Genomic DNA, 115,343 nt, shown 5'->3' on the forward strand with positions numbered 1-115,343 from the left:
TTTAAAGACAAATACGAAACTATTTTAGGAGAACGTGGCGTAACGCTTTCTGGCGGACAAAAGCAGCGTTTAAGCATTGCAAGAGCTGTAATTAAGAATCCTAAAATATTAGTTTTTGACGATTGTTTGTCTGCTGTAGATACAGAAACAGAAGAACAGATCCTTTCTAATCTAGAAAAGGTCTCCAAAGAAAAAACAACTTTTATCATTAGCCACAGAGTTTCATCAGCCAAAAATGCTGATAAAATTATTGTGTTAGAGAATGGCGAAATAGTACAGCAAGGAACTCATAATCAACTAATAACAATAGATGGGTATTACAAAGAATTGTACGAACAACAACTTTTAGAAAAAGAAAACTAATCTTTAGTTAGAAAAAGTAAAATATTTTTTTAGATTTGTTCAACAAAGAACAAAACAAAATTTAATTCTATTATAAATTATTATGGCTGAGAGAGTGGAACAAGAAGAGATTTTTTCTCAAGTTTTAAGAGCAGGAAGAAGAACATACTTTTTTGATGTAAGATCAACGAAAGCAGATGATTATTACTTAACAATTACAGAAAGTAAAAAATTTACACACGATGATGGTTCTTTTCATTATCAAAAACATAAAATTTATTTGTACAAAGAAGATTTTGAAGAGTTTAACGATATGTTAAAGGCTGCAACTGACTATATTGTAACAGAAAAAGGACAAGAAGTAATTAGCGAAAGACATCAAAAAGATTATAAAAAAGAAGACGTTGCTACTGAAGATGAAACAACCACATCAACAGAAAGCTTTACAGATGTTTCTTTTGACGACATCTAAAATTCAAATAATTCTCACAAAAAAACGTCCTCTAATTTAGAGGACGTTTTTTATTTATAATGCTTTTAGCATAATGTTGCTTTTAGCAACAGTCTCTTCCCATTCTTTTTCCGGATTACTTTCTTTTGTAATTCCGCCGCCAACATAAATCTCTGCATTGTTATTTATAATTTCCATACATCTTAAGTTTACAAATAAATGTGAATTTTTATTTGTATTGATGTTCAATTCACCTAAAAAACCTGTGTAATAAGAACGATTGTAATTCTCATTTTCTAAAATAAATTGTTTCGCTTTTTCTTTTGGCAAACCACAAACCGCCGGAGTTGGATGCAATAAATTTACCAAAGAAAACAATCCTTCTTTGGTTAAATCTCCTTTTATTTCTGTTCTTAAATGCAATAACGAACCTGCTTTTACAGTTTCAGTTTTTAATTGTTTTAAGTTCGTTGAAAACGACGAGAGCTTGTTTAAAATATAATCTGTAACAATTTGTTGCTCTTCAATCTCTTTAGGATTCCAACTTACTTTCTCACCCTTTTTATATACTTGCGTTCCGGCTAAAGACATGGTTTTAAAGCTATTTTTTTCTACTTCTAACAAGGTTTCTGGAGTTGCTCCAAACCACAAACCAACTTGCGGATGAAACCAAACATACACAAAAGCATTTGGATATAATTGCAGTAAGTTACTATAAATCTCCTCTACTTCTACTCCATTTAATGCAACAATTTCTTTTCTAGAAATAACCACTTTTTTAAAATCATTTTTGTTGATGGCATCAAGTGCTTTTTGCACAATGTTAATATGTGTTGCTTTTGATGCATTATTGAAATATGATTTTTCCTTAAAATGAAGTTGCTCCTTTGTAAAGGAATCACTTATAAATTCTGATGCATCCAACGGAAAAAAAATCGTTTTTTCGGATGCATTAAAAGGTGCAAAAACAAAACCAGCTTGTGTAAAATCTGAAGCAATTTTGTGTAAAGTTGCCTCCTTTTGAAAAATTCCAAAAATGGTTGCATCATTGGGTTTGTTGTACGCAACAAATGGCACCTTGTTTTTATATGCTTCTTTTATTTTATTTAAAAGTAAATTCAATTGACTTGTTTTAAGATTTCTTCTTTTATCAGTTCAAACTGTGTCCAAACTAAAGCATGTCCAGTTTCCGGAATCGTTATCAATTTAAATTGCTTTGCAGGAAATTGTTGTTGCAAAAATAACGAATTTTCGTATGGAACAATTCCGTCATCATTTCCTTGAATACAAATAATTTGTGATGGGTTTGTTGTCCAATTATTTTCAATTTTTCGCAATTCAGATTTGTGTGTCCTTTTTTCTTCTGATGCCGATTGCCATATTGCAGGAACCAACCAGCGCGTTGCTTTCCATTTGTAAAAATTCAACATAAAAGGCATTGGTTCTACTTTGCTATACACTGCCGGAGCAATTAATACAATACTTTTGTATTTTTCTTTTACTGCTAAAGCAATCGGTCCGCCATAAGAATATCCAACAATAATGGTTTTTGTTTTCTTTAAATTTTTAAGAACATCATGGAGTATTTCTACTTCAAAAGAGATTAATTTTTGAACGGTATTTTTATCCTTATAATTATACCCTATTCTATCATACGAAATCATATTTGCTTTTGTATTTAGCAAAGAATCTGCCAAATATTTTTTAAAATCTAATAAAGATCCTGGCGCTCCGTGCACAAATACCAATGTTGTTTTAGAAGTGTCAATTTCTTTTTGCATCGATACAACTCTGTACTCAAATCCTTTGTATGTATTTGTTGTTAATAGTGGTTTATGAAAGCTTTCTGCAAATTCTTCAATAACTTCTTCATTCGATTTTGGTGAAGAAAAATTGACAAATAAGAAGTACAAAACAAGGAATAAAACAACTATAATTGCACTTACAATTTTTAAAATTTTCTTTAGTCGTTTCATACACTTATTTCTTCTCCAAAATAATATTTGTGAGTTTACAAAGAGATACAAGTTCGTTTTTTTCATTCACAATTCTTATTTCCCATAAATGTGTAGTTCTTCCTTTATGTATCATTTTTGCGGTCGCGGTTACCACTCCGTCTTTTACACTTTTTAAATGATTTGCGCTTATTTCTATCCCTTTAACAAGGTATTTATTTGTATCAACAAAGTAAGCCGAAGCCGAGCTACCAACACTTTCTGCCAATGCAACCGATGCTCCTCCATGTAAAATTCCATAAGGTTGATGTACTATAGAATTTACAGGCATTGATGCTACTAAATAATCCTCACCAATATCAGTAAAACGAATTGCTAAAGTTTCCATTAATGTGTTTTCACACATTTTATTAAATCTATTTAAGATTGCTTCTTTGTCTAACATTCTAATGAATTTAATGGTAAAAATACATATAATTTATTGTATTTTTGTTGCCGTTACTACAAGATAATTTCAATGTATAAAGTACGCATCATATTAGATACCAAAAAAGATGTAATTAGAACAATTACGGTTAATAATACTATTAACTTAGAAGAATTACATTTTTTAATTGCAAAATCTTTTGGATTTAATGGTCAAGAAATGGCTTCTTTTTACAGAACCGATGACGAATGGAATCAAGGAGAAGAAATTCCGTTGTTTAACATGTCTGAGTTTGGCGACGAAATCTCTATGAGTTCTTGTCTCTTAAATGAAACATTACCTAATGTTTATGATAAGTTGATTTATGTGTACGATTTCTTTAGCATGTGGACTTTCTATGTAGAAGTTATTGCAATTTCAAAAAAAGAAATAGACGGAACTAAAATTATTATGTCTGTTGGAGAGATACCTGATGAAGCTCCAGAAAAAGAATTTGTTGCAGAAAAATCGGACGATGAATTTTCTGATGACGAATTTGATTCTTTTGAAGATTACGATTTTGATAATTATTAAACGATCCTTTTTTCTTCTTTTTAAAAATCTACAAATAATAGTAACATTTCCGTAACTTGTTCGTCGTATAACCATAATCGACTAAAACAATTTCTTTGGAAACAATCTTATCTCTTAAAAATTTAGACAAAAAATTTGGTCCTGTACATGCTGTAAACAATCTTTCTTTCGATATTCAAAAAGGAAATGTCTACGGAATTTTAGGTCCAAACGGAAGTGGAAAATCTACCACTTTAGGAATCATATTAAATGTTGTAAACAGAACTTCGGGTGAATTTAGCTGGTTTGATGGCAAATTATCTACACACGAAGCCTTGAAAAAAGTGGGAGCTATTATTGAGCGACCAAACTTTTACCCATACATGACAGCAACTCAAAATTTAAAATTGATTTGTAAAATTAAAGGTGTTTCGTATGACAATATTGATGAAAAATTAAAAACTGTTAATCTGTACGAACGTAGAGATAGTAAGTTTAGAACATTTTCTTTAGGAATGAAACAGCGTTTGGCAATTGCTTCTGCATTGTTAAACAATCCTGAAATTTTAATTTTAGACGAACCTACAAATGGTTTAGATCCGCAAGGGATTCACGAAATTAGAAAAATCATCAAAGATATTGCTAAAAACGGAACCACCATTTTATTGGCTTCTCACTTATTAGACGAAGTAGAAAAAGTATGTAGTCATGTGGTTGTGATTAGAAAAGGAATCAAATTATATGCTGGTAGAGTTGATGAAATGACGGCTTCAAAAGGATTGTTTGAACTTAAAGTTGATAGCAATGAAGAACAACTTATCGAATTGTTAGAAAATCATGCTTCAATAAATACCGTAAAAAAAGAAGACGAAATTATCATTGCAGCCTTAAAAGACGAAATGACTGCTTCAGAAATGAACGCTTATTTATTTGGCAAAGGAATTACGTTGTCGCATTTGCTAAAACGCAAACCAAGTTTAGAGCAACAATTCTTATCGTTAACAAACAACAATTAATCAACTGAATGTTAGTTCGAAATGTCATCTCGAGCGGAGTCGAGAGGCGAGAACAAGTTCATAAAAATATAAAACACCATGTTTAGATTACTAAATATAGAATTTCATAAATTAAAACACAACAGAGCAAGTAAAGTACTGTCTATTATTTACTTTGGCTTATTAACTTCAATCGCATTAATTGCTGCCATTAAATTTGATATTGGTCCTGTTAAGTTCCATTTAGCAGATCAAGGAATTTTTAATTTTCCATACATCTGGCATTTTAATACGTACATGGCATCCATTTTTAAATTCTTTTTATTGTTGGTCATTGTGTCTATGATGGCAAACGAATACAGCAATAAAACCTTAAAACAAAATTTGATTGATGGCTTGAGTAAAAAAGAATTTATTCTTTCAAAATTTTATACGGTACTCGTTTTTGCTGCAGTTTCTACGCTTTTTGTCTTTGTAACTTCTTTGATTTTAGGTTTTATTTATTCAGATTATAATGAGTTTTCCATCATTTTTTCAGATTTAGAATATTTGTTAGCCTTTTTTATCAAATTGGTTGGATTTTTCTCTTTCGGTTTGTTCTTAGGAATTTTAGTAAAACGTTCTGCTTTTGCTGTTGGCGCAATGATAGTTTGGCTGATTGTTGAAAGCATGTTTAAAGGATATTTATTCTACTCTTTTAGAGGCGAAGAAAACACTTCAGAACATGTAAATAGTGTGATGCAATTCTTGCCACTAGAAGCAATGTCTAATTTGATTAAAGAGCCATTTACAAGACTTGGAGCAGTAAAATCTGTTGCAAACCAAATTGGAGAACAAATAACCAAAGATTTTTCAGTACAGTTTACAGATATTATTATCGTTTCTGTTTGGACAGCAATCTTTATATACCTGTCATATGCCTTGTTAAAAAAGAGAGATTTATAATACTTTTCTAGTATATTTGACGTTCGGATAAAAACCCGTCAAATGAGAAGATTATTAAGTGTATTTATAGTTCTATTTACCTTAACAGCGTACGGACAAAAAGAAGCAAATTATTGGTATTTTGGTCAAAATGCTGGGTTAGACTTTACCTCGGGGTCTCCAGTTGCTTTACAAGATGGAAAATTGAGCACACTTGAAGGTTGTTCTACAATTTCTGATAAAGACGGAAAATTATTATTTTATTCTGATGGAACAACTGTTTATGACAGTTCTCATCAAATAATGAAATATACAAATGGAACCTTAGCTACAGATTTATATGGCGATCCTTCAAGTACACAATCTGCACTCGTTGTTCCAAATCCAACCGATCCAACTATTTACTACATTTTTACGGTACAAGCATACGGTGGCAACGGATTTAATTATTACACAATTGATATTTCTAAAAATGGTGGATTAGGAGAAATTATCTCCGGACCTGTAAATTTATCAGACGGAAAAAAAGGTAGTTGGTCAGAGAAAGTCACTGCAGTTCAAGGTGCTGGATGTAATACCATTTGGATTTTATCAACTGTAAACAATCAATTTTACGCATATAAAATTGATGGAAATGGTGTTGATACTGCAAATCCAGTAATCAGTACAACTAATTATTCATTAAGAGATAGAAGAGGGTATTTAAAAGTTTCTCCTGACGGAAAAAAGATTGCCCTTGCAGATTTTACTTATAACAACAACATTAGTAACGGAAATTTAATTTTATATGATTTTGATACTTCTAATGGTTCAGTTGGAAATACAGCTACGGTTTTAGCAAATGCAGCAAATGATGGAGCGCATTACGGAGTAGAATTTTCTCAATCTTCTTCTAAATTATATGCCTCTACATTTGATGGCACAAACAATAAAGTGTATCAATTCGATTTAACTCAAGCTAATATTAAAACGACAAAAAACTTAATTCATTCTCAGATTGGGTATCGTGGTGCATTACAATTAGGGCCAGACGGAAAAATTTACGCCGCCGTTTCTGTAAATTATAATATCGGAACACAATTTTTAGATGTGATCGAAAACCCTGATGATGATGCTTCAAATATTACTTACACAGAAGACAAAATTGACTTAGGTCCTGGAATAGCAACTCAAGGCTTGCCTCCGTTTATTCAATCGTTCTTTTCTCCTGTAAAAATATTGGATAGTGATACTAAAACAATAGACTTAACTACTGGAACACATCAAGTTTGTATTGGAGATTCTTTTAGTTTTGAGCCTGAATTAAACGGTGTTGCCGGATCAACATATACATGGACAAAAACTGGAGATCCAACTGTAAATGTAGACACCAGAAAAATAACAATTAACAATACGAATTACGGCTCTGGAACGTATAATTTAGAAATGATTATTAATGATGGTTGTGGAAGAGTCAAAAAATACAACGGTTCTGTAGAAATTTTATTTGTCCCGAAACCAACCACTACAGCGATTCCTGTGTATGAACAATGTGATATTGATTCGAATCCAATAGACGGGATTACTTCTTTTAATTTAGAATCTAAAGAAGCAGAACTGACAAATAATACCGCTGGAATTTCTGTTACTTTTTACGAAACTACAGATGTTAATTTCACATCACCAATTACCAATAAAGTGGGTTACAGAAATACAGTATCTACAAATACTGGAAATCATAAGTTAGTGGTAAGATTAACAAATAACACTACTGGTTGTTATGATGATGGCGAATTAGAATTAAAAGTAAATGCAACCGCTTTAAATACGTATCCAGACTTGTATGTATGTGAAATTGATTTGAATGCAGCTGTTCCTGGCTCAAGAAACAGCACAGGTTCTGGAAATGCTTTTTATGATTTTGATATTAAAACAGCCGATATCATTGCTAATTCTGGTGGAGCATTTTCTAGCACAACACATAATTTTGAATATTACAGAACTGCAAATGACGCATCTTTACAAACCAATCAAATGGTTGCGCCCTATGAAGATGATTTGTTTACAAACAACGCTGATGTTTTTGTGCGTATTTCTACAAAAGGTGCTAATGCGTGTTCTGGAATTGGTCAATTTAAAATATTTGTAAATACACGCCCAATTCCGCAAGGAAACACAACTCCGATGTATTTATGTGTCAATAATCCTATTGACAATCCGCAGCAAATAACAATTGATTTAGATGGAAACACAGGAAACCCAACTGACACATATCAATGGTTTTTAAACGGAAATATAATTACGGGTGCAACCAATGCAATCCACAAAGCAAATGTGCAAGGAACTTATAAAGTAGAAGCTTACAGAGCATATCAAAACGATATTAATGACACAACTGATGATACTTCGTGTACTGGTTATAATACATTTACAGTACTTGAATCTAACAAAGCTTTGATTCTTTCTACAGATTTAATTGACGACCAAGACAATCCTGATGCAAATATATTAACAGTTACTATTTCTGGAATTGGGGAGTACGAATATGCTTTAAACAGTACCCGTTTAGCAGACTTTACAAAAGGAACTGAGAATTTAACCTTTACTTTTAAAGATGTAAAACCAGGATTAAATACTGTGTATATTCGAGATGTAAATGGTTGTGGAACTGTAAACAGTCAAAAATTATCTTTTCTTTTTTTTCAACGACATTTTTCTCCAAATAATGATGGAATTTATGATACTTGGAAAATTTTAGGAACCAACAATGCCTTTTACAAATCTGCCAGAGTAGAAATTTTTAATCGATACGGAAAAGTGGTTGCGATAATTACAGATAAAAATGGAAACGGTTGGGACGGAACGTACAACGGAAATAAATTACCATCAAACGATTATTGGTTCAATGCCGTTTTAGAAGATATAAATGGTACTATTAGAAAGGAAACTGGACATTTTAGTTTGCTTAGAAAATAAGTCTAGAAGTAACATTTGAATTTGTAGCAAAACCAATATCAAATCCTTTTTTATCTCAGTAAAAGTTTCCAATTAAAATAAGTGCAACTTCTTTTAAATTCCGTTTCTTAATTGGTATTTTTGTCTTTATGGATTTTCAATTACATTCTAAATTTAAACCTACCGGAGATCAACCAGAAGCCATCAAACAATTGACCGAAGGTCTTGTTGAAGGAGAAAAATACCAAACTTTATTAGGAGTTACCGGTTCTGGAAAAACGTTTACGGTTGCAAATGTTATTGAAAAGGTAAATCGACCAACCTTGGTGTTGGCACATAACAAAACGCTAGCAGCACAATTGTATTCTGAATTCAAACAGTTTTTTCCAGAAAATGCTGTGGAATATTTTGTTTCGTACTACGATTATTATCAACCAGAAGCATACATTCCTGTTACAGGAACCTATATCGAAAAAGATTTATCTATCAACGATGACATAGAACGACTTAGAATTAGTACGTCTTCTTCCCTACTTTCAGGACGAAGAGATGTGTTGGTAGTTGCTTCGGTTTCTTGTTTATACGGAATTGGAAATCCAGTGGAATTTAAAAAGAACGTGATTCCGATTCAAGTTGGACAACAAATCTCTAGAACAAAATTCTTGCATCAATTGGTAACAAGTTTGTATTCTAGAACCGAATTTGACATCAAAAGCGGAACGTTTAAAGTAAAAGGAGATGTCATTACCATTTATCCATCGTATGGAGATAATGGGTATCGTGTTCATTTTTTTGGTGATGAAATTGAAGAAATAGAATCCTTTGAAATTGAAAGTAATAAAGTCTTAGAAAAGTTTCAACAACTTACTATTTATCCTGCAAATCTATTTGTAACCTCGCCAGACATCTTGCAAAACGCCATCCATATGATTCAAGAAGATATGGTAAAGCAAGTTGATTATTTTAAAGAAATTGGCAAACATTTAGAGGCAAAACGCTTAAAAGAACGCACAGAATTCGATTTAGAAATGATTCGAGAATTGGGATATTGTTCTGGAATCGAAAATTATTCTCGTTATTTAGACGGACGAGAAGCAGGAACAAGACCTTTCTGTTTGTTAGATTATTTTCCGGATGATTATTTAATGATTATTGACGAAAGTCACGTTACCATTCCGCAAACACACGCCATGTACGGCGGAGATAGAAGTAGAAAAGAAAATTTGGTAGAACACGGTTTTCGCTTGCCAGCCGCAATGGACAATCGTCCGTTGAAATTTGAAGAATTAGAAGCCATTCAAAATCAAGTAATTTATGTAAGTGCAACACCAGCAGATTACGAATTACAAAAAACAGAAGGAATTTTTGTTGAGCAAATTATTCGTCCAACAGGATTGTTAGATCCTGTCATTGAAGTACGCCCGAGTTTAAATCAGATTGATGATTTGATCGAAGAAATTCAAATTAGAGTTGAAAAAGACGAACGAACTTTGGTAACAACTTTGACCAAAAGAATGGCAGAAGAATTGGCAAAATACTTAACTAGAATTCAAGTTCGTTGTCGTTATATTCATTCTGATGTGGACACACTAGAACGTGTAGAAATTATGCAAGATTTACGTAAAGGTTTGTTTGATGTATTGATTGGCGTCAACCTTTTAAGAGAAGGTTTGGATTTACCAGAAGTTTCTTTAGTTGCAATTTTAGATGCAGATAAAGAAGGTTTTTTACGTTCTCACAGATCGTTGACACAAACTATTGGTAGAGCTGCAAGAAATGTAAACGGATTGGCAATTATGTACGCCGATAAAATGACAAACAGCATGCAAAAAACCATAGACGAAACCAACAGACGACGAGAAAAACAAATTGAATACAACACAACAAATAATATTACGCCAACACAAATTACCAAAGCAATAGACAATTCGTTGACAAAAAGTGCGGTTTCATCTTTTCATTATGACAATGCAATTAACAAAGCTGCAGAAGCAGATTTAGAATACTTGCCAAAGCCAGAAATTGAAAAACGCATCAGAGAAACTCGTAAAAACATGGAATTGGCAGCAAAAGCGTTAGACTTCTTAACAGCAGCTCAATTTAGAGACGAAATTGAAGTCTTGAGAAAGCATTTGTAACAGATACTATTTACGTCTTTTTAAAAGTTTTTAGTATCTTTAACATCACTTTAATAACATTCACAAAAAGTAACGTTATCCGGAAAATGGACCGGAATAACATTATAAAATATAATTATATAACCAGTTAGCTACAACCTTAGAATCGAACAAAATTGGAAACTGATTACAAAAATTTTTACTATTCTTATTTAAAAGAATATCACGAAGTACGAGCAATTTATTTGAATAATTTATTGCAAAATACGAATGAATTAAATTCAGTAATAGAAGAAAAAGAACTTGAATCTGAAGGAATAAAAATACCATTAACTAATAATACAAAATTTATTATTCAAGCAGATTTGAGACAAAACTATTTTCATTCAATAGAAAGTTTCTTTGAATTTTTATTTGCGTTTTTACCTAAAAATGGAAAAGTTCCTGACAACAAGAATATTTTAAGAGCTTTAGTTAAATCTAAATGGAGTCAGAATTATAAAAAAATTGAATATATAGCGAATGGAAGTCTAAAATTAAATTTTCTTGATGAAGAAATTGATTTTCTAAATTATAAAGTAACTGTTGGTCATTATTTGTTTTTTATTGGAACTTTCTCAAAAGAAAAGTTTAATGATGAATATCAAAATTCAGTTAAAAAAAGTATTACATCAATAAAAAAAATCATAAAAACAATAGCAAATGATTTTTGCAAAAGAGATGAATACAACGCCTACAAGCATACTATGAGAGTATTCCCTTCATTTAACTCTATTCATTTCCTAAATGCTGAAACTTTAAAAGAGGAATTAAAATTTGACTTATCAAACTCTGCTTCATATCAAATATACAATGACAAAGAAAAAGAAACTATTGTCAAAACGAAACTATTTGACCCTGAAAGAGATTTTAAAATGACAAGAATATGTAGTCATTTAATTTATAATATGGTTGAATTAAGAAGTATAGTTTTTGGAAATAGAAAAAATAAAAATGAGAAAATAGCTTTAAACCTATTTAATGAAGATAATTTCGAAGAATCAAATAAACATAATGTGAAAATACAAGATTTGAGTTTCAGTTCAAAATTAATAAACGGCAGTAGCTAACACCGTGTAAAAAAAATTGCTGGTAAAAGCTCACTTACGAAAATCCTCTCGGATTTTCTTGGTTTGTGTTTTATTTATTAAATTCACTGCTTCAACCACGCAACTTTACTTACACAAACACGTTGTGTGCAATTACGACAAACCGACAATCTCGATAAAATATTCAAAGAAAGTAACATTTATAAAATTATCACGACAGATAGTAAACTGAAAACTATAGTAATAAATAGAATTTAGACTTAACATTAAAACAAATTCATTATGAGTAATAGACGAAATTGGTTAAAACAAGTAGGTTTAGGAGTTGTGGGATTAGGTCTTGGACAAATTGAAACTTTTGCAAATCCAATACCTAACTACTTTGTTTCTAACCCGAATGATACTCGAATTTTATTAAGGTCTAACGAAAATCCATACGGTCCATCACCATTAGCACGAACTGCTATGACAGAAAGTATAAATATTAGCAACAGATATGGTTGGACACAAACATCTGAATTGATTACTCTAATAGCTAAAAAAAATAATGTTGCAGAAAAAAATATTCTTTTAGGAGCGGGTTCAACTGAAATTTTAGATTTAGCACTCCAATTTACTGCTTTAAAAAAAGGTACTTTTATTTTAGCCGAAACAACATATGATTATTGGACTTCTCCAGCAAAAACTTTAGGAATTAAAAAAATTACTATTCCACTTACAGCAGATAAAAGACTTAATTTGACCGCAATGCTAAAAGCCATTGATTCAGATACTAAAATGATTTATATATGTAATCCAAATAATCCGACAGGAACAATTTGTGAAAGAGATGAACTTGTATCATTTATACAAGAAGCATCAAAGAAAGTGATTGTATTAGTAGATGAAGCATACATTGACTTTACAAATCAACAATCGTTAAGTAATCTTGTAATTGAAAATAAAAATTTAATTGTTGCTAAAACTTTTTCAAAAATGTATGGATTAGCAGGTGGACGCATAGGTTATGCAGTAGCAAATGAATCCACTATTTATGAGCTTAGCCAATTACAATCTTGGCCAAACGGAAGTGTTAGTGTCGTGTCAACAGCAGGTGCTTTAGCTTCATTAAAAGATGAAAATTTTAAAAAGGAAGTTTATTCATTAAATGAAAAAGTTAAAAAATATACAATTGAACAACTTGAACACTTAAATATTACTTGTATTCCTTCGCATTCAAACTTTATTTATTTTTCCCTTTCTAATTATAAAAAAGATTTCTTTGAACAATTGGAAAAGAATAATATTGTTGGAACTAAAATTTATGAAGAACAAGGAAAATGGTCACGAATTACAGTCGGAACAATGCAAGAAATGGAAATGTTTATTAATGCCCTAAGATAAAATAACTGCACACAACACCTCATAAAATTTATGCTTAAATTTGAACTAATAGAAACAACAAACATTCAACAAACAATTTGCTACGTCCGAAAAATCTCCGATTTCTCAGTCGCACAAATCTTATAAAATCCCGTTGGCAACAAGCTGAAAAAAATGAAATCCGAACTAACAATTTACTTTTTTCTACTCATAACATTACTGTTTTCCTGCAAAGAAGAACACAATAATGTAAAATCCAAAGTAGAAAAACCAAATAAAATTGTTTTGATTTCAATAAATGCACCAGCAAAATACACTCATTACATAAAGCAAGACAGCATAGGAAAAAAACTCAAGGATAGTTTAGGACCTAAAACATTTTGGAACAATAATGGTTTCACATATTTGAATTATATGAACAATGAACAAACTTGGTTGCCCGAACCGAATGTTCGTGACACTATTGCAATTGAATGTTATTCAGAATATTTAGAATTATCTACAAATAACTTTTTTACCTCAATAAAAGAGACATTTTTAGTAAAAAACGGAGACACAGTTGTTTTTAACTATAATCATAATATTCCAAATGCAGAAATAACAAACAGAGCTGTAAATGACATAGAATTAAACTATAATAATTACAGACTTAAAAAATTATTCGATAACAAGTACACAAGTCATTACCTAATTTTTGGAAATCTTTTTCTAAACGATGACTTTAAAAATTATGAACAAAATTCAATTGATTACTATAATAAGGCAAAAAATGATTTTGTTAGAGAAACACAATTATTAGATTCTTTATTAAAATCAAAAAGCATTACGCAGACAAATTACAATTATCGAAAAGATGCTTTGAATATGTTAATGGAAAAGCACAAAAAACTCAAGAATATTAAAAAGTGGTTGGAACAAAACAAATCTTTAAGAGATAAAGAAACCATTGAGCAACTTTTTGGTTTCGATTTAGCCAAAACAGACTCTTTAATGAAATTTTCATTCTTTAGAGATTATTTAAATAATATTTCGGAATACAAGTTAGAATTTATAATAGAAAATAATGGAAGTTCAGGTGGAGCTTATATAGACTCAAGAATTCGTTTTGACTCAATTTTAAAAGATAATCGATTTAATCAAGTTGCTAAAAACTATCTACTTTTCAATGCTTATGACGGAATTGGTAAAAATTTCAGAATCAGAGACAAAGAAAAATATTTTAAAAAACTACAGGAGAACACTACAAACAGAGAGCAACTCGACAAATTGCAGAAAAACTACAAATTGGATTTCAGCAAGTCTGACAAGCTGATTTTAACCGACTTAAAAAATGATACAATTACTTTTTCTAATGTTTTAAAAAACAACAAAGGAAAATGGCTCTATGTTGATTTTTGGGCAAGTTGGTGTAAGCCTTGTCGAGAGACAATGCCAGAATCTAACAAGCTTAAAAAGGAATTAAAAAATGAAAATATTGAGTTTATATATTTGGCTCTAAATGATAGAAAAGAAAATTGGGAAAAAGCAATAAAAATCGATAGTCTTACAAAAAGTCAAAACTACTTTATAGAAAACGGAAATGTTTCTAAAGTTGTTGAAGATCTAGGAATTAAAACAATACCTCATTATTTAATTTATAATCCAAATGGAGAATTAATAAATGGATTTGCAAATCGACCAGGAAAAGGAGCAAAAGAACAATTAAGAAAATTATTGACGGAAAAATAAAGCCAGTTGCCAACAACGTGTATGCATCATTGCTGGTGGATTTTTCCGGTGGAAAAATCCAGTGATTATTCAATATTGGTTTTTAATTTACTATTTTTAGTGCTAGCCAGCCGCAACAACCCATACACGAACACGTTGTGCGTAATTAAAAAATGAAAATGAGAAAAATAAACTTTTTGCTAATTCTATTATGTTTGTCATTATGGAATTGTACAAAAAAAACTGAAAAAGCTGTAATTTCTTTTAAAATCAATAATATGAATTCAAAAGAAGTTAAAGTAAGACTTACTTCTTTTGGAGAAAAATTTTCAGATAAATATAAAACTGTAAATTTAGAAAACGGAGAATTTATTCTTGATACTTTAATAAATGAACCGAAAGAAGTTATAATTCAACCAAACGAAATGTTGAAAAAACTCTCAAATGGTGAATTATTTCCTATTCCTTCCAAACTAGTTAAATTCTTTATTTATCCAAAAGATAGAGTGAATGTTAGTGGATCAATGAGCGAATATAAAGTTGATTACAAAGTTGATGGCAATTTATTAAACAATCAATATTCAGATTATAGAAAGAGTATTTTAAATAATTATGAACTTGGAAGTAAACTATTTTATGATGTAGAAAATCTTTATTCTAAAGGAGCTAAAGATTCTATAATAAGAATAACTGAAAATAATGAGATAGAAGTTTCTAAAAAGAATAGAAAAGCACCAATTAATTATATTAATAAAAACCAGAACATTGAACTTTCATCATTTTTATTAGCAAATGAACAGAAAGAAGTAATTATAGAAAATTATGATAATCTTTCCGAAAAAGTTAAAAAATCTGATTTTGGAATAATCCTTAAAAAAAGAATTGACAATTGGAAAAATCTTTCAATTAATTCAACTGCTCCAAATTTTGAATATCAAACTTATAAAAGCGGAAAAATTAAATTATCAGAAAATAATGGAAAATTTATAGTTTTAGATTTTTGGGGAAGTTGGTGTGGACCTTGTATTATGGAAATGCCGAAAATGAAAGAATTCTATAAAAATAATAGTAAAAAAATTGAAATTATAGGAATTGCAGCAAGAGACAAAGAGGCAAACTGGATTAAGGCAATAAAAGAAAATAATTTAACTTGGAAACATATTTTTAACAATAAAAAGAAAGACGATTTAGTCAAAAAATATGGAGTTACTGGATTTCCAACAAAAATTATTATAAATCCAAATGGAAAAATTGAAGGAATCTACTTGGGAATAAAAGAAGATTTCTATTTGAAAATGGAGGAATTATTGAAAAATTAAAAAACTACTGCCAACACCGTGTATAATTAATTGCTGCGGAATTTCCCTGTCAGAAATTCACGCGAATTAATTATCTTTCCGCTACGGCGGAAAGTGGATCGTGCTTTTAACCGCAAAAAATCATACACAACCACGTTGTAAATAATTTTAAAATAACCCCAATAAATGAAAAAGAGCATTCTATTTTTAACATGTCTAATTTTAACAAACTTATCATTTGGACAAAAAAACAATAGCAATCTGAAAATGATTTCCGATTACTCATCAAACAATCCTGAAATTAGAGATATTTTACAGTTTGAAGGAATTGAATATTTGAAATTAAAATTTATTGGAAAAGAATTAAAAAACAAAAGCTATCATCTAACAGTAAAAGAAATTTGGAATGGTAAAATAGTTCGAGACACTACAGTTTTCAACAGTAAAACTATTGGAATTAAGCAATTTGAAAAAGTTAATGACACAATGTTAACTTTAAAAGTAATTTCCAAATTGACCCATAAGAACAAATTAAAAATGACTTTCCGATTTCCACGTTTTGGAATAACAAAAGAATATGACGCAATTGATACTAATGACTATAGTTTAAGAAATATTGCAGAAGAAAGCAAAATGGAAATTAGTTATGATAAAAAATTCTACTTGCTCGCTTATATTTTACCCTATGAAAAAAAAGATGGTTCAAAATCTTGGTGTGATGTTGGAACGAGTGGTAAAGACATTGAAAATTGGGGAAAGAAATTCGGAATAAAACATTATTTGTTATTTGAAATGAAATTTGAATAAAAACAATTTACAACACCGTGTATATTTCCAATGGAAAAATCCGGTGATCATTCAATGTTAGTTTTATTTCATTAAATTTATCGCTAGCCAGCCGCAACAACCCATACACGAACACGTTGGCATATTTCAGGACAAGACACATTTAAAAAAAAGGAAAAATGATTAAAAGATTATTAAAACAAAATTTGTCAAATTCAAGTAAGCGCAAATTAAGGAATCATGTAAATGATTTTAAAGCAGTTTTTTTTTGTGGCAATTTGAATAAGCTAGGTAAAATATACGGCACAGATAAAATCGGAGGACACTTCTATACTCCTCATTACATGACACATTTAAAAAAATTCAGATTAAAAAAAATAAACTTACTTGAAATAGGCGTTGGTGGTTATAAAAATCCATTGATCGGAGGTCAATCCTTAAGAATGTGGAAGAAATATTTTCCATTTGGTAGAATATTTAGTTTAGATATATATGATAAATCTTCCCTTCAAGAAAATAGAATAAAAATATTTAAAGGAAGTCAAGTAGATAAAGACTTTCTTGAAGGAGTTTCTGATTATATAGGCGAAATAAATATTATTATAGATGATGGTAGTCACATTAATGAGCACGTTATTGAATCTTTTAATATCTTATTTCCAAAATTAAAAGATGGTGGAGTATATATTATTGAAGATACACAAACTTCCTATTGGGAAGATTTTGGTGGTGATAGTAAGGATTTAAAAAATCCTAAAACAATGATGAACTATTTTAAAAATTTGACTGATTCTTTGAATAACCAAGAGTTCATATTTCCTAATTATAAACAAACCTACTTTGACAAGAAAATAATTTCAATTCATTTCTACCACAATTTAATTTTTATTTACAAGGGAAATAATAATGAAAAATCAAATATGGTAGTTAATAACCAAAGATAAACTACACACAACATTTTGTGTAAATAATGGCAGATAAAGTGGTAAATATCAAGGTTTTTATTCCGCTCAAACTGAGTAGCGGTTTGACAGGAAAGCACCACGAAATCTGCCACTACTCATACAATTTACAGTTGTGAAAAATACTGAACTGTAACAATAAAAGACCTATGAATATTAAGAAAATAATAACAGATAGACATTATCAAACTTGGCCTAGTTGGCATATTATTTATGAATGGGAAAATGAGATCTCAAAATCGTTAAATCTACCTCTCAAGAATAGCCCTGGAATAAATAAATATATTTTCTTTCTCGTTAAAAATTTGAAACGAGTTAACAAGAAATTATTTAAAGGTCGATTTGATTCATTTTTGAACGAAATATTAGTTCTCAATGCTAAAAATTCGTTTTATTTTGAAATGCATCCAAAGGGTCATAAACAATTCTCGAACTTTAGAAAAACAATCCCAATAATTGTTGATTTTTTTAGTAAGTCAAAGATTGAGTTTTATAAAGAAATGTATGCAGACTGTCCTTATCTATTAATCACAAGTCTCGAGGTATTGAATTTCCTTGAAGAAAATCATATTAAAACTAAATTGATTCATTTTCCAATAAGTTTACCTTCAATGTATAAATTATTACCAAATCAATTTATTGAAAAAAAGTATGATATTGTATTAGCAGGAAGGACAAATGTAGTTTTATGGGATTACCTTAAAAGGTATGAAAAATCACATCCAGAAGTTGAATATCTCTATCAAATTGAACAAAATGGAGAGTTATATTATAAGAGTAACTTAAATGGTATTATTGGAAATTTTCATACTCGTCAAGAGTATATTAATCTAATAAAATTAGCAAGAATCTCTTTCTATTCAACACCGGGAATAGATGGAGGAGAAAAAAGAACAAATGGATTTAATCCTGTTACTCCAAGATTTTTAGAGTTATTATCTGCGGGTTGTCATATTATAGGAAGATATCCTAAAAATAGCGAAACTGATTATTATAAATTAGAAACAATTTGTCCTTCAACAAATTCTTATTCTGATTTTAAAAATCAATTAAATATTGTATTAAATTTAGACCCACCTATAAAAAGAAATTCTGAATATCTTGAGAATCATTACACATCAACTCGAATTGAAATTTTAAAAAAAATAAATGAATAAATCTATTGTTATCACAAGTATTTTTGAACCTACTGAGGCCGTTAAAGCTTTTTCACAATTAAAAGGTTATGACTTGATTATTATTGGTGATAAAAAATCACCAATAAAATGGGATTGTAAAAACACAACTTATCTATCAATTGATGAGCAATTAAAATTAAACTTTCAATTGGTGGAATTATTGCCATTTAATCATTATTCAAGAAAAATGTTGGGTTACCTTATAGCTATAAAGAATAAATCAGATTTTATTATTGACACTGATGATGATAATATTCCTAAAGGAAATTGGAATTTCCCTTCATTCAACAAAGAATTTGATTGTATAACTGAAGACAATGGATTCGTTAATATTTATCAATTATTTACTGAACAAAAAATTTGGCCAAGAGGTTTACCATTAAACTTAATAAATACCAACTATAATTTCAATGAATTAATTTCACAGAAAGAATGTAAAGTTGGAGTTTGGCAAGGTTTAGCAGATGAAGACCCTGACGTAGATGCCATTTATCGTCTAACTCTTGATGTACCATGCTATTTTAATGATAGAAGACCTATTGTACTTTCTAAAGGAACAATGTGTCCTTTTAATACTCAAAATACAATTATTATAAAAGAATTATTCCCTTTATTATATTTGCCTACATACGTCACGTTTAGATTTACAGACATTTTACGCGGACTTATTGCCCAACCTATAATGTGGTTATATGGCTATCAACTTGGCTTTACAAATGCAACTGTAATACAAAAAAGAAATCCACATGACTATAAGAAAGACTTCATTTCTGAAATCCCAATGTATGAGAATTGTGATGAGATAATAGAAATTGTGAGTAATGTTATATCTGCAGAAAATAATATTTCCGATAATCTTCTATTGGCTTACAAAGCATTATTGAATAAATCAATCGTAACTAAAAATGAATTAATCACACTAGAGGCTTGGCTTGGCGACCTTAAAAACTTGTGCTAACACCTCATAAAATTTATGCCCACATTTAAACTAAATAATGAACCGACAAACATTCAACTAGCGATTTGCTACGTCCGAAAAATCTCCGATTTTCCAGTCGCACAAATCTTATATAACCAGTTGTTTGCAACCTAAAAAACCAGCTGACTAATAAATAACTAATGAAACTAGTAACAAGAGATGATATTGAAAATTGGGCAAGTACAGCTTTATCAAAAACTGACTTACCATATCTAATTTCAAAACTGGTAAGAGCAACAACACCGCTTAGCACACAAGTAAATTTCCCTTCCGGAAGCACAGCATTCACAGGTGGTTGGGATGGTATATGAAGAAAAGACACCTTATGTACCTAAAGGAGTTTCTTTGTATGAATTTGGAACCGAGAGTAACCCCAAGGGAAAAGCTGAAAAGGATTATAATAAAAGAAAAAAACATTCCCTTGGCTACGACCCTAAAGAAAGTGTATTCATTTTCATTACTCCAAGGTTTTGGAAATTTAAGGAAAAGTGGGTAAAAGAAAAGCAATCTGAAGGGTTTTGGAAAGATGTTAAGACCTATGATTCATCTGATATAGAACAATGGCTTGATATTGCAGTATATGTCTCTGGCTGGTTTGCCAATTACCTTAGAAAAGCTCCTCTAAATGGAGTTGATATAGCCGAGCTTTTTTGGAGATATTGGTCGGAATATGCAGGAATAAATATTCTACCTGAAACCATAGTTTCAGGTCGTGAAAACGAACAAGAAGAAATATTTAAATTCATTAATGATAAGCCAAATATATCCTCTCTGAAAGCCGCTACAAAGAATGAGGCTATTGCCTTTATTATAGCATCGGCTAAACTTTTCCCTGAAAAAGAATCAGAAATATTTTTCTCAAAAGCTTTAGAAGACCTGAACTAAAAAACAACTCTTTTATTCTTTCTGATTTATAATCAAATTTAGTAAAAGACAAACTTAAGATGTGTATAATTAATTGCTGCGGAATTTCCCTTCGGAAATTCACGCGAATTAATTATCTTTCCGCTACGGCGGAAAGTGGATCGCACTTTTAACCGCAAAAAATCATACACAAACACGTTCTACGCAATTTGAGAAAAATTTTGCATTTATACCTATTTTTGGTATATTTGAATTAAATTAGTATTAAAATGAACAAAAACACATCAATATCACTCGGAAACTATTTTGACCAATTCGTTCAAAGTAGCGTTAATGAAGGACGATTTAAAAATGTTAGCGAAGTTGTTCGTGCTGGATTAAGGCTTTTGGAAGAAGAAGAAAGTAAAGTTATAGCTTTGAAAAATGCAATTCAAGAAGGAATTGACAGCGGAATTGCTTACGATTTCGACCCAAAAAAACATCTTGAATCACTAAAGGCGAAAAAACACTCAAATGCCTAATTATCAATTAACGAATAAGGCTGTTGCTGATTTATCAAAAATTTGGGAATACACATTTGAAGTTTGGTCAGAAAAACAAGCTGATAAATATTACGATGGAATAATTTCATATTGCGAGGAAATAGCTGAAAATCCAGAAATAAGAAAAAATTATGAAGGTATTTCAAAGCAACTTTTGGGAATAAAAACAAATCGACATATAATATTCTACAGAACTTTAAACAAAGATTATGTTGAAATAACAAGAATATTACACGAGAGAATGGATTTAAAAAAAAGAATAACTGAATAAAAACTGCGTAGAACACCGTGTATAATTAATGGCTAGTTCTCGCTTACTTACGAAAATCCTCGCGGATTTTCTACCTGCCTACCGGCAGGCAGGTTCGGTTTTTATTTGCTAAATTACGTCCTTAATCACACAACTACTCATAGCCGAGATAGTTGTGCTTCATTATCTGAAACCGATAAACAATGATACAATTCTTTCGAAAAACACAATACGGCCTTATGAAAAAAAATAAAACTGAAAAATACTTTAAATCTCCCTTAGTAAAGAATTCCTTTATTTTTATTGGCATTTTAACTCTCCTTATTGCTAGTTGTGCTCCTTTAGAGAAACCAACAAATCCATATTTGAAGGCTAAAAACGGCTATGTACAAGTAGAAGGTGGAAAAATTTGGTACGCTATAACTGGAGAAGGCGACAACACTCCTTTGCTGTATCTTCATGGAGGACCAGGAGGTACAAGTAATTTTAACTTGTCTGAAATTGCTGATGAACGACCAGTAATCGTATTTGATCAATTAGGAAATGGAAGGTCTGACCATCATAAAGATACTACGTTACTTAAAGTGCATAAGCTTGTTGAACAAGTACGTGCTATTAAAACTACATTGAAGTTAAATGAATTTTATTTATCTGGAGGATCTTGGGGTACAGCTTTGGCTCTTGAATACTATAATAAATATCCTGAAGGTGTGAAAGGACTTATATTTAACAGCCCTTATTTTAGCACCAAGATTTGGACTGATGATGCTGACATACTTATAGCTGCATTACCTGATTCTATTCAATCTGCCATCAGAATTGCAGAAGCTGACAGTATTTTTGAAACGGATTCGTATGCCAATGCCAACAAGGTTTTTGCAAAAAAACACGGAAGGAGAACTGCGTATAAAAAGCATCCATCTGATACTCTAAAATATACACGAGATTCATTTATATACAACTTTATGTGGGGTCCAAGTGAGTTTACTTCAACTGGAACACTAAGAAATTACGACATTCACCAAACTCTTAAAGACATCACAGTTCCTGTATTATTTACTACTGGAGAATTTGATGAAGCGCGTCCAGAGACGGTTAAGAAATTTAGTGAAATGGTACCGAACTCTACAATGGTAATAATTGAAGGAGCTGGACATTCTACTTCTAATGATAATCGACCAGCGCTGATAGCTGCACTAAAACAATTTTTGAAGAATCAAAAAAAATAGAAACTAAATAAAAAAATGAAAGTACTTGGTTTGATAGGAGGAACATCGTGGCATTCAACTATAGAATACTACAGATATATAAATCAGTATGTGAATACACATTTTGGAGACAATACGAATCCGCCTTTATTGGTTTATAAAAGTAAGATGAATAATTTTTTCATGATGTCTAATTTATAAGAGTTCAACAATATAAATCAAAAACATGAATTGAGTTCATCCGTTTTTAAGCAAAAAAACGCCTCACAAATGTGAGGCGTTTTTAACACTTAAATATATTTACAAGCAATTAAGCTTGTTGTAATACTTCTTGCACTTTATCTGCAGCTTCTTGAAATTCTGTAGCAGAAATAATTTTCATTCCGCTATTATCAATTAGTTGTTTTGCTTCAACAGCATTGGTTCCTTGCAATCTACAAATAATAGGCACATTAATTTTGTCTCCCATACTTTTGTATGCATCTACAACTCCTTGCGCTACTCTATCACAACGTACAATTCCACCAAAAATATTTACTAAAATTGCTTTTACGTTTTTGTCTTTTAAGATAATTCCGAAAGCAGTTTCTACACGTTGTGCATCTGCTGTTCCTCCAACATCTAAAAAGTTTGCAGGTTCTCCACCAGCTTGTTTAATTAAATCCATCGTTCCCATTGCCAAACCAGCTCCGTTTACCATACATCCAACATTACCATCTAAATCTACATAATTTAAACCAGCAGCATTTGCTTCAACTTCAATAGGATTTTCTTCACGTAAATCTCTCATTAAAGCGTAATCTTTATGTCTAAACAATGCATTATCATCTAAAGTAACTTTCGCATCAACTGCTAAAATTTTAGAATCTGATGTTTTTAAAACCGGATTGATTTCAAACATAGAAGAATCTGAACCGATGTACGCTTTGTATAAAGCAGTTACAAATTTTGTCATTTCTTTTAGAGCGACACCAGACAATCCTAAGTTGAACGCTATTTTACGCGCTTGAAAAGGCATGATTCCTAATAAAGGATCAATCTCTTCTGTGAAAATTAAATGTGGTGTTTCTTCTGCCACAGTTTCAATATCCATTCCACCTTCAGTAGAATACATAATCATATTTTTACCGGTGTTTCTGTTTAATAAAACAGACATATAATATTCTTCTGGCTCAGAATCACCAGGATAATAAACATCTTCACAGATTAAAACTTGGTTTACTTTTTTACCTTCTGCAGAAGTTTGTGGTGTTACCAACATCATTCCAATGATATCATTAGAAATACTTTCTACTTCAGCTAAATTTTTTGCCAATTTAACTCCGCCGCCTTTACCACGTCCACCAGCATGAACTTGTGCTTTAACAACGTACCAACTTGTGCCCGTTTCTACGGTTAATTGTTTTGCTGCATCTACAGCATCTTTATGATTTTTAGCTACAATACCGCGTTGAATTTTAACGCCAAAGCTATTTAAGATTTCTTTTCCTTGATATTCGTGTAAATTCATTTTTAAGAATGTTTTTTAACGCCACAAAAATACAAATTCAAATGAGAATAACGCAGCAATTTTTATAAAATAACATAGAAAAAAGTTGTCTTAATAAAATCATAAATTGGTGAAGAAATTAACATGATTTTATGATAATTACAATATAAGCTAAATATTTTTGCTTTTAAAACCAACCACGATTACTAATGATGATAAAAAGCTCGAAACTATTAGTTCTAATTTCCCTTTTTACAACAACGTTTCTTTTTTCTCAAAGTCATATTCCCAAAAAGATACTAAACATAAAACGCAACACAAACAAGGCACCAAAAATTGATGGTTTGCTTACTGATGCTGCTTGGAAAGGTTTAGAAATTGCAAAAGATTTTGTAATGATGGAACCCAACAATGGCGAAAAAGAAAATCCAGATTACAGAACAAAAGTAAAAGTGTTTTATGATGATGAAGCCATTTATATTTCTGCAATGTTGTACGATCCTAATCCTTCAAAAATAGCAAAAGAGTTTACAAGTAGAGATAATTATGGGCAAGCAGATCTTTTTACAGTAGTATTAAACCCAAGTAACGATGGCGTAAACACAACACAGTTTGAAGTTTTAATTACCGGAACACAGGTAGATGCCAAAGTTACTGATGGAGAAGAAGATAGAAATTGGAGCGCTGTTTGGAAAAGTGCAACAAAAATTTTAGACAATGGTTGGTCTGTAGAAATGAAGATTCCGTATGCTGCTTTGCGTTTTTCTAATGAAGAAATACAAACTTGGGGAATTAATTTTGGAAGAAAAATCATCAACTTAAACTCACAATATTCTTGGAATCATATTGACAATAAAATTGGAAAGTGGACACAATACGATGGGATTTTAAAAGGTATTAGAAATATTGATCCACCAACTCGTTTAAGTTTTTATCCTTATGCTTCTACTTCAGTCTCTCATTATGATGGAGAAACAAAATACAACAACAACTTAGGATTGGATTTAAAATACGGAATTACAGAGAATTTTACACTAGACTTAACGCTAGTTCCAGATTTTGGACAAACGGCTTTTGATAATGTTACCCTAAACCTTGGACCATTTGAACAACGTTTTAACGAACAAAGACAATTTTTTACAGAAGGAACAGAATTGTTTAATAAAGGAAGATTGTTTTATTCTAGAAGAATTGGAAACAGACCTGTTGGTTATTACGACGCCTATGATAATTTAGCCACCAACGAAGAAGTTTATGAAAATCCTAATAAAGTAAACATGTTAAACGCTTTAAAAATTTCTGGAAGAACAAAAGGTGGATTAGGAATTGGTTTTTTTAATGCTATTACAGATGAAACAAAAGCAACCATTAAAAGAACAGTTACCCAAGGAAATACCACCGTAGACGAATATTACAAAAAAGTAACGGAACCTTTTGCCAATTACAATGTATTGGTTTTAGATCAACAATTCAACCAAAACTCTTCGGTAACATTTATCAACACAAGTGTGTTAAGAGAAGGAAAATTTAGAGACGCAAACGTAACTGGTTTGTTATATCATTTAACAAATAAAGCAAATACTTATTTTGCTGATGGATATATAAAAACGAGTAATATTAAAGAAAACGGCACTACAGAAACTGGATATGGATTTGATTCTAGCATCGCAAAAACCGCCGGTAATTGGCAAGGAGAAGTTGGATATAATATGGAAGATGATAAATTTAATTATAACGATTTAGGTTTTCAAAGAAGAAACAATCAACAAACCGTATATGCAATGATGAGCTACCGTATTTTAAAACCAGTTGGTCGGTACAATAGTTTTAAAGTAAATTTTAGATTGTTCAATAGTTTTTTATACAAACCTGGGGTTTACACTGGTAATAGCTATAGAGTAGGTTTTTTTGCAAGCACAGACAAACGTTTTTCTTTTGGACTAAATGCAAAAGGGAAAATTGGTAAGCAAAAAGATTTCTATGAACCTAGAAGAGCAATTACAGAACAACGCTTTTTAGAAAGAAACCCAGAAATTGATTTCGACGGATTTATCTCTACAGATTTTAGAAAAAAGTTTGCATTCGATTTAAAAGCAAACACTAGAAAAGTATTTGGAACAGATCAAACACGATTTGGTTTTGAACTTGGTCCAAGATATCGTTTTAGCGACAAAATGTCTGTTGTATTTAAGTTTAAATACAACAGAGATAAAAATGCAATTGGCTATGCAAATGATGATAATTCTGATATCATTTTCGGGAAAAGAAATTCAGATTCTTACGAGAATAGTTTATCAGGAAAATATAGTTTTAGCACAAAATCTTCTTTATCATTATCGTTTAGACATTATTGGCAAACCGTAAAATACAACAGTCAGTTTTACAATTTAAATACAGACGGAACATTAACAAATCATTCGTACACAGGAAATCATGATGTAAATTACAATAGCTGGAATTTGGATTTGAATTATCTGTGGGAATTTGCTCCTGGAAGTCAGTTAACCGCTTTTTATAGAAATTCAATCTTTAATTCGAACGATCAATCTGCGTTAAATTTCATCAATAATATCAACGAATTATTCAATCAACCTGCCTTGCATACTTTTTCTATAAAGTTTGTTTATTTTATCGATTACAACAACCTTAAAAAGATTTTTTAAGCCTATTTTTTCTTTTATCCGCGAAACTATTAACCATCTAATTGTCCCCTTGAGCGGAGTCGAAAGGTCTATTGATTATCAATATCTTAGCAAGTTATCGACTCCGAACGAACAGGTATTGGTTTCCCTTTTTATGTAATTTTTTTTTACATCAAAAAATCGTTTTAAGATTTAATTAACAAATCAGACTGTGACATTTTATTTTCTAAGAAGTCTTTACCGTAATCAATCAAAACAAATAAAAAATGAAATTACGATCCATCTCACTATTATTTCTCTTAATTTTTCAAGTTACATTCTCACAAATAAAAACAGATAGAAAAAAAATTGCTGCAACAAGAATTACAACTCCACCAAAAATTGATGGTATTTTAGATGATGCCGCATGGAAAAATGCAGAATTGATAAAAGATTTTATTGTCTTTAGACCAGATAACGGAAAAAAAGTAGCTGATGAATATAGAACAATTGCAAAAGTTGTCTACAACGATGATGCCATTTATATTTCTGCAATGATGTATGATCCACATCCAGATAAAATACCAATGCAATTTGCAACCAGAGATAATTTTAGCCAAGCCGATTTCTTTTTGGCAACTATAAATCCAAATGACGATGGTCAAAATCCTTTTGAATTTGTTGTTCAAAGCACCGGAAATCAAGGAGACTCTAAAGTTTCTAACGGAAATGAAGATTTTAACTGGAGTGCCGTTTGGGAAAGTGCAGCAAAAGTAAACGACAAAGGCTGGGCAGTAGAAATGAAAATTCCGTATTCAGCTTTGCGTTTTGCAAATGCGCCAGTGCAACATTGGGGTTTTAATTTTCATAGAAGATTAGAAAGATTAAATGAACAACACACTTGGACGCATATTGACAATGCTGTTGGAAGATGGACACAACATGATGGGTTGATAGAAAATTTGAAAGATATCAAACCACCAACTCGTTTAGGTTTGTATCCATATGCTTCTGCCATTACAGATTCTTACAACGGAAAAACTACAAATGATTGGAATCTTGGTTTGGATTTAAAATATGGATTGTCAGAAAACTTTACATTAGATGCCACGTTAATTCCTGATTTTAGTCAAGCTGGTTTTGATAATGTCGAATTAAATTTAGGTCCGTTTGAACAGCAATATGCAGAGCAAAGGCAATTTTTTACAGAAGGAACCGAGTTATTTAACAAAGGAAGGTTGTTTTATTCTAGAAGAATTGGAAGTTCTCCAATAGATCAATTTGATGTTTCTAGTCAATTAAATACCAACGAAGAAATTATAGATTATCCCAGGAAAGTAACCATGTTAAATGCCATTAAAATTTCTGGAAGAACAAAAAATGGCTTAGGAATTGGATTTTTTAATGCAATCACAGGAAAAACCGAAGCTATCATTAAAGACAACAGTAACGGAAAAACTAGAAAAGTAGTTACAAGTCCGTTTTCTAACTACAATATTTTAGTGATTGATAAGCAGTTCAATCAAAACTCTTCTATCACATTAATCAACACAAATGTTACAAGAAATGGAAATTTTAGAGATGCAAATGTAACGGGATTTCTTTGGCATGTAGAAACTAAAGACAGCAAATATAATGTAGATGGTTCAGTAAAAATAAGTAATATTTTTGATGATGTAAACAATCCAAATACTGGATATACTTATGATACTAGCTTCGGAAAAAATGCTGGAAGATGGAATTGGGAAATCGGTTATAATTTTGAAGATCAAAATTTTAACCCAAATGATATGGGAATCTTATTTAGCAATAACGAACAACAAATTTATGGAAGCGCTGGATTTAGAACATTAAAACCAGAAGGAATTTTTAATAATTATGGTTTTAATTTTTATAACAACTTGCAATATCAATATGAATCTGGAATTTACACAGGCTATCAAGCAGGATTAAACTTTAATGCACAAACTAAAAAAAGATTTAGTTTTGGTGCCAATATAAATTACGGTTCTGTTAGCAAAGATTTTAATGAACCAAGACAAGGAAATACTAGCGGCGTTTATTTCACCAGACCAGAAAGATTGAATTTAAACTACTGGATAGATACAAATTCTCAAAAAAAACTACAAGTAAATTTTAACATGTATTCTTCTACATATTTTAACAATTCAATGAGTAGTTTTGGTTTTGGAATAAGTCCTAATTACCGTTTTAATAATCAGTTTTCTTTAAGCTATAACTTTAATTACAGTAAAACTCTAAACGATCAAGGCTATGTAGATAAAGTTGGTGGCGATATTATTTTTGGAGAAAGAGATAGAAAAAGTTACGTAAACTCAGTTTCTGGGAGATACAATTTTAGCACAAAATCTTCTTTATCATTATCATTTAGACATTATTGGAGTTCTGTAGATTATACAAATAATTACTTTAAACTAAATACTGACGGAAGTTTATCTTCTACAACTTACAACAACGGTAGCGATGTAAACTTTAATAGCTGGAATTTAGATTTAAATTATATCTGGCAATTTGCTCCAGGAAGTCAGTTAATAGCATTGTACAGAAATACAATTTTCAATCAAGATTCTAATTCTAGTTTAGATTTCTTCAAAAATTTAGACAATCTATTTCAGCAACCAAATCAAAATGTGTTTTCATTGAGAGTGGTGTATTATATCGATTACAACAAACTAAAAAACATCTTTTAAGTTCCATTAAATAAATTTAAAGACCTTGTTGTGTGAAAGCTTCAAGGTCTTTTCTGTTTTTATAACATATTTTTAATACTTTCGTTGTATCGATATATTATTATGATAATTGCTAAAAACATACATAAATCTTACGGAAACGTTAACGTTTTAAAAGGGGTAGATTTACACATAAAAAAAGGTGAAGTTGTTGCTATTGTTGGTCCTTCTGGCGCAGGAAAAACAACTTTATTGCAAATAATTGGCACCTTAGACAAACCACAAACTGATATTGATTATGAATTGACTTTAAATGCGACTTCTTTAAAGGGAATTTCTGACAATCAACTTTCTAAATTTAGAAATCAACACATCGGATTTATTTTTCAGTTTCATCAATTATTACCCGAGTTTACTGCCTTAGAAAATGTTTGCATTCCTGCGTTTATCGCAAAAAAAGAAAAGAAGGAAACCGAAAAAAAAGCCAAAGAAATCTTAGATTTTTTGGGCTTAGAAAATCGATATCAACACAAACCAAATCAACTTTCTGGTGGAGAACAACAACGTGTTGCGGTTGCTAGAGCATTGATTAATAATCCGTCAGTAATTTTAGCTGATGAACCAAGCGGTAATTTAGATTCTACTTCTGCAAAAAAATTACACGAACTTTTTTTTCAATTAAGAGATGAATTTAATCAAACCTTTGTGTTGGTTACACACAACGAAGAACTGGCTGTAATGGCTGATAGAACTTTAACAATGAAAGATGGTGTAATTATTTAAAACCATTTTTCTAATTCCTAAAAATGCCACTACACAAAGCCGATTTAAAAGAGTTTTTAGACGAAAAAGTTGTTTTGTACAACAATCCGAAGTTTATTGAATCTGATCCGATTCAAATTCCGCATCAGTTTTCTAAAAAAGAAGATATTGAGATTGCTGGATTTTTAACGGCAACAATTGCTTGGGGAAATCGAAAAATGATTATCAAAAATGCCAATAAATTAATGGAGCTGTTAGACAATTCTCCGCATGATTTTATTACCAATCATCAAGAATCAGATGTAGAACGATTTCAAAATTTTGTGCACAGAACATTTAATTCGGTAGATGCAATTCAGTTTGTAAAATCTCTGCAACACATTTACTTAAATCACAACGGGTTAGAGCAATCACTTGCTATTAGAGATAATACACAAAATTACAGAACAGCAATTTCTAATTTTAAACAATTATTTTTTAAAATTCCACATCAACAAAGAACACAAAAACACATCTCAGATCCTTTAAAAGGTTCAGCAGCAAAAAGAATAAATATGTTTTTACGTTGGATGGTAAGAAATGATGCTTGTGGTGTTGACTTCGGTATATGGAAAACACACAATCCAGCACACATTTCTTGTCCGATTGATGTACATTCTGGAAATGTAGCAAGGAAACTCGGTTTGCTAAAAAGAAAACAAAACGATTGGAAAGCAGTTCTAGAATTGGATGAAAGTTTACGTCTTTTAGATAAAAAAGATCCTTCTAAATACGATTTTGCACTATTTGGATTGGGCGTTTTTGAAAAATTTTAATTCAAAAAAAGTCGATTTAGTTTACTTATATTTGAAATCTAATAAAGATTTATGCAATTTAAACATCCAGAAATTTTATACTTTTTAGGGTTTGTCATCATCCCAATTTTGGTGCATTTATTTCAGTTGAAAAAGTTTAAAAAAACACCTTTTACAAACGTTGCTTTTTTACAAAAAATTGTATTGCAAACTCGCAAAAGTTCGAAGCTAAAAAAGTGGATCATTTTAGCCTCCAGAATACTACTTTTTTCTGCAATCATTATTGCTTTTTCTCAACCTTATTTTAGCGATAAGGAAGCAGAAAAAAAACAACATACTTTTATCTATTTAGACAATTCTTTAAGTTTAAATTCTAAAGGAGAAAAAGGAGATTTATTACAAAACGCCATTAAAGAAATTATAGAAAATAGTTCAGAAAAAGAATCGTACAGTTTACTTACAAATTCTGATTTTCATGAAAACATCAATTCAAATGAGCTTAAAAAAGTATTATTAAATTTACAACCTAACGTTTCTTTTAGAAGTTTAGAGGAAGTTCTACTTAAAACCGAAAGCTTTAAATCAAATAAAACAAAAACTTTATATAAACCAATATTAATATCTGATTTTCAAATAAATAAAAAAAATATAAATATAAATTTTACAAATGTAACAACGCCAATTTCTTTTATAAAACTCAATGTAGCACAAAAAAACAATCTTTCTATTGATAGCGTTTTTATAGACAATCAAAATGATAACAATTTTACAGTAACTGCTCTCATAAAAAATCAAGGGGATTTAAAAAATAATATTTCTATTGCACTTTACAATAATGAATCTGTCATCTCAAAACAAACTTTTTCTATCAAAGAAAATGAAGAAAAAATCATCTCATTCCCTATTCAAAATCAAGAAAAAATAAACAGAAAAATTGTACTTGATTTTGATGATGCTTTTAGCTTTGACAATACATTTTATTTTACTACAAATTCAACTAAAAAAATCAACGTTCTTAGCATCGGAAAAAACACTGATTTCTTGTCTAAAATTTTCACAAAAAATGAATTTAATTTCGATTCAAATTCTTTGCAAAATAGCAACTACAATATATTGCAAAAACAAGAACTTATTATCTTAAATGAACTAGAAAAATTACCTCAATCTTTAATCACATTTTTACAAACTCATTTAAAAGAAGGAAAGAGTTTGGTTATAATTCCGAATGAAAATTCGAACATCAATTCTTACAATGCTTTTTTTAGCAGCATCAAAATTGGAAACATTTTTAATAAAGTAAATGATTCTTTAAAAATTACCAACATCAATTTTAAAAATCCATTTTTTAGAAATGTGTTCTCTAAAGATGTTCAAAATTTTCAATATCCTATTGTAAAAAGCTATTACACATCTAATTTTAAACACGCTTTAAGTTTATTAAATTTTGAAAATCAACAAGATTTTATCAGTCAAATTTCTATTAAAAAGGGCAATATCTTTTGGGTTTCAAGCCCTTTAAACACTAAAGTTAGCAACTTTATAAATTCTCCGTTAGTAGTTCCTGTTTTTTACAATTTCGGAAAGTTGAGTGCCAAACATCCAAAACCATCTTATACAATTGGAGAAACAAATTTTATTGACATTGAAACTATTTTAAAGAAAGATGAAGTGCTAACAATTAAAGACGGCACAACTTCATTTATTCCGTTACAACAATTATTTGCTTCAAAAGTTACATTAGAGACTAAAGACAAACCAAATGAGCAAGGTTTATACACTGTAAATAAAGACAATATTGTTCTCGAAAATATCGCTTTCAATTATAATACATCAGAAAGTAAACTGACTTTTTTAAACATCAAAGAAGAAATTAAAGGTAATAAAAACCTCCAATATTCTGAATCTATTGCAGCAGTTTTACAGAAAAATAATGAGAAAAATAAAGTTACTTGGCTTTGGAAATGGTTTTTAGCTTTAGCTATTGTATCTTTGATCTTTGAAATATTGATTTTAAAATTCTTCAAACCATGAGTACGCTACTAAAATCAGCTACTATAATAGACCCTAGCAGTCAATTCAATAATCAAAAAAAAGACATTTTAATTACCGATGGCGTAATTGAAAAAATCGAAAATTCCATTCCAACCAAACCAAATTACACTGTTGTAAGCTTAGAAAACCTACATGTTTCTTGTGGGTGGTTTGACACCAGCGTTTCGTTTGGAGAACCAGGTTTTGAAGAAAGAGAAACCATTGCAAACGGCTTACAAACTGCTGCAAAAAGTGGTTTTACAACGGTTGCAATCAACTCAAATACAAATCCGTTTATAGACAATAAATCTGCTGTTGAGTTTTTAATCAACAAAGGAAAAGGATTTGCCACTACCCTATTTCCAATTGCTTCTCTAACTCAGAAAAGTGAAGGAAAAGAAATGGCAGAATTGTACGATATGCAACAATCTGGAGCCATCGCTTTTGGAGATTACAACAAATCAATTGCCAATGACAACTTGATGAAAGTTGCTTTGTTATACGCTCAAAATTTTGATGGATTAATTTTAAGTTTTCCAAAAAACAACTCAATTGCAGCTGGAGGATTGGCAAACGAAGGAAACAACAGCACCAAATTAGGATTAAAAGGAATTCCCGCTTTGGCAGAACATTTACAAATTGCAAGAGACTTGTTCTTATTAGAATATACTGGTGGAAAATTACATATTCCCACAATTTCTACAACAGTATCTGTAAAACTAATTAAAGAAGCAAAAAAGAAAGGATTACACGTAACCTGTAGTGTAAGCGCGCATCATTTAACATTAACTGATGATGAATTGCACGGATTTGACAGCAACGTAAAAGTTACGCCGCCTTTACGTACTCAAAAAGATTGCAATGCATTGATCAAAGCCGTAAAAGACGGAATTATAGATATTATTACTTCTGATCACAATCCGATAGATATTGAACATAAAAAAGTAGAATTTAGCGCCGCTAAAAACGGAACCATCGGTTTAGAAAGTTGTTTTGGAGCAGTAAATTCTGTACTAACTTTAGAAGAAAGCATTGAAGCGTTGACCACAAAACCTCGCGCCATTTTTGATTTAGAAACTACCTCTATAACAGTTGGCGAAAAGGCTGACATCAGCTTATTTAATCCTAAGTTAAAATACACATTTGCAAAAGAAAATATCTTATCGGCTTCTAAAAATTCTGCATTTTTAGGAAAAGAATTAAACGGAAAAGCTTACGGAATCTTTGCAAACAATAAATTGGTTATCCATTAAAATTTATGAAATCAGAATTACATTATATTGTTCGTCAGCCAAAAACTGAACAAGAAAATCCGCCTTTATTGCTATTATTGCATGGTTACGGAAGCAACGAAGAAGATTTATTTTCATTTGCATCAGAATTGCCTGAAGAATTATTAATTGTAAGCGCACGAGCACCATTTGACATGAGTTTTGGTGGTTTTTCTTGGTATGAAATCGTTTTGGATGCTGATAATGAGAAGTCCTCTAACTTAGAGGAAGCAAGACAATCTTTGTCAAAAATTGCAACTTTTATCGATTACATAAAAGCAACTTATAAAACGGACCCAAATAATACGTTTTTATTAGGATTTAGCCAAGGAGCAATTTTAAGTTATGCGTTGAGTTTGAATTTTCCGAATAAAGTAAATCACGTTATTGCGTTGAGCGGTTATATTAACAAAGAATTAGTTCCGGCTTCTGTTTCTGAGCTAAATATTACTACAGATTATTATATTTCTCATGGAACGGTAGATCAAGTTTTACCCATTGATTGGGCGCGAAAAGCACCTATTTATTTAAACGAAAACAACTTAGAAAATGTATATTCTGAATATCCTGTTGGACACGGAGTTGCACCGCAAAATTTTTACAGTTTTAAAGATTGGATTGTAAAAAGGTTGTAATATTTCCTATTTGCTAGTTTCCTTATTTTGCTTTAGCTTCGTTCGTTGAAAACGAATTGTAGCATATGAAATCTTATATCAACCTTTTTTTTCTAATAATAGCAACCACAATTTGTTTGAGTTGCAAAAATAAAGAAGCACAAAAACTACAATTCAATGTGCAAGTTCCGACTGCTGGAAATGCTTGGGTTCTTGAAAATAACAACTACATTCAATCGGATATTCTTACCAAAGATGGAATTCAAAATTGGGATAACAACAAAATCAGAACCTATGTTTATTTTAAAAATAAAGGCAATCTTTCTTTAGGATTGACAGCAAAAACAGCAACTAAAAACACGAAAATTAAAGTCAGTTTTAACAATACTCAAAAAGAAATTTCTTTAACAAATACGAAATTGGATAGCATTTTTATTGGCAATTATCAGATAGAAAAAGAAGGTTATTACAATATTGATTTAGAATTACTAGAAGAAAACGCTTCTATAAACATAAAAGATGTATTAATTGGAATTTTAAACACCACTCAAGTGCTTTTTATCAAAGATGAATTTTATTGGGGACGACGCGGTCCATCGGTGCATTTAAATTATTTAGTTCCAAAAAGTGTAGAAAATATTGAATGGTTTTATAGCGAATTGATGATTCCTAAAGGTCAAGATGTAATTGGCTCTTATTATATGGCAAATGGTTTTAGTGGTGGATATTTCGGAATTCAAGCAAATTCTAAAACTGAAAGACGCATTTTGTTTTCAATTTGGAGTCCGTACAAAACAGACAAACCTTCTGAAATACCAGAAGCATATAAAATAAAACTATTGAAAAAAGGAAACGAAGTTCATAGCGGAGAGTTTGGTAACGAAGGCTCTGGCGGGCAAAGTTATAAAGTGTTTTCTTGGAAAACAGGAATCAATTATGGTTTTTTGATTGGCTCAAAACCAACCAAAAATAATAGCACCATTTACACCGCATATTTTTACAATTCCGAAGAAAATAAATGGAATTTAATTGCGCAATTTAAAAGACCAAAAACGCATACATACTTAAAAGGATTGTATTCTTTTTTAGAGAATTTTATTCCAGAACAAGGAGTTTATGACAGAAAAGGGTTGTTCAGCAATCAATGGGTTTATAATAAAAATGGTTGGCATGAGCTGAACAAGATTAAGTTTACAGCAGACAATACAGCTAGAAAACAAAATCGTTTAGATTATTCTGGCGGAATTGAAAATAATGTTTTTTACTTAAAAAATTGTGGTTTTACAAACGACAACATTGAAATTGGCACTACATTTGAAAGAATAAAAACAGGAAAACAACCACAAATTGATTTTAACAAGTTCAATTAAAAACACAATCATACTCTTAACTTAACTGTAAGCAAAAAACAACAGAAAATGAAGAATGAAAACTCAAAACTTCCAACAGACCTTGTTTCAGATATTAAAACGAGACTGAAAACTTTGAGCGGACAAATCAATGGAATTGTAAAAATGCTGGATGAAGGAAAAGACCCTGAACAAATAAATATCCAATTCAAATCCATTGACAAAGGAATACAAAAGGCACATTATTTACTTTTAGATGAAGTTTATCGAAAAGCACTTGCAATTGGGATTGTTAAAGCAGTTGCTTCTTGCCCAGGAGATTGCGGAAATGAAGAAAAAATTGCATACTTAAAAAAAGAATTTCCTAATTTGGAATTGTCTGAATTAACAGACAAACTCAAAGAAATCCAAACTATAGAAAACCGACTAAAAGACTTCAACGAAAAATAACTTAAAAAAAACTTGTTGACCCCCTACCTCTCGTTCTCATCTTTGTACTATTATTCATTTAAACTTCAAATAAGATGAAACGACAAGTAGAAATTTTCACAGCAGATTGCCCATTATGTGAACCTGTTGTAGCATTAATAAAAGAAACCGCTTGCGAAAACTGCAAAATAACGATTCACAATCTATCTGAACAGTGCGAAAGCAAAATCTGTGTAACTAAAATGGAAGAATATGATGTAAAAAGACTTCCTGCTGTTGCAGTTGATGGAAAACTAATAGACTGCTGTAAAAATGCAGAAATAACAAAAGACGATTTAGTTAACGTAGGAATCGGAAATTGTTAATTATTAACCTTAAAAGATATCAAAATGAAAATCAAAAATATATTAATCGTTTTAGTGACAATAATTAATGTTTCTATCATAACATCTTGCTCATCATCCGACAAAAAAACTGAAAAAACAATTATTGTTAAAGAATCCGATATTGTCCGAGAAAGCATTGGAGTAAATGGAATGACTTGTGTAGGTTGTGAAGTCACACTTGAAGATAATATTTCAAAAATTGAAGGTGTTGTCAGTGTAAAAGCCTCTCATACAGAAAAGAAAGCAACAATTGAATTTGATTCAACTAAAACAGATATCAAAACCATTACTAAAACTATTAAAAAATCGGGCTACAAACCTTTTAAAAACTAACTATGGAGATTTTCTTGAATTTTGGCGAAAAGATAGATGGTTATGACTACAAAGTCATCAATGAAAGAGATGCAAGAGCAAGTGCAGGAATAATGTTTTTGCTTGGTGTTTTAAGTCTTTTCTCAGTTCACCTTTATAGAACTATATTTTGGGCTGAACTCTTTTCAATTACTTTCATCATAGAGTTTATTGTAAGAATTCTAATAAACCCAAGATATGCACCATATATGCTAATTGGAGGTTTAGTAGTTAGTAATCAACAACCTGATTGGGTAGAAGCAAAACCAAAAAGGTTTGCTTGGTTATTAGGTATGGTTTTAGGAGTAATTATGACTTATTATATCATTTTTGACATTATTACACCTATAAGACTTGCTATTTGCTGGTTGTGTCTATTTTTAATGTTTGTTGAATCTGTTTTCGGAATTTGTTTGGGTTGTCTTCTATATAAAAAACTCAAATGGAAAACTTACAATTGCCCAGGCGGAATCTGTGATGTTCCCTCACCGCCATACAACAAAAGGAAATTGGTAATAATTGCAGCCTTTTTAGGTCTCTTCTTTCTGACTTATGTGTCATTGAAATCATATAAATTTAATGAAAAACCAAAAATTATTATTATCAAAGAATAAGCTAAAAAGAAGAATGCTAGCAAGTAAAACTGTATAAAAAATAATAGCGGTTTTAGTACTAAATCAAAGGTCGTGGTATTATCCTTGCACAAGTTTTAGTAGTAATATGAAAGATAGGCTTCTTGAAATAAATGGCTATTCTTACACTAATCGTACGTTGGCGAAGCATAAAAAAATTACACTTTAATTTTCAATCCATCAAAAGCCAAAAACACATTTTTGGGTAATGCTTTTTGAACTTCGTTATGAAAACCTAATTTGTGGCTAATATGAGAAAAGTAAGCACGTTCTGGATTTATTTCTGCTACAAATTCTAAAGCTTCTTCTAAATTAAAATGGGTAGGATGCGATTCTTGTCGCAATGCATTTACAACCAGTACTTTTACACCTTTTAATTTTTCTTTTTCTGTATCAGAAATTGTTTTTACATCTGTTAAATATGCAAAATTTCCAAAACGATAACAGGTTACAGGCAACGTTCCGTGCAAAACTTCTATGGGTGTAACTTCTACTCCATCTAAATAAAAAGCGGTATCATCAATTATATTTACGGCAACTTTTGGAGCTCCAGGATATCTGTTTTTTGTAGTAAAAATATATTCAAACCGTTGTTGTAAACTTTTCAACGTTCTTTTATCCACATAAATTGGCACCTCTCCCATTTGATAACTAAACGGTCTTACGTCATCAAAACCTGCTGTATGATCAGAATGTTCATGTGTAAACAAAACTCCATTGATGCTTTGTACGTTTTCTCGCAACATTTGTGTTCTAAAATCTGGACCACAATCCACAATATAATTTATGTCATCCCAAGAAACCATAATAGAAGAACGCAAACGCTTGTCTTTTATGTTTTTAGACAAACAAACCGGATGATTATTTGTAATCATTGGTATTCCTTGTGAAGTTCCGGTGCCTAAAAAAGTAATTTTCATAAACGATAAGAAGTGTTCTATACACGTACAAAAATAAGATAAAATTTGACTAGAAAAGCTTAATTTTAGTACATTTGTTTTATAAAATTTTATCCATGGGAATTACGTTAAAAGGAGATCAAAAAATTACCGCAGTACCATCAACTAAAAGCAAATCGTTGCGTGTAAATTTAAATGCACATATTTATGGAACTTTTGCAGAAATAGGAGCTGGTCAAGAAACGGTGCGTAATTTTTTTAGAGCTGGTGGAGCTTCTGGAACAATTGCAAAAGCAATGAGCGCGTATGATAAAGATTTTTCTGATGCGATTTACGGAGTTGAATCTGACAATCGGTACGTAACTGAGCCAAGATTAAAGACAATGCTTTCTCATGAAATTGAGCTGATTGAAGAACGTTTGAGTAGGAAAAAACATCCAGATAAATTATTTTTTAGTTACGCTAATACAGTTGCTACGATAAATTTTAGCAAAAAATTTAAAGGTCATGGTTGGGTTGGAGTTCGTTTTCAATTAGATCCTTTAGAAGAATACAACGAGATTGTATTGCATTTGCGTTTTAAAGAAACCGACGCTCGTCTGCAACAAGAAACCCTAGGTATTTTAGGTGTAAATCTAATTTATGGCGCGTTTTACATGAATGACAATCCAAAGGAATTGGTGAAATCCTTTTACGACAACTTAAGTAAAGATCAATTAGAAATTGATATGGTTAATTTCTCTGGACCACGTTTTATGTATGTTGACAATCGTTTGATGAGTTTACAATTGGTTAAAAATGGTATGACAAATGCTGTGATGTTTGATTCTGACGGACACAATTTATTGCCAGCACAAGTTTTATATAAAAAGAACATTTTGGCTTTACGTGGTAGTTTTAGACCCGTAACCAAAGTAAATATGGATATGTTCGAAAAATCTAAAGAACTCTTTTTTAGCGAACGCAAAGTAGATCCAAAAAACTCACAAATCATTTTTGAAATTACCTTAGCAAATTTAAGAGCTGAAGGAGAAATTAATGAACGAGATTTCTTAGACAGAGCAGAATTATTATGTTCTCTTGGTCAGAGTGTAATGATTACAAATTTTCAAGAATATTATAAATTGGTAGAGTATTTTAGTGAATTTACTAAAGAAAGAATGGCTTTAGCAATGGGCGTTTACAATCTAATTCAGATTTTTGACGAAAAATATTACCGCAATGTTAGTGGCGGAATTTTAGAAGCTTTCGGCAAACTTTTTTACAGAGATTTAAAAGTATATATGTATCCGTATAAAGATGAAGAAACTGGAGAATATATTACGAGTGAAAATCTAAAAGTGCATCCAAGAACAAAAGAATTGTACAAGTTCTTTAAACATAACGGAAAACTAATCGACATTAAAGATTACAATCCAGAAATACTACACATTTTTTCTAGAAGAGTTCTAAAAATGATTCATAACAACCAAGCTGGTTGGGAAAAAATGTTGCCAGAAGGAATTGCCGAATTGATAAAAAAAGACAGACTTTTTGGATACATTAGAAGAAAAAAAGCAGTTAAGTAATTTTTAACTTAAACCTTTTTGCTTTCTTAGTGTCTAAAACAAAAACGACTAGTTGGTAGACGAAATACACTTTATAGAACGGTTACGAAATGTTCAAACTAAAGAAAAAGCCTTTAGAGAGTTAGTTGCTACTTATAAAGAACGCTTGTATTGGCATATTCGTAAAATTGTTATTTCTCATGATGATGCAGATGACGTATTGCAAAATACTTTTATCAAAATTTTTAGAGGCATCGATAATTTTAAACTAGAAAGTCAACTTTTTTCTTGGATGTACAGAATCGCAACAAACGAATCTATTAGTTTTATCAATAAAAGAGCAAAAGAAAAAAATGTTGATATTTCTGATTATCAACATAGCTTAACATCTAATTTAGATAGCGATCTTCATTTTGATGGAAATCAGATTCAACTCATATTACAAAAAGCAATCAAAAAATTACCAACAAAACAGCAATTGGTTTTTAATATGAAGTATTTTGATGAATTAAAATACAAAGAAATATCAGAAATATTAGAAACATCGGAAGGCGCTTTAAAAGCATCTTATTTTCACGCAGTAAAAAAAATTGAAGATTATATAAAAAATAATGCACATTAATTAAACCTTTGAAAGACTTTACAGTCTAAGAATTAAATGGATACAAAAAACAAATATAGTTTAGAACACATAAAGAGTACTACTCAGAATAAAAGCGGGTTTTCTACACCAGAAAATTACTTTGATTCTGTAGAAGATGCTGTGTTCTCTGAGATAAGAGCGCAATCGTTTTCTAAAGAAAATGCATTTACGACTCCTAAAAACTATTTTGAAAATTTTGAAGATTCATTATTTACTAAAATTGATTTCCCTCAAAAAGAAGTAAAAGTAATTTCGCTAAAATCTAGATTGTTACAAATAATTCCTGCCGCAGCTGCAGCAAGTGTGTTGCTTTTTATTGGATTGAATTATTTTACATTTTCAGATACAACTTCTTTTGATTCTATTTCTTCTGAAGATTTAGAAAATTGGTTAGATGATAGTTATATCAACGATGCATCATCAACCGTTAATTTTGTGGATGCCGATTTTAAAGACAGCAATGCACTAGAAGAAGATGCATCTATAAAAGATGAAGATATATTAGAGTATTTAAACACCATAGATAATACTGCATTATTAACCGAAATAGAATCGTAATGAATAAAAAAACATACATATTTACACTTATTTTTTCGCTACTTATAAGTATGCAACTATTTTCGCAAGAAAGAGGAAGCAATCAAAAAATTAAAGCTTTAAAGGTTTCTTATATTACAGAAAAACTAGTATTAACACCAGCAGAAGCTGCTAAATTTTGGCCTGTATATAACAAGTTCGAGAAAGAACGCTATCAATTATATCATGTAGAAAGAGCTAAAATGAAAAAGAAGATTGAAGTTTTAGGCGGAATTGATAAATTAACAGAAAAACAAGCTGAAGCTTTTACAAAAGACATGCTTGCTTTAGAAAAGTTAGATTATGATACAAATGTTAGATATCAAATTGCTCTTAAAAAAGTAATTTCTTACAAGAAAATGATAAAATTACAAATCGCAGAAAGAGATTTTAATAGACAACTCTTTAGAAGATATAAAAACCGAAAATCAAAAGATAAAAAATAAGCTATATCATAAAAAAAGGAGAACTAATTAGTTCTCCTTTTTTTTGTTATTTCTTATCTATTAATGCTAAACAAACAAATAATTCTGGTTTGTTAGAGGTAAATTGCTTAATCCAAATTGTCAACTCAGCTACTTCATGCGGCAACAATCTTTTTAATGCTTTCTCTAGCTCTTTACAGAATAAATCTGCGTTAAAACTTACTTTCTTTAGTACGGTTTTACTGTACTCAAACATTGCTCTTGCCATACTTAATTTCAGGGTATTATCAAGTTAAACGACTCAACTTTCATTTTAGTATTAAACTGACATAAAAATACAAAAAAAATCATCTTTTTTCAAAGATGATTTTATAAAAATACGTTAAATAACGTTTATATTTTATTCAATTTTTCTACCAAAGCATTTGCTTTCGCTTCTAACTCAGTATTAATTGCTTTGTAGTGAGCTCTTTTGTTTTCTACTCCTTTTGCATGTACTTTTTCTATTAATATATCAAAAGACTCAATTGCTTCATCTATAATAGCTTCCGTTTTCTTTGAGTTTGCAGGAGTTAACATTTGAGCGATATAACACTCTTCAATAATATCTCCTAGAGTATAATTAATATCTTTTTTTAAATTTTTTACGCTTGCCATAATTCTTCTTTATTTTGGATGCAAATTTACTATAAATTATTGACTTAAAATGTAATAATTATATTACATTTTTTCATACATCGTTCTTAATTTTTTTCTTGTGATTGTTTTTTGCCAATCTTTACCTAAAGCGTTTTCCCAAAGTGGAACTAAACTTAAAGAAACATCAATCATTGTATCAAACTCTTTGTCTGTTAGGTTTTTACACAATCCTTTAGGAATATCAATATTGTGCTTTTTAACCATTAGTTTAAATTCTGCAACTCCTTCTGGGTAAAACTCCTCTAATTGATCAAAAACAATACAGTTTCCGATTCCGTGTTTAGTTCCTAAAAGATACGAAAGTCCATAACTCATAGCATGTGCAACTCCAACTTGAGAATATGCAATACTCATACCTCCATGCCAAGAAGCCATCATTAATTCGTCTTGACTTTCTTCATCACGAATGTCTTTTTCTATATATACTTTTCTACATAAATCCAACGATTTCTCTCCGTAACTCTGACTAAATGTGTTTAAAAAAGTTCCTGTTAGCGATTCTATACAATGTATATAACAATCCATTCCTGTGTAAAACCATTGGTTTGTTGGAACATCTTTACATAATTCTGGGTCTAAAACTACTTGATCAAATGGTGTATAATCAGAATTCATTCCTAATTTACGTTCTGGTCCAGTTAAAACTGTGGTTCTAGAAACCTCTGCTCCTGTTCCAGATATTGTTGGAATCCCAACATGATATACTCCTTGTTTTTTAACCAAATCCCAGCCTTGATAATCTGCAGAACTTCCTGGATTTGTTAACATCAAAGCAATTGCTTTTGCGTAATCTAACATCGTTCCTCCACCAATTCCGATAATTCCAGACGGAATTTCATCAAACTCAGCAACTAAATCATCCCTATAACCATCAACATATTTTGTTTTTGGCTCTTCCTCTGCACTAACGTATATAATTTTATCATTAAAATGCAACGGAATTCTACTGATTAACCAGTCGTTTCCTTTAAAAACATCATCAACAATAAAGATAAATGGTGCTTTTTCGCTTGTACGTTCTGGTGTTAAAATTTCATCTAATTGATTAAAACATCCTCTACCGAAAACTACGCGAGGAACCATTGGGAAATTTCTAAAACTCATTGTGTTTAATTTATTTGTTACAAAAATACATCAATCTAAAGAAAAGTACGTATTTCTGATAATTTTTTTACTGTTTTATAGTCTGTTATTGATTGTTCTTTTGTAGAAACTTCTTCATGCGCCCAAGTTGTATGAAACGGAACGTGAATTGCTGAGGCACCAATGTTTACCAACGGAAGAATATCTGATTTTAACGAATTTCCAATCATTAATAATTGTTTGGATTTAATATCTAAATGTGATATTAATTTCTGATAATCTGCTTCTTTTTTATCCGTCATCACCTCTATGTGATGAAAATATTTTAACAACCCAGATTTTTCTAATTTCCGTTCTTGGTCTAACAAATCGCCTTTTGTAGCAACAATTAATTTATACTTTCCATATAATGATTTTAAAACACCTTCAACTCCATCAAGTAATTCGATTGGTTTTTCTAGCATTTCTTTCCCAATTTGTAAGACCTGTGCTATTTTTTGTTGACTGATTTTATAGTTCGAGATTTCTAAAGCACTTTCTACCATAGACAACATAAATCCTTTTACACCATAACCATAAATAGAAAGATTTTTGATTTCGGTTTTAAACAATTCTTGATCTATTTTATTTTCTGTTTCATACGCAGCTAATAATTTCGCAAATTGTTGTTCTGCTTCTCTAAAATACGTTTCGTTTACCCAAAGCGTATCATCAGCATCAAAAGCGATTACTTTTATTTTTTTATACATTTTCTAAAATTAAAAAAACTCATAAAATAAATTCTTATCTGTTCGAGCGGAATCGAGAACTCATTAAAAGCTAAATTTAAATAACATCTCGACTCCGCTCGATGAGACAATGAAGAAGTTTAATCTTTTAAATATTTTTGTGCTTTAATCAAATCTTCGGGAGTATCAATTTCGATGCCCATAAAATCTGTTTCTACCATTTTTATTTTCTTACCGTATTCTAAATAACGGATACATTCAATTTTCTCCGTCGCCTCTAAAGAACGCATTGGCAAATGATAAAAATCTAAAATAGCTTGTTTTCTAAACGCATAAACTCCGATATGTTCAAAATAACGCGCACCCGCATTTTTATCTCTTGGATACGGAATTGGAGAACGAGAAAAGTACAAAGCAAAATCGTGTTCATCTACTATTACTTTTACGTAATTAGGATCTGTAATATCTTTCCAATCTGTAATTTCTTGCATTAACGAAGCCAAATCTATTTGATCAGCATCATCTCCTTTAAAAACTTTTAAAACATCCTCTAAAGGTTGTTTTTTTACAAATGGCTCATCGCCTTGCACATTGACAACAATATCTACCTCTAAATTTTCAACAGCTTCAGCGATTCGATCAGAACCGCATTCGTGTTCTTTAATACTCATGATTGCTTTTCCTCCAAACTTCTCCACTTCATCTTTAATGATTTCACTATCAGTAACTACATACACATCATCAAACAATGCTGTTTTTACAGTTGCTTCATAGGTTCTAACAATTACAGGTTTACCGCCTAAATCTGCCATTAATTTTCCAGGAAATCGAGTTGCTCCATAACGAGCCGGAATCATTGCAATAATTTTCATTCTTTATGAATTTTATTTTTAAAAATGAGATTCCTGCCTTACTGAATCTAGTTCAGCATAAATCGCAGGAATGACCTTAATTTATAATACTGATTTAATTGCCGCAACCATGTTTGCTGCTCTTTCATTTACTTGTGCTTCTGTCCACGATAATTTTATCAAACAAGAAATATTTCTTGAAATTAAATCATCAGATTGCGGGAATTTAGCCGTATTTAAATCTTGCATTCCGTTTACAATTTGATCTGATAATGGAAATAAAGAAACTTGATCCTTTAAATGATTCCATTTGCGCACATAATGCCAATCGTTTTCGTAATAATTCCAATAGGCATCAACACCGTGTTCTTTAAAAGCTTTCACCACTTTGTCTGTCAATTCTTTAGTAGCCATAAAAAATGATAAAAACCCTGCGCTATCTCCAGCTTCATCCGGAATTCTTCTAAAAGTAACTTCTGGAATTGTTTTTAAAGCATCTTTTAATACTTTTTTATTTTTACGTTGTGTTTCCACAAATCCATCTAAACGTCTAACTTGTGCCAAACCAACAGCAGCATTTAATTCTGAAATTCTAAAATTGTATCCTAAAAAGGGATGCGATTCTGCGCCTCTATCATTCCCAACATGATCGTGACCGTGATCTGTATAATGATCAGCATTTACTGCTAAATTTGGATCGTTGGTAACCATTGCACCACCTTCACCACAGGTAATTGTTTTTACATAATCAAAAGAAAAACAACCTGCATCGCCTATTGTTCCTAGTTTATTTCCTTTATAAGAACCTCCAATTGCCTGACAAGCATCTTCTAATAAAATTAAATTGTATTTGTCGCATATTGCTTTTAACGCATCTAAATCTGCCATAGAACCACACATATGAACGGGCATTACAACCTTTGTTTTTGGTGTAATTGCAGCTTCCACAGCTTTTGGATCTAAAGTTAAGGTATCATCTATTTCTACTAAAATCGGAGTTGCTCCGGCAGCTAAAATAGATTCGAAACTTGCCACAAAAGTAAACGTTGGCATAATTACTTCGTCTTCTGCTCCAACTCCTAACACTGCTAACGCAACATTTAAAGCAGTTGTTCCGCTACTTGTTAATTGCGCGTGTTTAACGCCTAAGTTATTTTGTAATTCTTGTTCTAATTCTTTTGCTTTCCAATGTCCATTTCTGGCACCATCAAATCCGTAACGCATTAAAACTCCACTTTCTAAAACATCGTTTACTTCTTTGCGTTCTGCATCTCCAAATAATTCAAATCCTGGCATTTTTATAAATTTTAAATGAAGCATCAAAGATAAAGAATTAATCCTTGATTTTTATCACAGATAAAAGCGAATACTTGAACTTCTATTTTATATAAATCTCTAGCAATTCTGAAGTTTCATCCGAAGTAATAGAAAATTCTTTAAAACAAGCGGGAACTAAAAGTGTTTCTCCGAAGTTTAAAACTTCGTTATTTCCATTATGATGAAAAATGGCTGCGCCTTTTACACACATATAAATGACAAAGGAATCTTTATCTGAGTGGTTTACAGAAAACTCTTCATTAACCGATAAAATATTTGTGGTAAAATAAGGGCACGAAATAATCTCTGACGCTGTGTTTTTTTCTTTTTGATAGGTGGTTTTATAAGAATTTTGTGCCGTATAATCAATGGCATTTAATGCTTCTTCGGTGTGTAAATCTCTCGATTTTCCTTGTGAATCTATCCTGTCCCAATCGTAAATTCTGTAGGTAATATCAGATGTTTGTTGAATTTCTGCTAACAAAACTCCTGCACCAATTGCGTGCACTCTTCCGGTTGGAATAAAATACACATCGCCTTCTGCAACTTTATCAACATTTAAAATTTCTAACAATGTTTTGTTTTCTAAATGCTGTAAATATTCTTTTGATGAAACTTCTTTTTTAAAACCGACAATCAAATTTGCTTTTTCATCGGATTGCATTACATACCACATTTCTGTTTTTCCGAACGAATTATGACGTTCTTTTGCCAATGCATCATTTGGATGTAACTGAATGCTCAACGCTTCTTTTGCATCAATAAATTTAATTAAAAGCGGAAATTTTTCTCCAAATGCTTGATAGATTTTTTCTCCAACTAATTCGCCTTTATAATCAGCAATTAATTGTTTTAAATCAATTCCTTTTAAATTTCCGCTTGCAACAACAGAAGTATCATTTTTTACATCAGAAATTTCCCAGCTTTCGCCAATATCTTTTTTATCAGATCTTTTAGACAAGACTTTCATCAACTTTTCGCCGCCCCAAAGTTTCTCTTTTAAGATGGGATCAAATTTTAAAAACTGGTTGATTTTCATAAAATATTTCTTGATTAATTTTAAGCAAATTTACATCAATTATAAAACTTATAATTCTAAATAAAAAATAATTAACTTTGAGATGATAATCAACTAAAAACCAGACTTATAAAACCACGATAAAATTCAATATTTATTTTGGCAAGAAAGCTTCTTTAAACAATGCGCAAGTTTATTTGGTTGAAGAAAATAGTTTTAACAAAGAATTATTGTTAAGAATTGATGAGTTTAGCATCAACCATACGTATAGATGGAAACAATGGAAAAACAAAGTATTGTCTGCTGGCGGATTCGATTTGTACTTAAAAAGCTTAGTAGACAAAGACAAATCGTTAGATTATTATGATTTGTATTATACCGATTCGGTTTTTGACAATTATAAAAATCGATATAAAATTGAGTACGAAAACTCGTATAAATTTGAAATGCAATTGCTTGGACAGTTTTATGATTTCTATAAATTACAACACGATTCTGATTATGCAAACCAAGTATATGTAGAGTTTAAGAATTTAGAAACCAAACACTACGCTTATTTATATAAAGAAAATCCAACTTTTAATTCATTTTTTACGTGGAAGATAAATCAGTTTTTAAAAATATTTTCTAGCTACGGAACCAATCCGTCGTTATCAATTATATTCTCTTTATACGTCATATTTCTGTTTGCTTTTGTGTATATGTTGTTTCCAAATAATTGGGAAACAGGTAAGAAAAACAAACTGATGAATCGTTTACGATTCTTCATCAAATACTTTAGACAAAACAAAGGAATTAGAGAGATTTACGAAGAAGAACGCCAACACGACGCAATGTCTTACACCGAATTTAGAGATTATATGCACAGTAGTAAAAAAGGAAGTTCCTTGGTTTTTTCTTTGGTTAACAAAACCCATTTACTATTTCTCATCGTACAATTATAAAATGACAGGTAAAATAATTGTTGAATTAGTTACAAAGTAGCAAAGTTTAAAAGTAGAAAGGAATTGTCATTCCCAACATGACTGGAAATCTACAAAACCAATTTAAAACAATAAAGATTCCTTGTCATACTAAAACAAGTTTAGCACAAGTCGTAGGAATGACAAACCGAATATCATTGCAAATAGAAGCAATCTTACCTTCCCGTAGTAATTTACCTAAAATAAAAATCAATAATTGTTAGAACTAGTAATTATCAAGTCGATAAAAAGGATAAAATAATTTACTCCCCAGCATACGTAACAAAATTCCTTGGTGTTTCGTAAAGCGTCACAGAAATATCTAAATAAGTACTGATTTTTGCACGCAGTTTGTTGTAAATAACGACAGAAATATTTTCTACAGTCGGATTTAAATTCTTGAATTCTGCAACTTCAACATTTAAATTTTTATGATCAAAAGCGTCTTCAATTTCGGTTTTAATCAATTCTCGCAACACAGATAAATCCATTACAAAACCTGTAACAGGATCAATTTTTCCAGTAACAGAAACCGTTAACTCATAATTATGACCGTGATAATGTGGATTGCTACATTTTCCAAAAACTTCAGCATTCTTTTCATCAGACCAAGCTGGATTAAACAATCTGTGCGCTGCATTAAAATGTGCTTTTCTATGTGCGGTAATTCTTGGCATAATTCAGTGTTCGGTTATCAGTTATCAGTTATCAGTTATCAGTTATCAGTTATCAGTTATCAGTTATCAGTTATCAGTTATCAGTTATCAGTTATCAAAAATAAAAATTTCGAAACGTCTACAATATTAAAACTTCACTTCTTTAGCCTTTGAACCTTTGAACCTTTGCAACTCTGGAACTTTGAACCTTTGAGACTTTGAGACTTTGAGACTTTGAGACTTTGAGACTTTCAATCAGCTATTCTATGATAATATTCGTCAAAAATAATTTTAAACCATTCTGTGTAAATTCCTGGTTCTTTTTCCATATCAACCTTCACTTCTTCTAATGTCATCCATTTAAAAGTTGCTACTTCTTCTTTATTTACAATTGGATTTTCATTGTATTTTCCAATCATCACATGATCTAATTCGTGTTCTGTTAATCCATTGTCAAATGGCGCTTTATAAATAAAAGAAAATACTTCTTCTAACTCACAGGTAAAACCCATTTCTTCTTGTAAACGTCGTTTTCCTGCTTCTAAAGAAGTTTCTCCATTTCGTTGATGCGAACAACAGGTATTGGTCCATAATAATGGCGAATGGTATTTATCTGCTGCTCTTTGTTGCAATAACAATTCGCCTTTATCATTAAACGTAAAAACCGAAAATGCTCTGTGCAACAAGGCTTTTTCGTGCGCTTCCATTTTGGCCATTAACCCAATTTGGTTGTCGTTTTTATCTACTAAAATTACTTGCTCTTCTGCCATAAAACAAATGTAGTAAAATCAATTATCTTTGCAGTTAATAAACACGTCATTTTAAAAATGAAATTAATTAAATTTTGTATTGCTTTATTCATATTAACAGTCATTTTTAATTGTGATGAAAAGAAAAAAGCACAGCCAATTGTTCCAAAAATAAAACAAGAAAAGAAGCTTATTAAAAAAGCAGAAAAAAGTTGGGACAGCTTAAATAAATACAATGTAGAAGCTTTTTTTACTCAATACGGAAAGGAAAATAAAGAAACCAAAGTACTTATTAAAACCGATTTCGGAAATATCAAATTGCGTTTGTATACTGATACTCCAATCCATAGAGCCAATTTTATCTTCTTAACTAAGATTAAGTATTTTAATAGTACTGTTTTTTATAGAGTTGCAAAGAATTTTGTCATTCAAGGTGGTAATTCTGATCGATATGAGACCATGAAAAGTCGATATAAATACGGAAACTACTTGCTAAAACCAGAATTTAGATCCAACAGAAAACACAAATATGGCGCACTTGCAGCAGCAAGAGAATGGGAAAAAAACCCTAATAAATTATCAAGTCCGTTTGAATTTTATATTGTACAAAGTAGAAAAGGAGCACATCATTTAGACAATGAACATACGGTTTTTGGCGAGGTAATTTCTGGGTTTTCTACCTTAGATAAAATTGCCCAATTAAAAACAGATGAGAAAGAATGGCCTTTAGTTGATGTCAATATGAAAATTGAAATTATAGAATAAAATAAATAGAGAATAGAGAAAAATAAACTTTACTACTTTGCCTCTTTGCAACTTTGACCCTTTGTAACTCTGTAACTCTGTAACTTTGTAACTTTGTAACTTTGTAACTTTCCAACTATTATTCTATTCCGTCTAAATCAAATTTCACCGTTTTTAGTTGGTTTTTTTTATCAACAGAAATCGTCCAAACTACATACGCATCATTATTACTAATTTCTAATTGTGGAACTCCAGTACTTCTTCCAGAACTAATATCAGAAATTGTAATTGCTTTAGAAACTTTTCCGTTTTTAGATACTTTTTTACACCGTAAATACGTGTTGTTATTATCAGATTCCATATAACTTACCAACACTTCATCAGTATTAATAAACGCAATATCTACTCTACCAATTGCGGGAATGTCATTTAAAATAATTGGTTTATTAAAAGTATTATTCTCGAAAAATGAAACTTTTACCTCTGGTTTTTCATTTGCTCCAGTAAACCAAGCAACCGCAGTATTTTTTGTGTTTGAAACAACTTTTGGACCATTTACTGGGCAACCATTTATATTCCAATGATCATTAAATACAGCAACAGGTGTAGACCAAACTGAATCTTTTTTCTGAGAAAAATAAATATCTCTAATTTCGTTTTCACTTCTATCTCTGTACACAATCATTGGTCCGTTTTGAGTCATTGTTATGGATGTCTGACAACAATCGCAAGTTCTTCCATCTACTTCTGTCTCATTAAAAATTGTGCCTGTTTTAGAAATTTCTGCTGTCCGTACCGTCATTGCTTTATGGACGCTTTCTTTCATTTCTTTTACTGTATTTCGTCCATCTAACCACGTAATTAAAAAACCATCACTTTTATTTGGAATGATACTCACAAAACCATGTTCTGCTTTCATTCCGTCTGTATTTAGCAAGAAGTTTTCTTTGATGATGTCTCCGTTTAATTTTCGAAGATTTAATACAATATCGTAGGTATATGTTCCTTTTGCTGATTTTTGTAAGTGACTTGTCAGTAAAACATCTCCGTTTGTTGCATTCGCAGGAAAATCTGCCCAATTTACAAACCAATCATCACCAGAAATAATTTTTGAAGGTGCGTTCCATTTTTCATTTTCCAATTGAGTATAAAATAATGTAGCTTCTTCTCCTCTGATAGAACTTACCCAAGACAAAGATAATTTTCCTTTTTGAGCAACTAAATTTGGCTCTGCATTATTAATTCCAAAGTCAAACGGAATTTCAGTAATTTTTACTTCCTTTTTTTCACAGGCAATAAATAACATTGCTACACTTAAAATAAATATTAGTTTTTTCATTTTATAATTCTTTTAGTTGAGTAATCATTTCTTCACTATTCCATTCTGTTGCACCAATAATTTCTTTTACTTTCTTTCCTTTTTCGTTAAAAACAAAAGTAGTTGGCATGGCGTAAATTCCTATGTTTGACAATGATTCTGATGATCTTAAAAATGTGAAATCATATTTAAATTTATTTTTAAAATCTTGTATTTGCTCTTTAGACTCATCAGAAATTAATAAAAAAACATAGTTTTCTTTCGATAAAATTTTTTGCGCTGCTAATAAATCTGGCATTTCTTTTTTACAAGGAGCACACCAGGTAGCCCAATAATTAACCAACACTTTTTTCCCTTCTAAAGTAGAAACATCAAAGGGTTCTCCTTTTAAGTCAACAAGGTTTTCTAGATTATTTAAAATTTTAGAAACTTTGGGGTCCTGAGAATCTTTGCAACCTAAAACAAGTATAAAAGAAATGATAAAGAGTGTTTTTTTCATGCGACTAATTTAAAGACAAAAAATTGATTTTTAACATCTTTTTACAGTTAAAATAGCATTAGATTTATAGATGTGGCGTTTAAAAAATTATAGAATAAATCGTACATTTGCACCTCAAATTTTGTAGATGAGTTTTTTAAAAGAAATACAACGTAGAAGAACATTTGGTATCATTTCGCATCCAGATGCAGGAAAAACAACATTGACTGAAAAATTGTTGCTTTTTGGTGGTGCAATACAAGAAGCTGGAGCTGTAAAAAATAATAAAATCAAAAAAGGAGCAACTTCCGATTTTATGGAAATTGAACGTCAGCGTGGAATTTCTGTAGCAACTTCTGTATTGGCTTTTATCTACAAAGACAAAAAAATAAACATTTTAGATACTCCTGGTCACAAAGATTTTGCTGAAGATACTTTTAGAACTTTAACTGCTGTAGATAGTGTTATTGTTGTAATTGATGTTGCCAAAGGAGTTGAACCTCAAACAGAAAAACTGGTTGAAGTTTGTAGAATGCGTAACATACCAATGTTGGTTTTTATCAATAAATTGGATAGAGAAGGTAAAGATGCTTTTGATTTATTAGATGAAGTTGAGCAGAAGTTAGGACTGCGAGTTACCCCCATGAGTTTTCCAATTGGAATGGGTTATGATTTTAAAGGAATCTATAATATTTGGGAAAAGAAATTAAACCTTTTTTCTGGTGATTCTAAAACAACGATTTCTAAAGGAGTTGAATTTAACGATTTATCAAATCCAGAATTAGATACCATTATTGGAGAAAAAGCTGCAAAAACGTTACGTGAAGAAATTGAATTGATTGATGAGGTATATCCTGAATTCAATCATCAAGAATATCTTGAAGGAAACTTACAGCCTGTATTTTTTGGTTCTGCATTAAATAATTTTGGTGTTAAAGAATTGTTGGATGCATTTATAGAAATTGCTCCTACTCCACAACCTAAAAAAGCGGAAGAGCGTTTAGTAGATTCTAAGGAAAAACAATTAACTGGATTTGTGTTTAAAATCCATGCCAATATGGATCCAAAACACAGAGATCGTTTGGCATTTGTAAAAATTGTTTCCGGAATTTTCAAAAGAAATGCTCCTTATTTACACGTTAGAAATGGTAAAAAAGTAAAATTTTCAAGTCCAAATGCATTTTTTGCTGAGAAAAAAGAAATTGTAGAAGAATCGTATCCTGGAGATATTGTTGGATTACACGATACCGGAAATTTTAAAATTGGTGATACACTTACTGAAGGAGAAATCTTGAACTTTAAAGGAATTCCGAGTTTTTCTCCAGAGCATTTCCGATATGTAAACAATGCGGATCCGATGAAAGCCAAACAATTATTCAAAGGACTGGATCAATTAATGGATGAAGGTGTTGCGCAGTTATTTACGTTAGACATGAACGGAAGAAAAGTAATTGGAACCGTTGGTGCGTTACAATACGAAGTAATTCAATATCGTTTAGAACACGAATATGGTGCAAAATGTACGTACGAAAACCTACAAGTACACAAGGCTTGTTGGGTAGATCCTGAAAACCCAAAAAGTGAAGAGTTCAAAGAATTTAAACGTGTAAAACAGCGTTATTTAGCAAAAGACAAACAAGGACAATTGGTGTTTTTAGCAGATTCTGCTTTTACAATTCAAATGACTCAGAGTAAATATCCTACGGTAAAATTGCATTTTGTAAGCGAATATAAATAGATAGATGGTAGGATTAAGAAACAAGAAACAAGACCTGTTTCTCTGTAAAATGGAGCACTCTTTTGTTAAAAGACGAAAAAGGTTTTATAATTCGTGCCTCTTTTCTCTTTTCTTTTCTCTCTTTTCTATATGCTCTTTCTCACAAGAAAACATAACGACTTTAAAAGGAAGGGAATTAAAAAATTCAGTTCGTTTGAATTTTATTCCTGTTCAAATGCCCACAGATTTTGACCCTAGTTTAAAACCAACTATGGGAATGATGGGGTTACACTATAAAGTTCCCATAAACAATTGGCTGTATGGTGGCGTTGGAATGTATGCTGCGATTACTGGAGATCAAGGTGGGTTATTTACATTAGGAGTTGATGTTGGAATGAACAAAAAATTATACAACAACCTTTACTTTGATGCTAATTTTCATTTTGGCGGCGGAGGCGGATATCGGTATTTAATTAATGATGGTGCATTTATCAATCCAAATATTGGGTTTAGTTATAAACAAGAAAAATTTAATGTAGGGATACAATACAGTCATGTAAATTTTTACACAGGAAAAATTAAAAGCAATGCTGTTTCCTTTTTTATTGAAATCCCAAGCACATTACGTTTTACTGAGTATCAAAATGCTCAAAAAAAATTTATTGCTTCAAATTTATCGGATACCAATTTTTGGAAACAGCCAGTAGTAAAAAATGTACAACAAGTCCGTTTTGACTTCTTTAAACCGATCGGTAATTCTAGAAAAGATAATGTTAATAATCAAGAACCTTTAACAGAAACATTGTATGTATTGGGGTTTGAATATCAAAAATATATAAGCAGTAACACTTTCTTATTTACACACGTTGATGCTATTTATAAAGGATTACGTGCCGGATTTATGGACCTATTTTTTGGCGTTGGTTATCATCCATATCAAACAGAAAAAATAATTTTTTTTACTAAAATAGGAATTGGCGCTGCGGGCGGAAGAATTGCTCCTGAAGGTGGACTAATGATTTATCCAAGTACAGGAATTGATGTAAAAATATCGAATAAGTTAGCGGTAAGTTCTCATCTAGGGTATTATAAAGCAATTGCTGGAGATTTGGAAGCTTATACTTACGGATTTGGATTAAAATATTATGGCTTTAATGGTGGAACAAATAACCATAGCACTTTTAAAACTCAAGGAATTAGAATCGGAATTCAAAATCAAACCTACTTAAATGTTTTAAAAACGGATAGTCCAATGGTTGATTTACAATTATTAGGTGTACAAATTAATTACGACATCAATCAAACCTTTTATTTAATTGGCGAAGCAAGTTTTGCTTACGGCGGAAAATCTGGTGGATATGCCCAAGGTATGGCGGGTGTTGGAATTTACAGCCCTTATTTTTTAAATAATAAATTGAGAGCTCATTTAGAAGCAATGGCTGGAGCTGCTGGTGGCGCTGGAGTTGATACTGGAGAAGGAATTGTACTAAGACCTACAATTGGGTTAAGTTATAAACTAACAAATGCCCTATCTTTGCAGTCATCAATTGGAAAATTAATTACCCCTTTTGGTAATTTAAAAGCAACAAATATAACTATTGGATTGAGTTTTGGTTTAGCCACTTTATCCACAAGAAAATAATAGAATAAAAATTAAATATTTAAAAAATGAATAACGGAATCTACGCTAAATTCAATACAAATAGAGGCGAAATTTTAGTAAACTTAGAATTTGAAAAAACTCCTGGAACAGTTGGTAACTTTGTTGCTTTGGCAGAAGGAAATTTAGAAAATGATGTAAAACCACAAGGAACTCCATATTATGATGGATTGTCTTTTCACAGAGTAATCTCTGATTTTATGATTCAAGGTGGTTGTCCACAAGGAACAGGAACTGGAAATCCTGGTTATAAATTTGATGACGAATTTCATCCAGAATTAAAACACGATGCGCCAGGGAAATTAGCTATGGCAAATTCTGGACCAGCAACAAACGGAAGTCAGTTTTACATTACCCACATACCTACGCCTTGGTTAGATAATAAACATTCTGTTTTTGGAAGTGTTGTTGAAGGACAAGATATTGTTGATATCATTTCTCAAGGAGACGAGTTGACATCCATAGAAATTATTAGAGTTGGTGATGCCGCTGAAAAATTTAATGCTGTTGAAGCTTTTAGAACTTTCGAAGGATCTAGAGCAAAAAGAGAAGCAGAAGAATTGGCAAAACAAAAAGAATTATTAGATTCTGCTGCTGCTGGTTACGACGAAACTGCAAGTGGTTTACGTTACCAAATCTTACAAGAAGGAAAAGGGAAAAAAGCAACAAAAGGCGCTACCGTTTCTGTACATTATAAAGGTCAATTATTAGACGGAACCGTTTTTGATTCATCATACAAAAGAAAACAACCAATCGATTTTGCTATTGGTGTTGGTCAAGTAATTGCTGGTTGGGATGAAGGAATTCAATTGTTAAACGTTGGTACTAAAGCTCGTTTGGTAATCCCTTCTCATTTAGCGTATGGAGAAGCTGGTGCTGGTGGTGTTATTCCTCCTAACGCAACGTTAATTTTTGATGTTGAGTTAATGGATGTAAAATAAACATCACACTAAAAAAAAGTATAAATGCGTTCGATTTTCGAGCGCATTTTTTTGTTTTTATAAAGAGTTTAATTTCCTTTCAAGATTATGAATTAAAAAAGCTTTTAACTTTATGGATTAATGATGGATTAATGTCCATTTTCTTTTTTTTAATTGGACTAGAATTAAAAAGAGAGTTATTAATTGGAGAAATAAACAACTTGAAAAAAGCAGCCTTTCCTTTTATTACAGTACTAGGAAGTGTTCTGGTTCCAATAGCACTTTATTTATTTTTAAATCAAAATCCAGAAAACATAAAAGGTTGGAGAATTTTGGGCTATTTAATTCTTAGATTTACTAAAAGTAAAAAGGCAAATAAAACTAATTACTAAAAAGTTATAATACGTTGAATTGCTTTTGTATTTGTTTCTAAAAACATTTTTAGGTAACTTGGCTTCTTTACTAACCTAACCATTCTTAAAAATGAAAAGAATTATCCTACTTTGTGTTGTTGCCGCTTTTATTTCTGTAAGCGCATTTAGTCAAGATCAATATATATTTCCTTCTGGTAGCGGACCTAACAAATTGTTTATGAAAGAAATCATAAAATTAACCGGGAAACCACGTCCAAAAATTTTATTCTTACCAACTGCTTCAGGAGATAGTGAGCGTAGTATTAAAAGGTGGAATGATTTAGTTAGTGATCTTTCGATAGAATCTTCAGTTCAGGGAGTTTGGATTAGTTCTTACCGCCAAAAAAAAACTTTTGAAGAAATACTTTTAAATGTTGATGCAATTGTTGTTGGTGGAGGAAATACATTAAACATGATGGCAATTTGGAAAGCACAAGGGATAGACAAAGTGCTTAAAGAGGCTTTAGAAAAAGGAATTATTTTAGCTGGTGGAAGTGCTGGATCTTTATGTTGGTTTGAAAATGGAACCACAGATTCTAGACCAAAAGAATTAAGTGTTGTAGAAGGACTTGGGTTTTTACCTTTTAGTCACAGTCCACATTACGATGGTGAAAAGTTTAGAAGACCTCTATATGAGAAAAATATCGAAAAAGGAATATTCAAAGCAGGTTACGCAATGGATAACAATGCCGGAATCATTTTTAAAAACGGAAAACCATTTAAAATTGTTTCTATTGATAAAAAACACAACAACTACTTTGTGTCTTTAAAAAATGGAAAAGTAGTTGAAGAAAAATTAGAATCAATTATTCTTAAGTAATTGAAACTACATGATCCAACAACTTTTGTCTCTATAACAAGTTCGTAAGTATTAACAATATATATTTATCATCAATGAAATACAAACTTTTAAGTACGGTATTTATTTTTAGTTTCTTGTTTCAAACAATTACAGCACAAGATCATAAAATGTTTACCAACAGTCGTCTCATTTTAGGTACTTATAAAGAACGAACAGCATCTGTGTCAAGTGGTGATATTGATGGTGATGGTTTTATAAATATTATAGAAGCGAATTCAGATCAAATAAATCGTTATTATATCAACCAAATAAAAAAATAATCTTATGAAAAGAATCAATGCTTACTTTTTATTTATTTTCAGTTTATTCAAGAAAATCATCCTTATTTTGTTACTGTTTATTAGTTTTCAGGCAATAGCACAAGATGATTCCTATACACTTATCAAAGCCAAAACTATTTTTGATGGTGTTCAATTTCATACCAACAAAGCTGTACTTATTAAAGGAAATAAAATCATTGCTTTTGATAAGGTAGCCAATATTAAAATTCCGAAAGGCACAAAAACCATTAATTATCCCAATGGGACATTGATGCCAGGAATGATTGAAGGGCATTCTCATTTATTATTACACCCATACAATGAAACTTCATGGAACGATCAGGTACTAAAAGAATCCTACGCAGAGAGAGCTATTCGCGGTGCCAATCATGCGAAGAAAACTTTGATGGCTGGGTTTACTACGATAAGAGATTTGGGGTCCGAAGGTGCTTCTTATGTAGATGTTGGACTGAAAGAAACCATCGAAAAAAACGTAATTATAGGCCCTAGAATGATTGTCGCTGGAAAAGCCATTGTAACAACAGGTAGTTATGGTCCTAAAGGATTTGCAGAACATGTAACCGTTCCATTAGGTGCTGAAACTGCAGATGGAATTGACGATTTAACTAGAGTTGTAAGAGATCAAATTGGACATGGTGCTGATGTTATTAAAGTCTACGCCGATTATCGTTGGAGTCCAGATAATAAGGCTGCTCCAACTTTTACTTTAAAAGAATTAAAATTGATTGTTGAAGTTGCTGAAAGTAGCGGTAGAAAAGTTGTTGCTCATGCAGCTAGTGAAGAAGGAATGCGTCGTGCTATTTTGGCTGGTGTTAGTACTATTGAACATGGTGATGGTGGTACCAAAGAAATTTTTGAATTGATGAAAAAACACAATGTTGCCCTCTGCCCTACACTTGCTGCTGGAGATGCTATCGCACAATATCAAGGGTGGAAAAAAGGAATAGATCCTGCCCCTACTAGAATTACAAAAAAGAAAAAATCTTTTAAGCTTATATTGGAAACTGGAGTTACTATAGTAGCTGGAGGTGACGTGGGTGTATTCCCTCATGGCGATAATGTTCGTGAACTAGAAATGATGGTTCAATACGGAATGAATCCTTTGTCTGTGTTACAATCCGTTACTTCTGTAAATGCGAAGGCTTTTGGATATGAAAATTCTATAGGTCAAATAAAAATTGGCTTGCTAGCTGACTTAGTTGTTGTTGATGGTAATCCTATAAAAAATATCTCTAATTTAAGAAGAATTAATATGGTAATCAAAGACGGTACAATTTTTAAACAATAGTATACAATTCCAATGGATATAACTATTTGTCATTCCTATGGAAACAGGAATCTATTAAAAAAAGTAGACTCCGAATCTACCGCAAAATGTCGGGAACAATAAAATTCCTATATTTATTCTTTAATTCAATTTTTATGAAAACTGCACAACAATGGTTTGATGAATACGCTGTAAGTCATCAAAACGAAACGAATAAAGCCATCCATTTCATTTGTGTTCCTGCTATCTTTTTTAGCGTAATTGGGTTGCTAATGAGCGTTCCAACTACATTTTTAGAGGACACTTTTGGTTTGTACAATCCATTACTTGAAAACTGGGCAGCAATTGTTGGCCTTTTTATTTTAATCTTTTACGCACGATTAGGGTTTTGGTATTTTATCAATATGTTGTTGGTAACCATCTTGTCAATAGTTGGAAATTATTGGTTGAGTGGTTTTGGAAATCTAACAATTATTTCAATATCTATTTTTGTGATTGCTTGGATTGGACAGTTTTACGGACATAAAGTAGAAGGTAAAAAACCATCATTTATAAAAGACTTGCAATTTTTATTAATTGGTCCGCTTTGGGTGATTAAAAAACTTGGGAATTAATGGATACAGAAATCACCTTCGAAGACTTTACAAAAATTGATATTAGAATAGGAACAATTATAGAAGTAAATGATTTTCCGAAAGCTAGAAAACCTGCCTATCAATTAACGATAGATTTTGGAGGCTTAGGTGTTAAAAAATCAAGTGCTCAGATTACAGAATTGTATACAAAAGAAGACTTACTCAACAAGCAAATTTCTGCAATTGTAAACTTTAAACCTCGACAAATAGCGAATTTTATGAGCGAGTGTTTAGTGCTTGGAATTTATAATGAAGACGGAAATGTTGTTTTATTACAAGCTTCTGTTCACATTAAAAACGGAGAGCAAATCAGTTAACAATTGTCAGTTATCAGTAACAGTTGGCAGTTGCAGTTTACAGTTAGCATTGTCAGTTCGAGTGTCACGCTTTTTTTAGCGTGATGTATCGAGAACAGTTTTTCAATTAACAGTTATCAGTAACAGTTGACAGTTGGCAGTTGCAGTTTTCAGTTAGTATTGTCAGTTCGAGTGTAACGCTTTTTTTAGCGTGATGTATCGAGAACAGTTTTTCAATTAACAGTTATCAGTAACAGTTTACAGTTGCCAGTTGCAGTTTACAGTTAGCATTGTCAGTTCGAGTGTCTCGCTTTTTTTAGCGTGATGTATCGAGAACAGTTTTTCAATTATCAGTTATCAAAACTATAAAACGAATACTCTTCATTGTTCAATGATCATTGTTCATTGTTCACTGCTCATTGTACATTGATTAATTCTCAGGATTATTCAAGATTACCAAAGCGGCAATTACTCCAGGAACCCATCCGCAAAGCGTTAATAGAAAAACGATCACAAAAGAACCACATCCTTTTCCCAAAACAGATAATGGCGGAAAGAAAATGGCTAATAAAACTCTTAATAAACTCATAGTATTTTAGTTGATATAATACTTATGAGACGTTTCTAATCGAGAATTGTTACAAAAAAAGAAGTGGCAATAAGTAACAAAGGCACAAAGTTGCAAAGCGACAAAGTTTTCTTACTGAAAATAAATTACAAACAAATATGTCTAACAATCTAAAAATCCAATAATCTAACCATCTACTTTCGACTTTGCAACTTTGTAACTTTTAAACTCCTCTTTACATTTTATCACCAAAGAAAATTGCATTCATTAATAACTTATTGGTTCCGTACCAAAAAGCTCTAAAGTTGGTGTTGTCTGTAAAAACAATTACTCTACCTCTACCCATTCTTTGTACTTGAAAAGGAACTGAACCTGCTAATACTTTTAAGTTTTGCTTAGAAATATAACCTGCCAATAACGGATTTTTAGTATACTGAATTGGATTGTTATAATTCGTTTTGTTTGGTTTTATAAAGATGGTTGTATTTCTAAACATTGGCAATTCGTTATTCTTATATCCAAAATTAATTGGATGCGAAACATCTAACTTTGTGTTGAAAATGGCACCACCAATTACTTGTGCTCCAGAACGCAATCCTCTATTTTCGAATGTAACAGGATTTGTAGGAGGTGCTGCTTTTTCAAATTCTACGTTGATAAACTTCTTTGAAGCCAACCATCTTACAGCACTTCTATATCCTATTAAAACGCCACCATTTCTAACCCACGTTTTAAGGTTCGCTTCTGTTCCTTTATCAACTCCACGGCTACTTGGTACAATTAATGTAGAGTATTTACTCAAATCTGTTCTACCCACATAAGACATGTCTAGTTTTGTTATTTTAATATCAAAACGCGTATCAAACAAATGCCAAATCTCTCCAGCATCAGAACTCGAAATTCCATCACCAACTAGCATTGCAATCTTTTTAGGACTTATATTGCTAAAATTATTAGAACCTAAATCAACACCTTCATTTAAACCAGTTCTTGTTCCGTACACATGCACATGACTGTTTTTAGCCACTTTTTCTAAAAAGGTATATAAGTCAACCGCATTTAATTTTTGGTTCTGTACAGGAATAAAAATAGTTCCGTAATCAAAATCTTTTCCGCCATTGTTAAACTTCTTTAAAGAAACTTTTGCTCTAATACCTTTGTTTAAAATAGTGTTCAATGCTTTTGGCGTATAGTAATCGTTCCAAGGCATTAAATATCCGTAATCGCTTTTATAAGAAATTGAACCAGCAGGCATTTCTAAATTGGTGACTTCTTTTCCTATTTTGTTAGTTGCAACGTTTTCTTCGTAATCTAAATTAAATGCTAGTGGAAACGTCCAAGCAGAAATGTCGTAGAATAAACTATCGGCAAATTGTGTTCTTTTTTGGAACATCGCTTTTACCAATCTGCTGTTCTTTTGATTCATCGGAATTATAAAACTACTTCCTTTTTTATAGGTTTTCCCTTTGGATGTAAAGTCTGACGCGATTTCGTTGAACTTGATGTCTTGTCTTTTTAAAATCTCTGCCAAATGATATGTTTTGGCTGCATCGTTTTGATCACCAAAGACAATTGCTTTTGTTTTTGCTGTTTCTTTTCTTGCATTCTTAAAGAAATCTTGTTGGTATTTTAGAAGTTGAACTCGCATATTACGTGCTGCTTCTAAAGTAGACAGCGCTGCGGTAAATTGATTTCTAATAGTAAACGGAAACGTTAACACGCCATTTACGGTTTCTTGTGCATGACCACGAGAACTTCCTTGTTCAAATAAGATTCCGATACTTCCATTTACATCTGGAAACGTAGATCCTTTTCCGTAATAAAAATCGTCATAACTTTCTTCTGAATAATATAAAGAGCTTATTTTATCTAACGCTTTTGCGTGATAAGCACCAATTTGCTTGGTCAATTCTTGGTTTAATTTTGGCGTTAACGGATTTGTTCTAGACGGAATTCCCGGTTGAAAGAAGAAACTAGAATTGCTTCCCATTTCGTGATGATCTGTTAAGATATTTGGCATCCATTTATGAAACGATGCAATTCTTGCTCTAGATTCTGGCAACTGCACTGGCAACCAATCTCTGTTCATATCAAACCAATAATGATTGGTTCTACCGCCAGGCCAAACTTCTCTGTATTCTCTATCGTTTGGGTCTGGGTTGATGTTAATCGCTTTGTTTGTATTTGCCCAATATGCAAAACGTTGCAATCCGTCAGGATTAAAAGAAGGATCAAATAAAATAACCGTATTGTCTAACAATTCATCTATGTCGCTTCCTTGTGCAGCGGCTAAATAATAGGCTGCAGCCAAACTAGCATTTGATCCACTTGGTTCGTTACCATGAATAGAAAATCCTTGATACACCACAATCGGCGCATTAGAAACATCTATTGAAGCATTGTCTGTTGCAGCAATATGGTTTTTACGGATGGCTTCTATATTTTGATGATTCTTTGGCGATGTAATGGTTAATAACAACAACGGTCTTCCTTCAAAAGTAGTTCCTCTAGTTTCTATAGATATTCTGTCTGACGCTTTTGCCAAAGCCTTCATATACTCTACTAGTTTATCGTGTGTAACATGCCATTCGCCCACTTCGTGACCGATGACAGATTTTGGAGTTGGAATGTTTTTATTGTAGGTTACATCATTAGGTAAGTAATACGATAAATCTACTTGTTGTGCAGATACAGAATACGCAAGCAACAACAAAAGGAAGGTCAATTTTTTCATTAGAAACGGTTTGTTAGTTTTCAGCGTACAATATAAAGAAACTAAGTCTTTATGAAAATTTAACACAACCTATTTAACTTTTGTTTAACAAATGTTGGTAACGCAACAAAAACTTTTCTTTTTAATAAATTGATTTTTGACTAGTAAAATTTTCGAATTAAAGTAATGAAGGAATTGAAAATGGAAATTGACGCGAATTAATTATCTTTCGCATCGATAAAAATATTTTTTAACAAATGAAAGAACATCTTACTCTTTTAATTGATGACAAGAACATCGATTTATGGAATGAATTAAATAACATCTATAAAATTGAATTAATTGCAAGTCCAGAAGGAATTTATAGTTCTAACGTTTCTAGCAAAACTGCAACCATAAGCATTAATGAAGAAGACCTTAGTGCTATTTCTTTTACACATCAATTAATTCATCTATCCTTAAAGTCTAAAAACGTAAAAATTGCAGAAGATTTCTATACTGCTTTAGAAAAAAACGAGCGCATAAATAGTCTTTTTTCTGATGGTTTAAAAGAGCATGTAACGTATTGTTTAGAGCTTGAATTAACACGTCCATTATTTTTAAAAATGGGTTATGAAAATCAACTTATCACAAGTGATTTTAATGAACCTAAAATGAATAAAAAGATGCTAGATATTCTCTTTAAAAGGTATACCAATAAAAATGTTTATGACAGAGAAGCTGTAGATTTTTTTATCGGTACCTTCTTCGCAATGAAGTCTTGTAATAATCCTGCTTTTAAGTATCATAAATACTTCATCGCTTTTCAAGATTTAGATAAAGAGTTGTATACCTTATTATCGGAGTTTTGGTTAGATTGGAAAACCTATGATATGGAAGATATTGAAGATAGCTATGATAAAATTTTGCAATATTTTATTGAAGATCTTACGCGTTGGATATCAGAAAAAACCATTTCTTAAAACAGCCCTTAATAGTACACACCAACAATGAATACAAATAACATTGACAACAACAAACCAACAAATTCACAAAAGCAATCTGATAAACTTTCTAGTGAAAAGAAACCTACGAAACGCATACGAAGGCAAGCTACAGAAGAACAGTTAAACAACCCGTTTCATGGAGTTAAACTTGCCCAGGTATTAGAAAGTCTGGTAGCGCATTATGGTTGGGAATATCTAGGAGACCGTGTTAATATTCGCTGTTTTATATACAATCCAACTATGAAATCGAGCTTGGGTTTTTTAAGAAGAACCACTTGGGCAAGAGAACATGTTGAGGATCTTTATTTGGAGATGTTAGATGAAAAAGAAGATAGATCTAAAGAGAATAATTAAAAAGTAAATTAATTTATTCTTTTCCGTTGATTAACTCTTCCATTAGTTACACTAGCTACCTTCAATCAAAACATATTTTGATTTTGCTAATGCTCAAGGAGATATTTAAAATTAAGACTTACTTTTATCTTTTATTCTACTCTCCTCGAACTAAAACAGAAATAAATTAGGAATTACAAAAAATGTCCGTAAATTTGTCCGTGTACGCAAAAACGTCCGTGAATAATTATGGCAACAATTAATTTTTATTTAGACAAACCTGACAAAAAAGGGTTTGCACCAATTCATCTACGAATAAACTGTAACGGAAGTCAAATTAAGGTTTCTACAGGACAGAAAATAGAACCAAAAAACTTCAATAAATCTAAACAAAAAGCGATTGGACTAAGTGTTGAATCTCACGAAATTAATCATTATTTAGACTTTTTAAGAAAAAGAACAGATGAACTCCTGCACCATTCCAACAAGAAAACCTTTATTCAAGACGAAGTTAAAAGCTCATTAAACGAACATATAGAAAACTACAAAGAAAGCAACAATGTAAATATTGTCAAAGAACAGGTTGCTCTTTATGGAAAACCATTCACTTTTGTAGATTTATTTGCTGGAGCTGGCGGTTTTAGTGAAGGTTTTTTACAAGCTGAACATAACAATAAATTCTTTGATTTCGTTGTTGCCAACGACATCAATGAAAATTGCGAATTAACTCACGTTGTTCGCTATAATCATCAATTAGGTTTGGATGCTGAGTTTTTAAAACAAGATATTACTGAACCAGATTTTTTAGACAATTTATTAGAAAAAATTAATGGACGTAAAATTGACGTTGTTTGTGGAGGACCACCTTGTCAAAGTTTCAGTCTTGCAGGAAAACGAAAAAAATTCGATAAAAAAGACGACCTTTTTTCTCACTACTTAGAAGTCATTAAGGTTTTACAACCTAAATACTTTGTGATGGAAAATGTAAAAGGCATTTTGACAAAAGAAGGTGGAAAAATAAAAGAATTGATTATCAAAGAAATCAATTCTATTGTTGACACAAAAGAAATTCCATTACTAAATACATTCATCAAAAAAATACGGAAAGAATCAAATTCATTTCTTTTCGATAGTATTGTAAAAAGGGTTGAGCTTGAAAAATTACTTGAAAAAGATAAGGAAACTGGAAAAGCTGATTTCATCAGCTTTGTAGAAAGTAAATTTAAAAAACTGACGCCAAAAATTGCAGACTACAAAACCAGTAAAACAGACGAAAACATTAATACAATTCGTCACGGTTTTAACATTTTAGCAAGAACAAAAGAATGGGAAAAATTAAAGCGTGACATTATCAAAGAAAAAGATTTTTGCAATATCGATAGTGACGACTTTGCAAATGCCTTTACAGATTTTCTAACAGAAATAAGCTCTGAAAATGTAATTTCAAAAATTGAAAATTCATTTAAAGCCTTAAGAGTTCCAACAAACTACAAAAAGGATTGTGAGGATATTATAACTGCCTTAAAAATCTACACAACATCTTTTGATGAAACTATCGAGGTTTTAAAATCTCATTGTAACACATTACAAAAAAAAGAATTAAAGACTATTCTTGAAAGTATTAGACTTTATAAAATAGAGCAACCATTTGTCGCAAACGCATCAAATTATGGAGTACCTCAAAATAGAGAAAGAGTGCTTTTTATTGGTTGTCGTAAAGATCAAAAGTATATTTCAGAAATTCCTGCAACAGTTTCCGAAGAAGAAAAAGTAACCATTTTTGAAGCTTTGTATGATTTGGACTTTATTGGTAATAACCAAGAAGCTCGTCGTTATGAAGAAATTAATATTTCTGCTCAATACAACGGAACTGCAAAGAAAATGACTAAACTTCTTAAAAAAAGAAAAATTGATGGAAAGCCAATTTCTAAAGGAGGAAAATCATTTGCAGAATGGTCAAAAAAAGGGAGGTTAATTGCACGCTTTAAACCACAAACAAAACCTTTTTACGTGAAGAATAATGAAGGCTTGGAGAACGGAGAAAAATATTTTGATGTACTCAACAATCACAAAACCAGTAACCAAAACGATACTGTAATTGAAAGACTTGGTGTCATTCTAAAAAATGGTAATTATAGACAAGCTCAACCAGAACTTAAAAAGTTAGATCTTTCAACAAACAAACGCAACTACAATGTTTTAAAACCTGACGAACAAAGCTCAACAATAATGACTATTGCAGATGATTACATTCATTATAATTCACCAAGGTCTTTGACAGTTAGAGAAATGGCACGTTTACAATCATTTGATGACTCTTTTGTTTTTCAAGGAAAACGCTCAACTGGAGGAAATAATAGAAAAACTGAAGTTCCACAATATACTTTAGTAGGTAATGCTGTACCACCTTTATTAGCAAGAGCAGTAGCAACAGAAATATTAAAAAATATTAAATAAAAAATATGAAATCACTTGAAATAATTGGTTTTACCAAGGATTACAGAACCAACACCAATGTTATATATGCACAAATATTAGTGAAAGAATATTTTGACTTAATTGGCGATAATTATAATAAATTCCAACTTCAAAGGAAGAAAGAAACTCATAAAGGTTACAAGAGATTAATGGAAGACTTGGAAGAAGGAGCTTTACTACCTGGAATCACTTTAGCAATTGAGCCTAGTAAAGCTAAAGAGTTTATTCCCTTAATTGAGAAAAAAGCTAAAGAAAAGATTTCGGCACAATTAGAATCTATAAAAGATAGTATTTACATTCTTGACGGCCTTCAACGAACTCATAAAATAAAAGAATTAATTGATTCGAAAATTGAGTTTAAAGCTGAGCAAAAACTACTTTTAGAAATTTGGGTTGAACCTGAAATTTCTCATTTGGTATATAGACTTATAGTTTTAAATTCAGGGCAGAAACCTATGTCGATGAGACATCAAATAGAATTATTATTTACTACTATGAGAACAACTTTAATAAAGGATATACCAACATTAGAGATATTAGTAGAAAACAAGGAAGATAAAAGAACTAAAGCCTCTCAGTTTCCATTTGAAAGACTTGTAACTGCTTATTACAGTTTTCTTACCAAATCACCTGAAGTGGACAAGACAACTATCGTTTCACAAAAAATTGTAGAAGAAAAAATTATGGATGAAACTGAAGAATATTTGTCAGATAGTTTTGCTTCTTTCAAAGGCTATTTAAAAAAATATTGTGAATTAGATAACGAGTTGTTTAGAATTTGTGACAATTCTGATCTTAAATCATTTAGAAACTGGTTTGCTGATGCCAATGTTATTAATTCGTTTTTCTCATCAATTGGAAAGTTACACGAGGCAAAAGCTGGAAGAATTGAAAAGGCAATAAATGTTCTAATTGAAAAATTAAAAAGTGCTCAAAATGGTGAGGATATTATCAAATTAGAAGAATACAAAAAAATAAAAGAAGAAGTAGCTGACCCGAAAAAATATAATGTTGGATTTGCCACAAGGTTATTGTTATCAAAATCTTTTGATGAATACTTTAGAGATGAAGGAGATAGAACTTTACATGAATGTTGGATAGAATTATCTTTGGATTTAAAAAAGGATTAATATGATCTTCGAACATATAATTGCAATAAAAGATGACGATGACTTTTTAGAAGACATTGAAATAATAGAATTTTTAGGATATCCTTGTATAGATGATAAAATAGCTTTACCAATTAATACATCCTTCTCGTTTAACAGAAATAATACCATTGATATTAAATATGAATCTGGTATCAGTATTGGTGAAATAAAATTTTTAAAGGATAGAAAAATTGAAGATATAGAAGGTTTACCAAACGATGAAAGAATATGTTTCTATATCGATTATGATCAAGAACATATCGTAGACCAAAGTCATACTTTCAAGTTTGATTACATAATTATAAATAAAAGGAATTTTAATAAATATAAGTCAAAATATAAAAAGACTTCTTCGATTTGGGGAAGTTTCTTTCATATTGATGATAAGCCTAATATTATATTTGATAAGAAAAAAACAACAACTAGTTTATCAGTCTCTAGTAATTTAAAAATAAGAAATAGTATTTATAAAGACAATCTATTTCTATCTATAAATGAGCCCAATCCATTTAATCGTTTTTTAAAGTTATATCATCTATTGGAGTTACAATTTGATATGCATACTGCTCAAAAAATTAAAGCATTAGTTGAAGAAGGAAATAAAGAGAAAGAAATTAGCAGTAAACTAAAAGAATATACACGTGAGGAGATAAATAGACTCGTGTCAATCATTAGAGAACGTTGTGTTGATTTAGTATCACTAACAAATACAATGAATACCATTGAACCTTTTAAGGAAAAAGCAATCAAAATATTTTATCAATATGGTAAAGAAAGTAACCCTTTGAGGAGAACTAATGATTTTAGAAACATTGTTGATGAAGAAGGAAGTTTTAGCAATCAAGCCTTTGTTGAATCTCAAGGACATACCTATAATATAATAATACCTAAAATATGTGCTTATTGGATATATCGTGTTAGGTCTTCAATTGCTCATAATAAGTTTGGAGAATACATAATGGATAAAAATGACGAAGAATTTATTGTTGAATTTGCCGAACCACTACTTAAAGAAGTTGTTACTCAATGTTTTAAAATATGAGAAAACTTACAGAAACAGAACAAGGAAAGATAAAATTACTGACCAAAAACCAAGTTTCTCTTACATTAATTGAACCAACAGAAACAGGTCTAAAGAAATCCATAATGGATGCAACTGGTTCTGTACGAAGTTATTTGAAAAGTGAAAACATCCACGATTACGAATTACAAAAACAAGGTACAGAGAGCAAAATAATGATTCCAGCAAGTATTCATACAGGTTTTAATACTATAAAATCACAAGCATCTTTATATAGACCTACAACCAAAAAAGGAGACCCAAGAATCTGGTTTTATGGTTTGACAAAAATCGCTGACCCAAATGATATTATTGCAATCACATATTACGATGATAGTTTTCAAGCTTTCAACTTGACAAAATTAGATGTTAATGTATTGATTAATTCTTCAATTCAAAATCCATTTCAGTATTTAATTAACGCAATCAATAATACAGAAAACGAAGTGGCATTTGAACTTTTAGAAATGTTAAGAAAAATTGCAAGTGCTGGCCCAATTCCTTCAATGGTAGATGCTGATACTTCTGTTGGTCGAACACTCGAAACAGCACTTGGAATAAATATCAATTCTTCTAAGGAACCTGATTACAAAGGAATTGAGTTAAAGTCATTCAGAAATAGCAGAACAAACCGTAAAAATTTATTTGCCCAAGTACCAGATTGGAAATTGAGTAAATTTAAAAGTTCAGGAGAAATTTTAGAAACTTTTGGATATGAACGTGAAGATGATTTTAAATTGTATTGTACAGTTTCAGCAATAACTAGAAATTCACAAGGTTTAAACTTAAGGCTTGATAGTGACATTAAACAATTGATTGAAAATTCTGATAAACCAGAAGTTGGAGATTTTGTTGTTTGGACTTTGGACAAACTTCATAATCGATTAAGAGAAAAGCATAAAGAAACATTTTGGGTTGAAGCCGAAAGCACAACAATAAATAACCGAGAACATTTTCAATATAAACTAGTTGAGCATACAAAAAAGCCTATTACTACACAATTTGATTTATTAATTGAACAAGGAATAATTACGCTTGACCATTTAATTAAACGAACAAAAACAGGAGGAGCAAAAGAAAAAGGTCCTATTTTTAAAATCAAACCTGAAGGAATTGAGCTATTGTTTCCACCAAGTGAAAGTTATAGTTTAATCTAAACGGTATAACAAAACTAAAAGCTAACGCATCCCATTTTTAAAAAAACCCAATGCCCAACTAAAAACAAACTTAAGAGTCCCTTCATTTACAACTAAACACTAGCTAACAAATTCCAAAATTAGCAATACTTAATTATTCAAAACAAAATCAATAGAGAAGCAATTTATTATTTTTAAATTCGCAGTATTCGATGTTATACAAAAATGATTGACACTTCTATTTTAACTGTATTAGATGCTTCTTTAAAAGGAAGTCTCCTTTTTGATGCTTTACACAAGTCCATTTACGCAACCGATGCGTCTGTATATCGTAAGATTCCGTTGGCTGTTGCTTTTCCGAAAGATGTCGCAGACATTCAACAATTGATTGCTTTTGCAACCAAAAACGAGATTACGTTAATACCGAGAACCGCAGGAACTTCGTTGGCCGGACAATGTGTTGGAGACGGAATTGTAGTAGATGTTTCTAAACATTTTACCAACATCATTTCTTTTGATAAAATACATCAAACGGTTACCGTACAACCTGGAGTTATTCGTGATGAATTGAATTTGTTTTTAAAACCCCACGATTTATTTTTTGGTCCAAATACCTCAACATCTAACCGCTGTATGATTGGCGGAATGGTTGGGAACAATTCTTCTGGAACTACTTCTATTCGCTACGGAGTTACTCGAGATAAAGTGATTTCTATTGATGCGATTTTGAGTGATGGAAGTTTGGCGACATTTTCTGAAATTTCTTCGGAAACCTTTAAACAGAAAATGGAATTAGAAACGCTGGAAGGAACTATTTACAAAGCCATTTATAGCGAATTGATTTTTGATGCGAATCAAGAAGAAATTAAAAAAGAATTTCCGAAAGCAACCATTCACAGAAGAAATACGGGTTATGCCGTTGATGAATTTTTAACATCGGATTTGTTTGGTGGAACAGCACCAACCATTAACGTGGCAAAATTCTTAGCAGGAAGTGAAGGAACCTTGGCCTTTTCTACTGCAATTACCTTGCAATTGGATGCCATTCAACCGAAAGAAAGTATTTTAATTACGTCGCATTTTAAAAGTATCAACGAAAGTTTAAAAGCCACGTTGGTTACCATGAATCACAACTTGTTTACCTGTGAATTGATGGACAAAGCCATTTTAGATTGTACAAAAAACAACAGAGAACAAGCAAAAAACAGGTTCTTTTTACAAGGAGATCCTGAAGCCGTTTTAATGTTAGAAGTTGCAGCAAATTCTATTGAAGAAGCAGAAGTTTTGGCAAACAACGTGATTGCTGATTTAGAAAAAAATAACTTCGGATATCACCATCCAAAGATTTATGGAGACGATATTCAAAAAATATTCGCCTTGCGAAAAGCAGGTTTAGGTTTGTTAGGAAATATGATTGGCGATAAAAAAGCCGTTGCGTGTATCGAAGACACCGCAGTTGCTTTAGAAGATTTGCCTAATTATATTGAAGAATTCACCAAAATAATGGATGCCTATCAACAAAAGGCCATTTATTATGCACACGCTGGCGCTGGTGAAATTCATTTACGCCCTATTTTAAATTTAAAGAAAAAAGAAGATGTGGTATTGTTCCGTAAAATTACCACAGAAACCGCAAAGCTTGTAAAGAAATACAACGGTTCGTTTAGTGGAGAACACGGAGACGGAATTGTACGAGCAGAATTTATTCCGTTAATGATTGGTGAAGAAAACTACCAATTATTACGACGTATAAAAAAAGCATTTGATCCAAAGAATGTTTTTAACAAAGGTAAAATTACCGATGCTTTTCCGATGGATGAAAGTTTGCGGTATGCAATCGACCGAAAAGAACCAGTTATCAAAACCCTTCAAGATTTTTCAGAAAACGAAGGAATTTTAAAACTAGCAGAAAAATGTAATGGTTCTGGAGATTGTAGAAAACCTGTTTCTGCTGGCGGAACGATGTGTCCGAGTTACAGAGCCACCAAAAACGAAAAAGATACTACACGCGCAAGAGCAAACGCATTGCGTGAGTTTTTAACCAATTCTGAAGAACCAAATAAGTTCAATCATCAAGAATTAAAAGAAGTCTTTGACTTGTGTTTGAGTTGCAAAGCCTGTGCTTCTGAATGTCCAAGTAATGTAGATGTTTCGGCTTTAAAAGCAGAGTTTTTATATCAATACCAAGAAACAAACGGCTATAGTTTTAGAAGTAAATTATTTGCGAATAATGTAAAATACAATCAATTAGGAAGCCTCACTCCTGCTCTAACGAATATGCTATTAAACACTTCGTTGTCAAAAGCGATTATGGGAATTGCACAAAAAAGAAGCGTTCCAAAATTGGCTTCAAGGACATTAAATAGCTGGTACAAAAAACGAAATGTCACTTCGAATTTGTCATCTCGAGCGGAGTCGAGAGGTAAAAAAGTATACCTATTCAACGACGAATTTACCAATTATTACGATGTAGAAATCGGAAAAGACGCCATTTTTGTCTTGGAAAAATTAGGATATGCTGTAGAAGTCCTGCATCACAAAGAAAGCGGACGAAGTTTTATATCCAAAGGATTTTTAAAAGAAGCGAAACAAGTTTGTAACGAAAACATTGCTATTTTTAAAGATGTAATTTCTGATGCAACGCCGTTAATCGGAATAGAACCATCAGCAATTTTAACTTTTAGAGACGAATACATCAGATTGGCTGATGATAAAGTATCCGCGACAGAAATTGCGAAAAATGCATTTACTATTGAAGAGTTTTTAAACAACGAGCATCAAAAAGGAAATCTAGATACTTCTATATTTACATCAGCTTCTAAAACACTCAAAATTCACGGACATTGTCATCAAAAAGCATTGTCTAGTACAGCAGCGAGTTTTACTATTTTAAACATTCCAACAAATTATTCTGTAACCATTCTAAACACAGGTTGTTGCGGAATGGCAGGAAGTTTTGGCTACGAAAAAGAGCATTACGACTTGAGCATGCAAGTTGGAGAAGACACTTTGTTTCCGAAAGTTAGAAATTGTACCACAGACACAGAAATTGTTGCAGCTGGAACAAGTTGTCGTCATCAAATTTTTGATGGAACAGAACGCATTGCAAAACATCCAATTACCCTATTAAAAGAAGCTTTATCCAATTAATAGAGCAATTATTAAAAACTTGTAAAAAAGTCGTAATTTAGTCATCTAAACTATAATCTACATAAAATGATACAATCAAAATTTTTAAAAAGTAAGCTAGTACTCGGGATGTTCTTTTTTATTGCAACTATTGTGCTTACTTCAATGCAATCAAATGATATTAAAGATATTGATGGCAGATGGGATTACGAAGTTGAAGCTGCTGATGATACAATGACTGGCGAAATGACTATTAAAAAATCAGATGATAACTATACCGTTCAAATAGAAACTACCCAATTTGGTTCTTTAGAATTAGAAAATATAGTACTAAATAACAATGTACTTAATGCAAATATTGATATTGAAGGTAATTCGATTGAATTTGAATTTAAGTTTGATGGAGATTCTATGTCTGGTTCTGTTAGCACTCCAGATGGAGACCTTGATATCAAAGCAAAAAGAAGGAAAGAACAATAATGCGTTCTTGAAAATATATGAATGTATTTGATACTTAAAATTTAGGTATTGAATACATTTTTTATTTACAAATAAGACTTCATTTTTGTTTTTGTAAATTTAAAATCTAAACATTCCTATTTTGCAAAAACAACATAAATTTACTTCAATGTTTGCCTTGATTATTGCGGGCGAAGCTATTTTCTTATTACCTTTTATTTTAATGCGTGTTTTTAAACCCGTTATTAGAGAAGCCTTTTTAATTTCTGATGCTCAGATTGGTGAAGCACAAGCTTTGTATGGAATAACAGCTGTAATTTCTTATTTTTTTGGTGGTTTTATTGCTGATAAATGGGAAGCAAGAAAATTATTGTCAATCTCATTAATACTAACAGCAATTGGTGGCTTTTGGATGACAATGATTCCGTCTATTTTTACATTAAAAATACTCTATGCTTTTTGGGGAGTTTCTACCATATTATTGTTTTGGGCTTCGCTAATTAAAGCAACAAGACAATGGGGAAATTCACATAACCAAGGGTTATCTTTTGGTTTATTAGATGGTGGAAGAGGTTTTTTTGCAGCAACTATTGCCTTATTTGGCGCAGCAATTTTGACTTATTTTTTTCCAGCCGAAGCTGTAAATATAACAATTGATCATAAAGTACAAACCTTGCAATACATTATTGGAACTATAACTGCTATCGTTTTTTTAGTTTCTTTATTTGTTTGGTTTGTATTACCGAAAGAGAACGTTATAAAATCAAGTTCTAAAGAATTTCAATTCGATTTTAAACAAGCATTTCAATTAATGAAAAAACGAAAAGTAATCTATCATTCATTGATTATTTTTTGTGCGTATTGTGCTTATAAATTAACTGGAACTTACGGAACGTATGCTAAAGATGTTTGGAATTATTCGCTGGAAGAAGCTACTTATTTTGCTGTATTTATTCAATATTTAAGGCCAATCGCAGCAATTACTGTGGGTTGGATTGCTGATAAGTTTGTACCATCAAAATTAATTATTCCTTGTTTTACAATTTTAATTATTGCTTCTGCAATTTTAGGAATGGGCTTCTTTCATGATCAACTAATCTATTTATCATTCACTTTTTTTATATTTATGGCCCTGGGAACTTACGCATTAAGAGGTTTGTACTTTGCCATAATTGAAGAAACAAAAACACCTTTACAACTTACTGGAACCTTAGTCGGAATAATTTCTGTAGTTGGTTTTACCCCAGATATCTTTATGTCTTTGTTTATCGGCTATATGTTAGGGAAAGGCCCAACAATTGTAGAATATCAAAATTTATATTCGTTGTTTACTATTATTCCAATTATTGGTTTGTTAGCTGCAATTGGTTTTCGAAAAGCAATCAAATAAAAAAGCTCCCAATTATTGAGAACTTTTTTTATTAACTGTGTCATCAGTCGCAGTCTAGATGTAAATTAGTTCTCGACTGCGCTCGAACTGACATTTATTTTAAACCAGCTAAACTATTTTTAATCGTTTCAATTTTCGCTAACGTATCCGCTTCTTTTTTACGCTCCATCGTAATTACTTGTTCTGGTGCATTACTTACAAAACGTTCGTTAGATAATTTCTTTGAAATTCCGAATAAAAAGCCTTCTGCCCTTTTTAACTCAGCTTGTAATTTTTCAATTTCCGCTTCCACATCAATATCCTCTACAGAAATGGGCACAAAGTACTCGTTCGATTTTACTCTGAAGGAAGCACCTTCAACTTTTTCTGAAACATAGGTAATTGCCGCTGCGTTTGTTAATTTCTGAATGACTACATCAAAATTTTGAGTAGCGTTTTCATTATTTACCACAAACAATTCAACGGTATCTTTAAAAGAAATATTCTTCTCTTTTCTGATGGTTCTAATTCCTGAAACCACATCTGTAATCATAGAAAAATTGGTAATCAACTCTTGATTGCTTTTTTTAGCTTCTGGCCATTTTGCAACAATCAATGCTTCATCTGGAGTTCTTTCTGTAATGTGTTGCCAAATTTCTTCTGATAAAAATGGCATAAATGGATGTAATATTTTTAAATTATTTTCTAATACAGCAATAATGTCTGCATAGGTTTTTGCATCTATAGGTTGTTGATATGCAGGTTTTACAATTTCTAATAACCATGAAGAAAAATCGTCCATAATTAATTTATAAATTGCCATCAACGCATCTGATAATCTGTACTTACTAAAATGATCTTCAATTTCTGATAATGCTTTTTGAAACTTCGCTTCGTACCAAGACAAACCAATTTTTGCAGTTTCTGGTTGTGTTAAAGTAGCATCAACTTCCCAACCTTTTATCAAACGAAACGCATTCCAAATTTTATTTGCAAATTGTTTTCCTTGTTGACAAAGTGATTCATCAAACATTAAATCGTTTCCAGCAGCAGAACTTAATAACAACCCTACTCTTACTCCATCTGCGCCATAATCATCAATCAACTTTAACGCATCAGGAGAATTTCCTAATGATTTCGACATTTTTCTACGTTCTTTATCACGTACCAAACCTGTTAAATACACATTGTTAAAAGGTTTCATGTCTTTATATTCGTATCCTGCGATAATCATACGCGCCACCCAGAAAAATAAAATATCTGGACCTGTAACTAAATCGTTTGTTGGATAATAATATTTGATTTCTTCGTTTTCTGGATTTCTAATTCCGTCGAAAACCGACATTGGCCACAACCAAGAAGAAAACCACGTGTCTAGTGCGTCGTTATCTTGTTTTAAGTTTTGAGTTGTTAGTTTTGAGTTTTGAGTTTTCTCTTTTGCAAGTTCAAGTGCATCTTCTATATTTTCTGCAACCACAAAATCTTCTTTTCCGTCTCCGTAGAAATAGGCCGGAATTTGTTGTCCCCACCACAATTGACGAGAAATATTCCAATCACGAATATTTTCCATCCAATGACGATAGGTGTTTTCGAATTTCTTTGGATACAAATTGATTTCAGCATTTTCTCCTAAAACCGCTTCAATTGCAGGTTTTGCCAACTCTTCCATTTTTAAAAACCATTGATCTGACAATCTTGGTTCAATCACAGCTTTGGTTCTTTCAGAAGTTCCCACTTTGTTTAGGTGTTGTTCTGTTTTTACCAAGAATCCTTTTTCTTCTAATTCTTTGGTGATTTCTTTACGAACTACAAATCTGTCTTTCCCTTCATAATGCAATCCAAACGAATTTAAAGAAGCATCATCATTAAAAATATCAATTACTTCTAAGTTGTGTTTATCGCCTAAAACTTTATCATTTTCATCATGTGCTGGTGTTACTTTTAAACAACCAGTTCCGAATTCTACATCCACATATTCATCTTCTATAATCGGAATTATACGATTACACAAAGGCACAATTGCTTTCTTTCCTTTTAAATGTGTAAAACGTTCATCATTTGGATTGATACAAATTGCGGTATCTCCAAAAATAGTTTCAGGACGCGTTGTAGCAATTGTTAAGGTTTCCTCAGAACCTTCAATTTTGTATTCTAAATAATATAAATTTCCTTGTTTTTCAACATGAATTACTTCTTCATCAGATAATGTTGTTTTTGCTTCAGGATCCCAATTTACCATTCTATAACCACGGTAAATTAAGCCTTTGTTGTACAAATCAACAAATACTTTAATCACAGATTCAGACATTTCTGGATCCATTGTAAAAGCCGTTCTGTCCCAATCACAAGAACATCCTAGTTTTTTTAATTGCTCTAAAATGATACCACCATATTCGTCTTTCCAATCAAAAGCATGCTGTAAAAATTCTTCTCTTGTTAAATCATTTTTACGAATTCCTTGTTCTTTTAATTTTGCAACCACTTTTGCTTCTGTAGCAATAGACGCATGATCGGTTCCGGGAACCCAACACGCATTTTTTCCTTGCAAACGAGCATGACGAATTAATACATCTTGAATGGTATTATTCAACATGTGTCCCATGTGTAAAACCCCAGTTACATTTGGCGGCGGAATTACAATTGTATATGGCTCTCTTTCATCTGGTGTTGAATGAAAATAATTATTCTTCATCCAGTAATCATACCATTTACTTTCTACACTTGTTGCAATATATTTAGAAGGAATTTCCATTCTTTGGCTTAATTTTTGAGATATAATCAGCAAAAATACAATTATCTTAAAGAACAGAAAAGCAGTAGTTGAATTTTTAAATATAAGATTTAAAGTCTATTTTTATCTCTAATTTATTCCTTATGAAATATTGTGTTTTACTGTTGTTCGTTTTCTTTACTTCGATGACTATTTTTGGTCAAAGTACTACAAAACCTGAGTTTAAATTTGTAAAAGAACTGATTAATTATGGTAAGGTAGTTCAAAATTCAGACGGACATAGAATCTTTGAGTTTACGAATGTTGGCAAAAGTCCGTTAATTATAACAGACATCAAAACTTCTTGCGATTGTGCAGTTCCTGAAAAACCAACAGCCCCAATTATGCCTGGAGAAAAAGGCACCATTACAGTTTCTTATGACACTTCTAAAATTGGTGGATTTTCTAAGCAAATTACCATTTTTTCAAACGCGAAAACAGAAATAAAAACCATAAGAATAAAAGGTTTTGTTGTGAAAAAAGCTTACTAATTTAGATTTTCTTTATCAATCTAAACTGAAAGTTTATATCTACACCTAACCTTTCAATTGTCATTCTAATTTTTCTCTTATGCCCTTTTTGAAATTTACCTAACAACTGTTTTAATGTTAATTTGTGTACTTCAGTTCCGTTTATTGATAAAATAATATCGTTTTTTTTTATTCCTGCTAACCCTGCTGGCGAATTTTCTAAAACATGTTTAATTTTATATGAAGGTTTAAACCTATAACTATAGGTAGAGACTAAAGAAATTGTACTATTATTTACGGTTTGAGAAACACTATTAGAATATGCGTCTGAAAATGTTGTTTGGGCTTTTTCTTTTACCAAAACCTTACCATTATACACAACATCTAAACCACTCATATTGTATTCAAATCCACCTCTAAATGAACCATTCTTTTTTAATGTAATTTTTTTATTTTTATAATCTACCCAAACTTTAAATCTCTTTAAAATATTACCACCAACACTTCCGTTTCTTTCTTTAAATTGTCTTGCATTAAAGGTAGATGAAGAGTCTAAAAATGACACTGTAGGGTCTTTAATTTTAAAGCTTCCAATTAATATTTGTTTAATTCTACTTTTTTTTCCGTAAATGGTTCCGCTTATTCCTTCTCCTAAAACATCATCAAAATGTCTAATTGGAGTTTGAATTTCTTCTTTAGAGTTTTCAAATAACCAAATTGCTTCTGACCCACCCGTATCTATTAATAATTTTACATCTGTTACTGTATTACCAACAGTGTCTAATTGAATTTTTGCATCTATATAAGGTTTGTTTCGAAAAAATTGTAGAGGAAAAGATTGGCATTTTCTGCATTTTTTTTCTTTATAAAATTTAGGGTTATAAAAAAAAACTCGCCTTGTAGCATAGTTAATATAAACGATTGCATCTTTAAATAAATTGTAACCAACTATTCCATGAATGGTAATACCCATTCTTCCAGACACATCAAACCTGTCTTTTAAAAGGACATATATTTCTTGATTTTCACCAACAAAATTTTTAATTTTTAACGTGTTATTTCCAGATATCAATGCATCCATTGACTTGCCTTCTCCTAAACCCTGTAATGATATTTTTCTCACATCATTTAAGTCAATACTATCATTTTGTGATAAATTAAAAAGGATGGTTTTATTAACTCCTGTATCTAAAATAAAAGACAATTGCCTTCCGTTAACTTCCATCGGAATCACAATTAAGTTGTTTATTAGATTAAACCTAACAGATTGTTCTTTTTGGTCAGGTCCTAAGAAATTAAATTGAGATTGAGATTTCGTAGTACTCGAAAAAACAATTAAAAACAAAAAGAATACGATATATTTTTTTTTCAAAAAAAAGATTTATAAATATTAATGTCAATATACAAATTTACAATTTACTAATTGTTTTTATTTTGCAAATATTTAACCTTTATTTGCGGATGAAAAAGAAATGCTAAACCACGTAGGTTTTTAAAAATAAATTCAGAAATTTGCTTTACATTTAACCAGACAAAATCAAAGATTATGCCTTTAATTTCAAAGAAGGGAAACTTAATGCCAGAATCACCAATTCGTAAATTGGTACCGTATGCAGAAAATGCATATAAACAAGGTAAAACAGTGTACCATTTAAACATTGGTCAACCAGATATTAAAACTCCACAAGTTGCTTTAGATGCCGTTTCTGTGCACTCGCTAACAACAATTGCGTACACAAGATCTGAAGGTTCTGAAGGATATAGAACAAAAATTGCTGATTATTATAGCAAACACGACATTCATGTAAAACATGATGATATTATTGTAACAACCGGTGGTAGTGAAGCACTTATGTTTGCTTTTGGTAGTGTGATGGATGTGGATGATGAAATCATTATTCCGGAACCTTTTTATGCAAATTACAACGGATTCTCAGTAGCATCTGGCGTAAACGTTGTTCCAGTGATTTCTAAAATTGAAGATAATTTTGCATTGCCTCCAATAGAAGAATTTGAAAAATTAATCACACCAAAAACAAAAGCAATCTTAATCTGTAATCCTGGAAATCCGACAGGATATATTTACAGCAAGGAAGAAATTAAAAAATTAGCCGCAATTGTAAAAAAGCATGATTTATTTTTAATTTCTGATGAAGTATATAGAGAATTTGCTTATGATGGCATAGAACATTACTCTATTTTACAAGAAGAAAGTATTGCTGATAACGCCATTATTATTGATTCTGTCTCAAAAAGATACAGTATGTGTGGTGCAAGAATTGGCTGTTTAGTTTCTAAAAATAAAGATGTCATAAAAACCGCATTAAAATTTGCGCAAGCTCGTTTAAGTCCACCAACACTAGCACAAATTGCTTCTGAAGCCGCCTTAGAAACTCCACAAAGTTATTTTGATGAAGTAATTGAAGAATATGTGAGTAGAAGAAATACACTAATTAAAGCACTACAAAAAATAGACGGAGTGAAAGTTGCAAAACCTAAAGGTGCTTTTTATTGTATTGTAGAATTGCCTATTAAAAATGCAGATGACTTTGCAAAATGGTTGTTAGAATCTTTTGATGTAGATGGAGAAACAGTTATGGTTGCTCCTGCAGCCGGATTTTACTCAACGCCTGGAGTTGGATTAAATCAAATTAGAATTGCCTACGTTTTAAATAATGATAGTTTAAAAAAGGCCATCAATATTTTAAAAGAAGCTTTAAAAGTATATAAAGATTAGTGACTATTTTAAACAACATATCTTTAAAAGAATACAATACGTTTGGTGTAGAAGTTTATGCCAAACGTTTTGTTTCTATCAGTTCTTTTTATGATTTACAGCAACTTTTAAAAACCGAAAAAGAGTTGTTTTTGTTATCTGGCGGAAGTAATATGTTGCTTACAAAAGACATCGAAAAATTAGTTACTTTTATTAATTTTAAAGGAATCTCTATTGATAGAGAAAATGAAAATTCTGTACATATTACGGTAAACTCTGGAGAAAATTGGCACGAATTTGTATTGTGGTGTATTTCTCAAGATTATGGTGGCATTGAAAATTTATCTTTAATTCCTGGAAATGTTGGTACTTGTCCGATACAAAATATTGGCGCGTACGGAGTTGAAGTAAAAGATACCATTACAAAAGTGGAAGCTTTAGAAATTGAAACCGGAAAGTTGGTTCCTTTTTCAAATACTGATTGTGAGTTTGGTTATCGAAATTCAATCTTCAAGAATCACGCAAAAGGAAAGTACATTTTAACTTCTGTTAGTTTTCAATTGACAAAAACTACACATCAACTAAATACTTCTTACGGAGCGATTGAAACTGCTTTGAAAGAAAAAAACATTACAAATCCAACCATTAAAGATGTTTCTGATGCTGTTATTGCAATCAGAAAATCGAAACTTCCAGATCCAAAAGAAATTGGAAATAGTGGAAGTTTTTTTAAAAATCCTGTAATTACAACTCAGCAATTTATAGAAATCCAAAAACAACATCCTACAATTCCGAGTTATAAAATCTCTGAAACTGAAACCAAAGTTCCTGCTGGTTGGTTGGTAGAACAATGTGAATTTAAAGGCAAACGTTTTGGCGATGCCGGTGTTCACGAAAAACAAGCATTGGTCTTAGTAAATTATGGAAATGCAAGTGGAAAAGAAATCCATCAATTGGCACAAAACATTCAACAAGCCGTTTTTAAAAAATTTCAAATTTCTCTAGAGATTGAAGTAAATATATTTTAATCTCTTTAATATTTTCATCCTTAGGAAAGTTTATTTCAACTTTAAAAAACAGCTTTTAACGTATTTTTTTAGTTCTTGTTTTTAATAATAAGTATCTTTGTTGTATCAAATTATTTACAATGAAACTTGTTTTACTTACCATCGGTTTATTAGGATTGGCTTTTGCAGGAATTGCCATTAAAATTTGGGCAAAAAAAGACGGAAAATTTGCAGGAACTTGTGCAAGTCAAAACCCAATGTTAAACGAATCTGGAGAAGCTTGTGGATTTTGCGGTAAAAGTCCAGATCAGTTTGATACCTGTGCAGAACCTGAACACAAATAATTGATTTTCTCGCTATGATTCTTACAGTTATTTTCTACATTTTCGTAGCAACAACTGCTGTTCAACTTATTTATTTTTTGTGTTTTTCATCCATCTTATTTGTAAAAGAAAAGAAAAAAACTATCAAACAAATTCCTGTTTCTATAATCATTTGCGCTAAAAACGAAGAACACAATTTACAAGCATTTTTACCAAGTATTATCAACCAAAAGTATGCTGATTTCGAAATCATTTTAATTAACGATGCTTCTTCGGATGATACATTAGAAGTGATGGAATCTTTTAAAGAGCAACACGCCAATATTAAAATTGTAAACGTAAAAAATAACGAAGCTTTTTGGGGAAATAAAAAATATGCTTTGACACTCGGAATTAAAGCGGCTACAAACGAACATTTATTATTTACGGATGCAGATTGCGAGCCTGTTTCTAGATTGTGGGTTCAATCGATGACACAACATTTTTCTAGCAAAAAAACAATTGTGTTGGGTTACGGAAAATACAAAACTCAAAAAACTTTTGTCAATTTATTAGTGCGATTTGAAACCTTTTTAACTGCAATTCAATATTTTAGTTACGCAAAATTAGGTTCTCCATATATGGGCGTTGGCAGGAATTTAGCGTACACAAAAAGCGAGTTTTTTAAAACAAACGGATTTATAAAACACATTCAAATAAGATCTGGCGACGATGATTTGTTTATACAAGAAGCAGCAACAAAAATAAATACTGCAATTTGTTTGAACAGAAAAAGTTTTACAATTTCAAATCCGCCAGTAACATTAAAAGAATGGTTTCGTCAAAAAAGAAGACATGTTTCTACGGCATCTTATTATCAATTTAAACATCAATTTTTTTTAGGATTGTATTTTGCAAGTAAATTCTTCTTTTATGTATCCGCAATTCTTCTTTTCTTTTTGATGAGTTGGAAACTTATTACGCCCATTTTTGGTGTGTATATTTTGAGCTTGTATCTCGTTTTTGGCTTTTCTGCAAAGCGTTTGCAAGAAAAAAAGGTGATCTTCTTTCTTCCTTTTTTAGATCTTTTTTTACTTCTATTTCAATTTAGTATCTTTATCTCCAATACTTTTTCAAAACCTACGCATTGGAAATAAAAGGCGACGAGTTACTACAAACCATACAAAAAGCGAAAGAAGGCAGTCAACTTGCTTTTAATCTCTTGTTGGATAATTTCTGGAACAGTGTCCATAATTTTCAATTAAAAAGACATCAAAACGAAAATGATGCAGAAGATATTACCATTCAAACTTTTTCTAAAGCTTTTGATAAAATTGACACTTTTGATGAGAAATATCAATTTAAAACATGGTTGATTACCATTTCTAAAAACATTCATATTGATATGCTGCGCAAAAAAAAATCTTCCATTTTAGCGGAATCTTACAAAGTAAAAAGTGCCGAAATTTATGAGGTTATTGATGACAATCCGACGCCAGAAGATAAAATAATTACAGAACAAAATTTGGCAAAACTGCTAAAAGACATCAAGCAATTAAAGCCAAAATACCAAGAAGTCATTAACTTACGTTATTTTCAAGAATTGAGTTATAAAGAAATTTCTGAACAAATTGGAGAACCCATAAACAACGTAAAAGTAAAGTTATTACGTGCCAAAAAATTGTTAGCTGAGATTATTAAAAAATCTTAACATGAAAAAATCGTTTCTAAATTCTTTGGGTCCAGGTTTATTATTTGCTGGAGCAGCAATTGGCGTTTCGCATTTGGTGCAATCTACCAAAGCTGGAGCAGAATTTGGATTTGGATTATTATGGGCGTTGTTATTGGTACATTTATTCAAATATCCGTTTTTTCAATTCGGACCGCGTTACGCAGCGGCAACTGGAGAATCTTTATTGGATGGATATAAAAAACTTGGCAAACCTGTTTTAATCGCTTATTACATCATCAATTTTGCAACCATGTTTACCATTCAAGCTGCAGTTACCATTGTAACTGCCGGAATTGCTTCTCAGTTGTTTGGTTTTACAAACAATTTGGTTGTATGGTCGATACTAATTATTAGTATTAGCACAATAATTCTAGTGATTGGGAAATATAAATTGCTAGATAATTTGATGAAATATATTATCATTTTATTAACGATAAGCACTGTAATTACAGTAGTTATAGCGGTATTTAGCACAAAAGAATCATTTACTTTTACGCAAATTTTACCAAGCGGAACCATAGAAATTACCTTTTTAATTGCTTTTTTAGGTTGGATGCCAGCGCCCTTAGATATTTCTGTTTGGCATTCTTTATGGACCTTAGAAAAGGATAAAACCACGCTTTTAAAAACGAAACCAAATCAAGCAATATTCGATTTTAATATTGGCTATTTAGGAACGCTTTTTTTAGGAGTTTGTTTTATCGTTCTAGGAGCTTTGGTCATGTTTAATTCTGGAGAAACGTTTTCGAATAATGGTGGCGTTTTTGCATCTCAATTGATACATCTTTATACTGAAAACCTTGGAGAATATTCATCTATTTTAATTGGCGTTACGGCATTTACAACCATGTTTAGCACCACAATTACAACCTTAGATGCATCGCCAAGAGCCATGACAAAAACAACTGATTTATTGTTTGACAAAAAAACAAAATTCAATTACTGGTTTTGGATTTTATTTTTAGCTTTTGGCACATTTATCATTTTATATTTCTTTATGAGCAATATGGGTTTATTGGTTAAAATTGCAACTATTTTATCCTTTCTAACCGCCCCATTTTACGCCATTCTTAATTATATTTTAATCACAGGAAGGCACACACCAAAAAAACATCAACCAAGTATTTATTTAAAAATCTTAAGTTGGTTTGGAATTGCTTTTTTAATCGGATTTAGTAGTTGGTTTTTAATCAATTTATAATCCTTTTCTTTGTAACTTTGCATCTCAATTTTTATTTCGCATGATAAACGAATCAGCAACACTTCCAGAAAAAGTAAAAAAACCAAAATGGTTGCGTGTAAAATTACCTGTTGGTAAAAAATACACAGAACTTCGTAGTTTGGTTGACAAGTATAAATTAAACACCATTTGTACTAGTGGAAGTTGCCCAAACATGGGAGAATGTTGGGGAGAAGGAACTGCTACTTTTATGATTTTAGGAAATATTTGTACGCGTTCTTGTGGATTTTGTGGCGTAAAAACCGGAAGACCAGAAACCGTTGAATGGGACGAACCAGAAAAAGTGGCGCGCTCTATAAAATTGATGAGCATAAAACACGCCGTTTTAACATCGGTTGATAGAGACGATTTAAAAGATGGTGGTTCTATTATTTGGGCAGAAACTGTAAATGCAGTTCGCAGAGCAAATCCAGGTACAACTTTAGAAACATTGATTCCTGATTTTCAAGGAAACGAAAAATTAATAGATAGAATTATCAACGTTGCTCCAGAAGTAGTTTCTCATAATGTAGAAACCGTTCGTAGATTGACTAGAGAAGTTCGGATTCAGGCAAAATACGACAGAAGTTTAGGTGTTTTAAAATACTTAAAAGAAAAAGGAATGCGTACCAAATCTGGAATTATGTTAGGTTTGGGAGAAACCGAAGAAGAAGTCATTCAGACCATGAAAGATTTACGCAATGTTGGTTTAGATGTAATTACAATTGGGCAATATTTACAGCCAAGTAAAAAACATTTACCCGTAAAAGAATTCATCACTCCAGATCAATTTAAAAAATACGAAACACTAGGTTTAGAAATGGGCTTTATGTACGTAGAAAGTGGCGCATTAGTGCGTTCTTCATACAAAGCACACAAACACGCTCGTTAGATTTTAACTTATAATATTATTAAACTCACAAAGTATATTTGTGAGTTTTTTTGTTTTTTCAAAAAACTACAAGTATTATTAAAGTATCCTCAATAGAATTGACCACATGATTAAACATTCCTTAATTATTTCGAATCAAATGTTAATTAAATGTAAAAATCACATTTATTTAACTTTTTTTCAAAGAAAAATTCATTTTGGCACAAGATTTGTAAAATAGAAAAACGAAGACAAATGTGAGAGACTTGTTTTCATTGTGTAAATTATTTGAATTAGTTGACATAAAAAAAACCACTTCGTTTGAAGTGGTTTTTTAGTTTGTCATGTATTTTATTTATATAGCATTGATGATATCGTGCTTTGTAATAATACTAAACTTTCCATTTTCTAAATCCACCAACACTGCTTGATTTTCTTTTGTAATTAATTTAGAAACTTCAACAATTGAAGCTGATGTTTTTACCACAGGATACTTCGCTCCCATTACTTCTTTTATTGGTTTATCTGCAACGTTTGTGTCTTTTAAATAACTTCTTAATAAGTCTGTTTCATCTAAAGAACCTACAAATCCGTTTATATCTTCTACAGGAATTTGAGAAATTTTATATTCTTTCATTCGTTCAATTGCATGCGAAATCAATTCTTCCGTTTTTACAGAAACCAATGGTTCATTTACATGATTCTTAATTAAATCTGCAGCAGTTGTGATTTTTTCTTCTAAAAATCCACGTTCACGCATCCACTCATCGTTAAACATTTTTCCAACATATCTACTTCCATGATCATGAAATAAAACTACAACAACATCATCTTTTGTAAAATGCTCTTTTAATTGTAACAATCCTTTGATTGCAGAACCTGCAGAATTGCCAACAAAAATACCTTCTTCTTTGGCAATTCTACGTGTGTAAATAGCCCCATCTTTATCAGTTACTTTTGTAAATCCATCGATGATAGAAAAATCAACATTTTTAGGTAAAATATCTTCTCCAATTCCTTCGGTGATGTATGGATAAATTTCATTTTCATCAAAAATTCCAGTTTCATGGTATTTTTTAAACACAGAACCATAGGTGTCTATTCCCCAAATTTTAATGTTTGGGTTTTTTTCTTTTAAGTATTTTCCGATTCCAGAAATTGTTCCTCCTGTTCCAACTCCAACAACAAAATGTGTGATTTTCCCATCTGTTTGCTCCCAAATTTCTGGGGCAGTTTGCTCGTAATGCGCTAGTGCATTTGATGGATTATCATATTGATTTACGTACCAAGAATTTGGCGTTTCTGCTCCTAATCGTTTAGAAACTGAATAATACGAACGCGGATCATCTGGATCTACGTTGGTTGGACACACAACTACTTCCGCCCCAACTGCACGTAAAATATCCATTTTTTCTTTTGATTGTTTATCAGAAATCACAAAAATACATTTGTATCCTTTTATAATGGCAGCCAAAGCCAATCCCATTCCTGTATTTCCAGAAGTTCCTTCAATGATTGTTCCGCCAGGTTGCAATCTTCCGTCTGCTTCTGCATCTTCAATCATTTTTAATGCCATTCTGTCTTTTACAGAGTTTCCTGGATTAAAGGTTTCTACTTTAGCCAACACCAAAGCGTCCACTTCTTTTGTTACTGAATTTAATTGAACTAAAGGTGTATTACCAATGGTTTCTAATATGTTTTTTGCGTATTTCATGTGTCTATTTTACTTATCTTTTATTGGTCACGTAGCCTCCAAGTAGTCATTCCCTTAGGTACTGAACTCTCGTTATGGAAGTTTCATCTTCTTAAATTATTGTGCAAAGAAACAAAATATTTAAGAGAAATGATTTAATAAGACATCTGTTTTAAAAAGAACAGATTTATGCAAATTGAATAGATTTTGACGGATTTATTTTTGTGATGATGTACGAAGGAATAATCAACATTAAAAAACACAAAATTAATGTACCAATATTTAATGCAATAATTGCAAAAACATTAATATCAATAGGAACTGTAGAAACATAATAGGTTGTAGGGTCTAGCGTAATAAAACCAAAATGCTGTTGTAAAATTAATAGTGTTATTCCAATTAAATTTCCCCAAAACAATCCTTTTAAAATTAAATAACTGGCGTTGTACAAAAAGATTTTACGGATGCTCCAATTATCACTTCCCAACGCTTTTAAAATTCCGACCATTTGCACACGTTCTAAGATTAAAACCAACAAAGCAGTGATCATATTTATACTGGCGACTAAAATCATAATTCCGATGATAAACCACACATTATTATCAAACAATTCTATCCATTCAAAAATAAATTGATAATTGTCTTCAATCGTGTTGCTGTTTAAAGTGGATCCAATTGCGGCATATACTTCATCTCCTTTTTGTTTGATATCGTCAAAATTATCAATCAATACTTCAAATCCGCCAATCTGATTTTCGTCCCATTTATTTAAACGTTGAATTTCTCTAATATCGCCAATCATCATGTTTTTATCAAACTGATTAAAACCAGTAGCGTAAATTCCGACAATTATAAATTTGTATCTGCTAGGTAATTTATTTTTGGTTGATTTTAAGAAAAATACATTGATGGTGTCGTGGAGATTTAAGTGTAATCTATTGACCAACGTTTTAGACAATAAAACATCTCTAACTCTTTGTTGATTAAAGTTTGGCAACCTTCCTTTTACCAAATATTCTGTAAAAAAAGACCAATCGTAATCTGTAGAAACTCCTTTAAAAACAATGCCTTCAAAATCGGTTGCAGTTCTTATCAATCCTGCTTTGTTGGCAAAAACTTGCACCTTTTTAATGCCTTCAATATTTTTAAACTTCGGATAAAAATCTTGATTTTTATCTATTGGAGTGATTGAAACCTCAGAATTATTGTCATCATAATTTGTGATTTGAATATGCCCTTTAAAACCAGATATTTTATCTCTAATTTTATGTTGCATTCCGCTTCCAGTTGCAATAGAAATCATCATAATAATAATTCCCAATGCAATTGCCGTGATTGCAATTTTTATTATTGGAGATGAAATGCTATTTTTATACTCTTTACCAGCAATAATACGTTTGGCAATAAATAACTCGTAATTCAATTTTATGATTCCATTAGTTCGTTTCAAAAGTACATATTTAATCTTATTTTTAGGCATTTGTTTTCCCTTGACTTCTTGCGCTCAAGAATCAACAAAAATTAAAGTTGCCGCTGAGCAAACAGAATTGTACTTAAATTTATTAAAAGGAAAAAATATTGCCGTTGTTGCAAATCAAACATCCGTTATTGAGAAAAAAGAAAAAAGAAAAGAGAAAAGAGAGTTTGTACATCTAGTAGACAGTTTACTTTCATTAAATATGAAGGTGAAAAAAGTGTTTGCTCCAGAACATGGTTTTAGAGGAAAAGCAGATGCTGGCGAACTTCTAAAAGACGGAGTTGACACTAAAACGGGCTTGCCTATTATTTCTTTGTACGGAAAAAATAAAAAACCTTCTGCAGAACAATTAAAAGGAATCGATCTGATTGTTTTTGATATACAAGATGTTGGCGTGCGATTTTATACTTATATTTCTTCGCTACACTATGTGATGGAAGCTGCTGCAGAAGCGGGAATTCCGCTGATAATTTTTGACAGACCAAATCCGAATGGACATTATATTGATGGTCCCCTTTTAGAAATGGAGCATAAAAGTTTTGTTGGTATGCATCCTGTTCCGGTTGTTTACGGAATGACGATTGGAGAATATGGACAAATGATTAATGGAGAAAAATGGCTAAAAAATGGAATTCAATGTGATTTAACTGTTATTCCCTTGAAAAATTACACCCACAAATCTACCTACAGTTTACCAATAAAACCTTCGCCAAATTTACCAAATGACAAAGCTATAAACTTGTATCCAAGTTTATGTTTTTTTGAAGGAACTTCTGTTTCAGCTGGACGTGGAACAAACATGCAGTTTCAAATTTATGGTTCACCTTATTTAGAGATAACAACATTTCATTTTACACCTCAATCTAACGAAGGAGCAAAATACCCAAAACATAGAAACAAAAAGTGCTATGGTGAAGATTTAAGAGAGACAAAAAGATTAAGCCAACTTAATTTAAGCTGGTTGCTAAAAGCCAATAAGCAAACTCACACAGCTGGAAGTTTTTTTAATTCGTTTTTCGAAAAACTTGCAGGAACAGAAAAGCTGCAAAACCAAATTATGCAAGGTTTATCTGAACAAGAAATTAGAGAATCTTGGCAAAAAGGATTGTCAGGTTTTAAAAAAATAAGATCTAATTATTTAATCTATGAATAGTTGTAAGTTATTTAAAAACATTAAGATTAATAAATTAAATTTCTTCTGAATTCGTCGGTTTTCGATATCCTTGAAAAGGTTGTTTTAATAATTCCATTAAATTTGCATTCGTTTTTTCATTCGGAAAAGTATCAACTCCGTACACAATTTTTTCGCGCTCTAAATACAAATACGTTCCGAAAATCCGATCCCAAAGAGAAAAGATGTTTCCGTAATTAGAATCTGTATATGGCAACATATGATGATGATGAATTTTATGCATGTCAGGAGAAATAATAATAGAACTCAATATTTTATCTACCCTTTTATTCATTTTGATATTTGCATGTGTAAACTGCGTAAAAATTAACGATATCGATTGGTAAATCATTACAATTGCAATGGGTGCGCCAACTACAAAAACACCAAATAATGTAAATGCAAAACGAATCATACTTTCTAACGGATGATGACGATTTGCTGTTGTTGTGTCTACGTTGTGATCTGTATGATGCACCAAATGAATCATCCAAAGTGATTTTACTTTGTGTTCTACAAAATGCACCAAATAGGCTCCAAAAAAGTCCAATAATACAACACCTAAAACAACATACAACCACAACGGCATTTCTGGTAACCAATTGATAATTCCAAAATGATTTATTTGCACCCAATCAGCAGATTTCAGCAATAAAAAAGCCAATGAAAAGTTAATTACAATCGTTGTTGCTGTAAAAAATAAATTCGGAAAAGCGTGTTTCCATTTTTTATAACTGAGCTTAAAAAGTGGCAATGCGCCTTCTAAAACCCAAAAAAAAGTAATTCCGCCCACAAGTAGTAAACTTCTATGTAAAGACGGAATGGTTTCGAAATAATGTATGATTGTTTCCAAATAAATATATTTTCTCTAAAAATAAGAAAATTAAATAACTCTTTATCCAACTTAAAATTGATGTAAAATTTCGTGCTTTTTTTTATAAAGTTTATCAAACATTTTGTATGTTTACTGAAATACTTGGGAAATTTACCTAATTAGGTTAGTTTTACACTACAAAAAACTAGATTTGCGTAATCAAGCTGAAGTAGAATTAAGTAACGATATAAATTCAAGAAAACAATGAGCACGGTGGTAGAAAGAGCTTTAAAATTTAAAGATACAAGTTTAAAAGCATTAACAACTAATCAAAGAATAATCATTTCAAGAGAAGCAAAAGAATTAATATTAAGTTTAAATGAAATCTACAAAGAAGAAAAAGATCCAGCTATTATGGATCTTATGAAAGAATTGACTTTGATAAAACAAAAAGTAGAAAAGCGTTTAAAAGGAAAACCTACAAGTTCTTAAAAATTGCAACTTAACTTCTTCTCTTCTTCACTTTTGACACCAAAGGCAATCGCTTCTTTAATTCTTCTACAATAGAATAAGCAGCAGGACAAACTTCAGTATTACTTAGTGTTAAATCTGTAAGTTGAATAAACTTTTTTCTGTTTGTATGCGGATATTCTGAACAGGCTTTTGGGCGTACATCATAGATAAAACACGTATTATCGTTTTCATCAAAAAAAGTACAGGGAGCCGATTTTAATACCATAAAATCATCATCGTCCCGTTCTAAATATTGACTTTCAAAGTTGGCAACTTTCATTTTTAAATGCTTTGCAATCCGCTCCACATCTTTCTCTGTAAAAATAGGACTCGTTGTTTTACAACAGTTTCCACAAGACAAGCAATCTGTTTTTTTAAACTCAGCATCATGCAATTCTTGCATTACATAATCTAAATTTTTAGGCGTTCTTTTCTTAAGATTCAAAAAATATTTTTTACTCTCTTTCTTTGCTTCTTCTGCTAATTTTGGCAGTTCTTCTAAACGTTTATTCATGTCTTTCATACAAGTACAAAAATAAGAGTATTTCTAAGAAGAAACCTTTTAATTTTCATCTTTAAAATTTGAAAGAAAAAATGAAATAAAATATGTAATTTTGCACTTCAATTTTAAGAAACCAATGAGTATTCAAAACCATATAGAAGCTGCTGTAAAAAAAGGATTTTTAACTTTATATGATGCTGAAATTCCGTCTGTAGAATTTCAAGCAACGCGTAAAGAATTTGAAGGAGATATTACGGTGGTTGTTTTTCCGATGTTGCGATACAAGAAAGGAAATCCAGTTCAGATTGGAAATGATTTAGGGAATTACATTGTAGAAAACGTACAAGAAGTGACTCGTTTTAATGTGGTAAAAGGGTTTTTAAACTTAGTGATTGATGACTCCTTATACCTAAAATCATTTGATAAAATTTATACCAATTCAACTTTTGGATTTGTAAAATCATCAGAAAAAGATGCTGTTTTGGTAGAATATTCTTCTCCAAACACCAATAAACCATTGCATTTAGGACATGTTCGTAATAATTTACTAGGCTATTCTGTTGCTGAAATTTTAAAAGCATCCGGAAAAAAAGTCTATAAAACTCAGATTATTAACGATCGTGGAATCCATATTTGTAAGTCGATGTTGGCTTGGCAGAAATATGGAAACGGTGAAACTCCGACTTCAACAGGATTAAAAGGCGATAAATTGGTTGGAAATTATTATGTAAAATTCGACCAAGAATATAAAAAAGAAATTACCAATTTAATTGCTTCAGGAGTATCTGAAGAAGATGCAAAAAAACAAGCTCCGTTGTTGCTAGAAGCACAAGAAATGCTTCAAAAATGGGAAGCTGGAGATGAAGAAATTGTTGCACTATGGAAAACTATGAATGCTTGGGTCTATGCAGGGTTTGACATCACTTATAAAAATTTGGGCGTTGATTTTGATTCGTATTATTACGAAAGCAATACATATATATTAGGAAAAGACAATATTGAAGAAGGATTGAAAAATGGTGTTTTCTTCAAAAAAGAAGACGGTTCTGTTTGGATTGATTTAACCGAAGACGGATTGGACGAAAAAATCGTTTTACGTTCTGACGGAACAGCGGTTTATATGACGCAAGATATCGGAACTGCTGTGCAACGTTCTAAAGATTATCCAGATGTAAACGGAATGGTGTATACGGTTGGAAACGAGCAAGAATATCATTTTAAAGTATTGTTTTTAATCTTACAAAAATTAGGTTATTCTTGGGCTGATCAATTGTATCATTTGAGTTACGGAATGGTAGATTTACCTTCTGGAAAAATGAAATCTAGAGAAGGAACTGTTGTTGATGCTGATGAATTAATGGTAGAAATGACGGACACAGCAAGAAGTTTATCCCAAGAATTAGGAAAACTAGAAGGTTATTCAGAAGAAGAAAAAGAATCTTTATACAATACCATTGGATTAGGCGCATTAAAATATTACATTTTAAAAGTAGATCCTAGAAAACGTATTTTATTTGACCCAAAAGAATCGGTAGATTTTCAAGGTAATACTGGTCCTTTTATTCAATATACCTACGCGAGAATTCAGTCGATTTTAAGAAAAGCTACGTTTGATTTTTCTAAAGAAATAACTGATTTAGAATTGCATCCAAAGGAAAAAGAATTGATTAAAATTATTGAAAATTACCCTGAAATTATTCAGCAAGCAGCTGCAAATCATTCGCCTGCAATCATTGCAAATTATACGTATGATTTGGTAAAGGAATTCAATTCTTTCTATCAAAATGTATCTATTTTAGGAGAAGAAAATCAAGATAAAAAAATAATCAGAGTACAATTATCAAAAAAAGTAAGCGATATTATTAAATCAGCTTTTACGTTATTGGGAATTAATGTTCCTGAGAGAATGTAGAAATTAGTAAACAGTTGCAGTTGGCAGTAAGCACAAAAGTTAGTAAATTTGCCTGCGTTAGGGATTGAACGGTATGTTTGAGCTCTCACGCTTTTTCAGCGTGAAGCGAGTAGTGAAAGCCCGCTCGAACGCCCAAAGAATTAAAAAATTAAAGGATTAAAAGACTCAATACTTATTGAATTTTTTAATTTTAAATCATTAAATAAAGAAACATGAAATACGACATCATTATTATAGGAAGTGGACCTGGAGGTTATGTTACAGCAATTAGAGCTTCACAATTAGGCTTTAAAGTTGCAGTAGTTGAAAAAGAAAACTTAGGTGGAATCTGTTTAAATTGGGGTTGTATTCCTACAAAAGCATTGTTAAAATCTGCACAAGTCTATGATTATTTAAAGCATGTAGATGCCTACGGATTAAAAGCGGAAGCAATTGATAAAGATTTTGAAGCAGTTATCAAAAGAAGTCGTGGTGTTGCAGACGGAATGAGCAAAGGTGTTGCTTTTTTAATGAAGAAAAACAAAATCGATATTATTGATGGTTTTGGAAAGATAAAAACGGGTAAAAAAGTAGATGTTACTGCCGAAGACGGTAAAGTAACTGAATATAGTGCTGATCATATTATTATTGCAACTGGAGCGCGCTCTAGAGTATTACCAAACTTACCACAAGATGGTAAAAAAGTAATTGGTTATAGGGAAGCGATGAGCTTACCAACACAACCAAAATCTATTATTGTTGTAGGTTCTGGTGCCATTGGAGTTGAATTTGCTCATTTTTATAATTCAATGGGAACTGATGTAACTATTGTAGAGTTTTTACCAAATGTAGTTCCGTTAGAAGATAAAGATGTTTCTAAACAATTTGAACGTTCTATCAAGAAAGCAGGAATTAAAGTGATGACAAATTCTTCTGTAGAAGCTGTAGATGTTTCTGGCAAAGGCGTTAAAGCAACTGTAAAAACTAAAAAAGGAGAAGAAATTCTAGAAGCGGATATCGTTTTATCAGCAGTAGGAATTAAAACAAATATTGAAAACATCGGATTGGAAGATGTTGGAATTGTAACAGATAGAGATAAGATTTTGGTAAACGATTTTTACCAAACTAATTTACCTGGTTATTATGCTATTGGTGATGTGGTTCCTGGTCCGGCATTGGCACACGTTGCTTCGGCAGAAGGAATTACTTGTGTAGAAAAAATTGCAGGTTTAGATACCGAAGCAATTGATTACGGAAATATTCCTGGTTGTACCTATGCAACTCCAGAAATTGCTTCTGTTGGAATGACAGAAGAACAAGCAAAAGAAGCTGGTTACGAATTAAAAATCGGGAAATTTCCATTCTCTGCATCTGGAAAAGCAAAAGCAGCTGGAACTCCAGACGGATTTGTAAAAGTAATTTTTGATGCTAAATATGGCGAATGGTTAGGTTGCCATATGATTGGTGCTGGAGTTACAGACATGATTGCAGAAGCAGTTTTAGGAAGAAAATTAGAAACTACTGGACATGAAGTGTTAAAAACAATTCACCCACATCCAACAATGAGTGAAGCGGTTATGGAAGCTGTTGCAGATGCTTATGATGAAGTGATTCATTTATAAAATTTTAGAAAAATATATTTACAAAAAACCGAAGTTTTACTGCTTCGGTTTTTTTATATTTGAAACTTCAATAATTTTTCATGAAAAAACTCACTTTACTTCTACTCTTTCTTTTAATTTTTAGTGTTGGATATAGTCAACAAAAAACATTTGGCATTATATAGAAAATGAGCAAGTTATTTCTGAAAACAAAGAAGATGCACATGCAAATTCCGAAAGAATTTAACAAGGTTACCTATTATGGCCGTGGTCCTTGGAAGAATTATCAAGACAGAAAATCATCAACATTTATAGATGTTTTTAAAACGACTGTTTCTGCTTTTTATGTTCCTTATATACGCCCACAAGAAAACGGCTTGTTAATTTCTTCTCCTTCGCAAAAAGACTTGAGTATTTCTGCCTTACACATGCCAAATGAAGATCTTGATATTACCAATGATTTAGATTATACGAAAGAAAATAAAAAAGCTAATTTTAGCAAGCATACAACAGATATAAAAGAGCAAAATTTAGTGCAGCTAAATATAGATTTAGTACAAAGAGGTTTAGGTGGTGATGATAGTTGGGGAGCAAAACCACAAGAAAAATATCAATTAAAAAGGAATAAAAAATATTCGTATTCTTTTTATTTAATTCCGTTTACAAGTGGAACAATAGAAAAATTTGTGGAATTACAACAGCAATTTAAATAATGGCATTTACCAAAAATCAAAAAAAGGAAACTTTTAAAGCGTTGGCTATCGCTACAGTAAAAATTACGATTCCTGGGATTATTATTGGAGTTTTTCACGAATATGACTTTTGGGTTGGCTTGTTGCTATTTAGTTACCTACTTGTGTTTTTATACAGGAATTACTTGAATAGAATTTCTAAAAATTGGGTTTTATTAATAGGAATGATCATTACCGGAATTCTAGGAATTTGTGCAGAAATTTGGGGCGTAACAAATGGTTTTTGGGAATATCACGATTTAACAAACAACAGACAATTACCCTATTGGTTGCCATTTGCGTGGATGTTTGCTTTTCGATTTATTTATGTGTTAGAAACAAAATTAATTGTTTCGTTACAGTTAAAAAAGATGAGTCATAAAACGTGGCTGGCTATTTGTATTGCCGCATTTTTTCCTGCTTACGGAGAAGTCATCACGATAAACTTAGGGGTTTGGACCTATTCTTGGCCGTATCAATTTTTAGGCGTTCCGTTGTATGCAGTACTTTGTTTGGTTGCTTTGCATATGGGAATTAATTTTTTATTGAGTATTTGGGTGAAAAAGAAACAACTAAAAGATCCGATTTTTATAAATGAAGATTAATTTTGATAAGACCAAGCAACGATTCTTGTCACTTTATTTCCTTGATACATCGGAATTACTTTAAAAGTTGTTGCACCTAATTTCTTTGCTGATTTCTGTAAACTTTCTACATTTTCTTTTTTAGAAACCAAACTCGTAAACCAAGTTACTTGTTTTTTATACAGAGAACTTTGATATAAATAATTGTGTAAAAAAGCTTTCTCTCCGCCAACATACCACAATTCGTTATTGTTCCCTGCAAAATTACGCACTGCATTTGTCCCTAAATTTCTAGTTTTTCTTCTGTTTGCTCCTCTCGCCTCTTCGGCAGATTTATAAAATGGCGGATTACACATTGCTGCTGTAAAAGCATCTTCTGATTCTATAACCCCTGTTAAAATATTATTTTCATCAAACTGTTGACGTAATAAAATCTGTGGGTCTAACTTATTATCATCAATAATATCTTGTGCAGCATCTAAGGAATCTAAATCGATGTCGGTTCCTACAAAATTCCAGCCGTATACTGCATTTCCTAACAACGGATAAATACATGTTGCTCCAGTTCCGATATCTAAAACAGTTACATCTTTTTCATCTTTTAACAAATCATTTAAATGATGGATATAATCTACTCTCCCTGGGATTGGTGGACATAAATTTTCGTCTGGAAATTCCCAAACAGAAATTTTATCATAAGTAAATAATAATGCTTTGTTCAGTTCTTTAACTGCTTTTGGATTTGAAAAATCAATCGTAATTGCATCAAATTTATTTTTAGTAACAAACTCTTTTAACAAAGGGTTTTTAATGATTAAATCATCAAAATCATATCCTTTATTAAATTTATTATTGGGATGAAGCCCTTTTTCTTTCATAAGTTAACGTGTCAGGTCGAGCGCAGTCGAGACCTATTTAAGTACCGATAATACAATAACCTCTCGACTGCGCTCGAGGAGACATTTATATTAAATTAGACTTCTAGGATTGTAAATTTTAAATCCAATGGTTTTAATATTGATTTTAAAGCGTCAATAAATGTGTCGCCATATTCTAAATAATACTCAGAAAAATTGCGTTGACGCTCTTCTAAACCTTGATTCGGAAATAATTGTTCTTTTAATTCTCTGATTCTTAAAACCAACTCTTTTTGTTTTCTTTTTTCTGCTCTTAACAACCGTTTTTCTAAATTGTCTAATCCGTTTAATTGCTTTTTCTCTTGCGCACTTACTGCTCCAACAAAAGATTCATCAGTTTCATTTGCCACTCTTCTTAACATATAAAACTGTTGTTCTAATAAAGTTTTTGCATCTAAAAAATTAAAAGAAATATCTGAATTCTCATTGATTTTCAACTTTAATAAATCATCTTTCTTTAAAAACAATTCTTCTGTTGAAATACTTAAATTATCTAACTTTTTTTGTTGTTTCGCAGAAATTACTTGAACAGAATTTCGCAACACTAAAATCGGAAAAGGAACAGAAACAGTATTAAAATAATCTTTTAATTGTAACCAATACGCTAATTCTCCACCTCCACCAATATAGGCTAGGTTTGGCAAAACAACTTCTTGATACAACGGTCGCATAATAACATTTGGTGAAAATAATTGTGGCTTTTCTCTTAATTCTTCTAGAATTTCTTCTTTAGAAAAAGTGCTTTTTGTATTGTTTACTTTGTAAACTCCGTTTTCAAAAACAATGCGTTCTCTAGAGTCTTCACTCAAATAAAACAAGTTGATTTCTCTCGGATTTACTTGTACTTTATAGTTTTTTTCTAACTCTTTTATCGTGCTTGTAACGGCAGTATAAGACACTTGTTCTTGCAATTCTTGCGCAACAAATGGAGCAAATAATTGCTTTAATTGCTGATCGTCTCCATCAACAATTACCAAACCGTATTTTGCAAATAATTGATTGGCAATATACCTTGTTGCTTCCGCTAATGTGTTGTGTTCTATATATCCTTTTGTAAATAAATCTCTTAAAAAATCAGCATTTTTGGTGCTTCCTAATGTTGCTGAAAATTGCTCAAAAACTTCTTTCAATCCTTCAGTAGAAAAATGTCCCACTGCTCCACCATCATTTCTTTTCCATTGGATTTTTTTATTGTTGAAATTAAAATAATTGATTTCATCAAAATCATGATCTTCTGTTGCCATCCAATAAATAGGCACAAAATGATCCGCAGGAAATTGTTCTTGTAATGCTTCTGCTAAATTGATTGTAGAAATAATTTTATATAAGAAATACAACGGCCCGGTAAACAAATTTAATTGATGACCTGTTGTGACTGTAAATGTATTTGCTTGTGAAAGTGCATCAATATGTTGTTGAGTTTCTTCTGAAATAGCAACATTTTTATATTGATTTTTCAAGGCAGAAACCAATACTTTTCTAGTTTCTAAAGAAAAAGAAGCTCGTTTTTCTTCTAATTGATTTTTAAATCCGTTTACATCAGAAAAATTAGTGTAAAATGGTTGTATTGCTTCTTTTTGCGCCACATAATCAATCATGATCTTAGAGAAAAACCCTGTTTTCTGAAAAGGAATTTGCGTCACTTTCATCTATAACTTACTCTCTTTATCCATGTTAAACAATATATTTATAGAAGTATTGAAACTTAAACAATCACAATCACTTTTCATATTAGAAATCTTATTAATAATAATTTTTATAAAAATACAATTTTTTGGTGGTTGCTCGAAATTAGCAAATCAATCTAACACATTTTTAACGCTTTCTTAGTTGTAAAATTTGATATCTAAATAATTACAAGTAGATTTGAAAAAGCTAATCAAAAAACTATCCATAAAATGAAGCACAAGTCGATATTCTTTCTTTTCATTTCAATTATTTCATTTCAATTAACTGCACAAAAACTTCAGACTCCAAGCGAGTTTTTAGGATACAAATTAGGTTCTCGTTTTACGAGACATCATAAAGTAGTTGACTATTTTAAATACATTTCTGAAAACACAGACAAAGTAAAATTTCAAGAATACGGAAAAACCAACGAGCTAAGAACCTTAGCAATCGCTTATGTTTCTTCTGTTGAAAATATTAAAAATTTAGAAACTATTCGCAAACAACATTTAACAAGTGCTGGTATCGAACACACATCTGAATTAAAAGACAAAGCGATTGTTTGGTTGAGTTATAATGTGCACGGAAACGAAGCCTCTTCTACAGAAGCATCAATGCTAACATTGTATAAATTGATAACAGAAAACAGCAATTATTTAGAAAATACTATTGTAATTATCGATCCTTGTATCAATCCTGACGGAAGAGACCGGTATGCAAATTGGTACAATCAAGTAGTGGCTTCACCAAATAATGTAAATCCTGATGCTAGAGAACATAGTGAACCTTGGCCGGGCGGAAGACCAAATCATTACTTATTTGATTTGAATAGAGATTGGGCTTGGGCAACGCAAGTTGAAACGCAACAACGTTTAAAAGTGTATAATAAATGGTTACCTCATATTCATGTAGATTTTCATGAACAAGGCATCAACAATCCCTATTATTTTGCTCCTGCTGTAGAACCTTATCATGAAGTAATTACAGATTGGCAACGTAATTTTCAAACTCAGATTGGAAAAAATAATGCAAAATATTTCGATAAAAATGGTTGGTATTATTTTACAAAAGAGAGTTTTGATTTGTTATATCCAAGTTATGGTGATACCTATCCAACTTATGTTGGTAGTATTGGAATGACGTACGAGCAAGCTGGTGGAGGAAGAGCTGGATTGGGAATCACAAAATCTGATGGAGAAGCTTTAACGCTTTGGGATCGATTGATTCACCATACAACTACAGGAATTTCTACCGTTGAGATGGCTTCAAAAAACATTGGTCAAATTAATGCTGAATTTAAAAAATACTTTAAACTGAACGATTTTAAATACAAAAGTTATGTTTTACACGGAAATAAAAGCAAAACGAACAAGTTAATGGAGTTGTTAGACAGACACGAAATTACCTATGGTTTTGCTGAAGGAAAATCAGTTTCTGGGTATGATTATGATACAAGAGCAAAAGGAAACATGAAACCTTCTTCTAGTGATTTGGTTGTTTCTACAAATCAACCAAAAGGAAGATTGGTGAAAGCATTGTTTGAACCAGTTGCAAAATTAAGTGATTCTATTACCTACGACATTACCGCTTGGTCATTACCTTATGCTTACGGTTTTAAAGCGATTGCTAGTGAACGATTAGTAGCGGCTAATTCAAGTAAAATGCAACCAAATTTGGCAACTCCAAATTACAATGCGTATGCGTATACATTTGAGTGGAATCATATTTCTGATGCCGCATTATTAGCTGATATTTTAAAACAAAATTTTAGAGTTCGTTTTAACAGAAAAGAAATGATCAATTCTGGTAAAAAGTTAAAAACCGGAAGTTTAATTGTGACTCGTAGTGATAATAAACACATCAAAGATTTTGATCAAACATTAGTTGCTATTGCAAATATGCATCACAAATTTGCAAATTCAATCAACACGGGTTTTTCTGATAAAGGTCCAGATATGGGTTCATCTGATGTTAGAGAACTTAAAAATCAAAAAATTGCAGTGCTTTCTGGACAAGGTACTTCATCATTAAGTTATGGAGAAATCCAATATTTTTTCGAAAAAGAAATCAACTATCCGTTTACGGCAATTAATACTTCTGATTTTTCTGTAAGCATGTTAGAAAATTACCACACATTGGTAATTCCGAATGGTTATTACGGTAAATTTAGTAAAAGTGAATTAGCTAAACTAACATCATGGATTAGAAGCGGAGGAAAAGTAATTGCCATTGGTGGTGCCAACAGTATTTTTGCAAATAAAAAAAGTTTTGGATTAAAAACGAAATCTGACAAAGACGATAAAGACAGATCTGATAAAGATGTTGAGTTGATTAATTACGAAGATTTAGAAAGAGAAAGTATTAAAGGAAGTATTACCGGCGCTATTTTTAAAACGAAAGTGGACAATTCTCATCCCTTAGGTTTTGGGTATGGCGATGCTTATTTTACCTTAAAACAAGGCGCTAGATCTTATGATTATTTAGAAGATGGATATAATGTTGTTCGTTTAGAAAACAATACTGTATTTTCTGGATTTGTAGGAACCAAAGCTGATAAAAACTTAGCAAAATCATTAATTTTTGGTGAAGAAAATATTGGTAGAGGAAGCGTAATTTATATGATTGACAATCCTTTGTTTAGAGCATTTTGGGATAATGGAAAATTGTTTTTTGCAAATGCAATCTTCTATACAAATCCAAGTATGAAGAAATTGTAATTGTCCGTTCGAGCGGAGTCGAGAACTATTAACCTCTTTTAAGCTGCGCATTTATCTTCAAATTGGAATATATTTCAATTTTTAATAGTGCTCGAGGAGACATTTCTTACAATAAAAAAGCTCGCAAATTGCGAGCTTTTTTATTTTTATTGAACTATCGGTGTTCCGTATAAGTCGTAATCTCCAGCTTCATCAATTTTTACATCAATAAACTCACCTATTTTTATATAATGTTTAGTTGCATCAACAATTACGTCGTTATCTACATCTGGCGAATCAAATTCTGTCCGTCCGTAGAAATATTCTCCGTCTTTTCTATCAAACAAACAACGGAATGTTTTACCAACTTTTTCTTGATTCAGTTCCCAAGAAATCTGAGATTGAACTTCCATAATTTCGTTGACTCTTTTAAACTTTACCTCTTCAGGAACATCATCTTCTAACACATAAGCGCCCGTATTTTCTTCGTGAGAATATTCAAAAGCACCCAAACGCTCAAAACGCATTTCTTCTACCCAATCTTTTAATTCTTGAAACATTTCTTCTGTTTCTCCAGGATACCCAACAATCAACGTTGTTCTAATTGCCATTTCTGGAACGGTTTCTCTAAACTTATGAATCAACGAAGTTGTTTTTTCGTGCGTAGTTCCACGTTTCATCGATTTTAACAATTCGGTGTTGATGTGTTGCAACGGAATGTCTAAATAATTACACACTTTTGGTTCGTTTTTCATCACTTCCAAAACATCCATCGGAAAACCAGTTGGAAACGCATAATGCATTCGTATCCATTCGATGCCTTCTACTTTTGTCAAAGCAAGTAACAAATCTGCTAAAGCACGTTTTTTATAAATATCTAATCCGTAATAGGTTAAATCTTGCGCGATTAACATCACTTCTTTGATTCCTTTTTCGGCTAATTTTGTAGCTTCTGTAATGATATCTTCAATCGGAGTAGAAATGTGTTTTCCACGCATTAACGGAATCGCACAAAACGAACACGGACGATCGCAACCTTCTGCAATTTTTAAATAGGCGTAATGTTTTGGTGTTGTTGTTAAACGTTCACCAATCAATTCGTGTTTATAATCTGCTTCTAAAACCTTTAATAAATTTGGCAAATCGTGCGTACCAAAATACTGATCTACATTTTTAATTTCTCTTTCTAAATCTGGTTTATAACGCTCACTTAAACAACCCGTTACAAAAACCTTATCAATTTCTCCAGCTTCTTTACGCTGCGCGTGATGCAAAATAGTATCAATAGATTCTTCTTTGGCTTTCCCAATAAAACCACAGGTATTAATTACCACAATATTTCCTTCGTCATTTTCATCTTCATGAACCACATCTTTTCCGTTGGCTTTTAATTGTCCCATTAAAACCTCACTATCATATACATTTTTAGAACAGCCCAATGTAACTACATTGATCTTGTTTTGCTTGATGGTTTTTGTACGCATATTTTTATTTTAAAATGCAAAGATACAATCTTAATCTACGTTTTTAAACATATTTAGAATGTTAATAATGAGGGAAAAACTTTAGTTAATTTTAAAGTGATTTTTGGTAACTTTGGTAATTATGAATAGAATTTATTAAAACGAAATTATATTCTTTTAAATTATGCTAAATTTTGATTAACTTTCAGATGTTTATTAAAATAATAGAATCTAAATTAAATTCTTTAAAAAATCACCTTTACGCTATGTACAAAGAAAAATTAAAATTCATCGACCTCTTTTGTGGAATTGGAGGTTTCAGAGTAGCCTTTGAAGAGGCTTGTGAGGAAAATGGCATTCAATCTGAATGTGTTTTTTCTTCTGACATAGACAAGTATGCTCAAGACAGTTATGAAACCAACTTTGGAGAAAGACCTGCTGGAGACATTACTCAAATCGATGAAAAAGAAATTCCCGACCACGATATTCTTTTTGGTGGATTTCCTTGTCAACCGTTTAGTATAATTGGACAAATGAAAGGAATGGACGATACAAGAGGAACTTTGTTTTTTGATATTGCTCGCATAATTAAAGAGAAAGAGCCAAAAGCATTTATTTTAGAAAATGTAAAGCAACTTGTCGGTCACGATGGAGGAAAAACATTAAAAGTAATCGTACAAGCATTAAAAGACATAGGATATCACGTTCAATATAGCGTTTTAAACGCTTTAGATTATGGATTACCTCAAAAACGCGAAAGAGTTGTTATAGTTGGTCATCGCGAACCAATAATGTTTACTTTTCCAAATCCCGAAAAACCATATAAATCTCTAAAAGAAATTTTAGAAAAAAAAGTTGAAGACAAATATTTTGCGTCTGAATATATAAGAGAAAAAAGAAAGGATAAACATAAATCTTCTTACTATCCATCTATATGGCACGAAAACAAATCTGGGAACGTCTGTTCTTATCCATATTCTTGTGCGCTTCGTTCAGGTGCTTCTCATAATTATCTTCTAGTAAATGGAGAAAGAAGACTAACACCAAGAGAAATGTTTAGATTACAAGGGTTTCCTGATTGGTATAAAATCATAGTAAGTGATGCTCAAGCTAAGAAACAAGCTGGAAACGCTGTCCCTGTTAATATGATAAAAGCAGTTGTGGAAAAACTTCTACCATATGTTGCTACGAGTTTAGATCAAACATCAGTTTTAATAGAATATGACTTACAATACAATCCTAGTTAATGGCAAAACAATTACCAAAATTAAGAACTGTAACAAAGTCCGTTTCAGCTTATCCATTAAATAAATTTAATACTGATTTTCCATATATTTTAGGTCAAGAAATTGTTTATTTACTTGCAAGTAAAGGCAGACCAGATTTGCAAGGCGACGAATGGGAACAAATCTTTTCCAAATGTATTGGAGCGAATTGGAAACCTTCAAATGTAGGTTTAGATGACGTTGTTATGGGTAATACTGCTTGGGGTGCGAAAACAGTAAAGTCAAACTTAAAAGATTTTAAGAAACTAAAACAAATTAGACTAATTTCAGGTAGAAATTCGCCTGTATATTCTTACGGGGGAACAATAGACACGAATGCCAACCCTAATGTTATTGGAGAACAAGTTTTAGAAATTTGGAACGAAAGAGTATCTGCTATTCGAGAAAAGTTTAAGCATCTTAGAACTGTTGTACTTGTTAAATCAAATGATTTATCGCAAGTTGCAGTTTTCGAATTTGATACTGTAAGATATGATTACGATTTGTATGAATTTATTTGGAACAAGAATGGAAACTTGGAAGGTTACGAAAAAGGTGTTGAACACAAAAGTACTAATAAGCGTTTCACTTGGCAACCTCATGGTTCTCAATTTACAATTACAGAGATTGTACCTGAAAAAACTTTAATACTGAAAATAAAGCAACCTGAGAAACTTGATAAAGTCAAAATACTGAAGGCTATAGGATTTGATAAAACTTGGGTAACAATTGAACACAAGTAAAACTAGGTATAAAGTTAATTACTAACTCTATTCTACTTCTCAAAATTTAAATTTTTAAAAACTCCATGCTAAAATTTAACATGGAGTTTTTGTTTACAAATACACCATTTCATTATTTCTCTTTTTTTTGATAACCAATTAACTATTAATGCAAGAAACTTTTCCATAAATAATCCACTTATTATAAGTAAATTACAGCAGCACACAAACATTTTAAAATGTTAAAACACTCATTTTAAAGTAACAATAATTTCGCTTTATCGTCTTGATGTTATCACATAAAACATTTAAGACAATGAAAACAACAAAAATTTTCAATTACGCATTACTCCTTTCTTTTTTATTTACAAACACTATTTTCTCGCAAAAAGCAGAAAATTCAATAACCAAAAATTCATTACAACAGGAGATTCTAAAAATGGACAACTTATTTTTTAATGTTGCATTTAATAAATGTGATTTAAAACTCTATAAGAAAATAATGTCTCCAAAAATAGAGTTTTATGATGATCGTTCTGGGCTTAATACCTCTTATAAAGTAGAAATAGCTTCTTTTAAAGACAGATGTTCTAGACCTTTCGCTGTAACTCGAAAATTGATGAGTGCTACGGTACATGTTTTAGGAAATTATGGTGCTGTAGAAATAGGGGTTCATGAATTTTATGAAGATGGTAAAAAAGTACAAAGAGGAAAATTTATTATTATCTGGGAAAAAAAAGAGGGTTCTTGGATTATAAAACGAACAGTAAGCTACGATCATGAGCCTGTTTAGTACTAAATATTTTTAATAGTTTTAGTAATTATGACTTGTTTGACAAGGTAACTTAAAAACTGTAAGAATATCTTCATTAAATAAAAACATAAAGATAATGGATAAAAAGATAACATTTAAGTACGTTTTAGCAATTATAATTGCTGTGATTTTCACATGGAGTATTCATGAATTTGCTCATTGGTTGACAAGTGAGTTGCTGGGATATAAAGCCAGCATGAGTATAAACGGAACATCACTTGTGAACGGTCAAAATCCGACGGATTGGCATACCCTTTTTATTTCGGCTTCTGGCCCCATAGTAACCTTTTTACAAGGGTTTATAGTTTTTATTATTCTTAAAACTCAGAATTGGAATAAATATCTTTATGCCTTTTTATTTACTGCGTTTTATATGCGCCTTTTAGCGGGATTGATGAATTTTATAAATCCAAATGATGAAGGTCGAATAAGTGCCTTTTTGGGAATCGGTTTTTTTACTTTGCCCATATTGGTCAGCAGTCTTTTATTTTTTATGATCTATAAAATTTCAAAAAAGTATTCTCTAAATTGGAGGTTTCAACTGGGAACTTATTTAATTGTAATGTTCGCAAGTTCTTTTTTAATACTTTACGACCAATTTCTTGGAATTAGAATAGTATGATGTTAAGACACATCTTCGAAAATCATAAAAAACTCCATGTTCAAATTTAGCATGGAGTTTTTCTTTACAAGTACACCATTTTGTTATTCATCCATTTTTGGTAACTTTGGGAACTAAGATTACAACTCTCAAAATCAAACCCATGAAAAAAGCAAAATTTCTACTCATCACAATGCTGTGTTTATTTATAGCACAGCCTACATTTAGTCAAGCCTATACTTCTAATCAAATAGATTCTATTGTAAAAAAAGCCATGTCAATTGGCCCAAATGCAGGAGTTGCAGTTGTTGTTCTTAAAGACAATAAAATAGTGCACTTAAAAGGCTACGGAGTTACTTCTAACAACACCAAAGAAAAAGTAAATAAAAATACTCTTTTTGCCATTGCATCCAACTCTAAAGCTTTTACAACAACAGCTTTGGCAATGTTGGTTGATCAAGGAAAATTAAATTGGTTGGATAAAGTGGTAGATTATATTCCAGAATTTAAAATGTACGATTCGTATGTAACAGAAAATTTCAACATTCAAGATCTACTAACGCATAGGAGTGGACTTGGTTTGGGTGCAGGAGATTTGATGTTTTTTCCTGACGGATCTGATTTTAATATTAAAGATGTACTCAATAGTTTTCAATATCAAAAACCAACATCGGCTTTTAGAACAAAATACGATTATGACAATTTATTGTACGTTGTTGCTGGAGAAGTTGTTGCTAGAGTTAGTGGAATGAGTTGGGCTAAATTTGTAGAAACTAACATCATGAAACCATTAGGAATGCAACGATCGGCAGGTGTGTATCAACGTTTAAAAGACAAAAGCAATGTGGCTTTTCCACATTCAGCAGAAAATGGCAAACTAAATCAACTTGAACATTATATTAAAAATGATGAATCTTTAGGAGCTGCTGGCGGAATTTATACAAGTGTAAACGATTTGAGTAAATGGCTAATCATGCATTTGAACAATGGGAAATACGGCAACGATTTTAGCAAAACAATGATTTCTAAAAAAAGCCATGACGAACTTTGGAAACCACACACCAATATTGGATTTAATGTAAACCCAAAACCTCCATATAAAACACATTTTAATGCTTACGGATTGGGTTGGCGAATCAGTGACAAAGGAGGCTATCTAACGATTGAACACACTGGCGGCTTACCAGGAATGCTTTCAAGAACAATTTTAATTCCAGAGTTAAATGTGGGAATCGTTGTATTGACAAACACAGCTCCAGGAGGAAATAGTTTTTGGACAATTCCTAATGAAATTATGGATGCTTATTTAGGGATTAAAAAAACAGATTGGATTTCTCTTATGGAAAAAAACCTTCAAAAAAATGCAGCCCAAAGTGATGCTGTAACTAAAGCCGTTTGGAATACCGTTGCGAAAGCAAATTCAAATCACATTAAACACTCTGATTATATTGGAACATACAAAGACAATTGGTTTGGGAAGATTAAGATTTATGAGAAAAATAATAAATTATGGTTTGCATCGGTACGTTCTCCAAAATTAACAGGCGAAATGTCTTTCTACAAAGCAAATACTTTTGCAATTAAATGGAATTATCAAGACATGCCTGCAGATGCTTTAGCAATGTTTACACTGGATGAAGAAGGAAAAGCTGTACGAATAAAGATGAGAGGAATATCTCCAAACATCGATTTTAGCTTTGATTTTCAAGACTTAGATTTAAAACGGGTTAAGAAGTAGTTAGGAATTAGTAGTTGGTAACTTATTACATAAAAAAACTCCTTTCTAAATTTCAGAAAGGAGTTTTTTTTAATGAGTTAATCGTTTATTTATTCATAGTTTTTCGGAACCTTTCTCGCTTTTGTCAATTGCTCAAAAGCATAACCAGCTTTTAACAAAGTTCGTTCAGAAAATGGTTTTCCAATAAAAGTTAAACTAATTGGTTCTCCATTATTTTTATACCCCATTGGCACAGTTAATGTTGGATATTTTGCAACTGCAGCAACACCAGAATGGTAATTATTAATTGATAAAATAGCATCTAATTTTTTATCATATAAATCTTGTAAAAATTTCACTCCTTCAGATGTTAATCCCTTTTTTACGACTTCTAATTCTTCTAAGGTTGTTGTATCTTTTACAATTCCATCAAATAACTGCTGTCCGTATGGAGCACGTAAAATAGAATCTTGTAAATTAAAAAGTGTGACATCTTTTACTGATTTTACAGTGACATTTTTATCTGCATAATTTACCAAATAACTTGGTAAATCGTGTTTCATATCAATATTTAACAAGGTTGTAAAACCTTTAAATTGTGCTCTTTCTGGGTTAATTTCTATTATTTCTGCGCCTGCATTTTTCATTTTCTGTACCGTTGCATTGTAGATAGAATCGGTTAACAAACCTTTTAACACGCCAAATCGTTTCCCTTTTAAACTAGATTCTAAAATAGCATTTTGAAATTTGTTTTCTTTTAAATTTTTGTCAATTGAAGCAGCATCTTTTGCATCGTATCCAAACATTGCTTCTAAAAAAATAGCATTATCAATAATACTTTTTGTCATTGGTCCTGGTGTATCTAATGTACTAGAAATAGGTACAATTCCGCTTCTGCTTAACACACCAATGGTTGGTTTTAAGCCTACAACAGAATTTAAACTAGATGGAGAAGTGATTGAACCAGAAGTTTCTGTTCCTACTGCAGCAACTGCAAAATTTGCTGCAACGGTTACGCCACTTCCTGCAGAACTTCCGCCTGTTTCAAATTTTCCTCTTCCGTACGGATTTAAGGTTTGTCCGCCAACGGCAGAATATCCCAACGGACAACCAGAACAGAAAAAATACGCCCATTCACTTAAGTTTACTTTTCCTAAAATCAACGCGCCATTTGCTCTTAATTGCTCTACAATAAAAGCATCTGTTGTGTTTTTATTTTCTACCAACGCAATGGCTCCTGCTGTTGTTGGCATATCATTGGTATCTATATTATCTTTTAAGAATATTGGCATTCCATAAATAGAATACTCAGAATTTGCTCCTTTTTCTTTGTCCTTTTGACGTGCTTCTTCTAATACATTCGGGTTCAATGCAATAATTGAGTTTAACGATTTTGTGCTATCACTTTCAAACTTTCTAATTCGATATAAATAAAATAATGTTAGTTTTTCATAGGAAAAATCTCCATTTCTAATATGCGTTTGTAATGTCGGAATGTCTTGTTCCAAAATCATTGGTTTTAATGCATTGTATTCTTCTTCTGAAAATTGAGAAAGCTCTTTTTGAAAGGGTGCAAAAACAGCATTCATATCTAAATATTTAGATTGTATGAGTTTAAATTGCATTCTTTTATTTTGATGTTTTTGTTGAGTTGCTAATTCAGCAGATTCATCATATTTTTTAAATTGTTTTTTTGGAGATTCTTCTTTACAAGAGATAATTAGTAAAGTAATTGCGAAAAGGAAAAGTATTTTTTTCATTGGTTGATAATTTAAGAATCAAATATAGTTCTTTTTATAAAAGAAACTCTTTTCTATAATGAGAAAGGAGTTTTAAACAATACTAATAATTAAAATTATATAAAATATTTTCTTCAAAGAAGTAAGATAAAGCTAAAACTATAATAAAGAATACTAAAAAATACTTATTGTATGTTTTTAATAATATTGAAAAAAATGAATAAACAAAAATTGCTAAATACAAATAGATAAAATAATTGTGTGGACTATTAGCTAGTTTTTCTAATTCTTGCGGAATTAGAGGATTATTAAGGTTTAGTTTATTTTGATAAATTGTAATAATATTATATACTATTCCCCAGATTGAATAACCAAATAAAATTATTGTGAATAGTTTTATTTTATTAGTAAACAACATAGATGTTTATTTAAAAAAAGAATCTACAAACTCATGTTTGTTAAAGACTTGTAAATCATCAATTCCCTCTCCTACTCCAATATATTTTACAGGAATTTGAAACTGATCTGAAATTCCGATGACAACGCCCCCTTTTGCTGTTCCGTCTAATTTGGTAACTGCCAAAGAAGTAACTTCGGTTGCTTTTGTAAATTGTTTTGCTTGTTCAAAAGCATTTTGTCCGGTTGATCCATCCAACACTAATAATACGTCGTGTGGCGCATCTGCAACCACTTTTTGCATCACCATTTTAATCTTTACCAACTCATTCATTAAATTGACCTTGTTGTGTAATCTTCCAGCTGTATCAATAATAACCACATCTGCATTTTGTGCTTTTGCAGATTGTAACGTATCAAACGCCACAGAAGCTGGATCTGAGCCCATTTCTTGACGTACAATTGGAACATTTACTCTATCTGCCCAAACTTGTAATTGATCGATTGCTGCTGCTCTAAATGTATCTCCTGCTCCTAAAACAACTTTTAAACCTTTCTTTTTAAACTGAGAAGCCAACTTACCAATGGTAGTTGTTTTTCCAACTCCGTTTACACCAACAACCATAATTACGTATGGTTTTTTATCTGCCGGAATTGTAAAATCGGTTTGATCTTCAACATTTGTTTCAGACAATAGACCCGCAATTTCTTCTCTTAAAATCTGGTTTAATTCTTCAGTTCCTAAGTATTTATCTTTTGCTACACGTGCTTCAATTCTATCAATAATTTTTAGTGTTGTATCTACACCAACATCAGAGGTTACTAATACTTCTTCTAAATTATCTAATACATCGTCATCTACAGTTGATTTCCCTGCAACTGCTTTTGATAATTTAGTAAAGAAACTAGATTTTGTTTTTTCCAATCCTTTGTCTAAAGTTTCTTTTTTTTCTTTTGAAAATATATTTTTTAAAAAGCTCATGTTCTTTATTTTATACTGATATAAAAGTGTTAAAAATTATACCATTTTTGTGGTTAGGTCAAATTGTCATTCTATTTGCTACCTGCGCCTGCCTGCGGCAGGCAGGTTAGAGATTGAAGCGATATCCTTTTTTGTTTTTTCAAAAAAGATTTAGCGAAAAGCCCGACCACGCTTTTTTTTTGCGTGGTAACACCCAAAAGTACGTAAATCTTAGACATAAAAAAAGCTACTCTCAATAGAAAGTAGCTTTGTATATTTTGGGTGTATAGTAATTACTTCTTAGCTAAAAAGTCATTTACTTTAGATGGATCCATAATTGCTTCAACAAAAGTATAAGCTCCTGTTTTAGGAGATTTTACCATTTTGATTGCTTTAGATAATCTCTTTGATCCTGTCTGTAATGATGCTACTGATTTCTTTGCCATGACTTATACTATTTATTTGATTTCTTTATGAACGGTCATCTTCTTTAAGATTGGGTTAAATTTCTTAACCTCTAATCTGTCTGGAGTGTTCTTTTTATTTTTCGTTGTAATGTATCTAGAAGTACCTCTTTCTCCTGAAGCTTTATGCTCTGTACATTCTAAAATTACCTGAACTCTATTTCCTTTTTTTGCCATCTCGGTTTCCTTTTTTAAGGTCGGATTATTTAGTTAAAAATCCGTTAGCTCTAGCTTCTTTTAAGACAGCAGAGATTCCTTTTTTATTAATATTTTTTAAAGCAGAAGCAGAAATTTTTAATGTAATCCATTTATCTTCTTCTGGAATATAAAAACGCTTTACCATAAGGTTCGCGTCAAATTTTCTTTTGGTTCTGTTCAATGCGTGAGAAACATTGTTTCCAACCATTGCTTTTTTTCCTGTAAGTTCACAAACTCTAGACATCTTCTGACAGTATTTTAGTATTATTTCTAAACGAGGTGCAAATTTAAGTAATTTTTACACATACAACAAAACAATTTCAACTATTTTTTATAATTTCTTTTTGTAAAATTTCTAGGGATTTATTTACCGTTCTATTTATTACTTTTTCTCTCGGCTGACCAAAGTTAAATTCTTCTACAATAACGTTTGTTTTTGTTGCTAAGGCGATAAAAACAATCCCAACTGTTTTATCGGTTTTATCGGTTGTTGGGCCCGCATTACCTGTAACAGCTATTGCATAATCTGTATTTAATTTATTTCTTGCTGCAATTGCCATTTCTTCTGCTACTTCTTTACTGACAACTGTAAATTTTTCGATGGTATTTTCAGAAATCCCCAACATACTTTTTTTAGCTACTGCAGAATAGCTTACAAAACTTCCTTTGAAATAAGTTGATGCGCCAGGAACTGAAACCAACGTTGAAGCAATGCTTCCACCAGTGATACTTTCTGCTGTTGCCAAGGTTTTCTGTTGCTGAATTAACAATTCTCCTACTCTTTTTTCGATGGAATCTCCATCTTCTACTCCAACAATCACATCAGAAATTAAATGCTGAATCTCAGAAATTTTTTCTTGCAATTCTTTTTCTAAAATTTCTTTATCATCTCCAGTTCCAGACAATCGCAATCTTACTTTTCCGAAAGATGGTAAATACGCTAATTTTATATGTTTTGGCAGGTTGTCTTCTACTTCTGCAATTCGTTCTGCAATCACACTTTCTCCTTGTCCGTACGTCATAATTGTTTTATGGCTGATAAAAGGCAGTTTAAATTGTTGTTGAATTCTTGGCAACACCTCATTGGTCATCAACCCTTTCATTTCATAAGGAACGCCGGGCAAGGACACAAAAACAGTATCATTTTCGTAAAACCACATTCCTGGTGCTGTGCCGTATTGATTTTTTAAAT

The 115,343-nt window shown here is 31.3% G+C and carries 110 protein-coding genes (2 of these 110 cut by a window edge); 77 read left to right on the plus strand and 33 right to left on the minus strand.

The genetic code is table 11. The features are described from left to right. Together KCTC32516_RS11210 and KCTC32516_RS11215 are read left to right on the plus strand one after the other, a co-directional pair. Positions 1-363 carry the end of an ABC transporter ATP-binding protein gene (locus tag KCTC32516_RS11210; protein ID WP_301400585.1) on the plus strand. Its footprint begins 1,392 nt before the window's first position, so 363 of the gene's 1,755 nt are visible here — the last part of the coding sequence; its start codon lies off the left edge, out of view; the stop codon is at positions 361-363. Positions 364-445: 82 nt separating this feature from the next. Then, on the plus strand, positions 446-814 hold the full coding sequence (locus tag KCTC32516_RS11215) for a PUR family DNA/RNA-binding protein (protein WP_301400587.1): 369 nt from the start codon (positions 446-448) through the stop codon (positions 812-814). Between the two features lie 54 nt (positions 815-868). On the opposite strand, the gene KCTC32516_RS11220 is transcribed toward KCTC32516_RS11215, so the two are convergent. The 3 genes from KCTC32516_RS11220 to KCTC32516_RS11230 are packed head-to-tail and all read right to left on the minus strand — an operon-like array spanning position 869 to position 3,193. Then, positions 869-1,915 carry a chorismate-binding protein gene (locus KCTC32516_RS11220; RefSeq protein WP_301400589.1) on the minus strand — a complete coding sequence of 349 codons (1,047 nt, stop codon included), beginning with the start codon at positions 1,913-1,915 and terminating at the stop codon, positions 869-871. Next, positions 1,912-2,769: an alpha/beta fold hydrolase gene (locus tag KCTC32516_RS11225; protein WP_301400591.1), complete on the minus strand. Its 858-nt coding sequence runs from the start codon at positions 2,767-2,769 to the stop codon at positions 1,912-1,914. The genes KCTC32516_RS11220 and KCTC32516_RS11225 overlap by 4 nt, the downstream gene beginning before the upstream one ends. 4 nt (positions 2,770-2,773) lie before the next feature. Further along, entirely contained in the window at positions 2,774-3,193 is a 420-nt protein-coding gene (locus KCTC32516_RS11230) for a PaaI family thioesterase (RefSeq protein WP_301400593.1), read from the minus strand. A gap of 72 nt (positions 3,194-3,265) precedes the next feature. Here KCTC32516_RS11230 and KCTC32516_RS11235 point away from each other — a divergent pair, with 72 nt between their 5' ends. From KCTC32516_RS11235 to KCTC32516_RS11325, 19 genes are all read left to right on the plus strand, one after another. Next, entirely contained in the window at positions 3,266-3,748 is a 483-nt protein-coding gene (locus KCTC32516_RS11235) for an IS1096 element passenger TnpR family protein (protein ID WP_301400595.1), read from the plus strand. 95 nt (positions 3,749-3,843) lie between these two features. Further along, positions 3,844-4,743, plus strand: coding sequence for an ABC transporter ATP-binding protein (locus KCTC32516_RS11240; RefSeq protein ID WP_301400597.1), 900 nt, complete (start codon positions 3,844-3,846; stop codon positions 4,741-4,743). 78 nt (positions 4,744-4,821) lie between these two features. After that, positions 4,822-5,667, plus strand: coding sequence for an ABC transporter permease (locus KCTC32516_RS11245; RefSeq protein ID WP_301400600.1), 846 nt, complete (start codon positions 4,822-4,824; stop codon positions 5,665-5,667). Positions 5,668-5,709: 42 nt separating this feature from the next. Beyond that, positions 5,710-8,601 (plus strand): T9SS type B sorting domain-containing protein, encoded by a 2,892-nt coding sequence (locus tag KCTC32516_RS11250; RefSeq protein WP_301400602.1) that lies wholly within the window; start codon positions 5,710-5,712, stop codon positions 8,599-8,601. Between the two features lie 128 nt (positions 8,602-8,729). After that, a complete protein-coding gene (uvrB, locus tag KCTC32516_RS11255) occupies positions 8,730-10,718 on the plus strand; it encodes an excinuclease ABC subunit UvrB (RefSeq protein ID WP_301400605.1) in 1,989 nt (662 codons plus the stop codon). Between the two features lie 155 nt (positions 10,719-10,873). After that, positions 10,874-11,806, plus strand: a complete 933-nt coding sequence (locus tag KCTC32516_RS11260) for a hypothetical protein (protein WP_301400608.1) — start codon at positions 10,874-10,876, stop codon at positions 11,804-11,806. 261 nt (positions 11,807-12,067) lie between these two features. Further along, positions 12,068-13,168, plus strand: a complete 1,101-nt coding sequence (locus KCTC32516_RS11265; RefSeq protein WP_301400610.1) for a pyridoxal phosphate-dependent aminotransferase — start codon at positions 12,068-12,070, stop codon at positions 13,166-13,168. Positions 13,169-13,321: 153 nt separating this feature from the next. After that, positions 13,322-14,875 carry a TlpA family protein disulfide reductase gene (locus tag KCTC32516_RS11270; protein WP_301400612.1) on the plus strand — a complete coding sequence of 518 codons (1,554 nt, stop codon included), beginning with the start codon at positions 13,322-13,324 and terminating at the stop codon, positions 14,873-14,875. Between the two features lie 257 nt (positions 14,876-15,132). Beyond that, positions 15,133-16,173: a TlpA family protein disulfide reductase gene (locus tag KCTC32516_RS11275; RefSeq protein ID WP_301400614.1), complete on the plus strand. Its 1,041-nt coding sequence runs from the start codon at positions 15,133-15,135 to the stop codon at positions 16,171-16,173. A gap of 246 nt (positions 16,174-16,419) precedes the next feature. Next, positions 16,420-16,959, plus strand: coding sequence for a hypothetical protein (locus KCTC32516_RS11280; RefSeq protein WP_301400616.1), 540 nt, complete (start codon positions 16,420-16,422; stop codon positions 16,957-16,959). A 158-nt stretch (positions 16,960-17,117) separates the two neighbouring features. Continuing rightward, positions 17,118-17,882 carry a class I SAM-dependent methyltransferase gene (locus KCTC32516_RS11285; protein ID WP_301400618.1) on the plus strand — a complete coding sequence of 255 codons (765 nt, stop codon included), beginning with the start codon at positions 17,118-17,120 and terminating at the stop codon, positions 17,880-17,882. 167 nt (positions 17,883-18,049) lie between these two features. Then, positions 18,050-19,057, plus strand: coding sequence for a hypothetical protein (locus tag KCTC32516_RS11290; RefSeq protein ID WP_301400619.1), 1,008 nt, complete (start codon positions 18,050-18,052; stop codon positions 19,055-19,057). Beyond that, positions 19,050-20,036, plus strand: a complete 987-nt coding sequence (locus tag KCTC32516_RS11295; protein WP_301400621.1) for an STELLO glycosyltransferase family protein — start codon at positions 19,050-19,052, stop codon at positions 20,034-20,036. The genes KCTC32516_RS11290 and KCTC32516_RS11295 overlap by 8 nt, the downstream gene beginning before the upstream one ends. 161 nt (positions 20,037-20,197) lie before the next feature. Beyond that, positions 20,198-20,368, plus strand: a complete 171-nt coding sequence (locus KCTC32516_RS11300; RefSeq protein ID WP_301400622.1) for a hypothetical protein — start codon at positions 20,198-20,200, stop codon at positions 20,366-20,368. After that, the gene (locus tag KCTC32516_RS11305) at positions 20,358-20,942 is read left to right on the plus strand and encodes a hypothetical protein (RefSeq protein WP_301400624.1); all 585 of its coding nucleotides are present in this window, start codon (positions 20,358-20,360) and stop codon (positions 20,940-20,942) included. Before KCTC32516_RS11300 ends, KCTC32516_RS11305 begins: the two co-directional genes overlap by 11 nt. Before the next feature lie 248 nt (positions 20,943-21,190). Then, complete coding sequence (locus KCTC32516_RS11310; RefSeq protein WP_301400626.1) at positions 21,191-21,442, plus strand: type II toxin-antitoxin system ParD family antitoxin; 252 nt, start codon at positions 21,191-21,193, stop codon at positions 21,440-21,442. Next, on the plus strand, positions 21,435-21,734 hold the full coding sequence (locus KCTC32516_RS11315; protein ID WP_301400628.1) for a type II toxin-antitoxin system RelE/ParE family toxin: 300 nt from the start codon (positions 21,435-21,437) through the stop codon (positions 21,732-21,734). The genes KCTC32516_RS11310 and KCTC32516_RS11315 overlap by 8 nt, the downstream gene beginning before the upstream one ends. 218 nt (positions 21,735-21,952) lie before the next feature. Then, positions 21,953-22,942, plus strand: coding sequence for a proline iminopeptidase-family hydrolase (locus tag KCTC32516_RS11320; RefSeq protein ID WP_301400630.1), 990 nt, complete (start codon positions 21,953-21,955; stop codon positions 22,940-22,942). A gap of 15 nt (positions 22,943-22,957) precedes the next feature. Then, entirely contained in the window at positions 22,958-23,122 is a 165-nt protein-coding gene (locus KCTC32516_RS11325) for a hypothetical protein (RefSeq protein ID WP_301400632.1), read from the plus strand. 109 nt (positions 23,123-23,231) lie between these two features. Here the strand turns inward: KCTC32516_RS11325 and sucC are convergent, their stop codons facing one another. Beyond that, a complete protein-coding gene (gene sucC, locus KCTC32516_RS11330; RefSeq protein WP_301400633.1) occupies positions 23,232-24,431 on the minus strand; it encodes an ADP-forming succinate--CoA ligase subunit beta in 1,200 nt (399 codons plus the stop codon). 188 nt (positions 24,432-24,619) lie between these two features. Between sucC and KCTC32516_RS11335 the strand changes: the two genes are divergently transcribed. The 12 genes from KCTC32516_RS11335 to KCTC32516_RS11390 all read left to right on the plus strand — a co-directional run bounded on the left by KCTC32516_RS11335 (position 24,620) and on the right by KCTC32516_RS11390 (position 38,322). Further along, positions 24,620-27,073, plus strand: a complete 2,454-nt coding sequence (locus KCTC32516_RS11335) for a DUF5916 domain-containing protein (protein ID WP_301400635.1) — start codon at positions 24,620-24,622, stop codon at positions 27,071-27,073. A 245-nt stretch (positions 27,074-27,318) separates the two neighbouring features. Next, positions 27,319-29,742: a DUF5916 domain-containing protein gene (locus KCTC32516_RS11340; RefSeq protein WP_301400638.1), complete on the plus strand. Its 2,424-nt coding sequence runs from the start codon at positions 27,319-27,321 to the stop codon at positions 29,740-29,742. A gap of 102 nt (positions 29,743-29,844) precedes the next feature. Beyond that, a complete protein-coding gene (locus KCTC32516_RS11345; RefSeq protein WP_301400639.1) occupies positions 29,845-30,504 on the plus strand; it encodes an ABC transporter ATP-binding protein in 660 nt (219 codons plus the stop codon). Positions 30,505-30,527: 23 nt separating this feature from the next. After that, positions 30,528-31,298: a TIGR02757 family protein gene (locus KCTC32516_RS11350; protein WP_301400640.1), complete on the plus strand. Its 771-nt coding sequence runs from the start codon at positions 30,528-30,530 to the stop codon at positions 31,296-31,298. Positions 31,299-31,349: 51 nt separating this feature from the next. Then, positions 31,350-33,308 (plus strand): BatA domain-containing protein, encoded by a 1,959-nt coding sequence (locus KCTC32516_RS11355; protein WP_301400641.1) that lies wholly within the window; start codon positions 31,350-31,352, stop codon positions 33,306-33,308. Then, positions 33,305-34,561, plus strand: a complete 1,257-nt coding sequence (locus KCTC32516_RS11360; RefSeq protein ID WP_301400642.1) for a dihydroorotase — start codon at positions 33,305-33,307, stop codon at positions 34,559-34,561. Before KCTC32516_RS11355 ends, KCTC32516_RS11360 begins: the two co-directional genes overlap by 4 nt. Before the next feature lie 5 nt (positions 34,562-34,566). Then, positions 34,567-35,214, plus strand: a complete 648-nt coding sequence (locus KCTC32516_RS11365; RefSeq protein WP_301400643.1) for an alpha/beta hydrolase — start codon at positions 34,567-34,569, stop codon at positions 35,212-35,214. Positions 35,215-35,330: 116 nt separating this feature from the next. Beyond that, positions 35,331-36,563, plus strand: coding sequence for a DUF3472 domain-containing protein (locus KCTC32516_RS11370; RefSeq protein ID WP_301400644.1), 1,233 nt, complete (start codon positions 35,331-35,333; stop codon positions 36,561-36,563). A gap of 48 nt (positions 36,564-36,611) precedes the next feature. Further along, positions 36,612-36,992 carry a metal-sensing transcriptional repressor gene (locus KCTC32516_RS11375; protein WP_301400647.1) on the plus strand — a complete coding sequence of 127 codons (381 nt, stop codon included), beginning with the start codon at positions 36,612-36,614 and terminating at the stop codon, positions 36,990-36,992. A gap of 74 nt (positions 36,993-37,066) precedes the next feature. Next, entirely contained in the window at positions 37,067-37,336 is a 270-nt protein-coding gene (locus KCTC32516_RS11380) for a thioredoxin family protein (RefSeq protein ID WP_301400650.1), read from the plus strand. A 24-nt stretch (positions 37,337-37,360) separates the two neighbouring features. After that, on the plus strand, positions 37,361-37,690 hold the full coding sequence (locus tag KCTC32516_RS11385; protein ID WP_301400653.1) for a cation transporter: 330 nt from the start codon (positions 37,361-37,363) through the stop codon (positions 37,688-37,690). A 2-nt stretch (positions 37,691-37,692) separates the two neighbouring features. After that, positions 37,693-38,322, plus strand: a complete 630-nt coding sequence (locus KCTC32516_RS11390; RefSeq protein ID WP_301400656.1) for a DUF4395 domain-containing protein — start codon at positions 37,693-37,695, stop codon at positions 38,320-38,322. Between the two features lie 176 nt (positions 38,323-38,498). Here KCTC32516_RS11390 and KCTC32516_RS11395 read toward each other — a convergent pair whose 3' ends face one another. Further along, on the minus strand, positions 38,499-39,260 hold the full coding sequence (locus KCTC32516_RS11395) for an MBL fold metallo-hydrolase (protein WP_301400659.1): 762 nt from the start codon (positions 39,258-39,260) through the stop codon (positions 38,499-38,501). A gap of 95 nt (positions 39,261-39,355) precedes the next feature. On the opposite strand from KCTC32516_RS11395, the gene KCTC32516_RS11400 reads away from it, so the two are divergent. Genes KCTC32516_RS11400 through KCTC32516_RS11415 form a run of 4 tightly spaced genes read left to right on the plus strand, consistent with a single transcriptional unit; the run spans position 39,356 to position 42,451 of the window. Beyond that, positions 39,356-40,807, plus strand: coding sequence for a TonB-dependent receptor (locus KCTC32516_RS11400; protein WP_301400662.1), 1,452 nt, complete (start codon positions 39,356-39,358; stop codon positions 40,805-40,807). A gap of 52 nt (positions 40,808-40,859) precedes the next feature. Continuing rightward, positions 40,860-41,408, plus strand: coding sequence for an RNA polymerase sigma factor (locus KCTC32516_RS11405; RefSeq protein ID WP_301400665.1), 549 nt, complete (start codon positions 40,860-40,862; stop codon positions 41,406-41,408). A 36-nt stretch (positions 41,409-41,444) separates the two neighbouring features. Then, entirely contained in the window at positions 41,445-41,987 is a 543-nt protein-coding gene (locus KCTC32516_RS11410; RefSeq protein ID WP_301400668.1) for a hypothetical protein, read from the plus strand. Then, positions 41,987-42,451: a sensor of ECF-type sigma factor gene (locus KCTC32516_RS11415; protein WP_301400672.1), complete on the plus strand. Its 465-nt coding sequence runs from the start codon at positions 41,987-41,989 to the stop codon at positions 42,449-42,451. The genes KCTC32516_RS11410 and KCTC32516_RS11415 overlap by 1 nt, the downstream gene beginning before the upstream one ends. Before the next feature lie 46 nt (positions 42,452-42,497). Here the strand turns inward: KCTC32516_RS11415 and KCTC32516_RS11420 are convergent, their stop codons facing one another. The 7 genes from KCTC32516_RS11420 to KCTC32516_RS11450 all read right to left on the minus strand — a co-directional run bounded on the left by KCTC32516_RS11420 (position 42,498) and on the right by KCTC32516_RS11450 (position 48,147). Continuing rightward, on the minus strand, positions 42,498-42,698 hold the full coding sequence (locus KCTC32516_RS11420) for a hypothetical protein (protein WP_301400675.1): 201 nt from the start codon (positions 42,696-42,698) through the stop codon (positions 42,498-42,500). Between the two features lie 125 nt (positions 42,699-42,823). Continuing rightward, a complete protein-coding gene (locus tag KCTC32516_RS11425; RefSeq protein WP_301400678.1) occupies positions 42,824-43,087 on the minus strand; it encodes a hypothetical protein in 264 nt (87 codons plus the stop codon). A 63-nt stretch (positions 43,088-43,150) separates the two neighbouring features. Then, positions 43,151-44,233 (minus strand): iron-containing alcohol dehydrogenase family protein, encoded by a 1,083-nt coding sequence (locus KCTC32516_RS11430; protein ID WP_301400680.1) that lies wholly within the window; start codon positions 44,231-44,233, stop codon positions 43,151-43,153. A gap of 35 nt (positions 44,234-44,268) precedes the next feature. Next, on the minus strand, positions 44,269-44,961 hold the full coding sequence (locus tag KCTC32516_RS11435) for an HAD family hydrolase (protein WP_301400683.1): 693 nt from the start codon (positions 44,959-44,961) through the stop codon (positions 44,269-44,271). 119 nt (positions 44,962-45,080) lie between these two features. Further along, positions 45,081-45,812, minus strand: coding sequence for a 3-deoxy-manno-octulosonate cytidylyltransferase (kdsB, locus tag KCTC32516_RS11440; protein WP_301400686.1), 732 nt, complete (start codon positions 45,810-45,812; stop codon positions 45,081-45,083). Between the two features lie 81 nt (positions 45,813-45,893). Then, a complete protein-coding gene (locus tag KCTC32516_RS11445) occupies positions 45,894-47,087 on the minus strand; it encodes a DegT/DnrJ/EryC1/StrS family aminotransferase (RefSeq protein WP_301400689.1) in 1,194 nt (397 codons plus the stop codon). Between the two features lie 82 nt (positions 47,088-47,169). Continuing rightward, entirely contained in the window at positions 47,170-48,147 is a 978-nt protein-coding gene (locus KCTC32516_RS11450) for a type I phosphomannose isomerase catalytic subunit (protein WP_301400692.1), read from the minus strand. Positions 48,148-48,323: 176 nt separating this feature from the next. Between KCTC32516_RS11450 and KCTC32516_RS11455 the strand changes: the two genes are divergently transcribed. Then, entirely contained in the window at positions 48,324-49,070 is a 747-nt protein-coding gene (locus KCTC32516_RS11455; RefSeq protein WP_301400695.1) for a hypothetical protein, read from the plus strand. A 281-nt stretch (positions 49,071-49,351) separates the two neighbouring features. Here the strand turns inward: KCTC32516_RS11455 and KCTC32516_RS11460 are convergent, their stop codons facing one another. Further along, the gene (locus KCTC32516_RS11460; protein WP_301400698.1) at positions 49,352-49,765 is read right to left on the minus strand and encodes a 6-pyruvoyl trahydropterin synthase family protein; all 414 of its coding nucleotides are present in this window, start codon (positions 49,763-49,765) and stop codon (positions 49,352-49,354) included. Between the two features lie 230 nt (positions 49,766-49,995). Beyond that, positions 49,996-50,514, minus strand: coding sequence for an isopentenyl-diphosphate Delta-isomerase (gene idi / locus KCTC32516_RS11465; RefSeq protein ID WP_301400701.1), 519 nt, complete (start codon positions 50,512-50,514; stop codon positions 49,996-49,998). 57 nt (positions 50,515-50,571) lie between these two features. On the opposite strand from idi, the gene KCTC32516_RS11470 reads away from it, so the two are divergent. Then, entirely contained in the window at positions 50,572-51,258 is a 687-nt protein-coding gene (locus KCTC32516_RS11470; RefSeq protein WP_301400704.1) for a peptidylprolyl isomerase, read from the plus strand. A gap of 118 nt (positions 51,259-51,376) precedes the next feature. Here KCTC32516_RS11470 and KCTC32516_RS11475 read toward each other — a convergent pair whose 3' ends face one another. Next, positions 51,377-52,576 carry a sialidase gene (locus KCTC32516_RS11475; protein WP_301400707.1) on the minus strand — a complete coding sequence of 400 codons (1,200 nt, stop codon included), beginning with the start codon at positions 52,574-52,576 and terminating at the stop codon, positions 51,377-51,379. Position 52,577: 1 nt separating this feature from the next. Further along, on the minus strand, positions 52,578-53,054 hold the full coding sequence (locus KCTC32516_RS11480) for a TlpA family protein disulfide reductase (protein ID WP_301400709.1): 477 nt from the start codon (positions 53,052-53,054) through the stop codon (positions 52,578-52,580). Positions 53,055-53,181: 127 nt separating this feature from the next. Between KCTC32516_RS11480 and KCTC32516_RS11485 the strand changes: the two genes are divergently transcribed. The 9 genes from KCTC32516_RS11485 (at position 53,182) to KCTC32516_RS11525 (ending at position 61,105) form a co-directional block, all read left to right on the plus strand. Next, positions 53,182-54,771: a peptide chain release factor 3 gene (locus tag KCTC32516_RS11485; RefSeq protein ID WP_301400711.1), complete on the plus strand. Its 1,590-nt coding sequence runs from the start codon at positions 53,182-53,184 to the stop codon at positions 54,769-54,771. A gap of 214 nt (positions 54,772-54,985) precedes the next feature. Beyond that, entirely contained in the window at positions 54,986-56,392 is a 1,407-nt protein-coding gene (locus tag KCTC32516_RS11490; protein ID WP_301400713.1) for a hypothetical protein, read from the plus strand. 26 nt (positions 56,393-56,418) lie between these two features. After that, on the plus strand, positions 56,419-57,351 hold the full coding sequence (locus tag KCTC32516_RS11495) for a peptidylprolyl isomerase (protein ID WP_301400716.1): 933 nt from the start codon (positions 56,419-56,421) through the stop codon (positions 57,349-57,351). Between the two features lie 71 nt (positions 57,352-57,422). After that, complete coding sequence (locus KCTC32516_RS11500) at positions 57,423-57,722, plus strand: Na+/H+ antiporter NhaA (RefSeq protein WP_301402762.1); 300 nt, start codon at positions 57,423-57,425, stop codon at positions 57,720-57,722. Positions 57,723-57,813: 91 nt separating this feature from the next. Continuing rightward, positions 57,814-58,563, plus strand: coding sequence for a Type 1 glutamine amidotransferase-like domain-containing protein (locus KCTC32516_RS11505; protein ID WP_301400718.1), 750 nt, complete (start codon positions 57,814-57,816; stop codon positions 58,561-58,563). Positions 58,564-58,637: 74 nt separating this feature from the next. Then, on the plus strand, positions 58,638-58,865 hold the full coding sequence (locus KCTC32516_RS11510) for a hypothetical protein (RefSeq protein ID WP_301400721.1): 228 nt from the start codon (positions 58,638-58,640) through the stop codon (positions 58,863-58,865). A gap of 4 nt (positions 58,866-58,869) precedes the next feature. Then, complete coding sequence (locus tag KCTC32516_RS11515; protein WP_301400723.1) at positions 58,870-60,174, plus strand: metal-dependent hydrolase family protein; 1,305 nt, start codon at positions 58,870-58,872, stop codon at positions 60,172-60,174. Positions 60,175-60,308: 134 nt separating this feature from the next. Next, positions 60,309-60,767, plus strand: coding sequence for an Mpo1 family 2-hydroxy fatty acid dioxygenase (locus KCTC32516_RS11520; RefSeq protein ID WP_301400726.1), 459 nt, complete (start codon positions 60,309-60,311; stop codon positions 60,765-60,767). Beyond that, on the plus strand, positions 60,767-61,105 hold the full coding sequence (locus KCTC32516_RS11525; protein ID WP_301400728.1) for a tRNA-binding protein: 339 nt from the start codon (positions 60,767-60,769) through the stop codon (positions 61,103-61,105). The genes KCTC32516_RS11520 and KCTC32516_RS11525 overlap by 1 nt, the downstream gene beginning before the upstream one ends. Before the next feature lie 409 nt (positions 61,106-61,514). Here the strand turns inward: KCTC32516_RS11525 and KCTC32516_RS11530 are convergent, their stop codons facing one another. Next, positions 61,515-61,673, minus strand: a complete 159-nt coding sequence (locus KCTC32516_RS11530) for a YqaE/Pmp3 family membrane protein (RefSeq protein ID WP_301400731.1) — start codon at positions 61,671-61,673, stop codon at positions 61,515-61,517. Positions 61,674-61,887: 214 nt separating this feature from the next. Next, positions 61,888-64,386, minus strand: a complete 2,499-nt coding sequence (locus KCTC32516_RS11535) for a M14 family metallopeptidase (RefSeq protein WP_301400733.1) — start codon at positions 64,384-64,386, stop codon at positions 61,888-61,890. A gap of 236 nt (positions 64,387-64,622) precedes the next feature. Between KCTC32516_RS11535 and KCTC32516_RS11540 the strand changes: the two genes are divergently transcribed. The 9 genes from KCTC32516_RS11540 to KCTC32516_RS11580 all read left to right on the plus strand — a co-directional run bounded on the left by KCTC32516_RS11540 (position 64,623) and on the right by KCTC32516_RS11580 (position 76,487). Then, on the plus strand, positions 64,623-65,327 hold the full coding sequence (locus KCTC32516_RS11540) for a hypothetical protein (RefSeq protein ID WP_301400735.1): 705 nt from the start codon (positions 64,623-64,625) through the stop codon (positions 65,325-65,327). Between the two features lie 27 nt (positions 65,328-65,354). Then, a complete protein-coding gene (locus KCTC32516_RS11545) occupies positions 65,355-65,705 on the plus strand; it encodes a VF530 family protein (protein WP_366911259.1) in 351 nt (116 codons plus the stop codon). 228 nt (positions 65,706-65,933) lie between these two features. Next, a complete protein-coding gene (locus KCTC32516_RS11550) occupies positions 65,934-68,141 on the plus strand; it encodes a DNA cytosine methyltransferase (protein WP_301400737.1) in 2,208 nt (735 codons plus the stop codon). A 5-nt stretch (positions 68,142-68,146) separates the two neighbouring features. Further along, complete coding sequence (locus KCTC32516_RS11555; protein ID WP_301400739.1) at positions 68,147-69,292, plus strand: hypothetical protein; 1,146 nt, start codon at positions 68,147-68,149, stop codon at positions 69,290-69,292. 1 nt (position 69,293) lies between these two features. After that, positions 69,294-70,355 carry a hypothetical protein gene (locus tag KCTC32516_RS11560; RefSeq protein WP_301400741.1) on the plus strand — a complete coding sequence of 354 codons (1,062 nt, stop codon included), beginning with the start codon at positions 69,294-69,296 and terminating at the stop codon, positions 70,353-70,355. Next, entirely contained in the window at positions 70,352-71,530 is a 1,179-nt protein-coding gene (locus KCTC32516_RS11565) for an MvaI/BcnI family restriction endonuclease (protein WP_301400743.1), read from the plus strand. The genes KCTC32516_RS11560 and KCTC32516_RS11565 overlap by 4 nt, the downstream gene beginning before the upstream one ends. Positions 71,531-71,734: 204 nt before the next feature. After that, positions 71,735-74,659, plus strand: a complete 2,925-nt coding sequence (locus tag KCTC32516_RS11570; RefSeq protein ID WP_301400745.1) for an FAD-binding and (Fe-S)-binding domain-containing protein — start codon at positions 71,735-71,737, stop codon at positions 74,657-74,659. A gap of 66 nt (positions 74,660-74,725) precedes the next feature. After that, entirely contained in the window at positions 74,726-75,118 is a 393-nt protein-coding gene (locus KCTC32516_RS11575) for a hypothetical protein (RefSeq protein WP_301400747.1), read from the plus strand. 121 nt (positions 75,119-75,239) lie between these two features. Further along, positions 75,240-76,487 (plus strand): MFS transporter, encoded by a 1,248-nt coding sequence (locus tag KCTC32516_RS11580; protein ID WP_301400749.1) that lies wholly within the window; start codon positions 75,240-75,242, stop codon positions 76,485-76,487. Between the two features lie 94 nt (positions 76,488-76,581). Here KCTC32516_RS11580 and KCTC32516_RS11585 read toward each other — a convergent pair whose 3' ends face one another. After that, positions 76,582-79,218: a valine--tRNA ligase gene (locus KCTC32516_RS11585; RefSeq protein ID WP_301400752.1), complete on the minus strand. Its 2,637-nt coding sequence runs from the start codon at positions 79,216-79,218 to the stop codon at positions 76,582-76,584. 122 nt (positions 79,219-79,340) lie between these two features. Here KCTC32516_RS11585 and KCTC32516_RS11590 point away from each other — a divergent pair, with 122 nt between their 5' ends. After that, on the plus strand, positions 79,341-79,727 hold the full coding sequence (locus KCTC32516_RS11590) for a DUF1573 domain-containing protein (protein ID WP_301400754.1): 387 nt from the start codon (positions 79,341-79,343) through the stop codon (positions 79,725-79,727). Between the two features lies 1 nt (position 79,728). Here KCTC32516_RS11590 and KCTC32516_RS11595 read toward each other — a convergent pair whose 3' ends face one another. Continuing rightward, entirely contained in the window at positions 79,729-81,078 is a 1,350-nt protein-coding gene (locus tag KCTC32516_RS11595) for an aspartyl protease family protein (RefSeq protein WP_301400756.1), read from the minus strand. A gap of 174 nt (positions 81,079-81,252) precedes the next feature. Between KCTC32516_RS11595 and KCTC32516_RS11600 the strand changes: the two genes are divergently transcribed. The 7 genes from KCTC32516_RS11600 to lipA all read left to right on the plus strand — a co-directional run bounded on the left by KCTC32516_RS11600 (position 81,253) and on the right by lipA (position 87,574). Next, complete coding sequence (locus tag KCTC32516_RS11600; protein WP_301400758.1) at positions 81,253-82,443, plus strand: pyridoxal phosphate-dependent aminotransferase; 1,191 nt, start codon at positions 81,253-81,255, stop codon at positions 82,441-82,443. Further along, complete coding sequence (murB, locus tag KCTC32516_RS11605) at positions 82,443-83,450, plus strand: UDP-N-acetylmuramate dehydrogenase (protein WP_301400760.1); 1,008 nt, start codon at positions 82,443-82,445, stop codon at positions 83,448-83,450. The genes KCTC32516_RS11600 and murB overlap by 1 nt, the downstream gene beginning before the upstream one ends. 119 nt (positions 83,451-83,569) lie before the next feature. Continuing rightward, positions 83,570-83,773, plus strand: a complete 204-nt coding sequence (locus tag KCTC32516_RS11610) for a membrane or secreted protein (RefSeq protein ID WP_301400761.1) — start codon at positions 83,570-83,572, stop codon at positions 83,771-83,773. Positions 83,774-83,787: 14 nt separating this feature from the next. Next, positions 83,788-84,888 carry a glycosyltransferase gene (locus KCTC32516_RS11615; RefSeq protein WP_301400762.1) on the plus strand — a complete coding sequence of 367 codons (1,101 nt, stop codon included), beginning with the start codon at positions 83,788-83,790 and terminating at the stop codon, positions 84,886-84,888. Further along, the gene (locus tag KCTC32516_RS11620; protein WP_301400764.1) at positions 84,879-85,442 is read left to right on the plus strand and encodes an RNA polymerase sigma factor; all 564 of its coding nucleotides are present in this window, start codon (positions 84,879-84,881) and stop codon (positions 85,440-85,442) included. The genes KCTC32516_RS11615 and KCTC32516_RS11620 overlap by 10 nt, the downstream gene beginning before the upstream one ends. Before the next feature lies 1 nt (position 85,443). After that, on the plus strand, positions 85,444-86,664 hold the full coding sequence (locus tag KCTC32516_RS11625) for an Nramp family divalent metal transporter (RefSeq protein WP_301400766.1): 1,221 nt from the start codon (positions 85,444-85,446) through the stop codon (positions 86,662-86,664). A gap of 40 nt (positions 86,665-86,704) precedes the next feature. After that, a complete protein-coding gene (gene lipA / locus KCTC32516_RS11630) occupies positions 86,705-87,574 on the plus strand; it encodes a lipoyl synthase (protein WP_301400768.1) in 870 nt (289 codons plus the stop codon). 334 nt (positions 87,575-87,908) lie between these two features. On the opposite strand, the gene KCTC32516_RS11635 is transcribed toward lipA, so the two are convergent. Together KCTC32516_RS11635 and KCTC32516_RS11640 are read right to left on the minus strand one after the other, a co-directional pair. Next, the gene (locus tag KCTC32516_RS11635; RefSeq protein WP_301400770.1) at positions 87,909-89,267 is read right to left on the minus strand and encodes a pyridoxal-phosphate dependent enzyme; all 1,359 of its coding nucleotides are present in this window, start codon (positions 89,265-89,267) and stop codon (positions 87,909-87,911) included. Between the two features lie 166 nt (positions 89,268-89,433). Next, entirely contained in the window at positions 89,434-90,669 is a 1,236-nt protein-coding gene (locus tag KCTC32516_RS11640) for an ABC transporter permease (RefSeq protein ID WP_301400772.1), read from the minus strand. Between the two features lie 4 nt (positions 90,670-90,673). Between KCTC32516_RS11640 and KCTC32516_RS11645 the strand changes: the two genes are divergently transcribed. Continuing rightward, positions 90,674-91,876 (plus strand): exo-beta-N-acetylmuramidase NamZ family protein, encoded by a 1,203-nt coding sequence (locus KCTC32516_RS11645; RefSeq protein ID WP_301400774.1) that lies wholly within the window; start codon positions 90,674-90,676, stop codon positions 91,874-91,876. 34 nt (positions 91,877-91,910) lie between these two features. Here KCTC32516_RS11645 and KCTC32516_RS11650 read toward each other — a convergent pair whose 3' ends face one another. Further along, positions 91,911-92,747, minus strand: a complete 837-nt coding sequence (locus KCTC32516_RS11650; protein WP_301400776.1) for a sterol desaturase family protein — start codon at positions 92,745-92,747, stop codon at positions 91,911-91,913. Positions 92,748-92,972: 225 nt separating this feature from the next. Between KCTC32516_RS11650 and KCTC32516_RS11655 the strand changes: the two genes are divergently transcribed. Then, the gene (locus tag KCTC32516_RS11655) at positions 92,973-93,200 is read left to right on the plus strand and encodes a hypothetical protein (RefSeq protein WP_301400779.1); all 228 of its coding nucleotides are present in this window, start codon (positions 92,973-92,975) and stop codon (positions 93,198-93,200) included. A gap of 10 nt (positions 93,201-93,210) precedes the next feature. Here the strand turns inward: KCTC32516_RS11655 and KCTC32516_RS11660 are convergent, their stop codons facing one another. Then, complete coding sequence (locus KCTC32516_RS11660) at positions 93,211-93,735, minus strand: YkgJ family cysteine cluster protein (protein WP_301400782.1); 525 nt, start codon at positions 93,733-93,735, stop codon at positions 93,211-93,213. Between the two features lie 124 nt (positions 93,736-93,859). Here KCTC32516_RS11660 and argS point away from each other — a divergent pair, with 124 nt between their 5' ends. From argS to KCTC32516_RS11680, 4 genes are all read left to right on the plus strand, one after another. Next, positions 93,860-95,635 (plus strand): arginine--tRNA ligase, encoded by a 1,776-nt coding sequence (gene argS / locus KCTC32516_RS11665; protein WP_301400785.1) that lies wholly within the window; start codon positions 93,860-93,862, stop codon positions 95,633-95,635. Between the two features lie 212 nt (positions 95,636-95,847). Next, positions 95,848-97,236 carry a dihydrolipoyl dehydrogenase gene (gene lpdA, locus KCTC32516_RS11670; protein WP_301400787.1) on the plus strand — a complete coding sequence of 463 codons (1,389 nt, stop codon included), beginning with the start codon at positions 95,848-95,850 and terminating at the stop codon, positions 97,234-97,236. A 167-nt stretch (positions 97,237-97,403) separates the two neighbouring features. Beyond that, positions 97,404-97,928 carry a beta-galactosidase small subunit-related protein gene (locus tag KCTC32516_RS11675; RefSeq protein ID WP_301400789.1) on the plus strand — a complete coding sequence of 175 codons (525 nt, stop codon included), beginning with the start codon at positions 97,404-97,406 and terminating at the stop codon, positions 97,926-97,928. After that, positions 97,928-98,551, plus strand: coding sequence for a hypothetical protein (locus KCTC32516_RS11680; RefSeq protein ID WP_301400791.1), 624 nt, complete (start codon positions 97,928-97,930; stop codon positions 98,549-98,551). The genes KCTC32516_RS11675 and KCTC32516_RS11680 overlap by 1 nt, the downstream gene beginning before the upstream one ends. Here the strand turns inward: KCTC32516_RS11680 and rlmF are convergent. Further along, entirely contained in the window at positions 98,548-99,408 is an 861-nt protein-coding gene (gene rlmF, locus KCTC32516_RS11685; RefSeq protein ID WP_301400793.1) for a 23S rRNA (adenine(1618)-N(6))-methyltransferase RlmF, read from the minus strand. The two genes, KCTC32516_RS11680 and rlmF, sit on opposite strands and share 4 nt — an antisense overlap. 95 nt (positions 99,409-99,503) lie before the next feature. Next, positions 99,504-101,096 carry a bacillithiol biosynthesis cysteine-adding enzyme BshC gene (bshC, locus tag KCTC32516_RS11690; RefSeq protein WP_301400796.1) on the minus strand — a complete coding sequence of 531 codons (1,593 nt, stop codon included), beginning with the start codon at positions 101,094-101,096 and terminating at the stop codon, positions 99,504-99,506. Positions 101,097-101,345: 249 nt separating this feature from the next. On the opposite strand from bshC, the gene KCTC32516_RS11695 reads away from it, so the two are divergent. After that, positions 101,346-103,832 (plus strand): M14 family metallopeptidase, encoded by a 2,487-nt coding sequence (locus KCTC32516_RS11695; RefSeq protein ID WP_301400798.1) that lies wholly within the window; start codon positions 101,346-101,348, stop codon positions 103,830-103,832. Between the two features lie 146 nt (positions 103,833-103,978). On the opposite strand, the gene rimO is transcribed toward KCTC32516_RS11695, so the two are convergent. After that, the gene (gene rimO, locus KCTC32516_RS11700) at positions 103,979-105,295 is read right to left on the minus strand and encodes a 30S ribosomal protein S12 methylthiotransferase RimO (protein WP_301400800.1); all 1,317 of its coding nucleotides are present in this window, start codon (positions 105,293-105,295) and stop codon (positions 103,979-103,981) included. Between the two features lie 245 nt (positions 105,296-105,540). Here rimO and KCTC32516_RS11705 point away from each other — a divergent pair, with 245 nt between their 5' ends. From KCTC32516_RS11705 to KCTC32516_RS11725, 5 genes are all read left to right on the plus strand, one after another. Further along, a complete protein-coding gene (locus KCTC32516_RS11705; protein WP_301400802.1) occupies positions 105,541-106,521 on the plus strand; it encodes a DNA cytosine methyltransferase in 981 nt (326 codons plus the stop codon). Further along, positions 106,521-107,282, plus strand: coding sequence for a hypothetical protein (locus KCTC32516_RS11710; RefSeq protein ID WP_301400804.1), 762 nt, complete (start codon positions 106,521-106,523; stop codon positions 107,280-107,282). The genes KCTC32516_RS11705 and KCTC32516_RS11710 overlap by 1 nt, the downstream gene beginning before the upstream one ends. 295 nt (positions 107,283-107,577) lie before the next feature. Further along, entirely contained in the window at positions 107,578-108,054 is a 477-nt protein-coding gene (locus KCTC32516_RS11715; protein ID WP_301400806.1) for a nuclear transport factor 2 family protein, read from the plus strand. A 97-nt stretch (positions 108,055-108,151) separates the two neighbouring features. Further along, positions 108,152-108,697, plus strand: coding sequence for a hypothetical protein (locus tag KCTC32516_RS11720; protein WP_301400808.1), 546 nt, complete (start codon positions 108,152-108,154; stop codon positions 108,695-108,697). Positions 108,698-108,839: 142 nt separating this feature from the next. After that, complete coding sequence (locus KCTC32516_RS11725) at positions 108,840-110,414, plus strand: serine hydrolase (RefSeq protein WP_301400810.1); 1,575 nt, start codon at positions 108,840-108,842, stop codon at positions 110,412-110,414. Positions 110,415-110,503: 89 nt separating this feature from the next. Here the strand turns inward: KCTC32516_RS11725 and KCTC32516_RS11730 are convergent, their stop codons facing one another. The 6 genes from KCTC32516_RS11730 to KCTC32516_RS11755 form a co-directional block, all read right to left on the minus strand. Continuing rightward, positions 110,504-112,153 carry an amidase family protein gene (locus KCTC32516_RS11730; protein ID WP_301400812.1) on the minus strand — a complete coding sequence of 550 codons (1,650 nt, stop codon included), beginning with the start codon at positions 112,151-112,153 and terminating at the stop codon, positions 110,504-110,506. Between the two features lie 403 nt (positions 112,154-112,556). Beyond that, a complete protein-coding gene (gene ftsY / locus KCTC32516_RS11735) occupies positions 112,557-113,510 on the minus strand; it encodes a signal recognition particle-docking protein FtsY (RefSeq protein ID WP_301400815.1) in 954 nt (317 codons plus the stop codon). Between the two features lie 272 nt (positions 113,511-113,782). Next, positions 113,783-113,935: a DUF4295 domain-containing protein gene (locus KCTC32516_RS11740; protein ID WP_301400817.1), complete on the minus strand. Its 153-nt coding sequence runs from the start codon at positions 113,933-113,935 to the stop codon at positions 113,783-113,785. Positions 113,936-113,947: 12 nt separating this feature from the next. Then, positions 113,948-114,130: a 50S ribosomal protein L33 gene (rpmG, locus tag KCTC32516_RS11745; RefSeq protein WP_301400819.1), complete on the minus strand. Its 183-nt coding sequence runs from the start codon at positions 114,128-114,130 to the stop codon at positions 113,948-113,950. Positions 114,131-114,155: 25 nt separating this feature from the next. Beyond that, positions 114,156-114,395: a 50S ribosomal protein L28 gene (gene rpmB / locus KCTC32516_RS11750; RefSeq protein ID WP_301400822.1), complete on the minus strand. Its 240-nt coding sequence runs from the start codon at positions 114,393-114,395 to the stop codon at positions 114,156-114,158. A gap of 76 nt (positions 114,396-114,471) precedes the next feature. After that, on the minus strand, positions 114,472-115,343 hold the 3' portion of the coding sequence (locus tag KCTC32516_RS11755; protein WP_301400824.1) for a competence/damage-inducible protein A. Its footprint extends 379 nt past the window's final position; 872 of the gene's 1,251 nt are visible here — the last part of the coding sequence; its start codon lies off the right edge, out of view; it ends in the stop codon at positions 114,472-114,474.

The sequence above is a fragment of the Polaribacter huanghezhanensis genome (genome assembly GCF_030444335.1).
GTDB lineage: Bacteria > Bacteroidota > Bacteroidia > Flavobacteriales > Flavobacteriaceae > Polaribacter > Polaribacter huanghezhanensis.

Excerpts from the sequence above, each read along its gene's own strand:
- KCTC32516_RS11215 (WP_301400587.1), top strand. The coding sequence starts at position 446 with ATGGCTGAGAGAGTGGAACAAGAAGAGATTTTTTCTCAAGTTTTAAGA.
- KCTC32516_RS11225 (WP_301400591.1), bottom strand. The coding sequence starts at position 2,769 with ATGAAACGACTAAAGAAAATTTTAAAAATTGTAAGTGCAATTATAGTT.
- KCTC32516_RS11230 (WP_301400593.1), bottom strand. The coding sequence starts at position 3,193 with ATGTTAGACAAAGAAGCAATCTTAAATAGATTTAATAAAATGTGTGAA.
- KCTC32516_RS11235 (WP_301400595.1), top strand. The coding sequence starts at position 3,266 with ATGTATAAAGTACGCATCATATTAGATACCAAAAAAGATGTAATTAGA.
- KCTC32516_RS11245 (WP_301400600.1), top strand. The coding sequence starts at position 4,822 with ATGTTTAGATTACTAAATATAGAATTTCATAAATTAAAACACAACAGA.
- KCTC32516_RS11250 (WP_301400602.1), top strand. The coding sequence starts at position 5,710 with ATGAGAAGATTATTAAGTGTATTTATAGTTCTATTTACCTTAACAGCG.
- uvrB (WP_301400605.1), top strand. The coding sequence starts at position 8,730 with ATGGATTTTCAATTACATTCTAAATTTAAACCTACCGGAGATCAACCA.
- KCTC32516_RS11265 (WP_301400610.1), top strand. The coding sequence starts at position 12,068 with ATGAGTAATAGACGAAATTGGTTAAAACAAGTAGGTTTAGGAGTTGTG.
- KCTC32516_RS11270 (WP_301400612.1), top strand. The coding sequence starts at position 13,322 with ATGAAATCCGAACTAACAATTTACTTTTTTCTACTCATAACATTACTG.
- KCTC32516_RS11275 (WP_301400614.1), top strand. The coding sequence starts at position 15,133 with ATGAATTCAAAAGAAGTTAAAGTAAGACTTACTTCTTTTGGAGAAAAA.
- KCTC32516_RS11280 (WP_301400616.1), top strand. The coding sequence starts at position 16,420 with ATGATTTCCGATTACTCATCAAACAATCCTGAAATTAGAGATATTTTA.
- KCTC32516_RS11285 (WP_301400618.1), top strand. The coding sequence starts at position 17,118 with ATGATTAAAAGATTATTAAAACAAAATTTGTCAAATTCAAGTAAGCGC.
- KCTC32516_RS11290 (WP_301400619.1), top strand. The coding sequence starts at position 18,050 with ATGAATATTAAGAAAATAATAACAGATAGACATTATCAAACTTGGCCT.
- KCTC32516_RS11295 (WP_301400621.1), top strand. The coding sequence starts at position 19,050 with ATGAATAAATCTATTGTTATCACAAGTATTTTTGAACCTACTGAGGCC.
- KCTC32516_RS11300 (WP_301400622.1), top strand. The coding sequence starts at position 20,198 with ATGAAACTAGTAACAAGAGATGATATTGAAAATTGGGCAAGTACAGCT.
- KCTC32516_RS11305 (WP_301400624.1), top strand. The coding sequence starts at position 20,358 with ATGGTATATGAAGAAAAGACACCTTATGTACCTAAAGGAGTTTCTTTG.
- KCTC32516_RS11310 (WP_301400626.1), top strand. The coding sequence starts at position 21,191 with ATGAACAAAAACACATCAATATCACTCGGAAACTATTTTGACCAATTC.
- KCTC32516_RS11315 (WP_301400628.1), top strand. The coding sequence starts at position 21,435 with ATGCCTAATTATCAATTAACGAATAAGGCTGTTGCTGATTTATCAAAA.
- KCTC32516_RS11320 (WP_301400630.1), top strand. The coding sequence starts at position 21,953 with ATGAAAAAAAATAAAACTGAAAAATACTTTAAATCTCCCTTAGTAAAG.
- KCTC32516_RS11325 (WP_301400632.1), top strand. The coding sequence starts at position 22,958 with ATGAAAGTACTTGGTTTGATAGGAGGAACATCGTGGCATTCAACTATA.
- sucC (WP_301400633.1), bottom strand. The coding sequence starts at position 24,431 with ATGAATTTACACGAATATCAAGGAAAAGAAATCTTAAATAGCTTTGGC.
- KCTC32516_RS11335 (WP_301400635.1), top strand. The coding sequence starts at position 24,620 with ATGATGATAAAAAGCTCGAAACTATTAGTTCTAATTTCCCTTTTTACA.
- KCTC32516_RS11340 (WP_301400638.1), top strand. The coding sequence starts at position 27,319 with ATGAAATTACGATCCATCTCACTATTATTTCTCTTAATTTTTCAAGTT.
- KCTC32516_RS11345 (WP_301400639.1), top strand. The coding sequence starts at position 29,845 with ATGATAATTGCTAAAAACATACATAAATCTTACGGAAACGTTAACGTT.
- KCTC32516_RS11350 (WP_301400640.1), top strand. The coding sequence starts at position 30,528 with ATGCCACTACACAAAGCCGATTTAAAAGAGTTTTTAGACGAAAAAGTT.
- KCTC32516_RS11355 (WP_301400641.1), top strand. The coding sequence starts at position 31,350 with ATGCAATTTAAACATCCAGAAATTTTATACTTTTTAGGGTTTGTCATC.
- KCTC32516_RS11360 (WP_301400642.1), top strand. The coding sequence starts at position 33,305 with ATGAGTACGCTACTAAAATCAGCTACTATAATAGACCCTAGCAGTCAA.
- KCTC32516_RS11365 (WP_301400643.1), top strand. The coding sequence starts at position 34,567 with ATGAAATCAGAATTACATTATATTGTTCGTCAGCCAAAAACTGAACAA.
- KCTC32516_RS11375 (WP_301400647.1), top strand. The coding sequence starts at position 36,612 with ATGAAGAATGAAAACTCAAAACTTCCAACAGACCTTGTTTCAGATATT.
- KCTC32516_RS11380 (WP_301400650.1), top strand. The coding sequence starts at position 37,067 with ATGAAACGACAAGTAGAAATTTTCACAGCAGATTGCCCATTATGTGAA.
- KCTC32516_RS11385 (WP_301400653.1), top strand. The coding sequence starts at position 37,361 with ATGAAAATCAAAAATATATTAATCGTTTTAGTGACAATAATTAATGTT.
- KCTC32516_RS11390 (WP_301400656.1), top strand. The coding sequence starts at position 37,693 with ATGGAGATTTTCTTGAATTTTGGCGAAAAGATAGATGGTTATGACTAC.
- KCTC32516_RS11395 (WP_301400659.1), bottom strand. The coding sequence starts at position 39,260 with ATGAAAATTACTTTTTTAGGCACCGGAACTTCACAAGGAATACCAATG.
- KCTC32516_RS11400 (WP_301400662.1), top strand. The coding sequence starts at position 39,356 with ATGGGAATTACGTTAAAAGGAGATCAAAAAATTACCGCAGTACCATCA.
- KCTC32516_RS11410 (WP_301400668.1), top strand. The coding sequence starts at position 41,445 with ATGGATACAAAAAACAAATATAGTTTAGAACACATAAAGAGTACTACT.
- KCTC32516_RS11415 (WP_301400672.1), top strand. The coding sequence starts at position 41,987 with ATGAATAAAAAAACATACATATTTACACTTATTTTTTCGCTACTTATA.
- KCTC32516_RS11420 (WP_301400675.1), bottom strand. The coding sequence starts at position 42,698 with ATGGCAAGAGCAATGTTTGAGTACAGTAAAACCGTACTAAAGAAAGTA.
- KCTC32516_RS11425 (WP_301400678.1), bottom strand. The coding sequence starts at position 43,087 with ATGGCAAGCGTAAAAAATTTAAAAAAAGATATTAATTATACTCTAGGA.
- KCTC32516_RS11430 (WP_301400680.1), bottom strand. The coding sequence starts at position 44,233 with ATGAGTTTTAGAAATTTCCCAATGGTTCCTCGCGTAGTTTTCGGTAGA.
- KCTC32516_RS11435 (WP_301400683.1), bottom strand. The coding sequence starts at position 44,961 with ATGTATAAAAAAATAAAAGTAATCGCTTTTGATGCTGATGATACGCTT.
- kdsB (WP_301400686.1), bottom strand. The coding sequence starts at position 45,812 with ATGAAAATTATTGCAATGATTCCGGCTCGTTATGGAGCAACTCGATTT.
- KCTC32516_RS11445 (WP_301400689.1), bottom strand. The coding sequence starts at position 47,087 with ATGCCAGGATTTGAATTATTTGGAGATGCAGAACGCAAAGAAGTAAAC.
- KCTC32516_RS11450 (WP_301400692.1), bottom strand. The coding sequence starts at position 48,147 with ATGAAAATCAACCAGTTTTTAAAATTTGATCCCATCTTAAAAGAGAAA.
- KCTC32516_RS11460 (WP_301400698.1), bottom strand. The coding sequence starts at position 49,765 with ATGCCAAGAATTACCGCACATAGAAAAGCACATTTTAATGCAGCGCAC.
- idi (WP_301400701.1), bottom strand. The coding sequence starts at position 50,514 with ATGGCAGAAGAGCAAGTAATTTTAGTAGATAAAAACGACAACCAAATT.
- KCTC32516_RS11470 (WP_301400704.1), top strand. The coding sequence starts at position 50,572 with ATGAAATTAATTAAATTTTGTATTGCTTTATTCATATTAACAGTCATT.
- KCTC32516_RS11475 (WP_301400707.1), bottom strand. The coding sequence starts at position 52,576 with ATGAAAAAACTAATATTTATTTTAAGTGTAGCAATGTTATTTATTGCC.
- KCTC32516_RS11480 (WP_301400709.1), bottom strand. The coding sequence starts at position 53,054 with ATGAAAAAAACACTCTTTATCATTTCTTTTATACTTGTTTTAGGTTGC.
- KCTC32516_RS11485 (WP_301400711.1), top strand. The coding sequence starts at position 53,182 with ATGAGTTTTTTAAAAGAAATACAACGTAGAAGAACATTTGGTATCATT.
- KCTC32516_RS11490 (WP_301400713.1), top strand. The coding sequence starts at position 54,986 with ATGCCCACAGATTTTGACCCTAGTTTAAAACCAACTATGGGAATGATG.
- KCTC32516_RS11495 (WP_301400716.1), top strand. The coding sequence starts at position 56,419 with ATGAATAACGGAATCTACGCTAAATTCAATACAAATAGAGGCGAAATT.
- KCTC32516_RS11505 (WP_301400718.1), top strand. The coding sequence starts at position 57,814 with ATGAAAAGAATTATCCTACTTTGTGTTGTTGCCGCTTTTATTTCTGTA.
- KCTC32516_RS11510 (WP_301400721.1), top strand. The coding sequence starts at position 58,638 with ATGAAATACAAACTTTTAAGTACGGTATTTATTTTTAGTTTCTTGTTT.
- KCTC32516_RS11515 (WP_301400723.1), top strand. The coding sequence starts at position 58,870 with ATGAAAAGAATCAATGCTTACTTTTTATTTATTTTCAGTTTATTCAAG.
- KCTC32516_RS11520 (WP_301400726.1), top strand. The coding sequence starts at position 60,309 with ATGAAAACTGCACAACAATGGTTTGATGAATACGCTGTAAGTCATCAA.
- KCTC32516_RS11525 (WP_301400728.1), top strand. The coding sequence starts at position 60,767 with ATGGATACAGAAATCACCTTCGAAGACTTTACAAAAATTGATATTAGA.
- KCTC32516_RS11530 (WP_301400731.1), bottom strand. The coding sequence starts at position 61,673 with ATGAGTTTATTAAGAGTTTTATTAGCCATTTTCTTTCCGCCATTATCT.
- KCTC32516_RS11535 (WP_301400733.1), bottom strand. The coding sequence starts at position 64,386 with ATGAAAAAATTGACCTTCCTTTTGTTGTTGCTTGCGTATTCTGTATCT.
- KCTC32516_RS11540 (WP_301400735.1), top strand. The coding sequence starts at position 64,623 with ATGAAAGAACATCTTACTCTTTTAATTGATGACAAGAACATCGATTTA.
- KCTC32516_RS11545 (WP_366911259.1), top strand. The coding sequence starts at position 65,355 with ATGAATACAAATAACATTGACAACAACAAACCAACAAATTCACAAAAG.
- KCTC32516_RS11550 (WP_301400737.1), top strand. The coding sequence starts at position 65,934 with ATGGCAACAATTAATTTTTATTTAGACAAACCTGACAAAAAAGGGTTT.
- KCTC32516_RS11555 (WP_301400739.1), top strand. The coding sequence starts at position 68,147 with ATGAAATCACTTGAAATAATTGGTTTTACCAAGGATTACAGAACCAAC.
- KCTC32516_RS11560 (WP_301400741.1), top strand. The coding sequence starts at position 69,294 with ATGATCTTCGAACATATAATTGCAATAAAAGATGACGATGACTTTTTA.
- KCTC32516_RS11565 (WP_301400743.1), top strand. The coding sequence starts at position 70,352 with ATGAGAAAACTTACAGAAACAGAACAAGGAAAGATAAAATTACTGACC.
- KCTC32516_RS11570 (WP_301400745.1), top strand. The coding sequence starts at position 71,735 with ATGATTGACACTTCTATTTTAACTGTATTAGATGCTTCTTTAAAAGGA.
- KCTC32516_RS11575 (WP_301400747.1), top strand. The coding sequence starts at position 74,726 with ATGATACAATCAAAATTTTTAAAAAGTAAGCTAGTACTCGGGATGTTC.
- KCTC32516_RS11585 (WP_301400752.1), bottom strand. The coding sequence starts at position 79,218 with ATGGAAATTCCTTCTAAATATATTGCAACAAGTGTAGAAAGTAAATGG.
- KCTC32516_RS11590 (WP_301400754.1), top strand. The coding sequence starts at position 79,341 with ATGAAATATTGTGTTTTACTGTTGTTCGTTTTCTTTACTTCGATGACT.
- KCTC32516_RS11600 (WP_301400758.1), top strand. The coding sequence starts at position 81,253 with ATGCCTTTAATTTCAAAGAAGGGAAACTTAATGCCAGAATCACCAATT.
- KCTC32516_RS11610 (WP_301400761.1), top strand. The coding sequence starts at position 83,570 with ATGAAACTTGTTTTACTTACCATCGGTTTATTAGGATTGGCTTTTGCA.
- KCTC32516_RS11615 (WP_301400762.1), top strand. The coding sequence starts at position 83,788 with ATGATTCTTACAGTTATTTTCTACATTTTCGTAGCAACAACTGCTGTT.
- KCTC32516_RS11625 (WP_301400766.1), top strand. The coding sequence starts at position 85,444 with ATGAAAAAATCGTTTCTAAATTCTTTGGGTCCAGGTTTATTATTTGCT.
- lipA (WP_301400768.1), top strand. The coding sequence starts at position 86,705 with ATGATAAACGAATCAGCAACACTTCCAGAAAAAGTAAAAAAACCAAAA.
- KCTC32516_RS11635 (WP_301400770.1), bottom strand. The coding sequence starts at position 89,267 with ATGAAATACGCAAAAAACATATTAGAAACCATTGGTAATACACCTTTA.
- KCTC32516_RS11645 (WP_301400774.1), top strand. The coding sequence starts at position 90,674 with ATGATTCCATTAGTTCGTTTCAAAAGTACATATTTAATCTTATTTTTA.
- KCTC32516_RS11655 (WP_301400779.1), top strand. The coding sequence starts at position 92,973 with ATGAGCACGGTGGTAGAAAGAGCTTTAAAATTTAAAGATACAAGTTTA.
- KCTC32516_RS11660 (WP_301400782.1), bottom strand. The coding sequence starts at position 93,735 with ATGAATAAACGTTTAGAAGAACTGCCAAAATTAGCAGAAGAAGCAAAG.
- argS (WP_301400785.1), top strand. The coding sequence starts at position 93,860 with ATGAGTATTCAAAACCATATAGAAGCTGCTGTAAAAAAAGGATTTTTA.
- lpdA (WP_301400787.1), top strand. The coding sequence starts at position 95,848 with ATGAAATACGACATCATTATTATAGGAAGTGGACCTGGAGGTTATGTT.
- KCTC32516_RS11675 (WP_301400789.1), top strand. The coding sequence starts at position 97,404 with ATGAGCAAGTTATTTCTGAAAACAAAGAAGATGCACATGCAAATTCCG.
- KCTC32516_RS11680 (WP_301400791.1), top strand. The coding sequence starts at position 97,928 with ATGGCATTTACCAAAAATCAAAAAAAGGAAACTTTTAAAGCGTTGGCT.
- rlmF (WP_301400793.1), bottom strand. The coding sequence starts at position 99,408 with ATGAAAGAAAAAGGGCTTCATCCCAATAATAAATTTAATAAAGGATAT.
- bshC (WP_301400796.1), bottom strand. The coding sequence starts at position 101,096 with ATGAAAGTGACGCAAATTCCTTTTCAGAAAACAGGGTTTTTCTCTAAG.
- KCTC32516_RS11695 (WP_301400798.1), top strand. The coding sequence starts at position 101,346 with ATGAAGCACAAGTCGATATTCTTTCTTTTCATTTCAATTATTTCATTT.
- rimO (WP_301400800.1), bottom strand. The coding sequence starts at position 105,295 with ATGCGTACAAAAACCATCAAGCAAAACAAGATCAATGTAGTTACATTG.
- KCTC32516_RS11705 (WP_301400802.1), top strand. The coding sequence starts at position 105,541 with ATGTACAAAGAAAAATTAAAATTCATCGACCTCTTTTGTGGAATTGGA.
- KCTC32516_RS11710 (WP_301400804.1), top strand. The coding sequence starts at position 106,521 with ATGGCAAAACAATTACCAAAATTAAGAACTGTAACAAAGTCCGTTTCA.
- KCTC32516_RS11715 (WP_301400806.1), top strand. The coding sequence starts at position 107,578 with ATGAAAACAACAAAAATTTTCAATTACGCATTACTCCTTTCTTTTTTA.
- KCTC32516_RS11720 (WP_301400808.1), top strand. The coding sequence starts at position 108,152 with ATGGATAAAAAGATAACATTTAAGTACGTTTTAGCAATTATAATTGCT.
- KCTC32516_RS11725 (WP_301400810.1), top strand. The coding sequence starts at position 108,840 with ATGAAAAAAGCAAAATTTCTACTCATCACAATGCTGTGTTTATTTATA.
- KCTC32516_RS11730 (WP_301400812.1), bottom strand. The coding sequence starts at position 112,153 with ATGAAAAAAATACTTTTCCTTTTCGCAATTACTTTACTAATTATCTCT.
- ftsY (WP_301400815.1), bottom strand. The coding sequence starts at position 113,510 with ATGAGCTTTTTAAAAAATATATTTTCAAAAGAAAAAAAAGAAACTTTA.
- KCTC32516_RS11740 (WP_301400817.1), bottom strand. The coding sequence starts at position 113,935 with ATGGCAAAGAAATCAGTAGCATCATTACAGACAGGATCAAAGAGATTA.
- rpmG (WP_301400819.1), bottom strand. The coding sequence starts at position 114,130 with ATGGCAAAAAAAGGAAATAGAGTTCAGGTAATTTTAGAATGTACAGAG.
- rpmB (WP_301400822.1), bottom strand. The coding sequence starts at position 114,395 with ATGTCTAGAGTTTGTGAACTTACAGGAAAAAAAGCAATGGTTGGAAAC.